General features: G+C 45.6%; 93 protein-coding genes and 1 other RNA gene (2 of these 94 running past the window's edge). 53 read left to right on the top strand and 41 right to left on the bottom strand.

Going from position 1 to position 115343, the window contains the following annotated elements; genetic code table 11:
• The 8 genes from AAHN97_RS17520 to AAHN97_RS17485 all read left to right on the top strand — a co-directional run.
• On the top strand, positions 1–212 hold the 3' portion of the coding sequence (locus tag AAHN97_RS17520) for a fumarylacetoacetate hydrolase family protein (protein WP_343303356.1). 643 nt of this gene lie to the left of the window's left edge; the window shows 212 of its 855 coding nt (coding positions 644–855); its start codon lies off the left edge, out of view; the stop codon is at positions 210–212.
• Positions 200–538 carry an L-rhamnose mutarotase gene (locus AAHN97_RS17515; RefSeq protein ID WP_343303355.1) on the top strand — a complete coding sequence of 113 codons (339 nt, stop codon included), beginning with the start codon at positions 200–202 and terminating at the stop codon, positions 536–538. Before AAHN97_RS17520 ends, AAHN97_RS17515 begins: the two co-directional genes overlap by 13 nt.
• Entirely contained in the window at positions 535–1362 is an 828-nt protein-coding gene (locus tag AAHN97_RS17510) for an amidohydrolase family protein (RefSeq protein ID WP_343303354.1), read from the top strand. The genes AAHN97_RS17515 and AAHN97_RS17510 overlap by 4 nt, the downstream gene beginning before the upstream one ends.
• A 9-nt stretch (positions 1363–1371) precedes the next feature.
• On the top strand, positions 1372–2154 hold the full coding sequence (locus AAHN97_RS17505) for an SDR family oxidoreductase (RefSeq protein WP_343303353.1): 783 nt from the start codon (positions 1372–1374) through the stop codon (positions 2152–2154).
• A gap of 54 nt (positions 2155–2208) precedes the next feature.
• The gene (fucP, locus tag AAHN97_RS17500; RefSeq protein ID WP_343303352.1) at positions 2209–3456 is read left to right on the top strand and encodes an L-fucose:H+ symporter permease; all 1248 of its coding nucleotides are present in this window, start codon (positions 2209–2211) and stop codon (positions 3454–3456) included.
• A gap of 86 nt (positions 3457–3542) precedes the next feature.
• Positions 3543–4286: an MbnP family protein gene (locus AAHN97_RS17495; RefSeq protein ID WP_343303351.1), complete on the top strand. Its 744-nt coding sequence runs from the start codon at positions 3543–3545 to the stop codon at positions 4284–4286.
• Positions 4283–5326 (top strand): cytochrome-c peroxidase, encoded by a 1044-nt coding sequence (locus tag AAHN97_RS17490; protein WP_343303350.1) that lies wholly within the window; start codon positions 4283–4285, stop codon positions 5324–5326. Before AAHN97_RS17495 ends, AAHN97_RS17490 begins: the two co-directional genes overlap by 4 nt.
• Before the next feature lie 65 nt (positions 5327–5391).
• A complete protein-coding gene (locus AAHN97_RS17485) occupies positions 5392–5805 on the top strand; it encodes a septal ring lytic transglycosylase RlpA family protein (protein WP_343303349.1) in 414 nt (137 codons plus the stop codon).
• A gap of 16 nt (positions 5806–5821) precedes the next feature.
• Here the strand turns inward: AAHN97_RS17485 and AAHN97_RS17480 are convergent, their stop codons facing one another.
• Complete coding sequence (locus AAHN97_RS17480) at positions 5822–6118, bottom strand: hypothetical protein (protein WP_343303348.1); 297 nt, start codon at positions 6116–6118, stop codon at positions 5822–5824.
• A 214-nt stretch (positions 6119–6332) separates the two neighbouring features.
• Here AAHN97_RS17480 and AAHN97_RS17475 point away from each other — a divergent pair, with 214 nt between their 5' ends.
• Together AAHN97_RS17475 and AAHN97_RS17470 are read left to right on the top strand one after the other, a co-directional pair.
• Positions 6333–7538, top strand: coding sequence for an MFS transporter (locus AAHN97_RS17475; protein WP_343303347.1), 1206 nt, complete (start codon positions 6333–6335; stop codon positions 7536–7538).
• 18 nt (positions 7539–7556) lie between these two features.
• Positions 7557–8168, top strand: coding sequence for a dihydrofolate reductase family protein (locus AAHN97_RS17470; RefSeq protein WP_343303346.1), 612 nt, complete (start codon positions 7557–7559; stop codon positions 8166–8168).
• 9 nt (positions 8169–8177) lie between these two features.
• Here the strand turns inward: AAHN97_RS17470 and AAHN97_RS17465 are convergent, their stop codons facing one another.
• The 8 genes from AAHN97_RS17465 to AAHN97_RS17430 all read right to left on the bottom strand — a co-directional run bounded on the left by AAHN97_RS17465 (position 8178) and on the right by AAHN97_RS17430 (position 21757).
• Positions 8178–8885, bottom strand: coding sequence for a hypothetical protein (locus tag AAHN97_RS17465; RefSeq protein WP_343303345.1), 708 nt, complete (start codon positions 8883–8885; stop codon positions 8178–8180).
• The gene (locus tag AAHN97_RS17460) at positions 8882–9403 is read right to left on the bottom strand and encodes an AAA family ATPase (RefSeq protein WP_343303344.1); all 522 of its coding nucleotides are present in this window, start codon (positions 9401–9403) and stop codon (positions 8882–8884) included. Before AAHN97_RS17460 ends, AAHN97_RS17465 begins: the two co-directional genes overlap by 4 nt.
• Before the next feature lie 9 nt (positions 9404–9412).
• A complete protein-coding gene (locus tag AAHN97_RS17455; RefSeq protein ID WP_343303343.1) occupies positions 9413–10822 on the bottom strand; it encodes an SMI1/KNR4 family protein in 1410 nt (469 codons plus the stop codon).
• Between the two features lie 205 nt (positions 10823–11027).
• The gene (locus AAHN97_RS17450; RefSeq protein ID WP_343303342.1) at positions 11028–11588 is read right to left on the bottom strand and encodes a DNA-3-methyladenine glycosylase I; all 561 of its coding nucleotides are present in this window, start codon (positions 11586–11588) and stop codon (positions 11028–11030) included.
• Positions 11588–13780: a DUF4954 family protein gene (locus AAHN97_RS17445; protein ID WP_343303341.1), complete on the bottom strand. Its 2193-nt coding sequence runs from the start codon at positions 13778–13780 to the stop codon at positions 11588–11590. The genes AAHN97_RS17450 and AAHN97_RS17445 overlap by 1 nt, the downstream gene beginning before the upstream one ends.
• 7 nt (positions 13781–13787) lie before the next feature.
• A complete protein-coding gene (gene glmS, locus AAHN97_RS17440; protein ID WP_343303340.1) occupies positions 13788–15626 on the bottom strand; it encodes a glutamine--fructose-6-phosphate transaminase (isomerizing) in 1839 nt (612 codons plus the stop codon).
• 107 nt (positions 15627–15733) lie between these two features.
• A complete protein-coding gene (locus tag AAHN97_RS17435) occupies positions 15734–19354 on the bottom strand; it encodes a TraB/GumN family protein (RefSeq protein WP_343303339.1) in 3621 nt (1206 codons plus the stop codon).
• Positions 19355–19414: 60 nt separating this feature from the next.
• Positions 19415–21757: a S9 family peptidase gene (locus AAHN97_RS17430; protein WP_343303338.1), complete on the bottom strand. Its 2343-nt coding sequence runs from the start codon at positions 21755–21757 to the stop codon at positions 19415–19417.
• 55 nt (positions 21758–21812) lie between these two features.
• On the opposite strand from AAHN97_RS17430, the gene AAHN97_RS17425 reads away from it, so the two are divergent.
• The gene (locus AAHN97_RS17425; RefSeq protein WP_343303337.1) at positions 21813–22361 is read left to right on the top strand and encodes a histidine phosphatase family protein; all 549 of its coding nucleotides are present in this window, start codon (positions 21813–21815) and stop codon (positions 22359–22361) included.
• On the opposite strand, the gene mgtE is transcribed toward AAHN97_RS17425, so the two are convergent.
• Positions 22358–23734, bottom strand: coding sequence for a magnesium transporter (gene mgtE, locus AAHN97_RS17420; protein WP_343303336.1), 1377 nt, complete (start codon positions 23732–23734; stop codon positions 22358–22360). The two genes, AAHN97_RS17425 and mgtE, sit on opposite strands and share 4 nt — an antisense overlap.
• Positions 23735–23764: 30 nt before the next feature.
• The gene (locus AAHN97_RS17415; protein ID WP_343303335.1) at positions 23765–24640 is read right to left on the bottom strand and encodes a bestrophin family protein; all 876 of its coding nucleotides are present in this window, start codon (positions 24638–24640) and stop codon (positions 23765–23767) included.
• Positions 24641–24732: 92 nt separating this feature from the next.
• Between AAHN97_RS17415 and AAHN97_RS17410 the strand changes: the two genes are divergently transcribed.
• The 8 genes from AAHN97_RS17410 to AAHN97_RS17375 all read left to right on the top strand — a co-directional run bounded on the left by AAHN97_RS17410 (position 24733) and on the right by AAHN97_RS17375 (position 32670).
• Positions 24733–25122, top strand: coding sequence for an SET domain-containing protein (locus AAHN97_RS17410; RefSeq protein ID WP_343303334.1), 390 nt, complete (start codon positions 24733–24735; stop codon positions 25120–25122).
• Positions 25123–25197: 75 nt separating this feature from the next.
• Positions 25198–25704 (top strand): MarR family winged helix-turn-helix transcriptional regulator, encoded by a 507-nt coding sequence (locus AAHN97_RS17405; RefSeq protein ID WP_343303333.1) that lies wholly within the window; start codon positions 25198–25200, stop codon positions 25702–25704.
• Entirely contained in the window at positions 25701–27269 is a 1569-nt protein-coding gene (gene hutH, locus AAHN97_RS17400; RefSeq protein ID WP_343303332.1) for a histidine ammonia-lyase, read from the top strand. The genes AAHN97_RS17405 and hutH overlap by 4 nt, the downstream gene beginning before the upstream one ends.
• The gene (hutU, locus tag AAHN97_RS17395) at positions 27244–28917 is read left to right on the top strand and encodes a urocanate hydratase (RefSeq protein WP_343303331.1); all 1674 of its coding nucleotides are present in this window, start codon (positions 27244–27246) and stop codon (positions 28915–28917) included. Before hutH ends, hutU begins: the two co-directional genes overlap by 26 nt.
• Before the next feature lie 17 nt (positions 28918–28934).
• Positions 28935–30152, top strand: coding sequence for an imidazolonepropionase (hutI, locus tag AAHN97_RS17390; RefSeq protein WP_343303330.1), 1218 nt, complete (start codon positions 28935–28937; stop codon positions 30150–30152).
• The gene (gene hutG / locus AAHN97_RS17385) at positions 30149–31138 is read left to right on the top strand and encodes a formimidoylglutamase (RefSeq protein WP_343303329.1); all 990 of its coding nucleotides are present in this window, start codon (positions 30149–30151) and stop codon (positions 31136–31138) included. Before hutI ends, hutG begins: the two co-directional genes overlap by 4 nt.
• Positions 31135–31623 (top strand): metallophosphoesterase family protein, encoded by a 489-nt coding sequence (locus AAHN97_RS17380; RefSeq protein ID WP_343303328.1) that lies wholly within the window; start codon positions 31135–31137, stop codon positions 31621–31623. Before hutG ends, AAHN97_RS17380 begins: the two co-directional genes overlap by 4 nt.
• Positions 31624–31650: 27 nt before the next feature.
• Entirely contained in the window at positions 31651–32670 is a 1020-nt protein-coding gene (locus AAHN97_RS17375) for a DUF4421 domain-containing protein (protein ID WP_343303327.1), read from the top strand.
• Here AAHN97_RS17375 and AAHN97_RS17370 read toward each other — a convergent pair.
• Positions 32667–33299: an HD domain-containing protein gene (locus AAHN97_RS17370; protein WP_343303326.1), complete on the bottom strand. Its 633-nt coding sequence runs from the start codon at positions 33297–33299 to the stop codon at positions 32667–32669. The genes AAHN97_RS17375 and AAHN97_RS17370 overlap by 4 nt on opposite strands.
• Positions 33300–33472: 173 nt before the next feature.
• On the opposite strand from AAHN97_RS17370, the gene AAHN97_RS17365 reads away from it, so the two are divergent.
• From AAHN97_RS17365 to AAHN97_RS17345, 5 genes are all read left to right on the top strand, one after another.
• Entirely contained in the window at positions 33473–33982 is a 510-nt protein-coding gene (locus AAHN97_RS17365) for an RNA polymerase sigma-70 factor (protein ID WP_343303325.1), read from the top strand.
• Between the two features lie 77 nt (positions 33983–34059).
• A complete protein-coding gene (locus AAHN97_RS17360; protein ID WP_343303324.1) occupies positions 34060–35136 on the top strand; it encodes a FecR family protein in 1077 nt (358 codons plus the stop codon).
• A gap of 114 nt (positions 35137–35250) precedes the next feature.
• On the top strand, positions 35251–38571 hold the full coding sequence (locus tag AAHN97_RS17355) for a TonB-dependent receptor (RefSeq protein WP_343303323.1): 3321 nt from the start codon (positions 35251–35253) through the stop codon (positions 38569–38571).
• A 31-nt stretch (positions 38572–38602) separates the two neighbouring features.
• Positions 38603–40156 (top strand): RagB/SusD family nutrient uptake outer membrane protein, encoded by a 1554-nt coding sequence (locus tag AAHN97_RS17350; protein WP_343303322.1) that lies wholly within the window; start codon positions 38603–38605, stop codon positions 40154–40156.
• A 10-nt stretch (positions 40157–40166) separates the two neighbouring features.
• Positions 40167–40472 carry a hypothetical protein gene (locus AAHN97_RS17345; protein WP_343303321.1) on the top strand — a complete coding sequence of 102 codons (306 nt, stop codon included), beginning with the start codon at positions 40167–40169 and terminating at the stop codon, positions 40470–40472.
• A 169-nt stretch (positions 40473–40641) separates the two neighbouring features.
• Here AAHN97_RS17345 and AAHN97_RS17340 read toward each other — a convergent pair whose 3' ends face one another.
• The gene (locus AAHN97_RS17340; protein ID WP_343303320.1) at positions 40642–42918 is read right to left on the bottom strand and encodes an aconitate hydratase; all 2277 of its coding nucleotides are present in this window, start codon (positions 42916–42918) and stop codon (positions 40642–40644) included.
• A gap of 151 nt (positions 42919–43069) precedes the next feature.
• On the opposite strand from AAHN97_RS17340, the gene AAHN97_RS17335 reads away from it, so the two are divergent.
• Both AAHN97_RS17335 and AAHN97_RS17330 read left to right on the top strand, forming a co-directional pair.
• Positions 43070–43291: a PspC domain-containing protein gene (locus AAHN97_RS17335; RefSeq protein ID WP_074243026.1), complete on the top strand. Its 222-nt coding sequence runs from the start codon at positions 43070–43072 to the stop codon at positions 43289–43291.
• Between the two features lie 127 nt (positions 43292–43418).
• Positions 43419–44888, top strand: a complete 1470-nt coding sequence (locus AAHN97_RS17330; protein ID WP_343303319.1) for an IPT/TIG domain-containing protein — start codon at positions 43419–43421, stop codon at positions 44886–44888.
• A gap of 39 nt (positions 44889–44927) precedes the next feature.
• On the opposite strand, the gene AAHN97_RS17325 is transcribed toward AAHN97_RS17330, so the two are convergent.
• Complete coding sequence (locus AAHN97_RS17325; RefSeq protein ID WP_343303318.1) at positions 44928–45320, bottom strand: hypothetical protein; 393 nt, start codon at positions 45318–45320, stop codon at positions 44928–44930.
• Positions 45321–45673: 353 nt separating this feature from the next.
• On the opposite strand from AAHN97_RS17325, the gene AAHN97_RS17320 reads away from it, so the two are divergent.
• The gene (locus AAHN97_RS17320) at positions 45674–48127 is read left to right on the top strand and encodes a hypothetical protein (RefSeq protein ID WP_343303317.1); all 2454 of its coding nucleotides are present in this window, start codon (positions 45674–45676) and stop codon (positions 48125–48127) included.
• 216 nt (positions 48128–48343) lie between these two features.
• Here the strand turns inward: AAHN97_RS17320 and kdsA are convergent, their stop codons facing one another.
• Entirely contained in the window at positions 48344–49168 is an 825-nt protein-coding gene (kdsA, locus tag AAHN97_RS17315; RefSeq protein ID WP_343303316.1) for a 3-deoxy-8-phosphooctulonate synthase, read from the bottom strand.
• 128 nt (positions 49169–49296) lie between these two features.
• Between kdsA and AAHN97_RS17310 the strand changes: the two genes are divergently transcribed.
• From AAHN97_RS17310 to AAHN97_RS17300, 3 genes are all read left to right on the top strand, one after another.
• Complete coding sequence (locus AAHN97_RS17310; protein WP_343303315.1) at positions 49297–50256, top strand: NAD-dependent epimerase/dehydratase family protein; 960 nt, start codon at positions 49297–49299, stop codon at positions 50254–50256.
• Positions 50257–50345: 89 nt separating this feature from the next.
• A complete protein-coding gene (locus tag AAHN97_RS17305; protein WP_343303314.1) occupies positions 50346–51917 on the top strand; it encodes a hypothetical protein in 1572 nt (523 codons plus the stop codon).
• Between the two features lie 268 nt (positions 51918–52185).
• Positions 52186–53748, top strand: a complete 1563-nt coding sequence (locus AAHN97_RS17300; RefSeq protein WP_343303313.1) for a hypothetical protein — start codon at positions 52186–52188, stop codon at positions 53746–53748.
• Between the two features lie 55 nt (positions 53749–53803).
• On the opposite strand, the gene AAHN97_RS17295 is transcribed toward AAHN97_RS17300, so the two are convergent.
• The 11 genes from AAHN97_RS17295 to AAHN97_RS17245 all read right to left on the bottom strand — a co-directional run bounded on the left by AAHN97_RS17295 (position 53804) and on the right by AAHN97_RS17245 (position 63749).
• Positions 53804–55048 (bottom strand): sulfate adenylyltransferase subunit 1, encoded by a 1245-nt coding sequence (locus AAHN97_RS17295; protein WP_343303312.1) that lies wholly within the window; start codon positions 55046–55048, stop codon positions 53804–53806.
• Positions 55049–55066: 18 nt separating this feature from the next.
• A complete protein-coding gene (cysD, locus tag AAHN97_RS17290; RefSeq protein ID WP_074243033.1) occupies positions 55067–55972 on the bottom strand; it encodes a sulfate adenylyltransferase subunit CysD in 906 nt (301 codons plus the stop codon).
• A gap of 19 nt (positions 55973–55991) precedes the next feature.
• Positions 55992–56681 carry a phosphoadenylyl-sulfate reductase gene (locus AAHN97_RS17285; RefSeq protein WP_343303311.1) on the bottom strand — a complete coding sequence of 230 codons (690 nt, stop codon included), beginning with the start codon at positions 56679–56681 and terminating at the stop codon, positions 55992–55994.
• A 541-nt stretch (positions 56682–57222) separates the two neighbouring features.
• Positions 57223–58335, bottom strand: coding sequence for a fatty acid desaturase family protein (locus AAHN97_RS17280; protein WP_343303310.1), 1113 nt, complete (start codon positions 58333–58335; stop codon positions 57223–57225).
• A gap of 217 nt (positions 58336–58552) precedes the next feature.
• Entirely contained in the window at positions 58553–59173 is a 621-nt protein-coding gene (locus AAHN97_RS17275; RefSeq protein ID WP_343303309.1) for a hypothetical protein, read from the bottom strand.
• A gap of 224 nt (positions 59174–59397) precedes the next feature.
• On the bottom strand, positions 59398–59814 hold the full coding sequence (locus AAHN97_RS17270) for an RrF2 family transcriptional regulator (protein ID WP_343303307.1): 417 nt from the start codon (positions 59812–59814) through the stop codon (positions 59398–59400).
• 84 nt (positions 59815–59898) lie between these two features.
• Positions 59899–60615, bottom strand: a complete 717-nt coding sequence (gene dapB, locus AAHN97_RS17265; protein ID WP_343303306.1) for a 4-hydroxy-tetrahydrodipicolinate reductase — start codon at positions 60613–60615, stop codon at positions 59899–59901.
• A gap of 19 nt (positions 60616–60634) precedes the next feature.
• Positions 60635–61288, bottom strand: coding sequence for a DUF5683 domain-containing protein (locus AAHN97_RS17260; RefSeq protein ID WP_343303305.1), 654 nt, complete (start codon positions 61286–61288; stop codon positions 60635–60637).
• Positions 61289–61298: 10 nt separating this feature from the next.
• Positions 61299–62219, bottom strand: coding sequence for a ParB/RepB/Spo0J family partition protein (locus tag AAHN97_RS17255; protein WP_343303304.1), 921 nt, complete (start codon positions 62217–62219; stop codon positions 61299–61301).
• Complete coding sequence (locus AAHN97_RS17250; protein ID WP_074243039.1) at positions 62203–63024, bottom strand: ParA family protein; 822 nt, start codon at positions 63022–63024, stop codon at positions 62203–62205. The genes AAHN97_RS17255 and AAHN97_RS17250 overlap by 17 nt, the downstream gene beginning before the upstream one ends.
• 44 nt (positions 63025–63068) lie before the next feature.
• Complete coding sequence (locus AAHN97_RS17245; protein WP_343303303.1) at positions 63069–63749, bottom strand: metal-dependent hydrolase; 681 nt, start codon at positions 63747–63749, stop codon at positions 63069–63071.
• Between the two features lie 243 nt (positions 63750–63992).
• On the opposite strand from AAHN97_RS17245, the gene AAHN97_RS17240 reads away from it, so the two are divergent.
• The 7 genes from AAHN97_RS17240 (at position 63993) to AAHN97_RS17210 (ending at position 73189) form a co-directional block, all read left to right on the top strand.
• Positions 63993–65276 (top strand): metallophosphoesterase, encoded by a 1284-nt coding sequence (locus AAHN97_RS17240; protein WP_343303302.1) that lies wholly within the window; start codon positions 63993–63995, stop codon positions 65274–65276.
• Between the two features lie 36 nt (positions 65277–65312).
• Positions 65313–66215, top strand: a complete 903-nt coding sequence (locus AAHN97_RS17235) for a hypothetical protein (protein WP_343303301.1) — start codon at positions 65313–65315, stop codon at positions 66213–66215.
• A 95-nt stretch (positions 66216–66310) separates the two neighbouring features.
• Positions 66311–66925 (top strand): porin family protein, encoded by a 615-nt coding sequence (locus AAHN97_RS17230; protein ID WP_343303300.1) that lies wholly within the window; start codon positions 66311–66313, stop codon positions 66923–66925.
• A gap of 162 nt (positions 66926–67087) precedes the next feature.
• Complete coding sequence (gene lon, locus AAHN97_RS17225; protein WP_343303299.1) at positions 67088–69490, top strand: endopeptidase La; 2403 nt, start codon at positions 67088–67090, stop codon at positions 69488–69490.
• Positions 69491–69631: 141 nt separating this feature from the next.
• A complete protein-coding gene (porQ, locus tag AAHN97_RS17220) occupies positions 69632–70705 on the top strand; it encodes a type IX secretion system protein PorQ (RefSeq protein ID WP_343303298.1) in 1074 nt (357 codons plus the stop codon).
• Between the two features lie 19 nt (positions 70706–70724).
• Positions 70725–71504: an ABC transporter ATP-binding protein gene (locus AAHN97_RS17215; protein WP_074243046.1), complete on the top strand. Its 780-nt coding sequence runs from the start codon at positions 70725–70727 to the stop codon at positions 71502–71504.
• Between the two features lie 2 nt (positions 71505–71506).
• On the top strand, positions 71507–73189 hold the full coding sequence (locus tag AAHN97_RS17210; RefSeq protein WP_343303297.1) for a hypothetical protein: 1683 nt from the start codon (positions 71507–71509) through the stop codon (positions 73187–73189).
• 31 nt (positions 73190–73220) lie between these two features.
• Here the strand turns inward: AAHN97_RS17210 and AAHN97_RS17205 are convergent, their stop codons facing one another.
• From AAHN97_RS17205 to ahcY, 4 genes are all read right to left on the bottom strand, one after another.
• Positions 73221–73952, bottom strand: a complete 732-nt coding sequence (locus AAHN97_RS17205; protein ID WP_074243048.1) for a pyridoxine 5'-phosphate synthase — start codon at positions 73950–73952, stop codon at positions 73221–73223.
• Positions 73953–73961: 9 nt separating this feature from the next.
• Positions 73962–74687: a DUF3307 domain-containing protein gene (locus AAHN97_RS17200; protein ID WP_343303296.1), complete on the bottom strand. Its 726-nt coding sequence runs from the start codon at positions 74685–74687 to the stop codon at positions 73962–73964.
• 46 nt (positions 74688–74733) lie between these two features.
• Positions 74734–75363: a SatD family protein gene (locus AAHN97_RS17195; RefSeq protein ID WP_343303294.1), complete on the bottom strand. Its 630-nt coding sequence runs from the start codon at positions 75361–75363 to the stop codon at positions 74734–74736.
• A gap of 146 nt (positions 75364–75509) precedes the next feature.
• Positions 75510–76838 (bottom strand): adenosylhomocysteinase, encoded by a 1329-nt coding sequence (ahcY, locus tag AAHN97_RS17190; RefSeq protein ID WP_343303293.1) that lies wholly within the window; start codon positions 76836–76838, stop codon positions 75510–75512.
• Between the two features lie 414 nt (positions 76839–77252).
• Between ahcY and AAHN97_RS17185 the strand changes: the two genes are divergently transcribed.
• The 3 genes from AAHN97_RS17185 to AAHN97_RS17175 all read left to right on the top strand — a co-directional run bounded on the left by AAHN97_RS17185 (position 77253) and on the right by AAHN97_RS17175 (position 89870).
• Complete coding sequence (locus AAHN97_RS17185; RefSeq protein ID WP_343303292.1) at positions 77253–87812, top strand: Calx-beta domain-containing protein; 10560 nt, start codon at positions 77253–77255, stop codon at positions 87810–87812.
• A 10-nt stretch (positions 87813–87822) separates the two neighbouring features.
• Entirely contained in the window at positions 87823–88740 is a 918-nt protein-coding gene (locus AAHN97_RS17180) for a PorP/SprF family type IX secretion system membrane protein (RefSeq protein ID WP_343303291.1), read from the top strand.
• 917 nt (positions 88741–89657) lie between these two features.
• Positions 89658–89870 carry a hypothetical protein gene (locus AAHN97_RS17175; RefSeq protein WP_343303290.1) on the top strand — a complete coding sequence of 71 codons (213 nt, stop codon included), beginning with the start codon at positions 89658–89660 and terminating at the stop codon, positions 89868–89870.
• On the opposite strand, the gene AAHN97_RS17170 is transcribed toward AAHN97_RS17175, so the two are convergent.
• The 5 genes from AAHN97_RS17170 to rplU all read right to left on the bottom strand — a co-directional run bounded on the left by AAHN97_RS17170 (position 89867) and on the right by rplU (position 93437).
• The gene (locus AAHN97_RS17170; protein ID WP_343303289.1) at positions 89867–90556 is read right to left on the bottom strand and encodes a PrsW family intramembrane metalloprotease; all 690 of its coding nucleotides are present in this window, start codon (positions 90554–90556) and stop codon (positions 89867–89869) included. The two genes, AAHN97_RS17175 and AAHN97_RS17170, sit on opposite strands and share 4 nt — an antisense overlap.
• Positions 90556–92238, bottom strand: coding sequence for a PHP domain-containing protein (locus AAHN97_RS17165; protein ID WP_343303288.1), 1683 nt, complete (start codon positions 92236–92238; stop codon positions 90556–90558). The genes AAHN97_RS17170 and AAHN97_RS17165 overlap by 1 nt, the downstream gene beginning before the upstream one ends.
• Before the next feature lie 116 nt (positions 92239–92354).
• On the bottom strand, positions 92355–92699 hold the full coding sequence (locus AAHN97_RS17160) for a hypothetical protein (protein WP_343303287.1): 345 nt from the start codon (positions 92697–92699) through the stop codon (positions 92355–92357).
• Between the two features lie 67 nt (positions 92700–92766).
• Entirely contained in the window at positions 92767–93045 is a 279-nt protein-coding gene (rpmA, locus tag AAHN97_RS17155) for a 50S ribosomal protein L27 (RefSeq protein ID WP_343303286.1), read from the bottom strand.
• A gap of 35 nt (positions 93046–93080) precedes the next feature.
• Positions 93081–93437 (bottom strand): 50S ribosomal protein L21, encoded by a 357-nt coding sequence (gene rplU, locus AAHN97_RS17150; protein WP_343303285.1) that lies wholly within the window; start codon positions 93435–93437, stop codon positions 93081–93083.
• Positions 93438–93706: 269 nt separating this feature from the next.
• Between rplU and AAHN97_RS17145 the strand changes: the two genes are divergently transcribed.
• The 4 genes from AAHN97_RS17145 to ssrA all read left to right on the top strand — a co-directional run bounded on the left by AAHN97_RS17145 (position 93707) and on the right by ssrA (position 98269).
• Positions 93707–95206, top strand: a complete 1500-nt coding sequence (locus tag AAHN97_RS17145) for a GH3 auxin-responsive promoter family protein (protein WP_343303284.1) — start codon at positions 93707–93709, stop codon at positions 95204–95206.
• Between the two features lie 113 nt (positions 95207–95319).
• Positions 95320–96483: a 1-deoxy-D-xylulose-5-phosphate reductoisomerase gene (locus AAHN97_RS17140; protein WP_343303283.1), complete on the top strand. Its 1164-nt coding sequence runs from the start codon at positions 95320–95322 to the stop codon at positions 96481–96483.
• 53 nt (positions 96484–96536) lie between these two features.
• Positions 96537–97871, top strand: a complete 1335-nt coding sequence (gene rseP, locus AAHN97_RS17135; protein WP_343303282.1) for an RIP metalloprotease RseP — start codon at positions 96537–96539, stop codon at positions 97869–97871.
• A gap of 25 nt (positions 97872–97896) precedes the next feature.
• Positions 97897–98269: a transfer-messenger RNA gene (gene ssrA, locus AAHN97_RS17130) on the top strand.
• Between the two features lie 368 nt (positions 98270–98637).
• On the opposite strand, the gene AAHN97_RS17125 is transcribed toward ssrA, so the two are convergent.
• Positions 98638–99249, bottom strand: coding sequence for a hypothetical protein (locus tag AAHN97_RS17125; protein WP_343303281.1), 612 nt, complete (start codon positions 99247–99249; stop codon positions 98638–98640).
• Between the two features lie 861 nt (positions 99250–100110).
• On the opposite strand from AAHN97_RS17125, the gene AAHN97_RS17120 reads away from it, so the two are divergent.
• Entirely contained in the window at positions 100111–101265 is a 1155-nt protein-coding gene (locus tag AAHN97_RS17120; RefSeq protein WP_343303280.1) for a hypothetical protein, read from the top strand.
• On the top strand, positions 101252–101680 hold the full coding sequence (locus AAHN97_RS17115; protein ID WP_343303279.1) for a hypothetical protein: 429 nt from the start codon (positions 101252–101254) through the stop codon (positions 101678–101680). Before AAHN97_RS17120 ends, AAHN97_RS17115 begins: the two co-directional genes overlap by 14 nt.
• Positions 101681–101707: 27 nt before the next feature.
• Here the strand turns inward: AAHN97_RS17115 and AAHN97_RS17110 are convergent, their stop codons facing one another.
• Positions 101708–103438: a hypothetical protein gene (locus AAHN97_RS17110; protein ID WP_343303278.1), complete on the bottom strand. Its 1731-nt coding sequence runs from the start codon at positions 103436–103438 to the stop codon at positions 101708–101710.
• A gap of 350 nt (positions 103439–103788) precedes the next feature.
• On the opposite strand from AAHN97_RS17110, the gene AAHN97_RS17105 reads away from it, so the two are divergent.
• Positions 103789–104379, top strand: a complete 591-nt coding sequence (locus tag AAHN97_RS17105; RefSeq protein ID WP_343303277.1) for a hypothetical protein — start codon at positions 103789–103791, stop codon at positions 104377–104379.
• A 105-nt stretch (positions 104380–104484) separates the two neighbouring features.
• On the opposite strand, the gene AAHN97_RS17100 is transcribed toward AAHN97_RS17105, so the two are convergent.
• Together AAHN97_RS17100 and AAHN97_RS17095 are read right to left on the bottom strand one after the other, a co-directional pair.
• Positions 104485–104877, bottom strand: a complete 393-nt coding sequence (locus tag AAHN97_RS17100; protein WP_343303276.1) for a DUF4345 domain-containing protein — start codon at positions 104875–104877, stop codon at positions 104485–104487.
• Between the two features lie 83 nt (positions 104878–104960).
• Positions 104961–105755 carry a hypothetical protein gene (locus AAHN97_RS17095; RefSeq protein ID WP_343303274.1) on the bottom strand — a complete coding sequence of 265 codons (795 nt, stop codon included), beginning with the start codon at positions 105753–105755 and terminating at the stop codon, positions 104961–104963.
• A gap of 144 nt (positions 105756–105899) precedes the next feature.
• Here AAHN97_RS17095 and AAHN97_RS17090 point away from each other — a divergent pair, with 144 nt between their 5' ends.
• The gene (locus AAHN97_RS17090; protein ID WP_343303273.1) at positions 105900–108320 is read left to right on the top strand and encodes a TonB-dependent receptor; all 2421 of its coding nucleotides are present in this window, start codon (positions 105900–105902) and stop codon (positions 108318–108320) included.
• Between the two features lie 50 nt (positions 108321–108370).
• Here the strand turns inward: AAHN97_RS17090 and AAHN97_RS17085 are convergent, their stop codons facing one another.
• Entirely contained in the window at positions 108371–110305 is a 1935-nt protein-coding gene (locus tag AAHN97_RS17085) for a sigma 54-interacting response regulator (protein ID WP_343303272.1), read from the bottom strand.
• A gap of 12 nt (positions 110306–110317) precedes the next feature.
• Positions 110318–112780 carry a sensor histidine kinase gene (locus AAHN97_RS17080; RefSeq protein WP_343303271.1) on the bottom strand — a complete coding sequence of 821 codons (2463 nt, stop codon included), beginning with the start codon at positions 112778–112780 and terminating at the stop codon, positions 110318–110320.
• A 234-nt stretch (positions 112781–113014) separates the two neighbouring features.
• On the opposite strand from AAHN97_RS17080, the gene AAHN97_RS17075 reads away from it, so the two are divergent.
• The 5 genes from AAHN97_RS17075 to AAHN97_RS17055 all read left to right on the top strand — a co-directional run.
• Entirely contained in the window at positions 113015–113239 is a 225-nt protein-coding gene (locus AAHN97_RS17075) for a 2TM domain-containing protein (RefSeq protein ID WP_343303270.1), read from the top strand.
• A gap of 1 nt (position 113240) precedes the next feature.
• On the top strand, positions 113241–113810 hold the full coding sequence (locus AAHN97_RS17070; protein WP_343303269.1) for a cupin domain-containing protein: 570 nt from the start codon (positions 113241–113243) through the stop codon (positions 113808–113810).
• A 2-nt stretch (positions 113811–113812) separates the two neighbouring features.
• Positions 113813–114379 carry a carboxymuconolactone decarboxylase family protein gene (locus AAHN97_RS17065; RefSeq protein ID WP_343303268.1) on the top strand — a complete coding sequence of 189 codons (567 nt, stop codon included), beginning with the start codon at positions 113813–113815 and terminating at the stop codon, positions 114377–114379.
• Positions 114380–114394: 15 nt separating this feature from the next.
• A complete protein-coding gene (locus AAHN97_RS17060) occupies positions 114395–115141 on the top strand; it encodes an alpha/beta fold hydrolase (protein ID WP_343303267.1) in 747 nt (248 codons plus the stop codon).
• Between the two features lie 104 nt (positions 115142–115245).
• Positions 115246–115343: the beginning of an antibiotic biosynthesis monooxygenase gene (locus tag AAHN97_RS17055; protein WP_343303266.1), read on the top strand. It continues 547 nt past the right edge of the window; 98 of the gene's 645 nt are visible here — the first part of the coding sequence; it begins with the start codon at positions 115246–115248; the stop codon falls past the right edge of the window.

Raw genomic sequence — 115343 nt, 5'->3', positions numbered from 1 at the left:
CAGCTAATTTCATCTTCAAAATACCTTTCGTTATTTCTTACCTGAGCCAGTTCATGACCCTGCTCCCGGGTGATGTGATCTCTACCGGAACACCTGCAGGTGTGGGTCTTGGATTCAATCCCCCGGTATATCTGAAAGCAGGAGATGTGGTAGAATTAGGTATTGATGGATTGGGTACTTCCTCACAAACAGCAGTTGCATGGAAACAATAAGAAGATATTGCCTGGCGCTTGACCTGAGAGATGATCCGCAACTGATCGCGGAATATGAAACATACCACCGTGCTGTATGGCCGGAGATCCTGGAAAGTATCACCAGCAGCGGCATCACTACCCTGGAGATCTACAGGGCCGGTAACCGTATGTTCATGATCATGGAAGTAGACAATACTTTTTCTTTTGAAAGGAAAGGCGCCATGGATGCTGCCAATCCTAAAGTACAGGAGTGGGAGGAACTGATGTGGAAATATCAGCAAGCCATCCCCGTAGCAAAGCCCGGAGAAAAATGGGTATTGATGGATAAGATCTTTACGTTATGATAGATGCGCATCAGCATTTCTGGAATTTTGACCCCATCCGTGACGCATGGATCACGGAGGACATGGGCGTAATCCGCAAGGATTTTTTACCCGCTGATCTCGCACCCGTATTACAGGCAAATGGTATAACAGGTTGTGTAGCCGTACAGGCTGATCAAAGCGAAGCAGAAACAGACTTCCTGTTACAGCTTGCCACAGAAAACCCTTTCGTTAAAGGAGTGGTAGGCTGGGTAGATCTGAAAGCAGCCAATGTACAGGAACGCCTGGCACATTATGCACAGTTCCCGCTGCTCAAAGGTATCCGGCACATTGTGCAGGGAGAGCCTGACCGTAATTTCCTGTTAAGGGAAGATTTCGGCCGTGGCATTGCAGCACTGGCTGAATTTGGCTTAACGTATGATATCCTCATTTATCCGCATCAGCTACCCGCTGCTGTGGAATTTGTGAAGAAGTTCCCGAACCAGCCAATGGTACTGGACCATCTCGCTAAACCGGATTTCGAAACAGGTGAACTGAAAGGATGGGAACAACATATCCGTACCCTCGGAAAGCAACAACACGTTTACTGCAAACTAAGCGGTATGGTAACGGAAGCGGATCTGCAGCACTGGAAGAAAGAAGATTTTACACCTTTCCTCGATGTGGCACTGGAAGCATTCGGCCCACAGCGTTTGATGTTTGGATCAGATTGGCCGGTATGTTTACTGGCAGCAGATTATGCACAGGTAAAGGATATTGTGACGGATTACATCAGCCGTTTATCTGCTGCTGAACAGGCACAGATCATGGGCGGTAATGCCATTGAATTTTATAAACTAGCTTAAATTTCACAAATGGATCTCGGATTACAGGATAAAGTAGTGATTGTTACAGGTGGTGCTAAGGGTATTGGAGAAGCAATAGCACGGCTCATTGTAGCAGAGGGCGGCATTGCCGTGATTGCAGGCCGCAAGGAAGCGGATAATGAAAAAACAGTAGCAGAACTACGCAAAGGTGGTGGTAAAGCTTTTGGCATTACTGCTGAATTAGGTAAAGTAGACGATTGCAAAAAAGTAATAGATCAAACCATCAAAGAATTTGGCCGTATAGACGGATTGATCAATAACGCAGGTGCAAACGACGGGGTAGGACTGGAAAGCGGTAACCCCGAGAAGTTCATGCAATCCTTACAGAACAATCTATCGCACTACTACAATCTCGCGCATTACGCATTGCCTTACCTGAAAGCAACAAAAGGTAATATTGTGAACATTGGTTCTAAAGTGGCTACAACAGGGCAAGGGAATACTTCAGGTTACGCTGCATCTAAAGGAGCTATCAATGCACTTACAAGAGAATGGGCGGTAGAACTGCTGCCATTTTCCGTACGCGTGAACACCGTGATCCCTGCAGAAGTATGGACACCGCTGTATGAAACCTGGATCAAATCATTACCAAATCCGGAAGAGAAATTGCAATCCATCGTTTCTAAAATTCCATTGGAAAAAAGGATGACCACTTCAGAAGAGATTGCCGGTATGACGGTATTCCTTTTGTCAGGATTATCATCCCACACTACCGGACAGATCATTTATGTGGATGGAGGGTATACGCACCTGGACCGTTCTGTCAGTTAAAACGCTTGCACACAAATTCCACTTATAATCATTTCACCTTAAACGCAATTGCATATGGCAGGCGGCGCAGCTAGCACAACCAATTATACATCCACGGGCACTACAACTGGTCAGAAGTTTCTCTTTCCTTTTATCCTGGTGACGAGCCTTTTCTTTATGTGGGGCCTGGCTTACGGCTTACTGGATGTACTCAATAAACATTTCCAGGAAGCATTATCCATCAATAAAGCACGTTCCACGCTCCTGCAGGCAGCCTATTTCGGGGCTTACTTCCTGATGGCCTTACCCGCAGGCCTGCTCATGAAACGCTTTAGTTATAAATCAGGGATCATCCTGGGTTTATTGTTGTATGCAGCAGGCGCGGCATTGTTCTATCCTGCGGCACACTATGCGAATTTCAATTTCTTCCTGGGTGCATTATTTGTGCTGGCTTCCGGTTTAACATTCCTGGAAACTGCTGCTAACCCTTATGTAACGGTGTTAGGAGATAGAGCCACTTCTGAACAACGCCTGAATTTATCACAGTGCTTTAATGGACTGGGATCATTCCTGGGCCCTATCATTGGCGGTGCATTATTCTTTGGCGGTGAAAAAGAAGCTGGCGCTGGATCAGATCTTTCTTCCGTACAGCTCGTATACATTGTAATGGCTGTAGTGGTACTGCTGATCGCTTTCCTCTTCTATCGTACAAGACTGCCTGAGATCGCTTCTGCTGAAGGTGAAACGGGAAAAGCTGCAGGAACAGGTAAGAAATTGTTCGCACACCGTCACTTTACATTGGGTATAACTGCACAGTTCTTTTACGTAGCAGCACAGGTAGGCGTAGGCGCGCTCTTCATTAATTATGTAACAGAATACTGGGAAGGCGCAACAAGTGAAAAAGCATCTTACTTACTGGCAGTATCACTGGCATTATTCACTATAGGCCGTTTTGTGGGTACAGCACTGATGCGTAAGATTGCACCGAATGTATTGCTTACCTGGTACGCACTGATCAATATTGCACTTTGTGCTGTAGTGATCATGGGTAAAGGTGCTATATCTGTATATGCATTGATCGGTATCTTCTTCTTTATGTCTATCATGTTCCCTACCATCTTTGCATTAGGTGTGAAAGACCTTGGTGAACATACAAAAGAAGGTTCTTCTTTCATCATTATGTCTATCGTAGGTGGTGCTTTGGTGCCTTATGTGATGGGTGCTATTGCAGAATCCCAGTCAACGGCAATTTCCTTTATCGTGCCGCTGCTCTGTTTTGTGGTAGTGTTACTCTATGGATGGAAAGGATACAAGACTAAATAGTAATTAGTTACATATTAAAAACGCTGTAAGGCCACTTAGGTTTTACAGCGTTTTTTTATGTAACTTCAGCATAAGAAACCACTTATATGAAGCTGCACCGCCTCCTGACCGCATTGTTAGTTTTATGCATGGCCTGTAAAAAGGATGTTCAGGATCAAAAAGGCACCCTGCAGATCACCTTCAAAAATGTAGTGAACGGCGCACCACTCAAACTGAACACTTCTAATTATACCAATGCCGCCGGTGAAACCTTCACCATTTCCACCTTCAAATATTACATCAGCAATATCACGCTCATTAAACTTGATAACAGCGAATTGAAATTACCCGCTGCTTATTATCTCGTCAACGAAACAGACTCTGCCTCCAAAGTGATCAGTATCCCTGCTCCCGGAGGAGAATACAGGGCTATTTCCTTTATGCTGGGGGTAGACAGCACACGGAATGTAAGCGGCGCACAAACAGATGCACTGGATCCTGTAAACGGGATGTTCTGGAGTTGGAACAGCGGTTATATTATGGCTAAACTGGAAGGAACTTCTCCTGCATCTACAGCAGCCAGCAATGCACTGACCTTTCATATTGGCGGATTCAGCGGGCGTTACAATGCACTGCAAACGATCCAGCTGGTCAGCCCGATCAGTTTATCCGTTTCTGAAATACGCAAACCGCAGATTACGATTAATGCAGACGCTTATACCTGGTTCAATCAACCAAACCTGATCCGTTTTCAGACAACTTCCACCATCCACGTACCGGGAGAAGATGCCTTGAAAGTAGCCACAAATTATCGTAACATGTTCCGCATTACAGATGTAACTGACCTGTGACAAGATACCTGATATATACAGCCTGTCTGTTCCTGCTCATATGGAGCTGCAGACGTGGAACGGATGTAAAACCGGGCCCGCAGCCGTATACCCTCAACTTACCTTCCAACTTCCCGCAGCCGGTATATGATATGTCACAAAACCCGCTCACTGTACAGGGGGTGGCATTGGGAAGAAGGTTATTCTACGATCCCCGTTTATCCCGTGACAGTACCATCTCCTGTGGTTTTTGCCATCAGCAGTTTGCTGCCTTTGCGCACTTTGATCATCCTTTAAGTCATGGTATTGATAATAACACCGGCTTCCGATCTGTGCCTGGTCTCTTTAACCTGATCTGGCAGAGAGAATTTATGTGGGATGGTGGCGTCAATCACCTGGAAATACAACCACTCACGCCCATCACCGATCCCAATGAAATGGGAGAGGACCTTGCCAGGCTGATAGCAAAACTGAATGGAGATGCGAAATACAGAAGCCTGTTCAATGGAGCCTTTGGTGCAGGAGAAATTAACAGCCAGAAAGTCTTTAAAGCTTTAGCGCAATTCATGGCCACCATGAATTCCTTCGATTCAAAATACGACAGCGTAATGCGGAATGCCCCCGGTGCGAAGTTCACAACGGAAGAGGAAAACGGGTACAAGATCTTCCAGAACAAATGTGCTTCCTGCCATAAAGAACCATTATTCACAGATGGTTCTTACAGGAATAACGGCCTGCCCATCAATGCTTCCTTACATGATGCCGGCCGCATGCGCATCACCAATAACACCAACGACTATCTGAAATTCAAAGTGCCCTCTTTGCGAAATATCATCAAGAGCCCTCCTTACATGCACGATGGCCGTTTTTATGATATTTTCAATGTGTTCGACCACTATTCGGAAGGTGTAATTCAAACCCCTACCATTGATCCGCTCCTGCGGAATGGCCTGCCGCTTACAGAGAGTGAAAAGCGTGAATTGTACTTTTTCCTTAATACATTAACAGATCCCGGCTTTATCAGCAGTAAGGCCCTGAGTGAGATAGTGATTACTGACTAATTGATAATCAATTCGTTCGTTCATTTTAACATTATCTGGCAGGAAATTTGCCAAAAGGGGGTGTCATGAAAAATATTATATTATTACTATGGGTCATATTAATGGGAGCAGGGCCTGCTGTAGCACAATTGAAGGCTAAATCTTCACCCAATACCGGAATAGCGAGTTATTACGCACAGAAATTCCATGGCAGAAAGACTGCGAGCGGTGAGATCTTTGATAACACTGCGATGACCGCCGCACATAATACATTACCACTGGGAACATTTATAAAGGTTACAAATATCAGGAATAACCGTTGGGTGGTTGTGAAAGTAACGGACCGTTTGCATGCAGCTAACCGCAGGGTGGTTGATCTTACGCAGGCAGCAGCGAAGAAGTTGGGTTTTATTCACTGGGGACTGACTCGGGTGAGAGTGGAAGTAGTGTCCAGGGAGTTTGTGAATAGTATACCGTTGTGGGATGTGGCGGTGAACTAAATCTTTTTATATTTTGTCAAAAGTCAACTTCTTCTACTTTGAACCCTAATTCTCTTGTTGCAATCTCTTTAATCTCTTTAACCCAGGTTGCCCATTCTTCTGCATCCATAAGTCCCGAAAAATGAAGTCCTGAAGGTTCTACAGAGGCCAGAATGTGTTTTTCATCCTCGTTAAAACCAAACCAATATGGGATGCCTTCTTCGCCAAGCTCACCACCGGTGCCAAATCCTAACCAACCATTCAATTGCTCATAGATCAGAGGTATCTTATCCCAAATTTCATCCGGGACATCATACCTGATATTTAAGTTCATTTCCTGAAGAGTTATCATAGTTTTTATGTTCTAATATTCGTCAGATTTTCAACTGTGCTATTTGTTTGTCATTTGATTGCATCTTGTCAATTTAGCATAAATTCCTTGAACTTGAATAGGGCTTTAATACCTTCATTTTTGGCCGGATCGCCCACTTTAATGTCTAATTACCCCCCTGTTTAAATAGCTTTCAGGTAATAACTTTATAGGGCATATGAAACCACACATGAAAATGAAAGCCGCTGAGTTCATTGCCCTGTCTGCCTGCACCATGATGCTCACAGCTTTAGGGATTGACATCATGCTTCCTGTATTAGGCGAACTTCGAAAGCACTTTGGCCTCGAACCTGCATCTACCGCAGCTGCGCAGGTGATCGGCTTCTTCTTTATGGGGCAGGTGGCACAGATCATATTTGGTGTGCTTTCGGACCGCTTTGGACGATTACCGATCTTACGTGTAGGCTTCCCCTTATACATCATTGGTGGGATAGCTGCGGCTTTTGCACCAAGCCTGCAGCTTATGTGTGCGGCACGCTTTTTAGCAGGTATGGGAGCATCGGCCGTATTTATGATCACTATTGCCGGTGTTCGTGATCGCTTCGTTGGAGATGAGATGGCCCGCATTATGTCGCTGATCTTTACTATATTCCTTTTTACGCCTGTAGTGGCGCCTTTTCTGGGGATCGCCATTCTGAATGTTTCATCCTGGAAAATGGTATTCCTCACACCTCCCATTTTTGCAGTTATTATCTTTCTCTGGTCACTCAGGCTGGAGGAATCCCTTCTTCCCGGGCAACGCGTTGCACTTAACTGGAAGAGCATCCGCAGATCCATCCGGACAGTTATCAGTAATCCCGTTTTTCTGAGGTATGCTGGCGTTAGTACATTACTTTTCATGGCATTGAGCGCATATGTTTCCAGCTCTGAACACATTGTGGGAGAGATCTACGGCAAGCCGGAATTATTTGCCTGGATTTTTGGAAGCATGGGATTGGTAATGGCACTTTTCACACTGCTGAATTCCCGCCTTTCTTCCCGGTATGGGGCAAGGCGTACGATAAAATGGCTGGTTGTACTATACACTATCATAGCAGGTATACTGCTGCTTTTGACCGCTGTTTTGGGTGATCCGCCAACAATGCCGGTTTTCTTTATTGCTATCACGCTTTTGATGGCCCTCAATTTAGCCATAGAACCTAATAGCAGTGCTTTGGGCTTAGAGCCAATGGGAGAAATGGCTGGTATGGCATCATCTGTTTATGGAACTGCTTTCTTTTTCATCGGGGCTTCGCTGGGGTCTGTGATAAGTTACTTAATGGTGAAAGGCATTTTCCCGCTTGCGATAAGTTATTTTATTATCGGGGTTATTTCAGTGATCCTGGTATTTAGCGATCGCCGGCCGTTCAGCAAAGAAATTTAATTTAAATTACTATCAGTTATGAGTAAGATCAAAGTAGCAGCATTCTCCATTTCCCTGGATGGGTTTGGAGCAGGATCACATCAAAGCTTAAAAGATCCACTTGGCATAAGAGGTGAAGAACTTCATGCATGGATGTTTGACAAAACAACCAGTGATGGAGTGGATAACGACATTGTTAAGAGATCAATGGAGAATATAGGCGCCTGGATCATGGGGCGTAATATGTTCGGACCGGTTCGCGGGCCCTGGCCGGATAATGAATGGAAAGGCTGGTGGGGCGAACAACCTCCCTATCATGTTCCCGTATTTGTTTTAACCCATCATGCAAGGGAATCTGTTACGATGAAAGGAGGAACAACCTTTCACTTTGTCACAGGAGGTATTGAAGCTGCGCTTGCCGAAGCTAAAAAGGTTGCAAACGGAAAAGATATCCGTATCGGAGGTGGTGTGTCCACAATTCATCAATTCTTAAAGGCAGGTTATATTGACGAAATACAATTGACATTCTCACCCATTTTTCTTGGCGCAGGAGAGAACTTGTTTTCCGGCATTGATCTACCCGCCCTGGGTTTTAATCAAGTCGAAAAAATAAACGGAGAAAATGCAACGCATATTATTCTGAGGAAATAACATGGGCAATTACATCGGCAGATCAGTCCAGGCAACTGTTACCCCAAGCTCCTGCAAGTCATCAGTATATTTTTGCAGGTGGAGTATAAAGCCAGTTGCTACCAGAACATCCTGTTGAGTCAGCCTGGCTAATGCTTCCTGCGGACTAATATTCCAGACCTTCATGAGGTATTTGGCCACTTTTACTTTGTTGGTGCCAGGGTCTGTAATCTCCAGTTTTCCGTACCTCAGCAATGCAGGGTCTATGGTTGTACCTTCCGCTTCCTCATCCTCCCATTCCTGTATAGTCTCGCGAAGTTCCTGCCAGAAGGGATAACTCTGCTCCACCAGTTGAAGGCAGGCTGCTTTATCTCTACCAGCCTTTTTCATTTGTTCCAAAAAGTTGCCGAAGGCAACAATGTTGAAACCAAGAGCAATAACATCCCATCGCCCTGCTCCATGCGGCGCATAATAAACCGGAAAGCCTAAAGCCTCTTCATTTAAGTCAATAAAAAAGGGATCATCCATTTCGTTCAGGGCTAAAACCTGCCAGCCCGGCTGCCATTTCCCTTCCTTGGTTGAAGTCAGGTCTTCCCCTGAAATACTGTGATACCTGAAACCGCTTTGAAATGTTGCCCATTCATTCTTTTTTGGATAATGAAAGGGCAATAACATGACGCTGGTCACTGTTTTGGTTTCGATAAACTGCAGAACAAGTTGTGGGATATTCAATGTCATAATAAATATCTTAAAACTGTTTTTACCCGCTCTTGACGGGTACCTGTAACTTCCATGACATTCAAATCAAGACTAAAGCAATCATCAATCAGCATTTCTCTTAACCTTTCATCCACATCGAACCTCAATTGGTTATTCTCTGATTTAGGTACTGAGATAGAATTGTCAATGGGAACGAATAGGATTAATTCCAGTTTTGCCAGCGCATTCATGGCCTGGTTTAGCCAGGAATTCAGATCGAAAGAAAAAGCTTTCTCTATGCTTAAAGCATAAGCGATGAAGTCCAGTGGGCTTCGATCAAGAAATACATTTTCACCACTGCCTTTAATTGATTGGAGAGAAAATAGGAACTGGCGCTCAAAATCCTCCAGTGAAGGAGGATATGCAAACTGGTATCCTCTTTCTTCCAGCTGGTAATATGGTTCTTCTATTATTTCATAATTGGGCAATTCCCTGATCAGATCTTCAATCAGTGTTGTTTTGCCAGTATAATGTGTTCCGGAAACAGCAATACGCATATGTGGGAATTATTTCCTTCTGGCATAGTCCAGTAACATAGCCTGTTCTTCTTCTGTCACTTCCCCGCAGATGGTAATCCCTATACCGGGGCGTAACCTGTCCACGATCTGTTTGAAGTCCTGTATGCTCAACGTGAGGTAAGCCAGTTTATTCATTTGCAATAGGAAAGAGAAGTCTGTTACCGGCGTTCCGCATAATTCCAGGTCAGACAATTTTGCCAGGCTACTGAGAAAAGTAGTATCCGTTACATTGGTATCACTGAGGTTCAGCTTCACCAGGTGTTTCAGCTGGCTCAGTCCCGCGAATGAAGGGAATTGTTTCCCTTTGAGATCCAGTTCGGTCAGCTGGCGGAGCGCAATAACCTGCGCCAGATCTGAGACTTCTGTTTTTTCTATATTCAGTGATTTGAGTTTTGGTAGTTGCTGCAGTACTTCCAGCGAAGCAACAGGAGTATCGGAGATCGACAGCTTTTTAAGTTCTTTGAGCGGAGCAAGCGGTGAAATATCTCGCACATTAGTTTTGCTGATATAAAGTGTATTCAAAGACAACAATCCGGCAAGTGGTGAAATATCCTCCAGCGGGTTGGCACTAAGCAATAATTCCCGCAAGCCTGTGAAACGCACCAGCGGCTGCAGATCCACGATGTTCTTCCTGATCAGGTTAAGGTTTTTTATACCGGCCAATGCAGCGAAGCTTTTACCAGTACCAATAACGCCCTGCCAGGTAGCATCAAGTGAAGAGAACCATGTATCATAATCTTCTTCATTCGCACTTGCAGCAGGCGATTTACTGCCGAAAGGAAGTTGAAGGCTCTTTAAGGTATCAAGGAAATGGCTATTGGCAGGTTCCTTCATCAGGAAGCTACGAGGTTCTTCATCTCCGTTTGTTTCAAATGTAAAATTGTTGTTTTTAACATGGTGCAGGATGAATTCCATGAACCCGCCAAGGCTGGGTGCAATCACATACCGCGTATCTTCATCCCTTCCAAAATTGATCACCTGCCCGCTTATACCATCCGGGCCGGGATCAAGGTCTATCCCGATGTTATTTCCTCCGTAATCTTTACTAATGGGAAGGTAACGGGTGTTGACATATTGCTCCTTAATATGATTGGAAGGAACGGAGATGATGCTGCTATCAAGCGTTGCTGTGGAGTCGGCGAGACTTTCCCAGACCTTCCATTCCGCCAGCGCCTCCTCAATGCTGATGAAAGGCAATCCGAAAAACAGGCCTGCATCGCCGGACTCTCCATTGTGCAGGCGGTACAACTGTTTTAACTCATCGGGTAAGGTAAGACCGGTTGTGGTTTCAAGCCGGCTGATATCTGCCTCCGTAGCGGGAGGGTTCAGAGATGCATTCAGTTCCGGGTATTCATTTGCAAGCAGGGTCTTTATTGCAGTAAGGGTGTTTCCGATCATGGGTCCGTGGGTTTTGAATTCTAAATATAAGAAAATCATCCCTTCATCCTTGCTTCATCCAAGCTTTAACCTTGCTTTATCCATGCTTCAAACTCCCTCAAACCCTTGCCAGCACACAATACTGCACAAGGATGAAGCTAGGATGAAGCTAGGATTACACAATGATTAAGCAAAGATCAGATACAAATTGCACGTATTTGAGCAGTTATTTATGATACTTCCAACACCCCTGCACATGATCATTCACCATCCCCGTAGCCTGCATATAAGCATAACAGATCGTAGACCCAACAAACTTAAAACCCCGCTTCAACAGGTCCTTACTCATAGCATCAGACTCCGCAGTTTTAGCAGGTACCTGCGATAAAGATTTAAACTTATGAAGGATAGGCTTGCCCCCCACAAACTGCCAGATGTATTTATCAAAACTCCCGAATTCCTTCTGCACGGCAAGGAAAGCTTTTGCATTACCAACCGTGGCACGGATCTTTAGCTGGTTTCGGATGATCCCTGGGTTCTCCAGTAAAGAAGAGATCTTCTTCTCCGTATAACGAGCTATTTTAGCTGCATCCCACTGATCAAAAGCAGCACGGTAGTTCTCTCTTTTAGTAAGTACCGTATACCAGCTTAGCCCCGCCTGTGCACCTTCAAGATTGAGCATCTCAAATAAATGCGTATCATCATGATTGGGCACACCCCATTCATTGTCGTGATAGTCTTTGTATAACTGGTCTTTGAGGCTCCAGCTGCAACGGTTCTTTTCCATCAGAGTTCCCATTTTTTGATCAGGTCTTTAACCTGTTTCTTATAGGCTTTCAGATCCGTGATCGTTTGCTGAATAAAACTGTTCTCATCCAGTTTGCCTACTACTGCTTCCATTTCTTCCTGGTTCTCGTAGGTCATCTGGCGGAAAGGATTGACATAGTCTTTTTCCCGGCTGCGATAGATCCCTTCCGTTAAAGCCCCGAACGTATGCACGGATTGCTCCAGGCATTTCCTTAGCTGAGCGGCCGTGAATTCTTTGGGTGTGAGCTGTAACAACTCAAACAGGCTGGCCAGGGCATGTTGCAGTTTATCCTGTTCATAACGGGCCCCCAGCTGCCGGTATACATCATGCAACTGATGCCAGCTGCTGATCTTACCTTTCCGGATCCGCATTTTGATATCCTCCAGGTCCTCTGCTTTAATCAGCTGCCCGCCGGCATTATGCCATGCTGTGCGTTTGCTGTTCCTGCAAAGGGCCTGCAAAGCATTGAAAGAAGTAAGCGTCGCTGTATTCTTCAGCAGGTTGCGCATAGCGTATAATACGATTAGCTCCCGGAAAAGCGGGTAGGACCTGTGTACCTTCAGCAGTTGTACTTTACGGGAAGAATTTTCGATACCCTCTGCATAGATCGTCATCCGCTTAACGGATTCGTTTTCTTTCAGCAGTAACTGCCGGCCATCCTGCCGCAGCACTTTCTCACTTACTTTTTTATTGCCATGGTGAGCCTTTCCTACAGCCAGTTCCAACAGTTCCAGTGTAGTGAATAATTCTTCCACGGAATCCGGTGCCAGGTAATCAAATTCCAGCACCTGTGTTTTATCTGTGCGTTTGTCCCGGTCTATATATTTCCAGGAGTTGCGGGCCAGTGCATACATATTATGCATGAGCCAATATCCCGGCATTACTTTCAGGCTGTTCTCATGTTCATCGTTCACAACAAGACTGAAAGGATAAGGTACCTGTAATTCATGCAGGTAGTTACCTTTAGAGATGAGGGTGAAGCTGGCAAATTTGGAATTATGTTTCAGGGTCACTGAGAGACCCGGCCAGAATCCTCTGCCTGCAATGATCTCACCATCTGCTCCCCGGGAATTATGATTGGAACCAATGGTAGCACCAGCTGCCATATTACTCTGGCCCATGATCAATGCGGCACAGAGGAAGGAGTTGTTATGATGTTGTTCATGTGCCGGGAAGATCAGTGAATTCAATACTTCACAGCAGGAGATCGTAGCATTGTTGCCCAGGTATGAGTTGATCAGCCGTGCACCATATTTTAACTGCGAATGTGAGGCCATGATAAAACGAACAGCTTTCACGCCATAGAAAGCGCGGCAGCCAAGACCAATGATCCCGTTCACCATTTCACATCCTTCTCCTATCTGTGTAGGAGCGCCGGCTTCACTGTTGACAGTGAGGTTCTTTAATTTATTGGCACCTTTCAGATAAGCATCCGTACCGATGGTTACATCTTTGATGATCTTGCAGTTCTTGATCACGGTGCGGTCTCCCACCATGCCGTAGTATCCTCTTTTTTTGTCGAACTCTTTTTCGGTGAAGGCTTTGAACTGCTCCTGCAGTACGGCATCATGCCGGTTGCGTGTCCATAGCCAGGCATCTCCCGGCAGCATGCCATCGAAGGGCATTACACTCCTGCCACCGTTTTCGTTGCAAAGTTCCAGCCAGATGCGTACGCTTTCCGGTTCACCTTCCTTCACAATACCATTCCCGAATTTAGCGTGGTCTGTAGTAGCCATTTCATTTACATTGGCAATGATCACTTCGTTGCCGATGATGTAATGGGAGAGGAAGTTCACATTCTGTACCACCACATTGTCCCCGAAATCACAGGAGGCAATGGTGCTGTTATACAGCCCTACCGGCAGGCGGAGGTTATGGAATTCCAGGAAGTAAGGCTCCAGTTTGCCGATGCGCACCATGCCGTAAAAGTGGCAGTGCTGCACCAGGTTGGGGTCAAAGTCGTTGTCTACAAATATATTGTTCCAGTCGTCCGAGGTATTGTCATTCCGAACCAGTGTTTCAATTTCCCTTGCATTCAGTTTGCGGTGTACGGTTTCCTTACCGCGTTGTTTATCGCGGAGGTAGTATTCATTTTTTCCTTCCGGCAGATAAGGACCGTCAATGAACTGATACCCCAGCTGGTGGAGTGGTTTCTTTTCTATATGGTTCATAAGGATACTATTCTACGGTTACAGACTTGGCCAGATTCCTTGGTTTGTCTACATCCAGGCCTTTCAATACACCAATGTGATAAGCCAGTAATTGGAGGGGGATCACGGAGATAATAGGTGCTACCAGTTCATCTGCTTCCGGAACAACAATCACATCATCTGCCATACCGGAAATGATCTGATCACCTTCCGTGATAACGGCAATCACTTTTCCTTTACGTGCTTTGATCTCCTGTATATTGGATACTACTTTATCGTAGTAACGGTCTTTGGTAGCTACAAATACTACAGGCAGGTTCTCATCCACCAGTGCAATGGGCCCGTGTTTCATTTCAGCGGCAGGATAACCTTCTGCATGGATATAAGAGATCTCCTTCAGTTTGAGCGCACCTTCCAGTGCAATGGGGAAGTTGTATCCACGGCCCAGGTAAAGGAAGTCGCGTGCATCTTTATATTTATTGGCAATAGCTTTGGTCTGATCGTTCAGTTTAAGTGCAATGGCCACTTTATCCGGTACACCTTCCAGTTCATCCAGCAGGTGCTGGAAACGTTGAGCGGTGATGGTACCTTTTGCTTCTGCTATCTTAAGACCGATGAGGCATAATACCGCGAGTTGGGCTGTGAATGCTTTTGTACTGGCCACACCTATTTCAGGCCCTGCGTGCGTATATACGCCGCCGTTGGACAAGCGGGCAATAGAAGAACCTACTACATTACATACGCCCAGGATGATAGCACCTTTTTCTTTAGCGCTTTCCATGGCCACGAGGGTATCTGCTGTTTCTCCGGATTGTGAAACGGCAATGATCACATCACCTTTTCCTACAACGGGGTTACGGTAACGGAATTCAGAAGCGTATTCCACCTCTACCGGTATGCGGCATAATTCTTCTATCATGTATTCTGCCACCAGCCCTGCATGCCAGGAGGTGCCGCAGGCTACAATAATAATGCGGTTGGCATCCTTCAGCAGGTCCATATGCTCGCGCAGCCCGCCCAGTGTAAGCTGGCCCGCTTTTGCATCCAGGCGTCCGCGTAAACTGTCGAAAATGGTTTGTGGTTGTTCAAACACTTCTTTCAGCATGAAGTGGTCATAACCGCCTTTTTCAATGGCGGCCAGTTCCATGTCCAGCTTCTGTATATAGGGTGTTTGGATCTCGTTGGAAATATTTTTGAGGATGAGTTCGTCTGCTTTAAGGATCGCTATTTCATAGTCGTTCACATACACCACTTCCTTGGTGTATTCAATAATGGGGGAAGCATCTGATGCCAGGAAGTGTTCTCCTTTACCAACACCTATCACCAGCGGGCTGCCTTTCCGGGCCGCGATGAGGGTATCCGGATTGTCTTCATCCACAATGAGGATCACATAAGCGCCTACTACTCTTTTCAGGGCTATCCTGAGGGCTTCTTCTGTGCTGCATTGATTGCTTTTTTTAATCTCCTGGATAAAGTGGATCAGTACTTCCGTATCTGTATCACTGGAAAACTGATGCCCTTTGTTCAGCAGTTCCTGTTTCAGTTGCGCATAGTTTTCTATGATCCCGTTATGCACCATGGCTAATTTGCCATCGCCGGACATTTGGGGGTGTGCATTCCTGTCACTTGGTTCTCCATGCGTGGCCCAGCGGGTGTGGCCGATCGCAATATGGCTTTTGAGGTCTTTACCGGTAACATAATCTTCCAGTTCGGCTACTTTTCCTTTCTTCTTATATACTTTCAAACTTCCACCGTTCAATAAAGCAACGCCTGTACTATCGTATCCACGGTATTCAAGACGTTTCAGGCCTTTGATCACTACCGGATACGCTTCCCGGTGACCTATGTATGCAACAATTCCACACATAAAATTCAGTATGTTTTAATAAGGTTATCTATGCAATATGCACAAAAAAAGCGGCCGCGCAAAGGTGTTTAAACATCTTTACCCGGCCGCCGTCATAAAATGAAGGATTAATTCGCATTGAGCATTGCTCCCAGGTTCATGTCATTGTCCCACCGGTAACGGTTCTTGTATTTCACCTGGCGGATCACTTTGATGAATTGTTCCGGTACAGACCTGTACGCATCATAGCGGATATCCGTGAGCTGTGTGAGGGATTCGTTGCTGGAAGACTGCTTTTCATCTTCCGGCTGAAGACCACTGATACCGAGGTACCAGGCATCTTCTTCCTTCTGTTTGTATTTATACAGGTAAACAGTACCCTTTTTGAAACGATGCGTGGTATGTTGTTTGCCGAGCAATACTACAGAATCAATTTTGGTGTTGTAGTCCACCATGCCGTATAACACGCTCCTGGCAATAGATTCCTGTTTTTTATACGCTTTGGGGAATTTATCAAGCTGTTGTATTTCCTCCAAAGCTTCCCATAAGGCAACCCGGTATTTCTCCTGCGCGGCGATCTGTTGCAGCAGGCTGTCTGCTACCGGCAGCTTGTGCCGGAGGTATAACTGTGCCAGCAGGATCTGTTGTAAAGGATTTTTTGTGGTTTCGTACCGGGTAAAGAACCGTTCCGCATTCTTGTTTGTGTTGCGGTAGGGCAACAACAGCACTGCGAATTCGTGCAGTACATTATTGGGGTGGAAGCGGCTTTCTATATCATTATCGTCATCTTCACCTATTTGCTCCTGTTCATCTGCTATTTCTTTTTGCAGGGCTATGCGGGCATCAAAAGCAATCTGGCTGATATGATGTTCATACAGGGATGGCTGGATCACGTTACTGTCCAACATAGTGGCCAGCAGGCTGTACACCGGTTCTTTATAGTCCGTGAGCGCAGTGAGCTGCAGCAGATCAGGGAAAAGGGATTTGCTGAGCTGCAGGGAATCCCGGAGGGGAGACAGCATGGAATAGATGTTATCCTCATTACTGAAGATGGGGATCTCTTTCAATACCAGGTTGCTGAACACTTTATCCGCTTCTGTAGTTTGCTGTTTCAATAAACTTTCCAGGATGTTGCGCTGCAGGCTGGCCGTATCGTTGGCGGCGAGGTATGCGCTTTCAAGGAAAGGAAGTATCTCCGGATGGCTGATATATCCCAGTTCTGCAATAAGGTCGTTCTTCACTTCCAGGTAATTCTTTTCACTGGCTCCCCAGCTCTTTATAAGCCTGATCAGTTCGGGTGCATGTTCATCTTTATAATGAACAGTACTGATGGAACTCTTTGCCTGCTGGCGGGTAGTACTGTCTTTACTGTTAAAATCAGCAAAGAACTCAGGAGCTTTGCTCAGGTAAATGGATTTACCGAATACCGTATCCCCGGGCGTAAAAGTATCAAAGAAGGAAGTGATGAAAGAGGAAGGCCCCTTGATGTTATCGGTAATGGCAGAGAGCGTGTATTGCGCGCCATTGCGCACAAATACTTTGCAGTAGAAGTTCCTGGTGCTGTTGGTATCCCGCATTTGCAGCAGGGTACTTTCCCAGCCGGGCAAACGTTCATACTTTCTACTATGGATCACCAGGTCTCCCTTGTCGGTCATATTATCGATCTCTCTTCCCCAGAATTGCGCACTGTCCCTGGTGCTGTAATAACGGTTGAATTTCTGGAACACTACTTTTACTTCTTCCCCCGTACTGTCTGACCGGAAGGTTTTGTTCTTCACCTTATAAGCGTGATCCGTATTTTCTTCCGTACTGCCGCCTCCGGAAAAAGCTTCCATCAGGGCATCATCGTCTTTAGGGATCACCGGTGTTTTTACGGAGAAGTAAAGGCTTGTATCTGTATAGGCCTGTGCCGCGTTGTAAACGGGATTTGTGGGCGTGAACGACTGAAAGAATTCCCCCAGCGCTTTTTTGTCATTCCTGTAATGGGCAGACAGGATGAAGTAATGCGGCCCCTGCAGCAGGATGCGTGTTTGAGAGAAGCTGTTATCTGTATGCTGGTTCACTACTTCAAGACAGGTATAACCCTGCCAGGTGATGAATTTCCTGCTCTTTTGCTGTTTAATGAATTGTGATTGCTGAAAACTTTCTTCTGCAAAACCAAGCTCTACGGTATCTTCTTCCAGCACGGAATAATCAGGGATTGTTTTGCGCATCACCAGGTAACTGTTGCCGGTTTGTTTATCCAGGGCTTCGTACTCCTGCCGTTTGCTGAGGGAACGAAGGGTGATGTTATTGGCGAATACAGGTGTATGGGGCATTTTTACGGAAAAGGTATTACCGGGTGATTGGTAATTGACCCATGCGCCGCCCTGTAATGATTTTAATTTAACAGAGGCAAAGAAACGATCTCCTTCTTCTCCTTCCACATATTCCCCGTTACCACTGATCTTGAAGATGAACACTTCAAAAGGTGTAACAAAGATATTGTACCGCTGCATATCACCACGCCTGGTGCGGTTGCGGATATCAAAACCTTTATAACCGTTATTGCTGATCGCTTTTTTACTGATGATCTTGCCGGGGATGTTCTCGTATAAAAGACTGTCTATTTTCAGCGATACATCTGCTTCACTTTGCCCAAGGCTCAATGCGTTGGTTTTGATGCGGCTCACCAGGTAATAGGCACCATTGGCAAGGTCTGCATACTGCAATTGGTTCAGCATGGTTAAGCCGCTGAAGTTGAAAAGTTTGCCGGGCACATCTACCTGTATCCATCCGTCTTCTGAAGTATAAGTTTGAAATACTACCGGGGCTTTCACTTTCTCCAGCTGATCTTTTTGTTCACTGTCGCGATTATTGAACACAACCGGGCGTACGGTATAACCGGCCTTGCGTAACATATAGATCAGCCCGCGGTCTCCGGGAAGGTGTGCTGCGCCTACACCGGCAAACAGGCTATTGATACGGATGATAGAATCGATCACCCGGAACATATTTTCGTTCCGTTTGTACAGGAATTTTTCCATGAAAGCGGGAGAGGTATATTGATTGCTGGAAATGGAATCCAGCATATCAAGGTCTCCGCGGCGGTAAGCATCATTCAGTTTATTCCTTGAATCCAGGGGATTTTCTGCATCCCTGTTCACCTTCTTTTGTTTCTTATCTTTTGCCGCATCCCTGTATGCTTCCAGCATCAGGCGTTCGGACTCTTCAAAACTTTCCACACCGGTTGCCCGTTTCCCCATTTTTTTGCCTACCTGGTAGATGTACATATCCAGGAAAGTATCTTCCTCAAAATCTTCCTGTGCTGCAAAAGAACGGTAGAGCAGGTGATTGATCATCTCAGGCCGGTAAGTAAGGCCGGTCCTGATCAGATCCCCATAGGCACCAATAGTGAAGGCATCTTTACTCATGCTGCCGTTCCCGGCAAGTTCATTCATATAGCGGGAACTGAGGCGTAACATATTGCTTTTGGAAAAGTCTTCCTGCAATTGCTGCGGATCTGTTTCCAAAGAAACAATATCGGCATTCTTGATACAGTGATAGAAGGAATCGCTGAGATGGAATGCCAGCTTATTGCTTACGTGCATGGTACCAAAGAGGTAGGAAGGCTTCGGCATGTTTTTGCCGGTGATCTCCCATAATAAACCCTGGTATTTCTTATTGTTCGCCTGTTTATGCTGAGCAGCTGCAACAGAGCCTGACACTAACAGCACACATACCAGTACACTTCTTTTCAAATGGTTCATATGAGGACGGTAGGGAATTAGATGTATTCAAATATACTGAAAATACCGCGGTGGAAGGCATTAGCGCTTCTGTAATACCTTCTCGAACAGGCCCAGTATGCGTTTGTACTCATCCGTCCAGCTGGCAGGCTCTGTAAAACCGTGATCTTCAATCGGGTATACGGCCAGTTCCCAGTTGTTTTTGCCGAGTTCTATGAGGCGCTGGCTGAGGCGTACAATATCCTGGAAATGCACATTGGTATCCACCATGCCATGGCACATCAGCAAATGGCCCTTCAACCCTTCTGCATAATAGATGGGAGAGGATTTGCGGTAAGCAATGCTATCTGTAAAAGGCTCGTTGAGTATATTGGAAGTATAACCGTGATTATAATGCGCCCAGTCTGTAACAGAACGGAGTGCGGCTCCGGCGGCAAAATCATCCGGTGTGGTGAACATGGCCATGAGGGTAATAAATCCGCCATAACTGCCACCATAGATCCCTACGCGTTTAGGGTCCACGCCATAGTTCTGTGCCAGGAATTTAGCGCCATCCACCTGGTCCGTAAGGTCCTTTCCACCCATATAGCGGTAAATACCTGTACGCCAGTTACGGCCATAACCAGCACTGCCGCGGTAATCGATATCCAGTACAGTATAACCAAGGTCTGTTAAAAGATTATGGAACATATACTCCCTGAAATACTGGCTCCACCATTTATGTGCATTCTGCAGGTAACCTGCGCCATGTACAAATATCACGGCCGCGCCATTGCGTTTGGCAGTTTCTGGTGTATACAGCCGGGCATGCACCATTTCATTGTCACGTGCTTTGAAAGTGATCACATTCGCTTCCCGCCAGGGATAAGCTTTAAATTCTTCTGATTGCGCCAGTGTTGTGATCTGCAAAGGTTTGGCACCTGCTTTATTTTCCTGGATGTACATTTCCCAGGGTTTGTTGGAAGTGGAATAACGGAAAGCGATCCATTTTTCATCCGGGGAAAGTGTAACGGTATGTGCGCCGGCCATGCTGGTAATGCGTTCTGCTTTACCGCCGGTTACCGGCAAACGGTAGTATTGTTTTTCACCGGGATGCACTTCATTGGTGAGCAGGTAGAAGTGTTGTTTGTTACGAGATAATGTTACATCCTGTACTTCATAGTTCCCGCTGGTTAAAGCCTGCTTTTTATTGCTGGCCACATTCATGGTGTAAAGATGGGAATAGCCGGTAGCCTCACTCTGGAACCAGATAGTTTGTTCATCTACCCAGCCGATATTTCCCCAACCTACGCCAGGGCCGCCTATCCATGCTTCATCCCGCTGGCGGTCCAGCAAACGGAGTGTACCGTTAGCGGCATCCAGTAACATGATCCAGCGGTCTTTGTTATCCTGGGAATTGATGTCTACTACAGCATGGGTTCCTTTCTCTGACCAGTAAGGGCCGCTGATGATCACACCGCGGTTTTTGGTTTTGGCTGTATCCTGTTTAGCATAATCAGGTTTATCCTTAATGCCTGGGATATCAGACGTTTTAATAGCGATCACGGTATCCTTTTCCCTGTCGTACACAAAGGATTCAAAACTGCCCCATGGAGCACCCACTTTACTGCGGCTTCTGATATCAGTGGTATAACCTGTTTCTGTTACGTAGTTGGGAACAATGGTGGTTTTCTCTCCCGGCGGTTCATCATTTAAACGGTATACTACAAAACGGCCATCAGGACTTAATACTACTTCACCCAGCGATTTGTCTTCCATGTAGAGGGTGCGCATCTGTGGTACTTTAGGAAGACTTTTGGTATAAGCGGATGCAGCATCTGCTTTTGCTTTTTTGTCTTTCAACACCTGCATTAATTCCAGTTGCTGGTTCTTCAGGAACTGGTCCTGCGCACTCAGCTTCTCTTTTCTCTCCACCGGTTTGGCTCCCTGCACAAAATCAGTGAACTGTTCAATCAAACCCGTTTTAATATCCCAGGTGAAAAGGTTACGGTTACGGCGGAAGAGGATGCGGGTATCCTGCATGGCAAAGTCCACCTGTGTTTCTGTTTCAGCAGTATGGGTGATGCGTGTTTCTTTTCCGGTAGCTACCTCCTGAAGGTAGATGTCTCCGTAATAGGTATACACCAGTTGCGTATGAGCTTTGTTATACTGCCCGGAACTCCTGGCATTGATCAGTATCCTGTCTGCCGCGTTGGTCTTTACCGGTGTATGTTTGCTAAGGGTGATGGCATAAAGCGAATCCCCCATTGCTTTCTCCGGGTTCCAGTTAAAGTAAACGGTTTTACCATCCACACTCCATTTTAAATTATCCGGAGAAGTACCGATCCATTTGGGATCGCGCATGATCTTCTCTACAGTAAGGGTTTGTGCGTAAGTAAGGGTTGATAAAAACAGGCCAGCGAAAGGGAGCAGTATTTTTTTCATATTGTATAATAGTGAAGAATTCTATAATTTGTTGCAATATAATAAACTACCCAGCATGATCTCACGCAAAATGATGTACGGCATGGCATTGGCAATCACCTTGTTAGCAGCCTGCGGACCGGCGCCGGTGAAGCAGGAACGGGTACAGGTACCTGTTATGGAAGATAGCACTTTTCTCACGGGTACTTTCTTTGTGGTACGTCATGCGGAAAAGAATCCGGGAGCAGACTCCACATTAACCGAGGCTGGTTTGAAACGGGCGGGGAAGTTATACCGGATGCTGAAAGATTCCGGCATAACCCGCATCTATTCCACACCATTCAAACGCGCACTGCAAACAGGGGATTCTTTGCGCATCTTAGGTAAGATAGATACTGCCTTATATAAACCGGACAGTACAGGAGAATCCCTGTTGTATGAAATCAGCCGTAATAACGACTGGGGCAAAAAGATCCTCGTGATCGGTCATAGCAACACCATTATTCCCATCCTGAAAAGCCTGAACACTTTTCCGAGGGATACCATCCGGGATGAAGATTATGACCGCCTGTTCATGGTGTATAAAGGAAGGAAGCTGACAAAGATGTTTAGGGCGCGATACTAAAGCAGGATACCTTTCAGGAAAATATACGCTACAGAGAAATAGATCAGCAAACCGGTAACATCCACCAGCGTGGCCACAAAGGGCGCAGAAGAACTGGCAGGGTCAGCCCCTGCTTTCTTCAAGATCAATGGCAGCATGGAACCGGATAAAGTACCCCATAACACTACACCTATCAATGATACGCCCAGTGTAAGGCCAATAAGCACTGTATGATCGCCGTAAGTATGGAAGAAGGAATTCCAGATCAGGATCCTGATGAAACCAATAATGCCAAGGGCAGAACCCAGTAATACACCGGAAATGATTTCCCTTCGCATTACCCGCCACCAGTCTTTAATGGTTAATTCACCCAGGGCCATGGCCTGAATGATCAGTGTGGAAGCCTGAGAACCGCTGTTACCACCACTGGAAATAATGAGCGGAATGAACATGGCCAGCACTACCGCCTTGGCGATCTCATCTTCAAAATAAGCCATCACCGAAGCAGTGAGCATTTCACCGATGAACAGGATGATCAGCCAGCCTACCCGTTTTTTTACCAACCGTAGTAAAGGCATATCCAGATAGGGTTCATCCAAAGCCTCGGTACCCCCGATCTTCTGGATGTCTTCCGTATGTTCTTCATTTAAGATCCATAACATATCATCAATGGTAACGATCCCCAGCATCACGCCGGCATCGTCCAGTACCGGAAGGGCTACACGATTTTCTAACCTGAATATCTGTACGGCTTCTTCCTGTTCATCGTTTACATGGAGGGAAACAAAGCGGTGGTCCATCAGGTTTTCCACCAGTGTATCAGGAGATACCAGCAGGAATTCGCGGATCCGGAAATCGTCCAGCAGTTTGCCCTGGTTGTCTATGATATAAATAACATCAATGGTTTCAGAGTCCCGGCCATACATCCGGATGTGGTTGAGCACCTTGGCTACCGTCCAGTGTGATTTGGCGGCTATATAGTCCGGCGTCATGATCCGGCCTACACTGTTCTCCGGGTAACCCAGGAGGGCGAGGGTGATCTTCCGTTCTTCCGGATTCAGCAGTTTAATGAGTTCTGTTACTGCCTGGCTGGGGAGTTCTTCCAGGAAGGCAGTTCTGTCATCCGGTGGCAGTTCATTCAGCAGTTCTGCTATCTTATGGGCCGGCAGGTCACGGATAATATCTTCCTGTGTGGGGAATTCAAGGATCCTGAATGCAGCGGCAGCACGCCCAAGTGTAAGTTGATTAACGATCAGGGTTGCCTGCTCCGGTACCTCGTAAATAAGTTCAGCAATATCTGTAATGAGCTGATCGTCCAGGAAGTCTTTTAACTCCCGGAAGTTCTGTTCATGAGCTAATTGCTCAAACCTTTCCAGTAATACTTCATTTTCCATAAGATCAGACGCTTGGGCGAAAATAGGCAATTACAATATCTCCTGCACATGCTTGCGGATATTGCCCGCAATAGTTTCTGTGGGCAGGTCGTTGGCATCTTTGCCAAAAGGGTCTTCAATTTCTTCTGCGATCAGCTCTAAACTCGCCAGTACATAGAAAATGAATACAACCATGGGGATCACCAGGTAACCTAATCCGAATACATATCCCATGGGAAGGGTCATCACATAAAAGAAAATGAACTTTTTCAGGAACACACTATAGGAAAAGGGGATAGGGGTGTTCTTGATCCTTTCACAGGCACCACAGATATCCGTAAAGGATTCCAGCTGGTTGTTCAGTATGATCAGCTGATCCCCGGTGATCACCTGCTGGCGGTACAGTTCATTCACCTTAGCCAGGATCATGGTAGCAATCTGGTTAGGGATATGTTCTCCCGAATGCAGGTGGCTTAACTCTTCGGGCGTTAAACCTTCCAGTTTGTGTGGATGGAATTCCCCGCGCAGATGATCTTTCATAGCCATGGCATAGTTAGGGATCATATGGCTGAAATACTTTTTGGCTATATGGCCGGAGGGTAGCATGGTATGCAGTTTAATAGCCAGGTTGCGGCTGGAGTTCACCAGTGCACCCCATTGCCTGCGGCCTTCCCACCAACGGTCATATGCTGTATTGGTACGGAACACCAATAACAGTGAGATAACAAAGCCCAGCAAGCCATGCATGGCTGTTATGTTCTTGATGTGATCCTTTTCCGATAATTTGAAGACCTCCAGTTCCAGCCATGCTATGCCGGCTGAGTATATGGAAAGGGCTATGAACATAGGCACCAGCTTCTTAACCGTGTCTGCCTGATGGATGCGGAAGATGAAAGTGAACCACTCCCGGGGATTATAATTGATCATAATTGCAAAAATAATGTCTATATGGATCACTTGTTATTTTGATAACTGATGGGTTTGTCTTTACTTTACGGCTTCTATATTATAAGTGAGTTATGATCAAGCCGTATTTATACGTTAATAAGACCAAAGAGAAAGGCCGTGGTGTTTTCACCAAAGAAGCCATTCCCGCCGGAACACAAATAGAGGTTTCTCCTGTACTTGTACTCTCTGGTAACGATACATCGATAGTGGACAAAACTAAACTGCACAATTACATCTTCCTCTGGGGAGTAAGAGAAACACGCTCATGTATTGCTTTGGGTTTCTGTTCTATCTACAACCACGCCTACGATCCTAATTGCGAATACGAGATGGATTTTGATGCCGAAACCATGGCCATCAAAACCCGCCGTGATATCAAAAAGGGCGAGGAACTCTCCATTAACTACAATGGAGATATCGAAGACAAATCACCTGTTTGGTTCGATGTAAAACGTAAATAATTTCCCTAAAAGAAATTCGGATGAAATGATCCGGATTTCTTAATATTGTAAAATATATAAGCACTTATATATTTTATGAGCTTCTATCCAAAACTCGGTTACCTGATCTTCGGCAGCCGCCTGCGGCGGTTGAGTGAATACTTCCTCGCGGAGGTCAATAAGGTGTATGATCAGGCAGGCATTGCCTTTGATGCCAGCTGGTTTCCTCTCTTCTATCTGTTGTCAGACAAAGAGCGTTTAACGCTCATGGATATTTCTCAGGAACTGGAAGTATCCCATTCCGCTGTGAGTCAGCTGATCACCAATCTTAAAAAGAAGGGCCTGGTAGATACCAGCCGTTGCGAAGAAGACGGGCGGCGGCAGTGGGTGGAGTTCACGAAAGAAGGCGCTGCATTGCTGGCACAGGTATTACCTATCTGGAAAGGTATTGAAACGGCCATGACGGAACTGGCCATGGAACATAAACAAAGCAGCAAAATACTGGAAGCTATCAGTGCATTGGAGCAGTCTGTGGAAAACAAACCACTGGCACAACGCATACAGGTGGCTATGGATAATAACACCAAAACAATCCATCAATGAATGAGGTTTTTAAATACGGTCAGGACTCCCTGACCGTTGCTATTGCGATGAACATAGCATCCGGCAAAACCCGCGGTATCCTTACACCGGAGGTGATGCAAAGGGTGAATACCAGCCATGGGCATGTACAGGCGATTGTAAAGGAGCATACCACGGTATATGGCATCAATACAGGCTTTGGGCCTTTATGTGATACCAAGATCTCTGAAGAAGATACCAGGGCTTTGCAATACAACATCCTGCAAAGCCATAGTGTGGGAGTAGGTGCACCTATTCCGGAAGAGATTGCCAGGTTAATGCTGATCACAAAAGTACAGGCACTGGCACAGGGATATTCGGGTGTAAACCCTGTTACGCTGGAAAGGATCGTGTGGTTCATTGATAACAACATCACACCTTTAGTGCCGGAGAAAGGTTCTGTAGGTGCTTCCGGGGATCTGGCCCCTTTATCTCATCTCTTTCTGCCACTGATAGGTTTGGGGGAAGTATGGTATAAAGGAAACAAAGTATCCGCTGGCCATGTTTTACAACAGGAGGGACTGAATCCTATTGTATTGGGACCCAAAGAAGGACTGGCATTGATCAATGGTACACAGTTCATTCTTTCATTTGCCGTGAAAGCAGTAGCACGTTTGCATAATGCATTGGAAGCGGCGGATCTTATCGGTGCTATGTCTCTCGAAGGATTGATGGGCACTGCCAAACCTTTCGATCCCCGTTTACATGCCATCCGTCCTTATCCTGGCAACCAGTTAGTGGCAAACCGCCTGAGCGCTTTGCTGGCGGGTTCTGAGATCATGGCTTCTCATAAGGATTGCGACCGTGTGCAGGATCCTTACTCCTTAAGATGTATGCCACAGGTACATGGTGCTTCCCGCACGGCCTGGAAACATCTGCAGGAACTTACTTCCATTGAACTGAATGCAGTAACAGATAATCCCATCATCTTCTCTGCTGAAGATACCATCAGTGGCGGCAACTTTCACGGGCAGCCTTTGGCCATTCCGCTGGATTACGCTACTGTAGCAGCTGCAGAGCTGGGCAATATTTCAGATCGCAGGTGTTATATGATGATAGAAGGGCGGTATGGATTACCCAAACTATTGATCCAGGATGCAGGCCTGAACTCCGGGTTTATGATCCCGCAATACACCACCGCTGCGTTGGTAACAGAAAATAAAACATTGTGTTTCCCGGCCAGTGCGGATAGTGTACCTACTTCCCTTGGGCAGGAAGATCATGTATCCATGGGATCTATCAGTGGCCGTAAGCTTTTGCAGGTGATCGGTAACCTGGAATACATCCTGGCCATAGAACTGCTCTATGCCGCGCAGGCCATAGATTTCAGGCGGCCCTTCAAATCTGCCCCGGTACTGGAAGCCTGCCATGATTACGCAAGGTCTAAGGTTAGCTTTGCTGCTAAGGACCGCATCTTCGCAACGGATATAGCTGCCCTGCATGAGATCATTGCTGACGAGTCTTTTGTTCGTGTTGCAAATAATGCAGCCATTCTTAACAACATCCATCTAAACGGTTCGTATGAAAAACAATTCCAACTTTCTTAATACTTATGCGGCACACCCGCGTTATAAAGCTCCCCGTGGTACTGAACTGAATGCATTATCATGGCAAACGGAAGCACCCTTGCGCATGCTGCTGAATAACCTCGATGCGGAAGTAGCAGAAAACCCGGATGAATTAGTGGTGTATGGCGGAATAGGCCAGGCAGCCCGCAACCGCGAAGCTTTACAAAAGATCATACAAATATTACTGACGCTGGACGAAGAGCATTCCTTACTCGTGCAATCCGGTAAACCAGTAGGTATTGTAAGAACGCATCCGCAGGCGCCGCGTGTATTATTAGCAAATAGCAACCTCGTGCCTAAATGGGCTACCTGGGAACACTTTAATGAACTGCGTGCCAAAGGCCTGATGATGTATGGGCAGATGACAGCAGGCAGCTGGATCTATATTGGTACACAGGGCATCCTGCAGGGCACTTACGAAACCTTTGTGGAATGCGGCCGCCAGCACTTTAACGGGGATCTGAAAGGGAAGCTGCTGGTAACTGCAGGGCTTGGAGGAATGGGTGGCGCTCAGCCGCTGGCTGCAACCATGGCTGGCGCTGTATTCCTTGGTGCAGATGTGGATGCTACCCGTATTCAAAAACGCCTGGATACAAAGTATATCGACAGGATGACGGATTCTTATGATGAAGCCATCCAATGGGTGCGCGAAGCGCAAAGCAAAGGTGAAGCAGTATCTATTGGCCTGGTAAGTGATGCAGGTGATCTGCTGGAACGTTTGCTCAAAGACAATATCACACCGGATATTCTCACCGACCAGACTTCCGCACACGATCCCGTGAATGGTTATGTACCCAACGACCTGACTTTAACAGAAGCTGCTGCTATGCGCGTCAGCCATCCTGCCATCTATAAACAAAGGGCATTGCGCAGTATGGCCCGTCATGTGGGATATATGCTGCAGCTGCAAAGTCGTGGTGCCATTACATTCGATTATGGCAATAACATCCGTGAATTTGCGAAAGAAGGCGGTGAAGCCAATGCATTTAACTTCCCCGGTTTTACACCTGCCTATATCCGGCCCTTATTTTGTGAAGGTAAAGGACCATTCCGCTGGGTAGCGCTCTCCGGTGATCCGGAAGATATCTATACTACAGATCGTGCATTGATGGAAGCATTTCCTGAAAACACGGCGCTGATCAACTGGCTGAAAAAAGCACAGGAGCGTGTGGCCTTCCAGGGATTACCGGCACGCATCTGCTGGCTGGGCATGGGCGAAAGGGAAAAGGCAGGATTGATCTTTAATGAACTGGTGAGAACAGGCAAAGTGAAAGCGCCTATTGTAATTGGCCGTGATCACCTGGATTGTGGCTCCGTGGCTTCGCCCAACCGTGAAACGGAATCCATGAAAGATGGCTCCGATGCGGTATCTGACTGGACCCTGTTAAACCTGATGTCTAACACCGCAGGTGGTGCCACCTGGGTTTCTTTCCATCATGGCGGTGGTGTAGGCATGGGTTATTCACAACATGCAGGCATGGTAGTACTGGCAGATGGAACAGACCGTGCAGCTACTTGTCTCAAACGGGTATTATACAATGATCCCGCATTAGGTATTTACCGCCATGCAGATGCAGGATATGAACGGGCACAGGAGTGGCAGGATAAACATGGATTAGGATTCTAAATTAAAAATCATCTTGTATGAAACTGACCGGACCATTTTCACAGATACTGCCGCTGAAAGGCTTGCCATTAAAAGGCCCGCTGAAAGATGAGCAACTGGAGATCATTGAACAGGGCGGCGTGATCATGCAGGAAGGGAAAGCCCCTGAATTAGGTGTGTTCAAGGAACTGCAAAAGCAGTATCCAGGTATATCCACTCATTTCATTGAGGAACCGGCAGTATTACTTCCCGGCTTTATTGATGCACACACGCACATCTGTTTTGCCGGCAGCAGGAACCGTGACTATGCTATGCGCATCGCCGGAAAGTCTTACCTGGACATAGCACGCGCTGGTGGCGGCATCTGGGATTCCGTCATGAAAACAAGGGAAGCAGGCGAAGCAGCATTGATAGCAAATACGGTTGCCCGTGCAGACCGTCATTTAAAAGATGGCGTAACTACCATAGAAGTAAAAAGCGGATACGGCCTGAACCTCGAAGCAGAACTTACCATGCTCCGGGCTATCCGTTCCGCAGGATTATACACCAAAGCAACCCTTATTCCTACCTGCCTGGCAGCACATATGCGGCCACGCGATTTTGACGGAGATGAAAAAGCTTACCTCCGCTGGATACTCAGTGAGCTGCTGCCTGTATTAAAAGAAGAACAACTCACTAACAGGGTAGACATCTTCATTGAAGAAACAGCCTTCTCCACAAAAGATGCACTATCATTTTTAGAGCAGGCCGCAAAAGCAGGATTCAAATTAACCGTACATGCTGATCAGTTCAGCAGCGGGGGATCACAAGTGGCCGTGAAAGCAAAAGCACTATCTGCGGACCACCTGGAAGCTTCCACGGAAACGGATATACGGCAACTGGCATCCTCTGAAACAGTAGCGGTAGTATTACCCGGTGCTTCATTGGGACTAGGCATGCATTATGCACCTGCCCGGAAACTCCTGGATGCAGGAGCGTCCGTAGCCATTGCCAGTGACTGGAATCCAGGCTCCGCACCCATGGGAGATCTGTTAACACAGGCCGCTGTAATGAGTGCAGCAGAAAGATTATCCACCGCCGAAGTGCTGGCCGGCTTAACTTCCCGCGCAGCGAAAGCATTGGATATAACTGTGCCTGGCGCAGATTTTCAGGCTTATCCCTGCAAAGACTACCGGGACATCCTTTATTACCAGGGGCGTATGAAACCTTTTATGGTGTGGAAGAACGGAGAACTCATTCAAACCACTATCGCATGACCTTAGTTTGTTATCAACCTACAGCTACACCATGGGAAGGCCGCAGGGATGGAGATGATGTTGCTTCCTTACGCTGGCACCAGTACATCAAACCAGTAGATATCAGCCGGGAAGGTCTACCCATCTTAAAAGCTGGCCAGAAAGGCATTGCCCTATTAGGTTTCACTTCTGATGAAGGTGTACGGCGCAATAAAGGAAGAACCGGTGCCGCTGCAGGACCAGCCGCGATCCGGAAAATGTGCGCCAACTTCCCCTTACATTTTGATGAGCATATATTAGTAGATGCCGGTAATATTATTTGCGAGGGTAACCAACTGGAAATGGCGCAGGAAGCGCTTTCCGCCACGGTGAACTATATCCTGAAAGAAGGGTACCTGCCTGTACTGGCTGGTGGCGGTCACGAAATAGCTTATGCGCATGAACGCGGTATCAGGCGTTTTACGGACACAACGCAGCAATTAGGCATCATCAATTTTGATGCGCATTTTGATCTGCGGGAGCCGGATGAAAACGGCCCAAGCTCCGGCACCGGCTTCTTCCAGATAGCACAGGACAGGGCCGCGGAAAATATACCCTTCCATTACCTGGCCCTGGGCATTCAGCAAAACAGTAATACCCGTAAACTTTTTCAAACGGCAGACGCCCTTGGTGTTGAATACCTCCAGGCCTCCCTCTTCCAGGAAAAGTACCGTGATCAGTTGCTGGGAGCCATCCAGGCATTCATCAAACGTACAGATAAGATCTACCTCACTGCCTGCATGGATGTATTTGCATCCCCTTATGCACCCGGCGTAAGTGCCACCGCTTATAATGGCCTGGTGCCGGATGCTTTGTTCCTGGATTGTTACCGTACGGTATTAAGGAGCGGAAAGCTCGCCGGAACGGACATTGCAGAAGTAAACCCCACGCTTGACCAGGATAATCGTACCGCTAAACTGGCAGCATCACTTGTCTATGAGATAGTGATGAATTACTTTGCAGTATGAAGATTGGATTGATGTCTGATACGCATGGTTACCTGCATCCCAAAGTATTCCATCATTTTGAGAAAGTGGACCAGATCTGGCATGCCGGTGATATCGGGAATGTAGCCCTGGCAGATCAACTGGAAGCTTTCAAGCCGCTCAGGGCAGTTTATGGGAATGTGGACGGGCAGGATCTGCGTGTTCGTTATCCTGAACATAACCTGTTCATGTGCGAAGGCATGAAGGTATGGATGACACACATTGGGGGATATCCTCCCAAATATACAACAGCCATAAAACCATATATTGTAAAGAAGCGCCCGCAACTCTTTATCAGCGGGCATTCACATATACTCAAGATCATGCCGGATCCGGCACTACAATTGTTACATATAAACCCGGGAGCCTGTGGCAAGCAGGGCTGGCATAAAGTAAAAACGCTGGTGCGCTTTGATGTGGAGAACGGGGGAATTAAAAATGTGGAAGTGATAGAATTGCCGGATTGATCTTATCTTATAAGCCTACTGACTGTTATGAATATACGCTGTGTTGTACCTGTATTAGTGCTCTTTTTGTCTGCTTCGGCAGCATCTGGGCAACAGCGCCTGAAAAGATTGCTGCAAACGGAAAATGATTCTGCCTACATAGAAGATCATACGGAAGATCTGACGGTACGCATCTTTGGTTCCCGGAAATACACCTATTATGATATAGTGGACAAACGCCTCAAAGAAGAAGTGTTATACCGCCCCAATACCAGCAATAACCTGGGTATTGGTGTCAACTACAAGTTCATTGGTATCAATATCGGTTTCAAAATTCCTTTCATCAATAATGATGACGACAAGTATGGTAAAACCAAATACCTCGATCTGCAATCGCATTTATACCTGCGCAAACTGGTCATAGATTTCTACGGGCAGTATTACAAAGGATATTACCTGGCCAACCGCCGGTTCAATTCGCAGGCTTTAACACTCAGGCCGGATATGTATAATACGGACCTTGGTTTGAATGTGCAATATATCTTCAACGATAAAAGATTTTCTTACCGGGCTGCTTATCTGCAGAATGAATACCAGAAAAAGAGCGCTGGTTCTTTCATTGTGGGAGGAGAGGTTTTTGCCTGGAAGATGAAAGGCGATTCCGCCCTGATCCCTGCTAATCTGGGAGTAGAGGGCTTTTTCGATAATGAACCTTTCCATAAAACAAGTAGTGTGAGCATCGCTGCCAATGTGGGCTATGCACATACCTTTGTTATCAAAAAATACTTCTTTATTACAGCTTCACTAACGGGCAGTGCAGGTGTGAATCAAACCGTACTGAATTACCTGGACGGGCGTAATAAGCGCCGCGAATTTGGGTGGCAGCTGAATAACACGGTGCGTTTCTCTGCAGGGTATAATTCCAGTAAATACTTTGCAGGTATTCATTACGTGGATATGGTAACCCGGAGTGAATCTCCTGTGAACCGTACCTATCAGACCTTTGGTACGGGTAACTTCAGGGTGAGTGTAGCGAAGCGTTTTGCTTTGAAGAAACCTTTGTTCTAAAGCTGTTCTAATTCCCGCTCCATATTCTCTCTTGCTTTCTTCTCATATTTCTCCCTGAAAACAGCTGTTTTATAAATACTGGGCTGACTTAAAAAGTGCTGTAATACTTTCTTCCGGCCTCTTTTATACATAAAGGAAGGGTAAAGGCCGTATTCTTTCCTGACCTGCTTTGTATATGCCTCATATTGGGCAGGTGTGGAACCAAGGATGTGCAGGTCAAAGTCCAGCAGGTAATCCAGGTCAGGATCTCCCAGGGGGTTGACATGTTTTTGTGTGGCAGCAATGAATGTGAACACTTTCTGCTGTTTATCATCCGGGTAACCTATCCTGTTCAAAAAGGCCACGGCTTCCTGCGCACTTTTCTCTTCATTATCACTGCGGGTCACTTTGTACACAATATCATGGAAATAGATGGCATACAGCAGGCTGTCGTTATCCACAATAAGCGGCGCATACTGCTGTTGCAGGCAGATCAGGTCGCTGAGATGCACCGTGTTATGATAATGCCTTCCCGGAGCGCTGTACCTTTTAATGATCTTGTCAATGGTCTGCGAGGCTAGGTTTGGGTTACGGGCAGACGTTTTATTGGTTAACAGCAGCCAGTAGTTTTTGATACTTTCTCTGTGCATATAAGCGAATTTGCAAATAATGGGCCATTTCCGGCTGGTTGTTCCCGATAATATACCACCATAATTAGTGAAATATCTGGAAATAATTGCTGAAAATGTGTTTTAGCTTTAGTATACAGCCATATATGAGCATAGAACCATCATTTTACAGCACGTTTTGGAAAACAGGGGACATGAGGTCATTCAAATGCATGATGAATGAATTTGGGTCCTCGCTTCACTATTTTGCCGATAGCATAGTGGGCAACCTGCAGGAAGCTGAGGAGATCGTGTCTGATGTGTTCATTAAAATATGGCAGCAAAGGGAAAACCTGCCCCCTCCGGATAATATCAGATTCTACCTCTTCAAAGCAGTTAAAAACACAGCCCTTAATTACCTGAAAAGCAAAGGCCGCCGCGCCGCTAATCTTGCAGCCTGGGAATTGCAGGTGAACCTGCGTGAACAAAATCCGGAAGAGATCATGATCAGTAAAGAAGATGTTACCTCTATAAGGTCCGTGATCGGTCAGCTGCCGCCAAGATGCCGGCAGATCTTCATCCTTGTAAAAGAAGACGGGCTTACATACGAGCAGGTGGCACATCTGCTGGATATTTCAAAAGCTACGGTGAATGTTCAAATGACCCTCGCCCTGAAAAAGATATGGGGTGCCCTGAATACAGCGCTCAAAGTTTCCCATTCCTGATTTTTTTTCTTCCTCCCTTAATTGTTTTACTTTTTACGGTTGTCTTATTATTACTTAAATCGCATATGCTCATATAAATGACCAATCGACTATGGGAATTATTGGCCCTTTACTGGCGCAATGATATTACAAACGAGGAAAAAGCCGAGTTGGAGCAATTGCTGCTGGAGCATCCGGATGTATGGCTGAAATCTGGTTTAATAGACCAGCTTTCCTTTTCCAGGAAACCCCTGATGGATGAAGGGGCTGTGGAAGCATGGGCAGATAAGGTTGCCCGGGAAATTGAAAAGATGGAAAGTGCTCCGGTAATGTTTGAACAGGAACAGGTTGTCAAAAAACGGCCGCCGCTCCGCATCGCATTATTCACGCTGCTTTCCCTTGTGATCGCCACCTGCCTGTTTGTTATATACAGGCAATGGGGAGGCATGCCGGATGGCTATAAGCTTGTAACAACAGATGCTGGCATGAAAACGAAGATCCGCTTTTCCGATGGTTCCACCGTATGGCTTAACGCGGGCAGCACTTTAAAATATCCGCCGAAATTTGATAAGCAGGTAAGGGAAGTGTTCCTGAGTGGTGAAGGATATTTTGATGTACAGCAACATGCCGGTAAACCTTTTATTATTCATACGGAAAAGATGGATATCAGGGTGTTGGGTACGGCATTTAATGTTCGTTCTTATAAGGATGAAGGGTTTACGGAAACTGCATTGATCTCCGGGGCAGTGGAAGTATTGGTGAAAGAGGCCAACAGGGCCGGGAGGATCATATTGAAACCCAATCAGAAAATAGTAGTCAGTGACAGTAAACATATAAAAACAAAAAACGAAGAGGCCACCATCATTGAACAGTCCGGTGATATGATCATTGAGCGGAAAGCGCTCTCCGCCATAGGTACACCGGATAGTGGCCAGGTAGCTGAAACCGCCTGGGTAAGGAACAGGTTCCTCTTTGAAAATGAAACACTGGAGTTTATCTCCCGGAGGCTGGAACGCTGGTACGGCATTAAGATCATTATAGAAGACCCGCAACTTTCCACGTTGAGATTTACCGGGCGCGCAGATAATTTATCACTTGAAAAACTATTAACGATCCTACAGGAAATTCAACCGTTTAATTATTCCATAGAAGATGATACCGTAATCATAAAATAACCTTTACTATGTGTTCTATAACCAAAATAAGGGGCGCTCCCCTATAGGGAATGGCATGTCTATACAGTTCCGACACTTCTACAGAAATCACCCAAATCTTAATTCCGCTGGAGTATGAAAAAATCAATTACGCAATTGTATCAGTTGCCTGCATGTGCAGGAAAGATCCTGCAACTGATCAAATTCACCGCAGTGCTTTTGTTGCTTTTCTTTAAAGTATCTGCTGCGGGATATTCTCAAAACACAATATCCGTTTCATTTGAAAAAACCGAAGTAGAAAAGGCCTTCCGTTTCCTGGAAAAGAAAACCGGCTATATTTTTTATTACAGCAATACCGAGGTGGAGAAACTGCCCAGGCTGAGCCTTCAGCTGACGGATGTTCCTTTCCGTCAGGTATTGGATTCCATTTCCGGGATCACCGGCCTGCATTATGCCATCATTGATAATAAAATGGTAGTGTTTAAAAAAAACGCTACGCAGGTCCAGGTACAAAAAGTAAATGGTAAAGTATCCGATGAAAAAGGGAATCCATTACCCAATATTACCGTGCAGGTAAAAGGAACCGGTACAGGAACACTCACAAATACAGATGGCACCTTTTCGCTGGAAGTTCCTGCAGGTGCTACCTTGGTGATCTCCGGCATCGGTTACATAAAACAGGAGATCAGTGTGGAGGGCCGCACGGCATTTGATATTGTGCTGAAAGAAGATGTTGCCGGGTTGAATGAAGTAGTGGTAGTAGGTTACGGCACACAGGAAAAACATAAACTCACCAGTGCCGTAGCCACTGTAAGTGGTGCAGAACTGAACAAACGTACTGCTACCAATCCTGTGAGCCTGCTGCAGGGGCAACTGCCCGGCCTGCAGGTAACGCAGGGATCAGGAGAACCCGGTAATGAAAACATTGTATTACGGATCAGGGGTATCAGTACTTTCAGTGGTGCAGGTAATGATCCATTAGTGATTGTAGACGGGTTACCCGGTAGCCTGAGCGTTTTGAACCCCAATGATATTGAATCTGTTTCTGTGCTGAAAGATGCCGCTTCTGCTGCTATCTATGGATCCAGGGGGGCAAATGGTGTGATTGTGGTTAAAACCAAAAAAGGAAAAGGAACCGGCTTTACCGTGCAATACGGATATAACCTGGGCATTTCAAAAGCTACCAAGCTCCCGGATGTGATCACCAATTCCGCGGAATATATGCAACTGTCCAACGAAGCACGTACCAATTCCGGCCTGGCTCCTTTGTACACACAGCAACAGATAGATCTGTATCAGAATGCTACAGACCGGGTAAAATATCCTAACCATAACTGGCTGAATGACCTGTTCCGCACCGCATACACACAGAACCATTACCTGAATATGAGCGGGGGAAGAGAGAATGTCAATTACAGCCTGGGCCTTGGTATTAACCTGCAACCAGGCGTGATGATAGGATTCGACTATAAAAAATATACGCTGGACCTGGGGCTTAGCTCAAGAGTGAATAAAAGGGTTACACTGGGAACAAATATCCAGATGCGGTATGGCGACAGGAAATTCCCCCCGCAGGGTGCCGGGGATATGTTCCTTTCCACACTGGCCCAGTCTCCGCTTTATCCCCCACGCGCGCCTGACGGCAGATGGATTAAGAGAGCATACTCTAATGAATTGGGCAATAAGAACACGGTGGCCATAGTAGGTGAAAATGTGATCACACGCTCAGCAGATTATTATGCACAGGGTAACCTTTCCCTCGATGTGGATATCATAGACGGCTTAAAATGGGAGAACAGGGCAGGTATGAATTACAATGCCGTAAAGAACAACGATTTCAGGCCCGTAGTGCCTACGTTTTTTTATAACGATATGAGCCCCGCAGGGCTGCTGGATGTTGGAACGCCGGGCCTTTCGTTAGCTAATACAGGCAATGTTTATACTGTTTTCTACAGCCAGTTCACTTACAGGAAAAAGCTGGGTGTACACAACCTATCCGCATTAGCCGGTTATCAGCAGGAGCATAATAAAGGCGATCAGCTGAATGCAAGCCGCACACAGTTCCCTACCAACCTGCTGCGGGAATTAAATGCAGGTCCTGCTGAAGGACAGGCCAATAGCGGTACTTCCAGCGAATGGGGCATCCGTTCTTTTTATGGCAATGTGAACTACGATTACAAGGATAAATACCTGCTCGGTGCAAGCCTTCGTTATGATGGTACATCCCGCCTCCCGGCAGACAATCGTTGGGGTTTGTTCTATTCATTTTCCGGAGCATGGCGTATTTCGGAAGAAGCATTCCTGAAAGATGTTTCCTGGTTAAATGATCTGAAGATCAGGGGATCGTTCGGTGAATTAGGTAATCAGAATATTGGCACCTATCCTTATCAGCCTACATTGGATAACCGCCCTTATGTATTTGGCGGAACTGTTACCAACGGCTTTGCTGCCAGCTCACTGGTAGACCCTAACCTTACATGGGAAAGTACCCGGGTACTTGACTTCGGCATTAACCTCACCGCTCTCAATAACCGCATCAATATCACGGCAGACTGGTTCAACAAATATACTTTCGACATTCTCAGAAGTTCACAGGTGCCGGTATGGCTGGGATTAAATGCACCCGTGATCAATAACGGTGCCGTGAGGAATAAAGGATTTGAATTCACTGTTCAGTATAATGATAACATTGGAAAAGATTTTAGTTATAACCTGAATGCAAATTTCCAGACGTATAAAAATAAACTGGAGAAGTTCGGAAAGAAAGAGATCGGCGGCACAACAATAAGGGAAGAAGGGCATGAGCTGGATGGATATTATATCTATGTATGGGATGGGATCTTCCAGACTGCTGATGAGATCCTGAAATCGCCCAAACAACCTGTTACGCCAACACCTGGTGATCTGAAAATAAAGGATGTAAAAGCAGATGGTAAAGTAGATGATCAGGACCGTACGTACGTGAAAGGGAAATACCCCACCTTTCAATATTCTTTCAACCTTGGCCTTAACTGGAAAGCGTTTGACCTGAGTGCACAATTCTATGGCTCCCGCGGACAGAAAATATATGTGAACGGATGGGGGATTGAACCATTCAGGCAGGGATCTGTTCCCACCACAGACTGGCGGAACCGCTGGACGCCCACCAATCCCACCAACACAATGCCTAAGATCTACGTTGCAGATGGTTATGCGCCGGTGCAGAACTATGCATCTACTTATTTCCTGAAAGAGGCATCTTTCCTGCGGCTGCGTAACCTCCAGCTGGGTTATACAATGCCTGTTCAGCTCATTAGCCGGATCAGCATGAAATCGCTCCGGATCTATGCCAGCGCGGATAATGTGTTTACCGTCAGCAAATTCCCCGGGCTGGACCCTGAGCGCGCCGGTGATGGTAACTATGTGACCTACCCGCAAACAAGAACGTTTACGCTGGGTGCGATGGTTCAGTTTTGATTATAACTCTATTCAGATAAATGATATGCATATGAAACAGTATCAGAAATATATCTTAATGCTCCTGTGTGTTACTGCCACCATGCTGGGTGCCTGTAAAAAAGGATTCCTGGATGTAACACCGCCAGACAAATTATCTTCTGACCTTTTCTGGAAAACAGAAGCAGATGCAGACCTTGCCTTAAGTGGTTTGTACAATTACCTCTATCAGAGTGGTGGTGGCTATGCCACATCCATGTATGAAATATTTGCATGGGATAACTTCAGTGATGATTCTTACGGGCAGTATAACTATGGCGGCGGGCAAACCGCACTTTCTTCGGGGATCACGCCACAATCCGGCGATTTCGTTTATAATTACTACGCCAATTCTTATAAAGCAATTGCAGCCGCTAATTCATTTATTGTAAATGTTGATAAGGTGCTGACCGGCGACAAACTAACCAGGTATAAAGCAGAAGCCCATTTCATCAGGGCTTTCAATTATTTCTGGCTGGCACAGCTTTACGGCAATACCATCATCACCAAAGAAGATCCTTTCACAATAGATTTCTCCGCCACCAGGGCCAAGTCTGATAAGGCAGATGTGTTGAAACTGGTGGAAGAAGACCTGGATGTGGCTATTGCAGGTTTACCGGATGTAACTTATGGAGATGGCCATGCTACAAAAAGCACTGCACAGGCATATAAAGTAAGGGCCTTGCTCTTTCAGAAAAAATACGGGCCTGCTGCCACGCTGGCTAAAGAGATCATGTCAGGTAATAAGTACAGCCTGTATGCTAATTATGCAGGTAACTTTTATAAACCTGATCAAAACAGCAGCAAGGAGATCATGTTCTCCGTAAAATACCAACGCCCGAATGTTTTACACCAGGATGTGGCAGTGGCAGTACAACTGCAACGCTGGAAAGGAGAACTGGGTACACAGAACCTGATTGATGAATATGAAGCTGCAGATGGAAAGGACACGGCTTCTTCTGCAGTATACGTAAAAGGGAAACCATTTGAAAACAGGGATCCCAGGATGCGGATGACCTTTTTCTTTCCGGGAGATACAAAGGCACAGGGTTGGCCTTTTACAGGGGTTTTGTCTGTTGCCACACCGGGTAAAGACAGTTGGATAGTTGGTTATTATGCCGTGAAAAAATGGCTGGACCCTTCCCTGGTAGATCCGGATTATGGCACCATCGATGATAATGATTTTGTATTACTGCGTTATGCGGATGTATTGCTCATGTTTGCGGAAGCACAAAATGAATTGGCTGGTCCGGATGCAGATGTATATGCTGCTATAAAGCTGGTGAGGAACAGGGTTAATATGCCGGATCTTCCTGCAGGCTTAACAAAGGACGAGATGCGCAACCGTATCAGGCATGAAAGAAGGGTAGAGTTTGCATTGGAAGGATTGCGTTATTTTGATCTGAGAAGATGGGGTATAGCCCGTGAGAAATTGAATGGTTTTGTACAGAATCCCCTGACACCAACGATCAAAACAAAATACGAAGCCCATTATGATCTGTGGCCGCTTCCACAAACGGAAATAGACCGCAATGCGCCGGTACTGATCCAGAATCCGAGTTACTGATTATTTGTTTATGGTTGATAGAAAAAGCCCTGCTCCTTTTGGAGTGGGGTTTTGTTTGCTGAAAAAAAAGCCGCCGCTTTTATTGCTGATTAAAAAGCCTCGCGCCGTAAGGAACAAGGTTTGTTTTTCTTTTAAAAATTCCTCGCTTTTATTGCTGATTAAAAAGACCTGCTCTATAAGGAACGAGGTTTGTTTTTCTTTTAAAAATTCCTCGCTTTTATTGCTGATTAAAAAAGCCCTGCTCTGTAAGGAAGAAGGTTTGTTTTCTATTAAAAATTCCTCGCTTTTATTGCTGATTAAAAGACCTGCTCTATAAGGAACGAGGTTTGTTTTTCTTTTAAAAATTCCTCGCTTTTATTGCTGATTAAAAAAGCCCTGCTCTATAAGGAACGAGGTTTGTTTTCTATTAAAAATTCTCGCTTTTATTGCCAAAAAAAGCCCCGCTCCAAATGGAACGGGGCTTCGTATCAGTGTATGATGTTCTCTTATTTCTTAGCGGCTGCTGCAAACTGCGCCCTGATCACATTCAATGCACCACCTGCTTTGAACCACTCAATTTGTTGTTCATTGTAGGTATGGTTCACTACGATCTCATCCTTAGAACCATCTTTGTGGTTTAAAACAACCGTCAGTGGTTTGCCAGGCGTGAACTCAGTAAGACCAACAATATCAATGCTGTCATCTTCCTGGATCTTTTCGTAATCATCCTTGTCATTGAAAGTCAACCCGAGCATACCTTGTTTTTTCAGGTTGGTTTCGTGGATCCTTGCGAAAGATTTCACGAGGATGGCGCGAACACCCAGGTGACGTGGTTCCATTGCAGCGTGCTCGCGGCTGGATCCTTCACCATAGTTTTCATCACCCACCACAATGGAGCCAATGCCCGCAGCTTTGTAAGCACGTGCAGTAGCAGGTACAGCGCCGTATTCACCAGTCAGCTGGTTCTTAACAGTATCCGTTTTATCGTTGAAGCCATTCACGGCACCAATGAGCATGTTATTGGAAATGTTATCCAGGTGGCCACGGAACTTCAACCATGGACCTGCCATGGAGATGTGGTCTGTAGTACATTTACCTTTTGCCTTGATGAGCAGTTTCAGTCCTTTCAGATCAGTACCTTCCCATGCAGTGAAGGGTGCCAGCAACTGTAAACGGTCTGAAGTGGGGGAAACGATCACCTGTACGCCGCTGCCGTCTTCAGCAGGAGCCTGGTAACCGGCGTCTTCCACATCAAAACCTCTTGGAGGCAGTTCAAAACCTGCAGGTTCATCCAGTTTCACATCTTCACCTTTCCTGTTCTTCAGGGTATCTGTGAGCGGGTTGAAAGTAAGGTCTCCGGCAATAGCCAGTGCAGTAACAATCTCAGGAGAAGCTACGAATGCATGGGTAGAAGCCAGACCATCGTTCCTCTTCGCGAAGTTACGGTTGAAGGAAGTGATGATGGAGTTCTTACGGGTAGGATCGTCTATATGACGGGCCCATTGACCAATACAGGGACCGCAGGCGTTAGCCAGTACTACACCGCCAAAGTCAGCAAAGGTTTTCAGCAGGCCATCTCTTTCAATGGTGAAGCGAACCAGTTCAGAACCCGGGGTGATGGTGAATTCGGAATGTACGGGAAGGTCTTTATCGATAGCCTGTTTTGCCAGGGAGGCAGAACGGCTGATATCTTCGTAGGAAGAGTTGGTGCAGGAGCCTATCAGGGCTACTTCCAGTTTCTCAGGCCAGTTGTTTTCCTTTACTGCCTGTGCAAATTTGGAGATAGGCCATGCCAGGTCCGGCGTGAATGGTCCGTTTACATAAGGTTCCAGTTCATCCAGGTTGATTTCGATCACCTGGTCGTAGAACTTAGCAGGATCGTTGTATACAGCTTCATCCGGGCGGAGGTGTTCCCTGACGCCATCTGCCAGTTCAGCTACTTCTTTGCGGGAAGTGCCTTTCAGGTAGTCGGACATTTTAGTGTCGTATGCAAAAACGGAGCAGGTAGCGCCGATTTCAGCACCCATGTTACAGATGGTACCTTTACCGGTAGCGCTCATGCTGTCCGCACCTTCGCCAAAGTACTCCACGATGCAGCCTGTACCACCTTTTACGGTAAGGATACCAGCCACACGCAGGATCACGTCTTTAGGAGAAGCCCAGCCGCTCAGCTTACCTGTCAGTTTCACACCGATCAGTTTAGGCATTTTCAGTTCCCAGGCGAGGCCTGCCATTACGTCTACAGCATCTGCACCACCAACACCGATGGCCAGCATGCCCAGACCGCCAGCATTGGGGGTATGAGAGTCCGTACCGATCATCAGACCACCAGGGAAGGCATAATTCTCCAGTACAACCTGGTGAATGATACCAGCACCCGGTTTCCAGAAACCGATACCGTATTTATCAGAAATAGAGGCAAGGAAATCGTAAACTTCTTTATTGGTGTCTATAGCAGTAGCCAGATCCGCTACTGCACCGGTTTTAGCCTGGATCAGGTGATCACAGTGTACCGTGGAAGGTACGGCAACCGATGCACGGCCACAGGTCATGAACTGCAGCAAAGCCATCTGGGCAGTAGCATCCTGCATGGCAACACGGTCCGGCGCAAATTCCACATAAGATTTACCTCTTTCAAAAGGGGTAGTGGTTGGCGCGTACAGGTGGGCATAAAGGATCTTCTCAGCCAATGTAAGCGGGCGACCTAACATCTTACGGGTAGCTTCCACTTTACCCGGTAGTGCCGCATACAATTTTTTAATCATGTCAATATCAAACACCATGGAAATAAATAATTTATGAGCGAATACATTAAAAATTGCACCGCGAAGTTAAACAATTTCATAGAGTTTTTAAAGTAAACAGGCCTCGTTCTAATGTATAAATCCCCTAATTACATTTGTTATTTATGCTAGATTGTAATAAATTTGATATATGAATAAGATCAAAGACTTTGTTGAATGGAAGGCCTTTGGTGTTTGTACTGCGCTGGGTGAGAAATTGGGCATTGCCACATCACGCATCCGGATATTCTTTATTTATGCCACTTTTTTAGCCATGGGGTCTCCCCTGATCGTTTATATGATCCTGGCTTTCTGGATGAATATCAAGAATTATATCGCCAAGGCACGCCGGAATCCCTTACGCTACCTTTGAACAGGTAGACAAAATTTACTGGAAGCATATTAACTGATTTATCAAACGATATCAGCTGTTCTTATAAGAGCAGCTTTTTTTATGCCCCCAAGCTGCTCTCGTAAGAACAATTATAAAAACGAGAACCATGCCCAACACACTCCAAAAGCCGGCGATGCTGTTATGCACGCTGATGCTCTTTTTTGCAGCCTGTAAAAAGCCTGCCAGAATTACCCCCGGCCCCAATGAACCGGTTAAGCCTGAATTAACTTCTTTCCTGCCCGTTAAAGGGATGTCCCAGACAGAGGTAAAGATCAAAGGCAAAAACTTCAACCCCGCCAAAGCCATGAACGAAGTGCGTTTTGGAGGAACACTCACACAGGTACTGGAGGCTACTTCCACAGAACTGACGGTAACAGTGCCTGCCGGTGCCGCTACAGGAAAGATCACCGTGAAAGTGGGCGATCAAACGGTGACTTCTGCCACAGATTTCACGGTGGAGCCGGAAACACTCAGTATCATTGACTTCACGCCCAAACAAGGGCCTTTTGGTACCACCGTTACTATCACCGGCAGGCAGTTTGGGAATGATATCACGGTGAAGATCAATGGCGTAATAGCACAACTAAAACAAAGAAGTGCTACTTCCATTGTTTTCCTGATCCCTGCCAACACTTCCCTCACCTCGCATAAGATCCAGGTGACCTCTGATGGCGGCACAGTAGAAACGGCTACGAACTTTACCGTTACAGCCCCCGGCGCTTATGCAGAATGGGTAGACCTTCAGAAGGAATTCATTCCGGCGGCAGTATTTCCTTTCGGGGTATCTTTTGTGCATAAAAATAAGATCTACTGGGGGTTCACTAACCTGACCTTTGCAGAACCGCAGGCGGACTATGTTGTATACGACCCTGCTGATCATGCTAAAGGATGGGTATTACAGAACCATCCACCTGCAGATATGGTGCCGTCAAAACTTATCCATGCCACCGCAGTGGTGCATCAGGACAGAGTATTTTTCGGAACAGGTTTTCTGCAGGATGTTACCAGTGATTGGTGGGAGTTTAAACCCGAAACCAATACAGCCACCAGGTTAACAGACTATCCGGAAAAAACAGCCAACGGTATTTCCTTTGTTTTGAATGGAAATATCTATGCAGGTTTTGGTGGTGTCAATAAGCAGTTGTATAAATTCAACCCGGCAGGAACCGGAACATGGCAACCTGCCGTAACTGGTACTTTCAGAGAAATGAATGGTGCTGCTGTAGCAGTGTTGGGAAATAATGCTTACATCGGAGGAGCTATTATGGTAGCAGGAGAAGCCAGGAATGCCCTGTTCAAATTTACGGCCCCGAACCAATTGGTAAGGGTGAATGATCTGCCGGATGAACTGGCGCCATCCGTTATTTCTTTTGTTAAGGATAACAAGGTCTATTACATCGCACAACGGAATGTGTGGGAATATACCCCGGATGCTGCAGGCGGTGCTTACAGAGCCGTGATCGGAACAACAACGGGCCCTGTGATCATACACGTAGCGGAAGTGATGGTGAATGGGGTGAAGGAGATCTATGGATGGACGGGTTCCGGAAGACTACACAAGTTCAGGTTTAGATAAAAATACAAAAGGGCGGAAATCATTTCCGCCCTTTTATATTTATTCTAAATGAAATAAGGTCATACCCGCATAATGATTCTGCAACTGATGCACCATAATACTGCCTGGAATGTTACGCGTTTCATCCCGGTAATGCAAAGTGGTATGTGGCGCAGATCCATCGGAAAGTACCACGGTAAAAGGCCCGCGTACATAAGCCCGCCCATCGCTGTTCTCTTCTGATTTCGAGAACTTTAATTTAACCAGTTGCTCTTCCGTGAGTGGGATGGGGAAGAGGTCTTCCGCGCTGTACCAGCTTTCCTGTTCTTCATGCGTTAAAACACAAACCTGCTTTAATTCATGGTCTACCTGCAGGATCTTTCCTTCCATTATCTGCTCTTCATATTTCGCCAGCACAATATCACCTGCTTTTAATTCTGAAAAATTAATCATGGTGCTATTTTTAGTTTGTTATGAATTTAACGTAAAAAAGGAAAAGTAAAAAGTAAAAACTGCTTCATTTTCAATAACAAATAGCTGTTTTTTTGTTTTGATCGAAAATATATACCTTGTTATACTATGAGTTCGACCCATCTCTTTAAATAAATACACGTTATGGATACAAAAGGGGCGGTGCCATTGTTGGTGCTGCCCTATTTTTTTGCTTGCTGAGAAAAATAATTTACTAACTTGTTCCCGAATAACACCAAAATCCTCCCGCTCCACCGAGGAGGTACCGGAACCAGCAGGCATTGCTGAGATTCCTTGTGCCTTACATTCAACATACAGTTTAAATTATTTTTAACATGAGAACAGGGCTATTCTTTGCGCTCCTCTTATTGATGGCTTTCCGTTTGCCGGAAGGGGTGGAACTTACAACAGATTATATCCGTCTTCGTTTGGACGGATCAGGGAACATGATCAGCTTAACGGATAAAGCTACCGCCAGGGAATTGATCCCACAGGGCCAGCCGGCTCCTTTGCTTTCCCTCTACAAGGATTCCGTATATACTTATCCGGCTTCCCTCTCTTACAACACTGCAAAAAAACAGATCACGCTAAAGTATAAGAATGGGGCTGTTGCTCTTGTTGCCGTTGCCAGTAAAGGAAAATACATCCGCTTCGAACTATTGTCATTAGCCCCGCGTAAAGGTGTGCAGGCGGTAGTGTGGGGGCCTTATCCCACTACCATCAGTAAACTGATCGGAGAAACAGTAGGGGTAGTAAGAGATGACACATTTGCCGTAGGTGTGCAGGCACTGAAGATCAATACCACAGAAGGTATTCCCGATGATGGGGATAACGCAGGCGGCGGTTCCTTTTATGATCCGTTACCAGGGCAAACATTACCCGCTGCCTTACAGGATAAGATAGGCCAGCCCGTGCAAACGGATGTGAACACAGATGGGGATATGCCTGCGTATGTAAGGATGTACAGGGGAAGCCTTGCCGTTAAAAAACCTTATGGCAGTGACCTGCGGCTCTTTTCCAGGGACCGGCGCATACCGCGTGTCATTGGCAGCGGCGCCACATTGCAACAGGTTCAACCGGTGAATGCAGACCTGGCAGGCAGTGCTATTGCATTATTCGGATGCCCTGCTAACGCGGCACTGGATGTAATAGAACAGATTGAAACGGGAGAAGGATTGCCGCATCCCATGCTGGATGGTGTATGGATCAAACGTTCTCCCCGGATGTCTGAAGCCTATCTCATGTACGAAGGAAAAAGTATAGAGAATGCTTTGCAATATGCCAAAGAAGGTAATTTCAGATTGGTGCACATCGGTGATATCTTCAAAAGCTGGGGGCATTTCAGATTGGAAACAGGCCGGTTCCCCAATGGCGCAGCAGATGTGAAACAGTACACAGCCAAAGCAAAGGCAGCAGGCATTTCCGTAGGTGTGCATACCCTCACTACTTTCACCGGCACCAATGATCCTTATGTAACACCTGTACCTTCAGACAGCCTGATGAAATCCGGCAGTTCCATATTGGCCAAAGACCTGGGTGAAAATGATGAAGTGGTATATGTGAAAGATCCATCCTGGTTCCGCAACATGGGGCTTACACGCACTATTAAGATCGGTAATGAACTGATCGGTTATAAAGGCATCGCTGATAATGCTTTAACAGGCTGTATAAGAGGGCAATTCAAAACAACCAAAAGCACACATAAAACTGGCGCTGTTGTAGAGAAATTAGTGAACAGCGGTTACAGTGGTTTTCTGCCGGATATTCATTTACAGGATACCTATGCCCGCAGGCTGGCGGAAGTATGTAATGAAACTGGTGTAGACCTTATGGACTTTGATGGTTTTGAAGCATTGGGTTACACCGGCCATGGTACTTATGCGGAGAACAGGTTTGTAGATCTCTGGTATCGCAACCTTGACCGTTACCGCATGACCTGTGGTGCCAGTACATCTCATTATTACTGGCATATCTATTCCTTCATGAACTGGGGAGAGCCCTGGTACAGTGCATTACGGAAAAGCCAGGTGAATTACCGCATAGAAAACCAGCGTTACTTTGAACGCAATCTTATGCCGGGTATGCTGGGCTGGTTTAAAATGGAGCCCACTTACCGTCCTGAAGAAATAGAATGGATCCAGGCAAGGAGTGCTGCATTCAATGCCGGATATTTATTAAGAGTTGATGAGAATATAGAAAAGAACGGTTACAAAGCAGCCTTGTTCGAAGCCGTGCGCGAATGGCAGAAAGCACGTAATACAAAAGCGTTCACACCGGAACAGATCGAAAAGTTCAAAGACCCAACGAATGAATTTCATCTTGAAAAAAAAGGCGAAGGTAACTGGAACCTGTATCCTGTAAAACTGATCACTGACCTGGCGCACAAATACAAAATGATGCAGACGGGTGAACCGGTGACCTCAAAGTTCAAAGTGAATAATCCCTACGATGCACAACCCGTAAAGTTCTACATCATAGCAGAAGCAGTGGAAGGAAATAAAACAGAAACGGTAACGGGTATACGGATCATCATCAACGGTCTTCCCCCCATTGAAATAGACGGGCCGGTAAAAGCAGGCGATAAATTCATTTGCGATGGGCAAGCCATTTATCAATGCGATGGTTTTTGGAATAACAGGAAGGAAATAAAAGTAGGCAGTTTACCACAATGGCAGGCCGGGGAAAATGAAATAACAGTGAAGAGTGATTTCTCCGGGGAGCAGGGACCATCACTGAAATTTGATATTAAGTTCTCTGGAGCTGCGGAAAAAGTGGGGAAGTTGTTTTAGGAGGAGGTATCAGGAAAGTAATGAATCTTAGAGCAACTAAAAAGGGCCGTATCAGTTTTGATAACGGCCCTTTGTTTTGAATATGGTTGCAGAACTTCAGCGTTTGATACTGCGATATGTTTTGCATATAGTGGCAGATCTTCAGCATTTGATACTGCCTGGGCTGCATTATGTTTTACATTCGGTATTACTTACAGCAGCGCAGGTGTTCAGTTCCTACGCTTTCACATACACCGCTTCCCTGATCCGGACCAGCTCTTCCAGCAATGGTTCCAGCAGATCAAGCCGGAGTACATTGGCACCGTCTGATTTAGCTTTTGCCGGCTCAGGATGTGTTTCAATGAACAAACCATTTGCACCGGTAGCAATTGCCGCTTTGGCAATAGTGCCGATCATTTTGGGATTACCGCCGGTAACACCGGATGTTTGGTTAGGTTGCTGCAATGAGTGTGTGCAATCCATGATCACCGGAACGCCCAGTTCTTTCATGATGGGAATATTACGATAATCCACCACAAGATCCTGGTACCCGAAAGTAGTGCCCCTTTCTGTAAGCATCACATGTTTATTACCTGCCTGCTCAATCTTCTCTACCGCAAACTTCATGGCTTCCCCACTGGCGAACTGCCCTTTCTTCACATTCACAAACTTGCCGGTATCCGCAGCAGCCAGTAAAATATCCGTCTGGCGGCAAAGGAAGGCAGGGATCTGTAATACATCCACATAAGCAGCAGCCATAGCAGCTTCTGCAGCGGAGTGAATATCTGAAGTAACAGGGAGGTTAAAGGTTTGTCCTACTTTCTGCAAAAGGTCCAGCCCCTCCACATCACCAATACCGGTAAAGGAATTGATACTTGTTCTGTTGGCTTTACGGTAAGATGCTTTAAACACGTAAGGAATATTCAGCCTTTTGCAGATAGCAGATACTTTTTCAGCGATGCCCATCACCAGGTCTTCGTCTTCGATCACACAGGGACCAGCAATAAGAAAGAAGTTTTCAGGATTGTATTGTTCTTTAAATAGTGCTTTTAACGTTTTCATGGCGCAAAATTAAGGTTAATTACAGAGAATAGGTTGGATTGTTATCGTATTGTCATTGTTTGCATCCCCCATTCATTTAATATTGTGTCAGGAACATAAATTTGGGCACAAAATCTACAACCACCAATATGAAGAAAGATAAGATACTGGTAATTGGCGCATGCGGCCAGATCGGCGTGGAATTAACGCTGGCCCTGCGCAAAATGTATGGCGATAATAACGTAGTGGCATCCGACCTCCGCGAAGAGCACGACCTGCTGAAAGGTACCGGCCCTTATGTGTCGCTGGACGTGATGAACAAAGAAATGCTGCATGTACTGGTTATCCGTCACAACATTACCCAGGTCTATCTGCTGGCTGCCATCCTTTCCGCTACCGGGGAAAAGAACCCCCTGCTGGCCTGGCACATCAATATGCAAAGCCTGCTCAACGTGCTGGACATTGCCAAGGAAGAGGGGCTGGACAAGATCTACTGGCCCAGTTCCATCGCCGTATTCGGCCCCAATTCACCTAAAGAAGATACACCACAGCATACCATCATTGAGCCGACCACCATTTACGGTATCAGTAAGTTTGCCGGCGAGCGCTGGTGCGAATATTACAACCACCGCTATGGTATAGACGTACGCAGCCTGCGTTATCCCGGCCTGATCAGCTATAAATCTGCCCCGGGTGGCGGTACTACGGATTATGCTGTAGAGATCTACCACGAAGCCCTGGAAGAAGGCAGCTACAAATGTTTCCTTTCAGAAGATACCTATCTGCCGATGATGTATATGCCGGATGCCATCCGTGCCACAATTGAACTGATGGAGGCCGATAGTGCAAAGATCAAGGTACGTTCTGCATATAACCTGTCTGGCATGAGCTTCTCCCCTAAAGAGATCGCCGCTGCCATCAAACAACATATTCCGGCTTTCAGTATCAGCTACGAACCCGACTACCGCCAGCAGATTGCCAACGGCTGGCCCCAAAGTATCGATGACGGCCTGGCCGGACAGGATTGGGGCTGGAAACCGGAGTTCAACCTCGAAAAGATGACCGAGGATATGCTCAGGAACCTCAGACAGCAGAAAGGAATAAAATAAATTAAAAAGCAGGACCAGAAATCCTGCTTTTTTTAATGCCTTATATATTATATAATATTGTATATTGGCGCCCGAACCTATACACTTATATGAAAAAGCTTTTATCCCTGTATGTGTTGTTAACCATACACCTGGCAGTAACTGCCCAGTTTAAAACAATCGCAGAAAGCCCGGAATTCAATGAAGATGAAGAAGGATATGCCAAAGTATTGCAGTTAACAAACGGTAATACCATCTACTTACACTTCAGCATCAGGCACGGCATTAATGTACAAATGTATGATGCGGCCTACAAGCAGATCTCAAAAAAGGATATTGAACCATCATATGGCAAACTGAGAGGTGGGGATTTTGACGGCATCTTTGAAACAAAAGGAGATGTAACCGTATTGCTTAGTGAACGTACAGACAGGCATCCTATTTTACGCCGGCTCACCTTTGACGGTAAGAACGGCGGGCTTAAAAAGGAAGAAGTACTGGTAGACCTGGATGAGCGGAAATTCAGAGGCAAACGTTACAGCAATGGCTCCAGTTCAGATTTCTTTTTAGTAAAGGATCCCAGCAGTGCATGTTTTGCCGTGATCACCGAGAAGAATGACCCCGGATTGGAGATCATACATTACGGGGAGGACAACAATATTGTCAGCCGGGCAGATCTGCCGGACTTTCAGGGCGATGAGATCTATTTCTCCCCTAAAGATTTTGTTGTAATGGGTGATCAGCGGATCTATTTATTGGGTTATCAAGCTGCAACCAGTACCAAAGACAAAGACCGGAAAACGGAGATGCTGCTGGCCACACTGGAAAAAGGCAGTAACAGCTTCCAGATCACGCGATTGAAATTCCCGAAAGATGAAATTATCGAAGGCGGCCTGATCAAATACAATAGCGTCAAAAACGAATTGATCATGCTGCAGGCTGTGGAAAGAAAAGTAGAAAAAAGATACCACACCGTCACTTTCCAGTCTACCTATGATCTGGCTAAAAAGGAGGTTTCAGCAGCAAAGGAGATTTCCCTTGCAAAAGCAGACGAGAAAAGCAGGGAATTGTTCGGCAAGAAGAATAATTATGAGGGTATACCACAAAATGTATACTTCAAACCAGACGGATCTTATTACATCCTGTTTGAAGAAAATGAAGTGGAGTGGTTAACAGATTCAAAAGGCCGTACAAGAGGAACCCTTACTACCCTGGGGGATCTCGCTGCCATCCATTATGACCCGCAGGGGAAAGAAACAGGCTGCTGGATGATGCCTAAAAGAGTTATCATTCCGGAAGTGAAATTTGGTCTTTTCTATCATAAACTCCGGGAGCATACTGCCGAGTGGATGGAAAATGCCAATCAGTTTAAGTTCTTTAATTTCCTGAGCAGTCCTGCACAGGATTATATCCTGATCAATGACAGAGGAGAGAATGGGGATCCAGAAAACAGGAAGGTAAGTGCGATGAGGTCTGTGAGCGGCTGTTCAGCCTATTTTTACAAACTGGGTGGCAAAGCCACCATCCCGGAACGTGATCTCTTTTTCAATGCGGCCGGTGATGATAAAGAGAAAAATCTGGGCATTTTCATTATTGCAGATTACCAGGCTGCAAAGAACAGTTATGTTACCATTAAAACTACAAAAGGTAAGTCCAGATTAGTGTGGATGAAGCCGGAATAATATTATACGACATAAAAGCAAGGGCCGGAAACCGTCGTTTCCGGCCCTTGCTGTTTAAAACCCTCAGGATCAACCTAGCAGGATAAGCCTTTTTTTAAACATAGATAACCCGTATATAAGCCGTATCTATAAGGGACGGCTTATATACGGCTTATATACGGGTTATATACGACTTATATACGGCTTATCTTGTCTTAGCATACAGGATAATAATACCTATATGTATTATTTATTATTAGTATATTACATCGTATTATCCTATGAAAAAATGAGAAGAGCCTTATCCCTCTGCCTTTTGGCAGTATTTCCCTTTGCGCTGCATGCCCAGATCAGGACAATTGCAGAGAGCCCTTCCTTTGAGGAGCCTTCCGGAGGCCTTGCCCGCATCCTGCAGTTGAAGAATGGCAACACCCTGTATGTACATTTTCCCTCCAGAGGGGTCAATATCCAGCTATATGATTCCAGCCACCGGCGGGTGGACACCATCGCCGGGGAATCCACTTTTGCCCATATCAGGAATGGTAACCTGGACGCTATTTTTGAATCGCAGGGGAATGCCACGGTGCTGTATAGTGTGAAGGAAAGCAAACGTCCCCTTCTGGTGAGGCTGACTATTGATGCCGGAACAGGACAATTACTTCGGGAGGATACGGTGGCTAATTTGGATAAAGTGAACCGCCGCAAAAAGAAAATGAGCAGTTCGGACTTCCTGGTGATCAAAGACCCCTACAGCGAAAACTATGCGGTATGGATGTATGCCAACATGGAAGAGGCGGACGCAGGATATGAGATCGTGCATTACGCAGCAGACCATCATGAGATCAGCCGTGCACGTTTTACCGGCCCTGATAACGAAACAAGGTTCCAGTACTGGGATATGGTGGTAATAGGCGATAAAAAGCTCTGTATCCTCGGTATGGCACAGAATGCTGCCTATGAGGTGGCCAGCAGCGAAATGAAGCTGGCAACGCTGGAAAAAGGGCATATCTTCTTCCGTTTCTCTTCCCTTTCTTTCCCTAAAGGCGTAGCGGTACAGGGAGGATTTGTAAAATACAATCCATACACGGACCAGCTGATCCTTTTAGAGGCGCATCAGAAAGAAGATAAAAAAATGACCACCTGGCTCACCACGGTACAATTGAGTACAATGGAAGCAGCAGCAGCCAAAGAGATCTTCCCGGATAAAGCTAACCTGAAAAGCCTGGAAGTATTTGGCCCTAAAGCACCTTATGAAGGGGTGCCGCAGAATGTATTCATTAAAAAGGACGGTGGCTACTCCGTGGTGTTTGAAGAGCTGGACAATTTTGTGCGGTTGGTGAATAGTGTACCGGTGGTGATCAGCACCATCCTTTCCAACGTAGCAGTGATAGATATGGATGCGGAAGGGAAGGAGGTCAATACCTGGATGGTGCCTAAAAGGCAATTGAATCCCGGCCTGATCATGAAAGCCTTTTATCAGAAGAACCGCGAGAATGCCACAGATAAAATTGATCTTTCAGATCAGTATAAATTCTTCTCTTACGTTCCCGGCGCTAAACATGATTACATCCTGATGAATGACCTGGAAGAGAATAAAGAGAAACTGGAGAAAGGAAAATTGACGGTGATGCGCGATGCCCGTGAAGGCAATGGTTTCTATTATGCGTTGGAAGGAAAGGAGATCATTCCTGCAAGGAATGTGGTGTTCCCCGTTGATGTGGAAAAGAAACAAAGACATATTGCATTGTTCTCTATGGCGGACTACGACATAGACAGAAATACGCTCGTAACGCTTAAACGCTCACAGGAAAGCAGGAGAGATGTGAAGTTGGTTTGGTTGAATGTGCATTAATTGCAAAAGCCGGAAGTAATACCTCCGGCTTTTTTTATTTTAGTTGACATATGGCTTAATCCACAAAACCCACCGCAACGGTTGCATTGCTGAATTCATCCACCAGGATGAAGGTGCCGTTTGCGGGGTTGGCCTGGTAGGCATCTGCAAATACAGGCTGGGCTGTTTTTAAAGTGATCTTACCGATATCATTCAATCCCATTTCCGTTTTCTCCTCTACACGGTTAGTGGTCACTTCTACCACGTTATGCAGTTGCTGCACTTTTGCTTTGATGCGGTTGGCACCATGCTGCAACAGGTAGGTTTTACCTGCACTGAGTTTTTGCTGGTCCATCCAGCAGATGTGTGCAACAATCTCCTTGCGGCCTTCCGGAATGTTATCCGGTGTTACCAGCAGGTTACCACGACTGATATCTATTTCATCTTCCAGCGTGATCACCACACTTTCTGTAGCATGTGCCGCATCCAGTTGCTGTTCAAACTTTTCAATTGATTTGATCTTACTGCGCTGACCATTGGGCAGGGAAACAATTTCCGCACCTACATGAAAACTGCCGCTGGCCACCTTTCCGGCGAAACCGCGGAAGTCGTGATGCAGCTCTGTTTTAGGGCGGATCACATACTGTACGGGGAAACGCGCAGGATGCTGACGATCTGTTGCATCCAGTTCAATTTCTTCCAGGTATTCCAGCAGGGGCAGGCTTTTGTACCAGCTGATCTTTTCTGTTCTTGTTACCACATTTTCTCCGTAGAGAGAAGAGATGGGGATGAACTTCACTTCTTTATCTTCATAGAAAGAGCCTTTCAGCAATTGCTGAAAATCTTCCGTGATCTGGTTAAAGCGGGCCTCATCATATTCCACGAGGTCCATTTTATTGATACATACTACCAGGTGCGGAATGCGCAGCATGCAGGCAATGAAGAAGTGGCGGTAAGTTTGTTCAACAATACCTTTCCTTGCATCGATCAGGATGAGTGATACCTGTGCAGTGGACGCGCCGGTAACCATGTTACGGGTGTATTCAAAGTGGCCGGGCGTATCTGCAATAATGTATTTGCGGTTAGGCGTAGAGAAGTAAATGTGTGCCACATCAATGGTGATGCCCTGTTCACGTTCAGCGATAAGGCCATCTGTGAGGAGGGAGAGGTCTGTAAAATCCAGGCCCTTGCGTTTGCTTGCAGCTGTGAGGGCTTCCATTTTATCCTGGGTGATGGATTTAGTGTCAAACAGCAAACGGCCGATGAGCGTACTCTTTCCATCATCCACACTACCTGAAGTGGTTATACGTAAAACATCCATTGTTAGTCAATTCGTAGTTTAAAAATACCCCGCGTTCTTGCGTTTTTCCATGGCGGCTTCTGAGCGCTTATCATCAATACGGGCACCTCTTTCGGAGATCTTGGCGGCCAGTATTTCCGTGATGATGTCTTCCAGTTTATCTGCTTCGGACATCACTGCTGCGGTACAGGTCATATCCCCTACTGTACGGAAACGTACTTTAGCCGGGAAGGGCTTTTCATCTTCCGTGGTGTTGAGGAAATCAGAGTAGGGCCAGTACATACCATCTCTTTCAATGATCTCTCTTTCATGAGAGAAGTAGATGGAAGGGATAGCGAGGCCTTCTTCACGGATATAATTCCAAACGTCCAGTTCCGTCCAGTTGGAGATGGGGAACACCCGAACGTTTTCACCTATGTTGATCTTACCGTTGAGATGGTCAAACAATTCAGGGCGCTGGATCTTGGAGTTCCATTGGCCGAATTCATCGCGTACGGAGAAGATCCTTTCTTTGGCGCGTGCTTTTTCCTCATCTCTGCGGGCGCCGCCAATGCAGGCATCAAACTTCAGTTCTTCAATGGCATCCAGGAGGGTAACCGTTTGTAAGGCATTCCTGCTGGCATATTTGCCGGTTTCTTCCTTTACTTTACCCTGGTTGATACTATCCTGTACATTCCGTACAATCAGTTCAAGGCCCAGTGATTCCACCAGCCAGTCGCGGAACTCGATGGTTTCGGGAAAGTTGTGGCCGGTGTCCACATGTAATAAAGGGAAGGGGATCTTACCCGGGTAAAAAGCTTTTTGTGCTAAACGTACAAGTGTGATAGAATCCTTTCCACCTGAAAAGAGGATGGCAGGCCGTTCAAACTGCGCAGCGGTTTCCCGCAGGATGTAAATTGCTTCATCCTCCAGAGCCCGCGGAAATTGCCATTGAATACTACTCATATAACGATGTTAAACTTGATCAACTAGTGTGTAAACCGCATTCTTTCTTGGATTCCTCCCACCACCACCTTCCGGCGCGGGGATGTTCTCCTGGTTCAATAGCGCGGGTACAAGGAGCGCAGCCAATGCTGATGAAACCTTTGTCGTGCAGTTTGTTATAAGGCACGTTGTGTTTATCCAGGTAGGCTGTCATTTCTTCAAACGTCCAATGGATGAGCGGATTGTATTTATAGAGCTGGCGGCCTTCGTCCCATTCCAATACCGGCATATCATGCCGGTTTTCACTTTGCTCTGCGCGGAGGCCGGTGATCCATACTTTTGTTCCCTGTAAAGCGCGGTTCAAAGGAACCACTTTACGGATGTAACAGCATTCTTTGCGGTTCTCAACAGAATCATAAAAGCTGTTCATGCCTTTTTCTTTCACCAAGGCCTCTACAGCTGCCGTTTCCGGGAAATAGATCTCGAAAGGCTGTTTATAGCGGGCCCGGGTAAGGTCCATCAGGTCATATGTTTCCTGGAAAAGCCTGCCGGTATCTAATGTAAATACCCGTACAGGCAAGTTGTTCTTCCAGATGATGTCTGCCAACACCTGGTCTTCCTGGCCAAACGACGTGGAAAAGGCAACAGCGCCGGGAAATTCCTCTGTTAAAATGCGTATTCCTGCTGCGATATCTTTCTGCTGGGCTAAAAGCCCGGGTAAATCTTTCATGTGTAGCTTCCTTCTACAATACAGCAAAAATACATAAAACCTATAAAAAAGATAGACTAAATTTAAGGAGTCCCCAAAATATAGACATCTTCTAAAAGCAGGGGAAGTACTAAAAAGCTTAAAGAAAGGGGCGGTGCCGGTTCAGGGGCTTGTAAAGCCTGGTCGGGTAACTCAAGGGCCCTGTAATGCTCAGTTCCTTTAAAAGCCTAGGGCCAGCCCCAAAGCGTTCTTCACTTTGTAGCCGGCCCTTTAACTTTCCTGGGGAACGTCAATGCTTATGATCAAAAGGTCAATTAATTCCATCCGGGATTAGCCATTGCTGAATATCTCTGCTTTAAATCGCAAACCCGTTCTCAGGGGTGGTTGTGGGGCTACCACTTCCATTTCCACTGGAACAGGCATACGTTTTTACTTTTTTTTGACGATTCTCTGCTGTATAGGGATTAGGATAATATTTAACAAGTTGTTGTTTTTCAGCCTATTAAGAGGGCAAAGATAATTTGGAGGAAAATGACCGGCAATACCTATAAATAGGTATTTTTCAGTCTTCCCGCCCCAGGATCTTAAGCATATCGGCATGTTTAGCCAGCGCCCGGCGGAAAGTAGGCTGAATATGATAGGGTAGTCCAAATGCCGCAGCCGCTGATTGTACAATGGGAGCAAGTTTTTTGTAATGCACATGGCAAATGCCGGTGAACAGATGATGTTCTATCTGAAAGTTCAATCCTCCAATGAACCATGAAAGGATCCGGTTATGCGGGGCAAAATTAGTGGTATTGGCCAGTTCATGCACAGCCCAGGAGTCCTCCATTCTTTTTGTGCCATCAACAGTTACCGGTAATGCGAATGCAGAATCTTCCATAATATGAGAAGGTTGAAAAACGCAGGAGAGATAAAGGCCTGCTGTAAAATGCATTAACAGGAACCCTGCCACAACAAAATACCAGGGCTGGCCGGAAAACAGGAGGGGCAGCACCATTATATAGGCGTAATAGAACAGTTTGTACATGGTAATGCGAAAAAGGGCCTGGGGTAAAGAGACTTTTTCTTTGATCAGCAGATCGTGGCGTTTATACCGCATTACCTGCAAATAATCTTTTGCCGTCATCCAGAATAAGGTCATTACCATATAAAAGAACCAGGCATAGATATACTGATAGCGGTGGAACCAGTACCGCGGTTGCCTGGGAGATAAACGCAGCAGCACAATACTGTCAATATCATCATCCAGGCCTGTTATATTGGTGTAGGTATGATGCAGCACATTATGCTGGATCCTCCAGTTAACCGTATATCCACCTATTATTTCGAGTATGTACCCGATGAAATTATTGATCTTTTTGTGAGGAGAATAAGTTCCGTGATTGGCATCATGCATAACGGATGTGCCTATACCCACCATTCCCCATCCCATGAGGAACCAAAGGCCAAAGAAGATCCACAGATTGCCGGCCCCGTATCCGGTAACCATTAACACATAGGGTATAAAATATAGCATCAGCATAATAGCTGTTTTTACCCACATAGCTGTGTTGGCATATGGAGAAATATTATTCACCTCAAAGTATGTTTGTACCCTGGCTGCTACTGCTTCCATGAAACTATCTTCTCCACGGGGCGCAAATCTGACGAGTTCTTTTCTTTGCGTTTTCATATAATATGGTTTTACCGGTCCTCGTAACTATCCTCAAAAACCTTGCAGAAAGAACAACCGTTGAAGGGAGCCTATTCTATGTCAAAAACAAATATTTGAACAGAGAAAAATGTGAAGTAGTGTAAAACGAAAAATGTAAGGATAAAAAAAGCCTGAAGACCGCGAAGACCTTCAGACTCAATGAAGTAAATTATGTATTAGTGATTAAAAGGCCGCCTCAGCAACCACCTTTGCGAGGGGCACGTTTATAAATTATTTTACTATCTCGTTCTACATAGTCGCCCGATACTATTGGATATGAATACTTGGGGGCGTACGATACACCACGGCTTTTTATAATTATTTTGTCGTTAACTTTCAGGTTATGCAATTGCTGAAATTCATTAGACTCTTCCAGCCCAAAACTAAGAATATAATCGTCGCCATTAATCCTGGCCATCACTCCGAAACCTAATCGTGAGCCCGGCGGAAGAGAAAGAGATGTTACAACAGCCTCCATATTGGTAAAAGCACTTATAGGCTTCCTTATTTTAGCAGCACCGGCAAGCACTTTTTTACCTTCGGGAGACGCTTCCCATTTTTTGAACTTTATACCCTCAGGGGTAGCCTCCCATTTTCTCAATCCGGCTTCCCTTTCAGCAGCAGAGAGTGGCTTTGGGATTGATTTTTCAGAATTTTCATTTTTGATTTCGTGATTAGCAAATACTAGTCCGCTTACAACAACCAGCGGCAAGATCAGTGCATAAATAACTTTTTTCATGTGTTTTGTAGTTTTAATTAACATAGATCTATCTCCTGATAGATCAGATCCGCTTAAGGCATTCATTTTATTTTTCATGTCTTAAAGTTTGATACATAGCGAAACTACCTTAATCCTTTCAGCCTGAAGGGTTAGGATTGTAAATTAAAAATGTAAACTTTGTAAATTATTGTAAATAGTGCCCTGGATTAAGGTCGCGATGGCTGCTGAATAAAGGAGGGAGGCTGGCTACATCATCTCTTTAAAAAGAAAAAGGGAAAGACCCGTGGCCTTTCCCTGCTTATATAACCCATGTAAATATGTTAGTCCCTTGTGAGGATATCTTTTAAAGACTTGTTTTCCAATAGTTTAAGTGTGGCGTCCCTTACTTTGCCCATCACTTCGTTCAGGCCACATACCGCTTCATCTTTACAGTTGTCGCAGCGTTCGTAATAGTTCAGGCTCACGCAGGGCAGGAGGGCAATAGGGCCGTCCAGCAAGCGGATGATGCGGGCCAGCGGAATTTCTTTTGGCGTACGCATGAGGTAATATCCCCCGCCTTTACCTTTTTTACTCCCTAAAATTCCGGCATTTTTCAATTCCAACAGTATATTTTCCAAAAATTTAATGGAAATATTCTTTTCGGACGCTATCTCTGATATCAGGATAGGCCCTTTGTCAACATTTTCAGCCAGATATATCAATGCGTGGAACGCATATTGTGTTTTTTTAGACAGCATGTTTAGTAATGGATCTGTAGTTTTTGCACTCCCAAAGCACAAATATAACAAAAACCGGCGTCATTTGGGGGCTATGCCCGATAGCTAGAGGCTTAGCACATCCTTCATGGTAAAGATGCCTTTCTTGCCCTTCAGCCATTCCGCTGCGGTCACAGCGCCGGCGGCAAAACCTTCGCGGGAATGTGCGGTATGGGTGATGGTGATATCGTCTATGGGAGAGCTGTAAGTGATCGTATGGGTACCGGGAGCGGGATTGATCCTTTTGGAAATGATCGCCAGCTGGGCCGGGTCTGTTGTTTCCTCATTCACCCAGCCTTTTTTACCGGGTACTTTTTCCAGGATCTGTTCTGCCAGGGTGATAGCTGTACCGCTGGGCGCATCTTTTTTCTGGGTATGGTGGATCTCTTCCATGCTCACGCCGTATGCGCTCTGCGGAGCCATCAGCTCAGCCAGGCGGCGGTTGAGTTCAAAGAAGATGTTCACGCCTATGCTGAAATTGCTGGCGTACAGGAAAGCCTGGTGTTTTTCAAGGCACTGGGATTTTACCTGCGGAAGTTTGTCCAGCCAGCCTGTTGTACCGCAAACAACGGGTACATTGGCATCAAAGCAACGAATAATATTTTCATACGCAGTTTCAGGCGTGGTAAATTCAATGGCTACATCTGCCTGTTGCAGGTGTTCTTTTTCCAGCAGGTGGCTGCTGTTAATGTCTATCCTGTGAATGATCTCGTGTCCACGGCCGAGTGCAATGGCTTCTATGGCCTGGCCCATCTTGCCGTATCCTATTAATGCTATCTTCATATCTAAAAAATGCAATGTGTTATCTGAAAGCCAGTCCCGTTTTTGCTTTACGGGGACTAAGAGAAATATTGAGCTGAATACCCAGCGCACGGTTGTTGATGATGGTGGGTGCTACGCGCAGGCTCAGATCATCACTGATATCAAACTGCCGTAAGTGCGCAAACACCGTGGCATCTACAATCTGCAGCGCATACGCTGCCACAAAGACCAATACGGAGTAATCCACATATTGCCGGTAGGCATCCCGCAGGTATTTAAGATCTTCTCCACTATACCGGGGATAGGGATCTACATATTCCGGATTGTTTAAATTGGCCACCCTTGAACGGTAAGCATTCCGGAATTCTGTGTACTTATCCATGTTAAAGATAAATACACCGGTGCTGATACCAATAGCGGCATATACGAGGGGTAATTTCCAGTATTGACGGTTGTATATCTGGCCCAGGCCCGGAAGTACGGCTGAATAGAATGCAGCTCTGCGGGGGCTGTGCAATGCTTTGTAATTGGCGAGGAGGGTATCTGTAACGGTAGGGGGCACAGTGATGGTATCCCGCATTGCAGCTTTCTCACGTTTGAGTGAGTCCATTACCAGCCGGTGTACCATTGTTGTGTCCTGCGCATGGCTTGAGAATGCAGAGAATAAAAACAGGCACAACAAGGCACGCAACATGTACCCTGCCTTATTTTTCACCGTATAATGATAATTTTTCCAGGATGCTATCCAGTTCTTCATCTGAGTAAAACTCGATATTGATACTTCCTTTTCCGTTCTTACTTCTGTCCAGGTTCACTTTGGTGGAAAAATGGGAGGCCAGGTTGTCCTGTATTTTCTGATAAGCAGGAGGGAGGGAGCTTTTAGCCGGTTTCTTCGCACTATTCTTGTCGCTGTTCTGATTCAGTTTCCGCACCAGTTCTTCCGTCTGGCGTACGGAAAGGCCATTTTTCATGATCTCACCGAAGATGAACAATTGCTTTTCCACGTTCTCCACACCAATAAGCGTACGGGCATGGCCCATGCTTAATTTGCCGTTCCTTACTGCTACCTGGATGTCCGGCGGCAGTTTCAGCAGGCGTATATAGTTGGTAACGGTGCTTCTTTCTTTACCCATCCGGTCTGCCACCTGCTCCTGGGTGAGGGATACCTCTTCCATGAGCCTTTTATAGCTGAGGGCTATTTCTATGGCATTCAGATTTTCGCGTTGGAGGTTTTCCAGCAGGGCCAGTTCCAGAAGTTCCTGGTCGTTAGCCTGGCGAACATAAGCGGGGATATCCTTGAGTCCGGCCATTTTACTGGCACGGAAACGGCGTTCACCGGCTATCAGCTGGTATTTCTTTCCAACTTTGGAAACCGTAACAGGCTGAATGATGTCGTGTAACTTGATAGACTGACTCAGCTCCTGTAAAGCCTGCTCATCGAAATCCCTTCTCGGTTGTTTGGGATTCACTTCAATCTGGTCCAAAGGAATGCGCTCTATGCCGGTAGCCTGAGCCACAACAGTATCGCCCAAAGCACTGGTAGTTTGCTTCAGGTCTGTATCTATATTCTGCAGCAGCGAGCGGATACCTTTCCCCAACGCTTCTTTCTTACTCGGATTGGTCATCGTTAATTGCTAAGATTTTATCTTCTGTTCTGATCTTTGTGAAGTTATGTTTTTGCAGGATCTCTTTGGCCAGGTTCAGGTAATTGATAGCACCTGTACTCATAGCATCATACATGATCACTGATTTACCAAAGCTGGGCGCTTCTCCCAGTTTGGTGTTCCGGTGAATGATAGTATTGAACACGCTTTCTTCAAAGTGTTGTTTTACTTCGTCCACTACCTGGTTGCTGAGGCGCAAACGGCCATCGTACATGGTCATGAGAATGCCTTCAATCTCCAGGTCTGTATTGAGCCTGCTTTGAACAATCTTGATAGTATTGAGCAATTTACCCAAACCTTCCAGTGCAAAGAACTCGCACTGAACGGGAATGATCACGGAATTGGATGCTACGAGGGCATTCACGGTGATCAGGCCCAGGGAAGGAGAACAATCTACGATCACGAAATCATAATCGCCCTGAACGGAATCAATCACTGATTTCATCACTCTTTCCCGGTTAGGGTGATTGATGAGTTCCAGTTCAGCACCTACGAGGTCAATATGAGAGGGCAGCACTTTCAGGTTGGGGGTATCTGATTCCAGTACCACATCCTTTGCCTGTACATCATTCACCATGCAGTCGTACAGGCTCTGCTGTACATTGCGCAGGTCAAAGCCCAGCCCTGTGGTGCTGTTAGCTTGCGGATCTGCATCAACGAGCAGTGTTTTGTACTCCAATACTGCCAGGCTGCTGGCCAGGTTAATAGCGCTGGTGGTTTTCCCCACGCCCCCTTTCTGATTGGCGATTGCGATAATTCTTGCCATTGTTCTGTCTTAAATTCTAAGGTTGAAATAGGATAATCAGGAACCTAAATATTGATCGTTTCCCCTATCGCCGGCAGCAGTAAAGTTAATCCTGCTGCTTCAAACTGCTGGGTTGCTTCCTTATGATCTATTTTAATATATCCGAATGTGTCGTAATGTACGCCAACGATCCGGCTGCATTCAATAAACTCTGCTGCAATGATGGCATCCTCTACCCCCATGGTGAAGTTATCTCCTATTGGCAGGATGGCAAAATCCAGTTTGGCGAAACGGGGGATCAGTTCCATGTCGAACGTCAGCGCCGTATCTCCGCTATAATAAAAATTGCCTTCTGAAGTGGTGAAAACAAAGCCCAGGGGATTTCCGCCATAACTGCCATCCGGCAACCCGCTGGAATGATGTGCAACTACGCATTTAACAGTGCCAAAGTCAAAAGCCCATTTACCACCCGTATTCATGGGGTGTACATTGGAGATGCCTTGTTTGGAGATCCATTCCGTCAACTCAAATGCTCCTACCACCTTTGCACCCGTTCTCTCTGCCACGCCTTTCAGGTCTGCCACATGATCCGCATGCCCGTGGGACACAAATATGTAATCTGCCTCAATACGATTTACATCTATTGAACTGGCCAGATCGTTAGGGGTAATAAAGGGATCGAAAAGGATCTTTTTACCCTTTACCTCCACTGCAAAGCTAGAATGGCCGTAATAGGTGAACTTCATATTGTATTTTATAAATTATTAATGCCTAATCCGACAAAAATACAACGAATCGCTAAAATATGGGGCAGGCCCCTCATTTATTTATTCACACCCGCCGCTGGGGAAAAGTAAGGATTTTTCCCGGGGGATTGCAATTTTTCGGTCACATGATCGTCTACTTAACCAAACAACCATTCCTAACCGGGTGGTTTATGGTAAATTTGTCGTTTCGGCTTTAAGAAAATAATTGATTTATACATATTTATGAGAACGGGACCTTCTGCCTTGTCTACCTTATTTATTGTACTCCTCTTTCTGGCGATGGACGCATATGTGTTTGTAGCGATCCGCTCCATTGTGGCAAACTTTTCTCCTAAATGGAAAATGGTGATTTTCACCCTCTACTGGTTAGTTTCCGCCATTATCCTGGCCTCGGTCCTTTTTTATTCGAAGATCCCCTGGGAAAAGTTCATGCTGGCGCGTTCCTATTACATTACGGTAGCGGTGGGTGTGTTCTTTGCCAAATTACTGGTGATCGTTTTCCTGCTGATCGATGATGGCCGAAGGGGCGTGCTCTGGGTGATAGAAAAAGTACGTTCAGCTCCTGCTGTGGCTTTGGTGGAAGAGGGCAAGGAGGAAGCTTCCGGCATTTCCCGCTCCCAGTTCCTGATGAAAACAGGCCTTTTGCTGGGTGGTACCATGCTGGGCACACTTTTGTACGGGCTCAGTAATAAATATAATTATCATGTACGCAAGATCCGCCTCACATTTAAGAACCTGCCAGCCGCCTTCAAAGGCATGACCATTGTGCAGATCTCCGATGTGCATTCCGGTAGTTTCACTGATAAAGAGGCAGTTATGAAAGGTGTGGAACTGATCAAAGCCCAGAAACCTGACCTCGTGGTGTTCACCGGGGACCTGGTGAATGATAAATCTGACGAAATGGACAATTACATCTCCGTTTTTAACCAGATCAAAGCGCCCATGGGCGTATATTCCACACTTGGAAACCACGATTACGGAGATTACTTCCCCTGGCCGGATTATGACGAGAAACGCCAGAGTATACTGAAAACGAAGAACTTAGAACGCCTTAAATCCATCCATGGAGAAATGGGCTGGCGCCTGCTGATGAATGAACACGTGATACTGGAAAAGGATGGGGAAAAAATGGCCCTGCTGGGTATTGAGAACTGGAGCGCCAACCCGCGTTTTCCCCGCAAAGGTGATATGAAGGCAGCTTACGAAGGCACGGCAGACATTCCCTTTAAGATCCTGCTTTCCCATGACCCCACCCACTGGGATGCCCAGGTGAGGAGTGATTATAAAGACATAGACCTTATGCTGGCAGGGCATACCCATGGTATGCAGTTTGGCGTGGAGATACCCTTTTTCAAATGGAGCCCGGCCCAGTATATCTATAAACAATGGGCTGGTCTTTACCAGGACGGCAAACAAAGCCTGTATGTGAACCGCGGCTTTGGATTCCTCGGCTATCCCGGCAGGGTAGGCATTATGCCGGAGATTACGGTGATTGAATTAGTATAGGATTTTTCCTATATCTTGCATATCCAAGGCCTGGCTATGCAATTCCGTATCATCTTTTCACTATTGCTCCTTTCTGCTTTGCAGGCAGCAGGCCAGTCTTTGGCTGACCTCGAAAGACAATTGGATTCACTGCTTAATAAACAAAAGAAAAGTGAAGTGGTGATAGGCCTGGGATTTGGCAACAACCCGGCATATGGCGGAAAGGCTACAGACCCTTTCAGGCCGGTTACCATGAAACCTTTCCTCTCTCCCAATATTTCGTATAACCATAAGAGTGGCCTGTATGCATCTGTATACAGTTACTATCTCCTGAATGCCACGCGCAACCCATGGTTTGAGCTGGACCTTAATGCAGGTTACGATTATACGAAGAACAAAGATTTCATCTCCGGCATTTCCTACACGCGTTACTTTTATAAAGATTCTTCAGACATACCGGCCACGCCCATTACCAATGAAGTATTTGCTTATTTCTTTTACCGCAAATGGTGGCTGGAACCCGGTATCAGTGTGGATTTTGGCTGGGGCAAATTCAAAGAGCAGCTTAACCGCAGGCAGGAACGTACTATCACCGGCAGTGATTTCAATATCATTGCAGACGTACGGCACTCTTTTATTTTCCTGGATGTACTCAAGAAAGATGCAGCCATCCTCCTGATGCCTGTAGCCTCTTTTACCGCAGGTACCGCACATTACTACAGCAACCTCAAAAGTTTTCAATACGTATCCCGCTCTAAACTGATCAAGCGCCGCAACAGGGAAGCTACGATCAGCGACAAAACAGGTTTTCAACCAAGAGCAGTGGACCTTGGTGTGAGATTGTCCTACATCATCGGAAGGGTCACTGTTTCCCCATCTTACACCGCCTTCAAACTCCTGCAGGGAGAGGATAACGCCATTACCGGATACTTTACAGCCAGCGTCAGCGTTACTTTATAGAATTCTAGCATGCCTTTTGTATGTGTAATAGGGGTCAGGAATATTTCCTGCGTCTATTATAGGAGTCATTTTATTAGGACATTAAACAAACCAATATGAAAAAACTGTTTTTCGCCCTGGCAGTCATTACATGTGTAACCGTATCCACCGCCAACGCCCAAAAATTATTACGCTTCGGTATTAAAGGAGGAGCTAACCTCGGAAAGATTGACGGAACCGGTTATGACGAAGCCTTCAAACTTGGTTATCACCTGGGTGCTTTTGCGCAAATTAATCTTGTAAAAGGATTTGGTATCCAACCGGAATTGGTTTTCTCTTCCACCAAAGCAGAAGTAAAGAACACTTCTGAATTTGAACTGGATAATGAATACGATAACCTGAAAGAAACCAAACCCAAATTGAACTATCTCAGCATTCCCATCCTGGCAAACATTGATCTGGGGTCTCCCCGTTTCAAATTGCAGGTAGGTCCGCAATTCAGCATCCTCACCAGCAAAAAGAAAAATGTGTTCCAGGAAGGTAAAGAGGCATTTAAAAGCGGTGACTTTTCCGCAGTTGGTGGTCTCTGGCTGCAATTACCCATCGTAAATATCAGTGCCCGTTACGTGATCGGTCTTTCAAATGTGAACGATGTTACGGTAGCTGGTGCCACTGATCCCAGTAAATGGAAAAACCAGGCCATTCAGCTGGGTGTTGGTATCACCTTATAGTTTTCAACCTACATCTGACATATAGAGGATATCCTGCAAGGGTATCCTCTTTTTTTATATCCCGGATCATGGCATTAAAGTTGACTATATAGCTATACTATCTAATTGGGGGTGATTTGAGCCAACGTACTGACATATTGTCCCCGGACTTAAAACTGACAGATGAACACATTTTTCTTAGGCAATTCGGAAGAAGAGATGGAATTTATGCCTATCATCCCCCTCAACGAAGATGGCGAGGGGATGGAGGATGACAAGATCCCTGAAGAACTTTCCCTGTTACCACTACGCAATACCGTACTTTTTCCCGGAGTAGTTTTACCAATTACCGTTGGGAGAGATAAATCCATAAAGGCTGTAAATGACGCTTACAAGACTGACAAAATGATTGGTGTTGTAGCGCAAAAAGACAGTAACATAGAAGAGCCCGGTGTAACCGATCTCAGTGATGTGGGTACCGTGGCCAAGATCGTGAAACTGATCAAAATGCCGGACGGAGGCACTACTATCATTATCCAGGGGCGTAAACGCTTTAAGATCAAGGATATAGTGACGGAAGATCCTTACTTCAAAGCGCGTTACGAACTGCTAAGCGATGAAGTGGATGAAAATGATTCTGAATTTGATGCCTACGTTTCTTCCATTAAAGACCTGGCAGCGCAGATCATCCAGTTATCACCCAATATTCCTTCAGAGGCCAGCATGATCCTGAAGAATATCGAGAACGCCCCTTTCCTGATCCACTTTGTTTCTTCCAACCTCAACAGCGATGTAAAGGAAAAGCAACAACTCCTGGAGATCAATAACCTGCGCGTTCGTGCAGAGCTGCTGATGAAATTGCTGCAGGTAGAACTGCAACTGGCAGAACTGAAGAACAAGATCAATAATAAAACCAAGGCAGACCTGGATAAACAGCAAAGGGAATACTTCCTGCAACAGCAGCTGAAATCCATTAAAGATGAACTGGGCGGAGACTCTAACGACCGCGAAGTGAAAGAGATGCAACGCAAGGCCGAACTCAAAAAATGGCCGGAAGCTGCAAAAGAACTTTTCACCAAAGGCATTGAGAAACTGGAAAGGATGCATCCAAGCACACCGGATTATTCCGTGGTGTACAATCACCTGGACCTGATGCTGGACCTGCCCTGGGCAGAATACACCAAAGACAGTTACGATCTGAAGAAAGCCAAAAAAGTACTGGATAACGATCACTATGGCATGGATCGCATCAAGGAACGTATCCTTGAATACCTGGCCGTACTGAAACTGAAAGGGGACATGAAATCACCCATCCTTTGTTTTGTAGGCCCTCCCGGTATCGGTAAAACATCCCTGGGGCGTTCTATTGCCAATGCCATTGGCCGTAAATATGCCCGTTTAAGTCTTGGTGGCCTGCATGACGAAAGTGAGATCAGGGGGCACCGGAAAACTTACATTGGCGCTATGGCGGGCAGGATCCTGCAAACCATCCGCAAGGTAAAATCTTCTAACCCGGTGATGATCCTGGACGAAATAGATAAAGTAGGGAACGATTTCAGAGGAGACCCGGCTTCCGCACTGCTGGAAGTACTGGACCCTGAACAGAACGGTACCTTCTACGATAACTACCTGGAGCTGGAATATGACCTCAGCAAGGTATTATTCATCGCCACCGCCAACAATATCAATGCAATACCATTGGCCCTGCGCGACAGGCTGGAGATCATTGACCTGAGCGGTTATTCCATTGAAGAGAAAGTGGAGATCGCCAAACGTCACCTGATCCCTAAACAGAAAGAAGCACATGGCCTCAAGGATTATAAATTCACTTTTGCCAATAAGGTGATCGAAAAGATCATTGCTGATTACACCCGGGAAAGCGGTGTGCGGGAACTGGACCGCCAGTTTGCTGCTATCATGCGCTCCCTGGCTAAAGATGTGGCCCTGGGCACAAAGCTGAAAGATACCATTTCGGAGGAAAGGGCGGATAAAGCACTGGGGAAACCCAAATACAGCAATGAGATCTATAAAACCGGTAATCCTGCAGGGGTAGCGGTAGGTTTAGCCTGGACGTATGTGGGAGGAGATATCCTCTTCATTGAAACCAGTCTTAGTGATGGCAAGGGAGAACTGAAACTTACCGGTAACCTGGGAAATGTGATGAAAGAATCAGCTGTTACCGCGCTCAGTTATGTACAATCCAACGCTACTGCCTTAAAGATCGATCCGAAAGTACTGCAGCATAAAAATGTGCATGTACACGTGCCGGAAGGTGCCGTTCCGAAAGATGGCCCCAGCGCAGGTATTACCATGCTTACGGCACTTGTTTCCAGCTTTACCGGCCGCAGGGTGAAACCTTACCTGGCAATGACCGGTGAGATCACTTTACGTGGACAGGTATTGCCGGTTGGCGGGATCAAGGAAAAGATCCTTGCTGCCAAACGTGCCGGTATCAAAGAGATCGTGCTCTGCTGGCAGAACGAGAAGGATATTACGGACATTAATCCTGAGTATATCAAAGGATTGAAGTTCCATTATGTAAAAGAAATGAACCAAGTGCTGGAAACAGCGTTATTAAAGAGATAGAAACAAGGTTATTCATTCCTGGCATACCTTGTTACCACAAGTTCACTTTTAGCGAAGTGAGCGCATGTTGATTGTTTAAGGGTTTAAAATAAAGCCATCCGCAAGGGTGGCTTTATTGTTGTTATTTGTATCTTCATTTTCGTGCTCCGCAACCTGTTTATATTACTGTTATTATCCTCCTCCGCTCATGCACAGGTGCTGGGTGGAAAAAACGTCTATTCCTTCCTGGACCTGCCGGCTGCTCCGCAGATCACCGCATTGGGAGGTGTGAACGTCAGCCAGCAGAATAATGATCTTTCCCTGGCATTACTGAATCCCGCACTGTTGAGGCCTTCTATGCATACACAGCTGCAGGTGAATTATGCCGGTTATTTCGCCGGCGTGAAATACCTGCATGTAGCGGCTGCTTTTCATGTGCCTTCTGTGGCTACAACCTTTGCCACCAGTTTGCAGTATGTAGGTTACGGAGATATCACGCATACAGATGCAGCAGGGAATGTAATGGGTACCTTTCGCCCGAATGATCTTGCCTGGCAGATCAGCGCTTCGCGCAAATACCTGGAAAAATGGTATTACGGGCTGAGTATAAAATATATTCATTCCCGTTACCTGCAGTATCAATCTTCCGGTATCAGTACAGATGTGGGGATTGCCTACCAGGATACCGCCAGGGGATGGCAGGCCGGGCTGATGGCAAAGAATATGGGTACACAGCTGAGTGCCTATGGTGGCGGTGAAAAAGAACCTTTACCTTTTGATCTGCAGGTGGGTATTTCAAAAAAACTGGAACATGTGCCTTTGCAGTTATCCGCTACCCTGCATCATATTTATCAGTTCGATATCCGGTATGCAGATCCGGGTTTTGAAGAAGGAACAATCATAGAGAACGGGGATACCACTAACAGAAGCAGCGGTACGGTAGATAAGATCTCCCGCCACTTTGTGCTGGCGGCACAGTTTGAAGTAGGGAAGTATGTGGAATTAACAGCAGCTTATAATCACCTGCGGCGAAAGGAACTGGCCATGGTATCCCAACAGGGATTAAGCGGTTTCTCTTTAGGCGTTGGCGTGATCGTGAATAAATTACAATTACGCTTTGCACGATCCTGGTATCAGCGGACCGTTGCATTTAATCATCTTGGTATCAGCCTGCCATTGAATCAGTGGATGGGACTGGGGAAATTCGGCGACCGCATTGGCTGGAAGCCGGATTGACCATTTAAAAATCATACATATGCAGCCTATTATCTCTATCAGGGATCTCAGAAAAAGTTATGGTGAAAAGCAGGTGCTGAAAGGCATCAACCTGGAAGTTTATCCCGGCCAGATCATTGGTTACATTGGTCCGAATGGTGCAGGTAAATCCACTACGGTAAAAGTACTGATTGGTTTGCTCAGCGACTTTGAAGGAGAAGTGACCGTACTGGGGCAGGACCTTCGCAAAGATACACTCGCAATTAAAGGCCTCATTGGTTACGTACCGGAGAATGCAGAAATATATGATGTGCTCACACCCATGGAATACCTGTCCTTCGTAGGGAAATTGTATAAACTGGATGAAACGGTTATAACCGAACGGGCTACCCGCATGCTGGATGCTTTTGGCTTGCTGGGAAACAGAGATCAGCGGATGGACACTTTTTCAAAAGGGATGAAACAGAAGGTACTGATCACTTCAGGCCTGTTGCATAACCCGCAGATCGTAGTGCTGGATGAACCGCTTTCCGGGCTGGATGCCAATGCGGTGATCATTGTTAAAGAGATACTCTCCCTGCTGAAAAAAGAAGGTAAAACTATTTTCTATTGCTCTCATATGATGGATGTGGTAGAAAAAGTATCTGACAGGATTGTACTGATCAACGAAGGAAGTATTGTGGCAGACGGTACGTTTGAACAATTGAAACAATCTGAAGGGGATACACTGGAAAAAGTATTTGCAAACCTTACCGGCAAGGAAGGTTTTTCCGGTGCGGCAGATGCATTTATTCATGCATTAGGGAATCAAAACAGTTAATCATGAACAAATTCTTCTTATACCTGGTTTCCCTGCTGAATCCCGTATGGAGGCGTTTAGGCGTTGATGTGGAACAATTGAGGGCCATCCTGGAAGTAAAGCTCAAAATGGATGACCGCCGGCCTTCTGCTTATACGCAGGCCCGTCAGCAAAAGAAAAAAGAGATCAAGAACGGTTCCTGGAGTGTGATCATTATGTCCTTTGTGATGGGCATATTTTACCTCTATGCTTTCTTTATTGCAAAGGACCATTTCCTGCAGATGCTGATATGGTTCTCGTTGTTTATGATGATGATGTCTACCACATTGATCGCAGACTTTACCAGTGTACTCATAGATGTGAAAGATAATTTCGTGATCCTGCCCAAGCCGGTGAATGATAAAACCGTAGTGGTATCCCGCATGATGCACATTGTGATCCATATCTCCAAGATAGTGGTACCCATGATGCTGCCGGTGCTTATATACCTCTTCTTCGAAACAGGCGCCATCTCTGCACTTTGGTTTGTGATACTGGCATTGTTATTATGCATCTTCAGTATTTTTCTCATCAACGCTGTATACCTGATCGCTTTACAATTAACCACCCCGGAGAGGTTTAAAGAGATCCTGAACTGGATCCAGATGATCCTGTCTGTATTACTCTTTGGTATTGTTTACCTGGCTCCGCGTGTGATGAAGAATGTGAACCTGGCAGAGGTGAAACTTTCCGATCATACCTGGCTGAACCTGGTACCGCTTACCTGGTTTGCCGGTGCCTGGCAGGCTGTAACAGATGGCATCTATACCCCACAGTTTTTAATTTTCATCGCCTTATCCTTCATCGTTCCTTTTGCGAGCCTGTGGCTGGTGATCAAAATATTTGCACCCAGCTTTAACAGGAAACTGGCTATGTTGGGAGGGAGTGGAACAGATAATGGCAGGCCGGAGAAAGCACAGGCTGTTTCTTCGGGGATACCATGGTACAAACGCCTGGCCCGCCTGCTCACCAGTAGCAGCCAGGAGCGCTTGTCTTTTGAACTGGTATGGCTGATCACAGGCCGCAGCCGGGAGTTTAAGCTAAAGGTGTACCCTTCCCTGGCTTATGTGGTGATCTATTTCATCTACTTCTTTTTTACCGGTGAACATACTTCAGCAGGGGAGAAGTGGAAACACTTACCGGAAACAAAGATGTTCATCTTCCTGATCTACAGCAGCAGCTTTGCGTTCATCACTGCTATCAGCAACCTGGTGTATTCTGATAAATACAAAAGCGCCTGGGTATATTTTGCGGCGCCGGTTGAATCTCCGGGGCTCTTACTGATGGGGGCTTTCAAAGCCTCGCTGGCGAAGTTTTTCGTGCCTTTTTATTTATTGCTCTCTGCTTTTTCATTGTGGGTATGGGGCTTAAAGATCATGCCTGATCTGATACTGGGCTTTTTTAATGTGATTGTGATCAATCTGGCCTTTGCATTCATCTACCTGCGGAGATTACCTTTTTCTGCGGAATTAAATATTAAACAAAGCGCAGGTACCTTCATTAAAGGAATGCTTATTCTGATTGTACCGGGCGTGATAGGTGTGGGGCATTATTTTATTGCAGGATATATCTGGCTTGTGCTTATTTTCGGACTGATGTCCTTTGCGGCATTGTACCTCCTGTATGCGAAGTACAGGGAAACAGGCTGGGCTAAGCTGGAAGCATAAAAAAGGCGGGAATATTTCCCGCCTTTTTTATTTAGTCAACTAAAAGCCGCTTATATAGCTGAATGGTATTTTCCAATCCAAAATAAATGGCGTCTGCCACCAGGGCATGGCCAATAGATACTTCTTTCAGCTGTGGGATATGCAGCTTGAAGAACCGGAGGTTATCCAGGTTCAGATCATGGCCGGCATTTAATTCCAGCCCGATAGCAGAAGCTTCTTTAGCAGTGTTCTTATAATCGTTGAATAAACGAAAGTTCTGCGGTTGTGTGCGGGCCTTCGTGTATTCCTCTGCGTAAGGGCCCGTATACAACTCAATCCGGTCCGCTCCTGCGGATTTGGCACCTTCTACTTTACTGATATCCGGGTTGAGGAAAACAGACACCCTGATGCCTGCTTTTTTCAGTGTGCTGATCACGTCTTTCAGAAAAGACTGGTATTGCACGGTATCCCAGCCGGTGTTGGAAGTGATAGCGCCCGGAGGGTCAGGAACGAGGGTGCATTGGTGCGGTTTTACGGCCAATACCAGGTCCATAAATTCCTTCGAAGGATATCCTTCAATATTGAATTCAGTTGTAACCAGCGGCTTCAGATCCCTTACATCCTGGAAACGGATATGGCGTTCATCCGGCCGGGGATGTACCGTAATACCGTCAGCACCGAACCGTTCACAGTCTTTAGCTACCTGTAAAATATCCGGCAGGTTGCCACCGCGTGCATTACGCAGTGTGGCGAACTTATTGATGTTAACACTCAGCTTCGTCATGCAGCAAAATTACGCCAATAAAAACTTTACTACAAGTCCTGCGAAAATAGAGGCAGAGAAACTCATCAGCGTACCAATGAGGATGTATTCCGTTTCTCTGCGGTTCTCATTATCCTTCAGATCATTGAAGCGAAGGATAGATTTCGCTGCGATCAGGAAGCCAATGCCTTCATAATGATCTGTGACAATAAAAGTAAGCACCAGTATCCTTTCAAAGATACCGATCCATCTTCCGGCTTCACTCAGGGAAGCCCTGCTGTTGGTGAACCTTGCATCTGCCACCTGGTCCCGCCAGCGTTTGGTGGTAAAACCCAGGAGGAATGAAATAGGCCATATCACGGCCACATAACCCAACAGGATGGCCCATACGGTTTTGTCTTCCAGGATGCCAGACAGGAAAGGTAGTACCCTGGCCCATCCTGAGGATACCTGGATCCACAATACCAGTATCACCAGTACATGCAAAGCCTGGTCGATGAGAAAGTTGCGGGCATTGTCTTTCCGGTATACTTTCCACCAGTCTATCAGAAAATGGGAGACGGCAACGATTGCCGGAATGATCCATTCCTGCCACCAGCCGGTGAAAACATAGATCAGCACACCATGCATGATGGAGTGAATGTAAAGAAAGGGCGATGCAGCTTTATGGCGCCGTTTGTGTTGAACAAAACCGGTGGTTTGCAGCGCGAAGTCACCTATAAGGTGGGCGCAGAGCCATTTAATCAATAAAAGCATAAGATATGGTTTTAAAACATGGATGAATTTTGCAAATCGAAATTCACTAAAACATAGATGAAATCTGTAGCTCAAACCTGCTGATGATCATGGTGATCACCTGCCACCCTGCTGCCTGTAATCTTTGATTGACAGCCGGCTGGCGGATCTTCAGCTTCTCAGCGGTTTGCGCCTGGGTAAGTCCGTTCAGTTGTTCCAGTATGGCTTCTGCCTGTGGAGCGCTCCAGCGTTCGATCAGGAAAGAAAGCACCTGGCTGTGAATAGCCCATTCCTGGTTAACAGCGGAATGGGGGCTAACAATAGAGATGAGCCCGTTCTTTTTCTTCAGCTCATCCAGGTAGGGGCCCGAATGTTGAAAGGCCGTACCATCTGATGTAACAACGTTTTTTGAGGTAAAAGTAATATCGCCTGTACCAATGGATATGCGTACCTGGAAATTTTCTTTTCGGAGCCATGCCTGTAATAGCAGGCCGCTGTATAGCGCCAGTTCTGGATTTTGAATGAATACCGCCTGGAAACTGTCTCCCCGGTACTGTTCTGCCCTGAAAGTAGCATCCTTTTCCTTTATGGCCGCGAAAACCCTTTCCAGTATTTTCTGGAAATGCTTACGCTGCGTGGCTTTCAGCAGGGAGGATTGAATAATATCGCCGGTTATTACGGCTGCTTGTTTTTTCATGGCTTATACAAATATAAGCCTATAACCTTATAATACCCCATTATAAGTCTATAGCCTTATATTATACCATTATAAGCCTATAGCCTTATAATCAGAAAAGCAGCCCGCTGGGGCTGCTTTTCCTATGATCAGATCTTTAAGATCTACTAGTAACGGTAGTATTCAGGTTTGAACGGACCTTCAACCGGAATGCCCAGGTAAGTGGATTGTGTGTTAGTCAGCACATCCAGCTCAACGCCGATCTTTTTCAGATGGAGGCGGGCTACTTTTTCATCCAGGTGTTTAGGCAGTACATATACCTTGTTCTCGTACTTGTCTGTGTTCAACCACAGTTCAAGCTGAGCGAGTGTTTGGTTAGTGAAGGAGTTACTCATCACAAAAGAAGGGTGACCGGTAGCACAACCCAGGTTCACCAGGCGGCCTTCAGCCAGCAGGATGATATCTTTACCATCAATGGTATATTTATCTACCTGAGGTTTGATCTCCACTTTAGTGTGACCGTAGTTGGTGTTCAACCAGGAAACATCAATTTCGATATCGAAGTGACCGATGTTACAAACGATGGCTTTATCTTTCATCGCTTTGAAGTGTTCGCCGGTGATGATATCACGGCAACCGGTGGTTGTTACGATGATGTCTGCTTCTTTTACAGCATCCGCCATCTTTTTCACTTCGTAACCTTCCATAGCAGCCTGCAGCGCACAGATCGGGTCAATTTCAGTTACAATAACACGGGCACCGGCACCTGCGAGAGACTCGGCAGAACCTTTACCCACATCACCAAAACCAGCAACTACAGCAACCTTACCTGCAATCATTACATCCGTAGCACGACGGATAGCATCTACGCAGGATTCGCGGCAACCATATTTATTATCAAATTTGGATTTGGTAACGGAGTCATTGATATTGATAGCTGGCATAGGTAAAGTGCCGGCTTTCATTCTTTCATACAGACGGTGAACGCCGGTAGTAGTTTCTTCGCTAAGACCTTTAATATGCTGGATCAGTTCAGGATAAACGTCAAAAACCATATTGGTGAGGTCACCACCATCATCCAGGATCATGTTCAGAGGACGATCAGTGCTGCCAAAGAACAGAGTTTGTTCAATACACCAGTTGAAATCTTCTTCACTAAGACCTTTCCATGCATAAACAGGGATACCTGCAGCAGCAATAGCAGCAGCAGCGTGGTCTTGGGTAGAGAAAATATTGCAGGAGCTCCATTGTACTTCTGCACCCAGGGCTACCAGGGTTTCGATCAGCACAGCTGTTTGAATGGTCATGTGTAAGCAACCGGCAATACGCGCACCTTTCAGGGGCTGAGATTTACCATACTCTTCACGCAGGGCCATCAAACCCGGCATTTCGGCTTCCGCCAGTTCTATTTCTTTGCGACCCCACTCTGCCAAAGACATGTCTTTAACTTTGTATTTGAGGCTCAAATCAATCTTGGATTTAGCAATTGTGGACATTCCAGTAAATTTTTGGCAAATCTACCTTTATTTCTACTTTCTACATAATGCTTTCTATTAAACCTCTCTTAAAAAAAGATCCCTGCCCTGAGAGTAACTGCTTAATATACATATAAAATATCCTAAATTAATATTTGCATTAATATTATAAATAATATACATTTGCTATCTGGTGCAGTTAATACCAGTTTGTTACATATTACTATTTGGAGTCATTGACGTAGAATAAACGTTTGGAATAGAAGGAGTTAAGAATCTAAAGAAGGGAAAAGGGCCATCTTGCCTGTGCAGATTACCCACTACAGTGAAGTTCCACTACCGGAAAATGTATTAGCCGGGATATAACGTCAGCCTCGAGATATCTAGTATGGATGTAAAGAAATTTAAAGTTTTATGTTAGTCCTATCCTTACCTATGAAAAAACCGCGGTATGCGGGTGCAAACCATCTGCGTTTCGCTATTGTAGCCATTATGGCTTTCTTTTTCCTTTGCGGAGAAGTACATGCCCAGGCGCAGACGGCCGTTATCAACCCTACGGGAGGTACCGCCCTTGATAATAACCTGCGTATTGAAGTAAGGGATAGCTGTATACTGGTCAGGCGGAAAGGAGTGGACCAGTATAACCTGGATAATAGCCTGCCGAAGGAAGATATCGGTTTAAGGACCTATTTCACCCTGGAACAACGGTTTGGGCCATTTCAGGAGAAGACGCCCAAGTATGTGAAAGCCTGCGAGATATCAGATGTATATGGGGATGGTTCGCTGGGAAATCCCTACAAGATTGTGACCTTATCTTCTTTCCAGAACCTCAACAGCGCCACTTATAATGTTACCACCGTATATACTTATGTAAACGGAACCTCTTATTATAATATTGATTTTTTTATCAGTTCAGATGAAGAAGCGCTGAATGGTCCTGTTGGTGCAGAAAGGGGAGGGCAATATTACATTCATATTTATTTATCCCAACGAAACTGGATGGGTACTGAGGATTGTAGCACAGGTTTCTTCTCCGGTGAAACATCCGTTGTTTTTGATCCATATCTTAATCAGGGTATGCCTGACCCTGCTCAGACGATCAAGAGCATAGTAGGGTATAAAAGAGACAACGCATCCTGCCCCTCCGGACCGGAAGGTGTAAATGTATTCAAAACAAATGCCGGCTTCACCTCCTGGTTTGCAGGCCCTACAAATAGCAGGGACACAAAAGTGAATCCCGGGTTCCTGTTAAGCAATAATATCAATATAGTACCACAGGCCCAGGGAGTGGCAGTGCACAAAGCCGTTTTTATGGACGCCACAGCCATGGAGATCAATCACGCGATCAAACGTTTTGCCGTTGGTTTTGATTCTACTGAATTGAAGAATGTTTTTGTGCAGGACCCGAACCCGCCTCCCGGATTTACCCATTTCCCCTTCGGTAAAGCTACTATTGAATTATCTGATGCTAACCCTTCCGGACCGGAAGGAGATAATACACATGTGATCAGCAACCTTACCTTAAAGGTAAGCGGCGCCAGGTTTAACCTTCCCCAGCTGGCTACTGTGAAAGTATACCCTACCACCAGCGGAACAAATGATGCGGTGGCAGGTACGGATTATGAAGTGTTATATGCCAAAATACTGATCCCCGCGGGTGATTACACTTTTGTACCGGGTAACTTTCCTTTGAACAATATCCTGATCAAAGGAGATGATGACCTGGACCCGAACAAAACTTTGCGGGTGGAATTAACGAATGATTGTTCTCCGCATCTGCAGTTAGGCACTGTTACCGATGTTATTTATACGATTGAAGATGATGATGCGAATGACCTGTTCATAGAGCCGGCGCAGACTACACTGGAAGAAGGAAAGAGCATGAAAGTGAAAGTAAGGATGTCCGGCACTCCCTTATTAACGGATGTGGTGGTTACCCTGGCTAAAGGAACGGCGGATGCGGAAGCAACAGACCACAGTGTTATTCCTGCTACGGTTACTATTCCTGCCGGCAGTCTTTTTTATGAATTTGATTTTGATGCAACAGCAGACCGGATATTGGAGCCGGCAACGGAAAGTCTTGATATCACAGCTACCGCAACCATATCAGGCATTAACAGAACACATACTACCACTATCAGTATCATTGATACAACAGGATTAAACCCTGCTAACAAGATCATCACTTTCACTTCTCCGGCTACTACAGAAGGGAATAACGCTACCATCACTGCCAGCCTGCCAATAGGCGTGACAACAGAGTTGCCTGTTGTGATTGCCATGACGGAGGATTTTTCAAGTACTACAGACCCTACCGATTTTGGTGTTGCATTTCCATCCGGCATGACCATTCCGGCTGCTGGAAATAATATCTCTTTTACCTTGCCTGTTGCTTCCGATGCTAAACTGGAGTTACAGGAATCGTTGGTGTATAATGGCTCCAGTACAGGTTTTGCGGTGAACAGTGGCCAGCTGGATGTTATCCAGGAAGCGGTGAACCTTACACTTGAATTCGGAGATCCTGCAATTACTCAGATGACGGAAGGAGATGCTAATCCAGGTATAATTGTCCGGTTGCCTTATGCAACGGATTTCGCATTTGATGTGGAATTGGAAATTGATCCAACTTCTACAGTGAACATAGATGATTATTACTATCCTGACCCGGCGGATTTTAAGATCCATTTTTACCCGGGAATGGATTATGCAGCGTTCAATCTTTTTGAAATTTTACCGGACAACTGGTTGGAACTTCAGGAGAAGCTTGTCATAAAGGCAAGCTCACCGGGTTTTACGGCTACTACGGCTACCCTGCTGATCAATGACGGGAATGTTGTGACCCCTGGCAGATTTGAATATTTCCTTGAAACCGTGGATGGTTTGACTGATTATACGGAAGGGGAGACAGTTCAGTTGAAAATCACAGCAGTAGGTGACTTGTCTTCCGAACCTATCACCTTTACGATCGGCACTGCCAGTACAGATATTAATATTACAGCGGCAGATTATGAATTACCGCTTACCGTTACGCTTCCGCCGTTTCAGGATGTAGTCACCTTTGATCTGAAACTCAAAACGGATGCATTAGCAGAAACGGACGAACAGTTGATTATTACAGCAGATGGTGATATAGTGGGTACTCCTTATAGCCTATCTCCTTTAATCGTTAATATCAAGGATGGAATAAACCCTGTTATCGAATTCACTGCATCAGATGTTACAGAAGGAGGGACTGCAACAGTAACGGCAACCCTGCAATCCGGCGTAGCGTTAACAGATATTGTGATCACCCCACAAAGGATTTCCGGTAGTGCCATTGATGATGATATTGTTTTGCCGGCTACTGTAACCATCCTGGCCGGTTCCTCCAGTTCCCTGCCCTTTACTATCAGTGCAGTTCCTGATGATATCCTGGAAAGACAGGAGACACTGGAACTTGGCGGTACAGCTACCGGATACATTATTGCTCCGGTAACCTTAAATGTTAATGACGCTACAAGCGCTGTTTCAGCTAATAAGAATATTACTTTAACGCCTGTTACCACTGATATTACAGAAGGTAATACCGTGAAAGTATGGATTCGCTTACCGGGTAGTATCACTACTTCGGAAGAACTGAGTATTGACCTTACTGCCAGTTCTGTAACCTTGCTGGGTACAGAATACACGATATTACCTGTTAATGTTAAGATACCGGCAGGCGGACATGAAATTTCATTCGACCTGACGGCCAATACGGATAATGTACTGGAGCCAGATGAGTTATTAGATATCACTGCGAGTTCGAGGATCTTCGATGAAGATAAAACGGCTACTACGCAGATAACTATTAAAGATGCTACAGGTACAGCGGCAAATAAAACGATTACCGTTGGTAATGCTGTATCTATAGCAGAAGGACTTACGGCTAACTATGCATTCAGTTTGCCTTTGGGCATCACAACCCAGGACCCTCTGGTGATCCAATTAACACCGGGGCTGGGAACCGATGCTGCTGCCGGGGACTTTGTGGGGAATGTATATCCTTTATCGGTGACCATTCCTGCAAATGGTAATACCTCAACACTATCTGTTCAACCAAAAGCAGATGGCATTATTGAGAACCAGGAGAAACTGATACTGGTGCCATCTTCACTGGGTTATACATTTACCAGAAATGTTGATCTGGATATTATAGATGCTGATCTGGCAGGTGCTACCATTGTACTCAGCGCTGCTGCTGCAAATGTGGCGGAAGGTAGTTCAGTTCGCATCACCGCTACATTGCAGGGATCACTTACAGCTTCAACTCCCATCAATGTGGTGTTATCTAAAGATGGCGCATCTGTTGCGGGTGCTACTGACCATGGTGCTTTAGGTACAATCACCATTGCGGCTGGTGATGCCGATGGATTTGTAGACATCACAGCCAATACAGACCTGATCCTGGAGAACACAGAATCCCTGATCCTGAACGGCACAGCCACCGGCATTACTGTAACTGGTACCACGGTGAACATCACAGATGCTACAGGTACCTCAGCCAACAAACAGCTGACCCTAACCCCTGATGCCTCCACAGTGGCAGAAGGCGGCAGTATCCAGGTGAAAGTAAGTCTGCCCGCTAGTATTATTACTTCAGCAGCACAAACTATCAGCTTAACGAGCGGTACAGGAACCGTAGCTACTTTGCTGGGCACAGAATACACCCTGCCCGCAACAGTTACCATCCCTGCAGGAGGTAGTGAAGCCACCTTCACCCTTACTGCGAATACCGATCAAATTATAGAACCAAACGAGACGTTAGAGATCAGGGCTACTGCTACCATATTCGGTGAAGCAGTAACCATATCTTCCAACGTAGCTATTACAGATGTAACAGCCAGTAAGCTGATCACGATCACGGGTGCTACTACTGTAACAGAAGGCAGCAATGTCACCATCACTTTCAGCCTTCCGGGAGGTACCACTACTGCTGAGGCACTGGATATTGATCTGGCAGTAGCCGGAACTTCCACAGCTTTGCCTGCAGACTTTAATGGTGTATTCCCGGCTAAGGTAACCATCCCTGCCAACGGTGATCACATTGATCTAACCTTATCTGCTAAGACAGATGGTGTTATTGAAGCCTTAGAGAAACTGGAATTAATCCCGAGTGCAACAGGTGGCTTCACATTTAGTAAAAATGTAGAACTGGATGTTGTAGATAATGATCTTTCCGGTGCATCTATATTGCTGACCACTTCTTCTGCTAATTTGCTGGAAGGCGGTACAGCAACAATAACAGCCACTTTGCAAGGTGGGCTGATTGCAGGAAGTGATATTGTTATCACATTATCAAAAGCAGGTACTTCTGCAGTGGCTAATGATGAACACAATGCATTAACTACGATCACTATTCCTGCAACCCAAAGTGCGGGAACATTCACCTTAACAGCTAATACAGATGATCTGCTGGAGCCTTCTGAAAACCTGGATATAGCAGGTATGGCTTCGGGCTTTACGGTTATCCCTGTTACTGTGAATATTGCAGACCTGAATGGCCAGAATAGTAATAATAAGATATTCACCATTACACCTGTTGCCGCATCTGTTCCAGAAGGTAGTTCAACGGTTGTGAAGATCAGTCTTCCTTCTCCGCATAGAACACAGGATGCGCTGACTATTACTTTAAGCAGAGGTGCTTTATCGAGTGCTTCCCTCCAGACTTCAGAATATAATGACTTTACCGGATCGGTAGTAATACCGGCTGGCGGAAATGAGGTTACATTTAACCTGGATGCACTTACTGATAATAGCATTGAACCAACAGAGCAATTGCAGCTGGAAGCGACTGCAATGGTATACGGTACATCCATTACGGCTAAGACCACTGTATCGATCACAGATGTAACAGCCAGCAAGCTGATCACAATCTCTGGTGCTGCTACGGTAACAGAAGGCGGTAATGCCACTATTACATTCAGCCTGCCCGGAGGTATCACCACTGCTGAGGCACTGGATATTGATCTGGCAGTAGCCGGAACTTCCTCTGCTTTGCCTGCAGACTTTAATGGTGTATTCCCAACTAAGGTAACCATCCCTGCCAACGGTGATCACATTGATCTAACCTTATCGGCTAAGACAGATGGTATTATTGAAGCTTTAGAGAAACTGGAATTAATCCCGGGTGCAACAGGCGGCTTCACGTTTAATAAGAATGTAGAACTGGATGTTGTGGATAATGATGCCACAGGAGCCACCATTGTACTCAGCGCCGCTGCTACAAACGTGGCGGAAGGTAGTTCAGTTCGTATCACTGCTACTATACAAGGATCACTCACCTCTGCCACTTCCATCACTGTAGTGTTGTCTAAAGATGGTGCATCTGTTGCGGATGCTGCTGACCATGGTGCTTTAGGAACAATCACTATCACAGCTGGTGTAGCCGATGGATTTGTAGATATCACCGCCAATACAGACCTGATCCTGGAGAACACAGAATCCCTGATCCTGAACGGCACGGCTACCGGCTTTACTGTAACTGGTACTACGGTGAATATCACAGATGCTACAGGTACCTCAGCCAACAAACAACTGACCCTGACCCCTGATGCCTCCACAGTGGCAGAAGGTGGCAGTATCCAGGTGAAAGTAAGTCTACCCGCTAACATTATTACTTCAGCAGCACAAACTATCAGCTTAACGAGCGGTACAGGAACCGTAGCTACTTTGCTGGGCACAGAATACACCCTGCCCGCAACAGTTACCATCCCTGCAGGAGGTAGTGAAGCCACCTTCACCCTTACTGCGAATACTGATCAAATTATAGAACCCAACGAAACGTTAGAGATCAGGGCCACTGCTACGATATTCGGTGAAGCAGTAACCATATCTTCCAATGTAGCGATTACAGATGTTACAGCCAGCAAGCTGATCACGATCACTAGTGTTACTACGGTAACAGAAGGCAGCAATGTCACCATCACTTTCAGTCTGCCAGGAGGTACTACCACTGCCGGGGCACTGGATATTGATCTGGCAGTAGCCGGAACTTCCACAGCCTTGCCTGCAGACTTCAATGGTATATTCCCGACTAAGGTAACCATCCCTGCCAACGGTGATCACATTGATCTGACCTTATCTGCTAAGACAGATGGTGTTATTGAAGCCTTAGAGAAACTGGAATTAATTCCGAGTGCAACAGGCGGTTTCACGTTTAATAAAAATGTAGAACTGGATGTTGTAGATAACGATGCAGCTGGTGCTACCATTGTACTCACTACCGCTGCTGCAAACGTAGCTGAAGGAAACACAGTAAGGATCACAGCCACCATTCAAGGAAGCCTGATCTCTTCAACAAACATTACCATTGCGCTCACAAAAGACGGCGCTTCTGTTGCGGATGCTACTGATCATGGTGCTTTAGGAACAATCACTATTGCAGCTGGTGCAGCCGATGGATTTGTAGATATCACCGCCAATACAGACCTGATCCTGGAGAACACAGAATCCCTGATCCTGAATGGCACAGCTACCGGCTTTACTGTAACTGGTACTACGGTGAATATCACAGATGCTACAGGTACCTCAGCCAACAAACAACTGACCCTGACCCCTGATGCCTCCACAGTGGCAGAAGGTGGCAGTATCCAGGTGAAAGTAAGTCTGCCCGCTAACATTATTACTTCAGCAGCACAAACTATCAGCTTAACGAGCGGTACAGGAACCGTAGCTACTTTGCTGGGCACAGAATACACCCTGCCCGCAACAGTTACCATCCCTGCAGGAGGTAGTGAAGCCACCTTCACCCTTACTGCGAATACCGATCAAATTATAGAACCAAACGAAACGTTAGAGATCAAGGCCACTGCTACGATATTCGGTGAAGCAGTAACCACATCTTCCAACGTAGCTATTACAGATGTAACAGCCAGCAAGCTGATCACGATCTCTGGTGCCACTACCGTAACAGAAGGTAACAGCACAACGATCATCTTCAGCCTGCCAGGAGGTATCACCACTGCAGAAGCCATAGAAATTAACCTGGCACCGGGAATAAATACCCCGGCTGTAGTCGCAGCCGACCTCAATGGCGGCATCCCTGACAAAGTGATCATCCCTGCCGGCGGCAACGATGCCACTTTAACCATCCAGGCAAATACAGATGGTGTAATAGAAACTGTAGAGAAACTGCACCTGATCCCATCCGCTGCCGGAGGATTTACCTTCAGCCAGGATGTATCATTAGATGTACTGGATGAAAACCATAGTGGTACCATTACTTTCACCAGCAACACGGCCGCTGTCCTTGAAGCAAAAGGTGTTGCCACTATAACAGTCAGTCTCCCCGGTGTACTGACTGCAGGCAGTGATATCCAGGTGAACATCACCAAAGGATCTTCCACAGCAAGCCTCTCAGATCACAGTGCTTTACCGGCATCTGTAACTATTGTTACAGGCCAGCATGAAACAACTTTCACTGTTTCTGCTCCGATGGACCTCATCCTGGAAGGCACAGAAAACCTTGTACTTGAAGGTTCTGCCTTAGGGTATGGGGTGAGCGGCACAACCATACAGATCGAGGATTCTACACACAGGGATCCGCTGAATACAGTCATATCACTGCATCCAAATGGAAGTAGTATTGCAGAAGGCACAACAGGCCATTTCTATGTCAGCCTTCCGCCAAATGTTGAATCCAGTACACCTGTAACTGTGCAACTGGCTAAAGCAGGTGCATCCTCTACAGCTGCAGATACAGATCATACAAATATTCCGGCAAGCATTACTATTCCCGCGAATAATAATACCAGCGCTAATTTTGATATCTCTGCAGTGATAGATGGTATTATTGAACCAATAGAAACAGTACAGGTGGATGGAGTTGTTCCTGCAGGATTCACCTTTGCAAGTGCCGGCATTGATATCACAGATGCTACCGGTCTTACCCTGGCAAACAGGCAGATCAGGATCACAATAGATTCAACTATCCTACACGAAGGCAATACCAGCAAAGTAATATTTGCATTACCAACCGGTATCACCTCTGCTACAGATATAGCTATCACTGTGAGTGCCTATAGCAGCTTCTCTGCTAATGCTGCCGATTTCACACTCACACCTAATACCGTGATCCTGCCAAAAGATGTGAATGAGGTAACCGTGGTGTTGGAAGCAATTGAGGACAATACAGATGAACCGGATGAACAGTTAAGACTGACAGGTACTGCTGCCAGCTTTACAGTATTGCATAGCAATACAGTCAGCATCCCTGGCTCAGGTGCTCCGGCTGTTACAGTCACCGCCGTTAAAACAACAGATGCATCAGAACCTTCCACACCAGGCGTGTTCACTATCAAACTGCCTGGCAGTACTGCTGCGCCTGCTGATATCACCGTGAATTATACGGTAACAGGATCGGCGGTATCTAATGAAGATTACGAACCACTTTCCGGTGTGGCTATTATCAAAGCAGGAGACAACGGGGCCACTGTTCCGGTTGTCGTAAAAGATGATCAGATCATTGAGGGAGATGAAACCCTGCAATTGACAATTCAATCTGCCAGCTTTGTTCATTTCGGTAATACCATTGCTGCAAACGTTGATAATACCGGCGGAGCAGGCATGCTGATCCTGGATGACGAAAACATTGCAGAGGGACGTAAGATCTTAATCGAAAAAATAAGCGATGCTTCCGAACCATCCGGCAATGGAAGTGTAAGGGTGCGTTTTGCACATGCTCAATTTACCGCTACTGTTCCTGTAACAGTCACTTACACGGTATCGGGCACAGCAGCCGCTGATGTTGATTATAATGCTTTATCCGGTACGGTAACAATTCCTGCCGGTGACAATGATGCGATTATTCATATTGTACCAAAAGATGATACAGACCTGGAAGGAACAGAAACCATCATCATTCAGTTAACAGGTGCCAGTGCAGGACTTCCGCTTGCAACGCAACAGCAGGCCACAGTGAACCTGGCTGATAATGATATGATGACGGTAGAAGTATCTGCACCGGCCAGTGTTACAGAAGGTACTGCCATCCCGGTAAAAGTACGCGCTTCACAAATCACTCCGGTAGATATGCCGGTAATCATCAGCCTGCAGCATGATGCCTTCAGGACGGTAACTACCAGCGCAACGTTTACCATTACAATACCGGCTAACCAGCAGGAAGCCACCTTAAATGTAGTACCGGATGATAATGATATCAATGATGACAATGGTTTTGTGAACCTGACCATTCAGCCATTTGCCGGTGCAGGGCAGCCATATGGAATAGGTACAAAGGCAACAGCTGCCACAATAGTAACAGACAACGATCCATTGGAGATCTCATTCAAAGTGGATACAGCCAGGGTGAAAGAAGGAAATGCCGCGATCACGCCATTAGGCTTCACCGTTAAACTGAACCGTATGAGCAGCCGTGTGATCAATCTGAACTACCAGTTTGCAGATGCGTTTGAAGGAGCAGGAGCAGATAAAGATCCTATGAGGGCCAGGGCAGGAGAGGACTTCCAGTCGCACATTACCAGTCTGGCAATTGCACCTATGCAACTGGAGGCTGAGATTGTAGTGCCGGTGATCGGGGATGTGGATTCAGAAATAGATCAGCTCTTCGCCATACGCTTGCTTACAGCTACAGTAGCATCTTCAGAAAATGCACCATCGGTGGTAAATCCGCTCGTAGCCGTAGGTATTATACAGAATGATGATCAGCCGATTGAAATGGAGATCAAAGTGAATAAAGGTTTGTCGCCGAATGGTGATGGTAAGAATGATGTGCTCTTCATTGAGAACCTGGAGAAATATGTACAGAATGAGATCGTGATCGTGAACCGTTGGGGAGGAACAATCTTTAAAACAAGTAATTACAATAACCAGTCAAACAATTTCAGCGGTCGCGCTAATACTGGTGGTGGTTCCGGAAGTAATCTGCCGGATGGCTCTTATTTCTATGTTCTGCATGTGTGGGACAGCAGTGGAAATATGACACGCCACACAGGATATATAGTATTGAAACGATAAACCTATCACTATGAAAAAGAGCCTCAGAAAGCTGTTCGTAGTCGGGATGTTCTGCACCTGCGCTTGTGCCCAACAGGCAGTTGCACAGCAGCAACCCGTATTTGCCCAATACCTTTTCAATGGTATGGTCGTAAACCCCGCCTATCCGTCTATGGACGAATTCAGCAGCGCAACCGTTGTTGCCCGTAATCAATGGGTAGGAATGGAAGGTGCCCCCAAAACAGCTGCATTTTCCTTTTACACGCCTGTTAATGCTACCGGTACAAGTATTGGTTTTATGGCCATGAAAGATCAGATCACCATCTATTCCCAAACGGGTTTTCGTTTCAACATTTCCCAGAAAGTGAAAATGAATGAGAAGTTATTCCTGTCACTGGGATTAAATGGAGGAATGGAGCAGTTTTCTGACGACAACACACACCTGGGAACAGACGATCCTGTGTTTGCCACTAACCAGAAATACTGGAAGTCTGATGTAGGGTTTGGTATGATATTATTCTCAGAGAAGTTCTTTGTTGGAATAGGCGCCCCGGTCTTTAAAAGTTTTAACCTGGGAAGTCCTGCTAATAAAGTAGAGTTCAAAAGACATCTGTATTTGCAGGCAGGTATTATAAAAGATGTAAGCAAGGATATCAAATTCAGGCCCGGACTTTTATTAAGGCAGGTTACGGGAGCAGGGTTGCAACTGGATGTGAGTGCAGCATTCCTCATTAAGGATATTGTTTGGGCAGGCGCAACCTGGCGTACAGAAAAAACGGCCAGTGCAATGGTGCAGATACAGGTACTGAAAAATTTCATGCTGGGGTATTCCTATGATTTTGCATCTGCCACGCACCTCAAAGGAATGCAGTCCGGCTCACACGATCTGATGCTGAATTACCGCTTTTCTTTTAAGAAAGGGAAGACCCTGACTCCACGCTTCTTTTAGATTATCAATAAAAAACATATTGTATAAATAAATATCCGGATTTATAGATCCGGATGTTTATTTTGTACGTATATATCCCCTTCAAGTACATACTTCAAAAAAGATTGAACATTTGTACCGTATATGTGTTAAGTTTAGAGATGCGGTGAACATGAATTTGATGCGTGATCTTTGAAAGAAATGGGATAGCGATTAACCGGGCTGCTTGTAAGCACTAATGGCAAAAGATTTCAGACTAACAGCCATGTGTTTTAGTTAATAGTTAGTTATCCTAACATAGAAATGTTTGTTTCTTCATTTTTTTCATATAGATTTGATTAAACGAATTTGAGAAGCAACCTTGCCAATCAATAAGTTCTTTCTAAACAAATTGAGAATACACCACTGTAAGATATTCAGTAAACTGAGGGGTTTACACAAACTTTTTGTCTTAAGCTAAATTGGAGAAAAAACCGAGCCTGATGTTCGTGTCGGGCTCTTCTTTTTTTTAGTAGGTCTCAAACTCCATTTAGCGCACAAGAAATTTAGGGAATAAGGGATTTTTGTCTAAAGCTAAATTGGATAAAAACGAGCCTGATGGTCGAATCGGGCTCTTTCTATAAAAGGAATGAATATAATGACGTTACATATATTAAAAGCCCGGGTAGATCCCGGGCTTTTTCGTTTACAGCTGTAAAAAATAGTAGTATTCCTAACAGAGTAAATATTTTTTTGTAGATTTAAAGCGTGAATGCTGGCCTTTGTGCGAATAATTAATCATTATCTCCCTGATATATAACTCTTTTATCCACTTTGCATTACTAGTTAATTTGGAGGATGGGCCTGATTGTCAAGTCGGGCTCTTTTTTTGCTTATAAAAAAGAGGACAATTACCTACTTATACGGAAAATTCGTAAATTTCAGTAAAGCATTATTGGATGGATTTACTAATGAAAGAGGCTTTTATTACCTTATTTGCCATGCTGCATCTCTGGCTGGTAGTGAGGTTTTGTGTGCAGCATACCTTTAAGCAGTCCGACAATCCACGTCCTTACCACCTGAAATGGCTGATCCTCGTATTTTTCCTCCCTTTTGCGGGATACGGCCTCTACCTCTGGTTAACGAGAAGTTATGTAACAGAAGAGAACTAAGGTTCCTTATTCCAGCGCCGTGATATTTCCCTTTGGTGTTTTATAGCCCGGATAGACAGGCGTACTGCAATATAGAAGCAGAGGAGGGAAGCCAGCATCAGGTAAACACTGTCCCCTATAAAAAGAAAGAAATCATAGGCGCCATGAAACAATACAGCCCAGAAAAGCCCTGTTATTAACAAGGTGCCGCGGTGTTGCGGAATGAATTTAGCCAGGCCCGTATAGTATCCCATTAACACCGCAAAAGCTGCATGTGCAGGTACAGAAGTGAACATGCGCACCAGGCCGGTTCCTATGCCATATTGCGCTACATAGGTGATATTCTCTGCCGTGGCAAATCCCATCCCTATCATCACGGAATAAACAATTCCGTCAAAAGGTTCATCAAATTCAGCCTTGGGATAAGCGTAGAAACGTAATACAAGGAATTTACCCAGTTCTTCACTCAGCCCTACAACACCAAATGCATAGATGGCTGTATTGAGCAATCCTGGCATAGAAGCAGTCCAGCCACGGGAAGCAGCAAAGATCTGGACCGCCAGGGGAAAAGCTACACTCAGTACGCCTAAAAGGAAAGCACGGATCAATAACCGCGCCGGCTCACGGTCACGATTATCCAGGAAATAGATAAGCAGGGAAATAGCAACACCAGGTGCTACCGCGATGGCCAGAATGTGTAAGATCATCAGATCCCTTTTTGTTGTTTACGTTGTATTAAGAAAGATTCCAGCTCATCCCGTGTTAAACTGCTAAGGTTCTTTTCTTTGGTCAAACCCCCTTTTTGAGCAGCCAGTGTGCCATATCTAATATCATGATATCCGCTAATGGTATGGGCATCAGGATCTATAGAAAGCAGCGCGCCTTTTTTAATAGCAGAAGGGATCCATTCCCAATCTATATCCAGCCGGCGGGGGTGTGCATTTAATTCTATCACCACATGATTAGCCACGCAGGCATCGATAATCTCTTCATGATTAAGTGGATAACCATTTCTGCTCAGCAAGAGCCTGCCCGTCATATGCCCCAGGATGGTAGTGTAAGGATTCGAGATCGCTTTCAACACACGTGCCATCGCTTTTTCTTCCGTCATTTTAAGATTCGAATGCACAGAAGCGATCACCAGGTCAAAACTGGCGAGGATCTCATCCGGATAATCCAGGCTGCCATCATTGAGGATATCTGCTTCTATGCTTTTAAATATCTTAAAGGGAGCCAGCTGGCGGTTTAATTCTTCTATCTGTTGATGCTGGGCAACGATCCTTTCGGGATGCAGGCCGTTTGCATAAAAAGCAGAGCGGGAGTGATCACTGATCACCAGGTATTCAAATCCCTGCTCTTTGGCTGCTTTGGCCATTTCCTCCAGGCTTTGCAGACCATCACTCCATTGGCTATGGGAGTGAATAATACCTTTAATATCAGTGGTTTCAATGAGTTTCGGTAAGGCGTTAGCGGCTGCCAGTGCTACTTCTCCTTTTCCTTCACGCAGGCAGGGTGGTATATAGGGAAGCCCGGCTTTTTCAAAGATGGCTTCCTCTGTAGCTTCGTTTCCACCTGAAGCCTGGCCGGCATGCGCAAAAAACTGATCCAGGAAGGCTTCCGAACCTGTGGTAACAAAAAGTTTGGTGGCAAAATGTTCCGGTTGTACCCCGTATATTTTTAGCTTGATGTGTTCTTTATATTGCATGATAACCGCGTCATCCGTATTGTCCAGCCGCGTGAATCCTTCCACTGTTTTAAGCTTTTCTGCCACCTGGTCTATGGGCACCGCTATTACGAACTCCAATTCATCGATAATGGGTTGCTGGCGGCGGAAATTACCTGAAACAGACGCTTTTGCAGGAGAGAAGAGCTGCTGCAGCATGCCTTCCATTTCTCCGGCGAATGCCTCTGCTTCTGCAAAGAGATAACGTTCACGGTTAGACAAAAAGAATTCAATACTTTGTTTGATGCTGTCCTGCGTTTTTTGTCCGAACCCCTTGAACAGGAGCAGGCGGTTTTCATTGCAGGCATAGAGTAATTCCCCCAGGCTTTCTATTTCCAGTTCTTTCCAGATGGTAGCGATCTTTTTTGGGCCGAGACCTTTGATCTTCATCATTTCCAGGATGCCCGCAGGCGTTTTCTGAATATAATCTTCCAATACCCCAAATCTGCCGGTCTGGAGCATTTCTATCACACTTTTGCCCGTGGACTCACCAATCCCTTTGATCTTGAAAATAGCATCGTGTGGTGTTTCCGCGAGGGGAACAGTTAATTTTTCTATCTGGAAAGCTGCATTTGCGAAAGATTTGGCTTTAAAGGAGTTATCGCCATGAATATCCATCAGTTTTGCGAGCAGGGAGAAGTTATCTGCAATGATATAGTTGTCCATAGATGGCGTAAGTTAGGGGATTCGGCCGGAATGAGCAAAGGGGAGGAGGGGTATTACACAAAAAAAGAACCCCGATTTGCATCGGGGTTCTTATGCTACAGTTAGTAAATTCGAAATTACATGGCCGGAGCTGATGGTGCAGAAGGAGCAGCTTTTTTAGCGGCTTTCTTCTTTGGAGCTGCTTTCTTTTTAGGAGCGGCTTTTTTAGCAGCAGCTTTCTTTTTAGGAGCAGCTTTCTTAGCAGCAGCTTTCTTTTTAGGAGCAGCTTTCTTAGCAGCAGCTTTCTTTTTAGGAGCGGCTTTCTTAGCAGCAGCTTTCTTTTTAGGAGCGGCTTTCTTAGCAGCAGCTTTCTTTTTAGGAGCGGCTTTCTTAGCAGCAGCTTTCTTTTTAGGAGCAGCTTTCTTAGCAGCAGCTTTCTTCTTAGGAGCCGCTTTTTTAGCAGCTTTCTTAATTGTTGCCATTGTTTTTTGAATTTTGGGTTAGTAAAAAAAATTGGGTATCAAAAAAAACTTTATGGCTAACACTGCATTAAGCTTCCGCCTGTGCAGTGGTATCAAATGACTTTACGGAAACGAAGGTTCTGTCTTTCTGACCTTTTCTAAATTCCACCAGACCATCTGTAAGAGCGTAGATGGTAAAATCCTTACCAATACCTACGTTAGAACCTGCATGATAAACTGTGCCTCTTTGACGGATAATAACATTACCTGCTACCGCCACCTGGCCACCGAAGATTTTAACTCCCAGCCTTTTGCTATGGGAATCACGACCGTTCTTAACACTACCTTCACCTTTTTTATGTGCCATTGTATTAGTACTTTATAACTTTTATCAATATAAAATTAAGCAATTTCGTTGATCTTGAGACGGGTAAAATGAGTACGGTGACCCACTTTCTTTCTGAAGCCTTTTCTTCTCTTCATCTTGAAAGCGATCACTTTATCACCTTGAACGTGAGCCAGGATCTCTGCTTTTACTACTGATTTTACATCAGTGCCAACGGTTATCTTGCCGTCGTTGTCGGTCAGCAGAACTTCTGCGAATTCTACTTTATCTCCGATATTACCAGTCAATTGCTGTACAAAGATCTCTTGACCTTTAGCTACCTTGAATTGCTGACCTGCGATTGTTACAACTGCGAACATAATATTCCAAAAATAATTTCCTGCAAAGGTATTACTTTGTTTTTTAATCAACAAAGAAATTAATACTTATTGCAGTACATCGCCCCAGCGAACCGGGGCAGTACATTGAAAAATAGCTTTTTACATATCAAAGATACGGAGTTTTTAGTATTTTAGTTTTTTTTAACAATTGTTTAGCATCCCTGCTCCCCCGCGCTCTACCCTGTTATACCCCAATTTCCGCTACAATGCCCGGCTGTAGCCACTCCGAAAAACTGCTATCTTGCGTACAATTTTTATACTTTTGTTCTTTATGTTGATCATTAAATTAAAAATATCGGGGCATGAAGTTTAAATCACTGCTGGCCAAACCATTTGCTTCCATTATCGCAAATAAGGTAAAGAAGGAAATGCAAAGGGCGGTGGAAGATCAGGAATCAATCTGGCAAGAACTGATAAAAACCGGCAGGAAAACGGAATTTGGCAAAGATCACCAGTTTGAGAATATACAGTCCTATGAAGCCTATAAGCAGGCTGTTCCTGTCAGGGACTATGAACAATTCAAACCTTATATTGAGAAGATAAAGGAAGGAAAGCATAATATATTATGGAAAGGGCAGCCGATCTACTTTGCCAAAACCTCCGGAACTACCAGCGGGGTGAAATATATCCCCATCACAAAGGAATCAGTAGACCACCATTTTAATACTTCCCGCAATGCAGTTTTTTGTAATGTGGTGGAAACCGGCGATACCAGCGTGTTTGACGGAAAACTTATTTTCCTTTCCGGCTCTCCTGAACTGGAACGTGTGGGTGGCATCCCCACCGGCCGGCTGAGTGGTATTGCCAATCACCAGATCCCCCGTTATCTCCGCACCAACCAGTTACCTACCTACGAAACCAATTGTATTGAAGACTGGGAAACAAAGCTGGGCAAGATCGTAGAGGAAACCATTAATGCAGATATGCGCCTGATCAGTGGTATTCCACCATGGATGCAGATGTATTTCGACAGGTTGATGGCACAGAGCGGCAAAACAGTTGGTGAACTGTTCCCGAATTTCAAATTACTGGTACACGGCGGTGTGAACTTTGAACCATACAGGGCCAAACTGATGGATTCTGTAGGCCGGAAAGTGACCACCATTGAAACTTTCCCTGCCTCTGAAGGTTTCTTTGCCTTCCAGGATTCGCAGGAACAGGAAGGATTGCTGCTGAACACAAACAGCGGTATCTTTTTCGAATTTATACCCGCCACTGAAATATTTAATGAGAATCCTACCCGCATTCCGCTGAAAGAAGTGAAAACCGGTGTGAATTATGCCATGATAGTGAGTACCAACGCGGGTTTATGGGCTTATAACATAGGAGATACCGTTAAGTTCGTATCCACCAGCCCTTACCGGATAGTGGTGACCGGCCGTACGAAACATTTTATTTCCGCATTCGGGGAACATGTGATCGGAGAGGAGGTAGAACAAAGTCTGATGGGCGTTGCCGATACCAGGGGTATAAGGATCACCGAGTTTACGGTAGCTCCGCGTATCCAGGTAAATGGAGAATTGCCCTACCATGAATGGTTTGTGGAGTTTGAGCAGATCCCGGATAACCTGGAAGCATTTGCGCTTCAGGTAGACCGGCAGTTGCGGAACAAGAACATTTATTACGAAGATTTGTTAACCGGTAATATATTACAACCTTTAAAGATCAGGCCCATACGTAAAAATGGGTTTATTGACTACATGAAATCCATCGGTAAGCTGGGAGGGCAGAACAAAGTGCCTCGGCTCAGTAATGACAGGCGAATTGCTGACGAACTGGGCAACTACCTGGCAGGACGCTAATCACATTATAACGCATGGACCGGCTTCTTCAATAACAAATGCAGAAGCCGGTTTCCGCACGCATATTGAAAAAACTGTTTAAATTTAACCATAGGAGTCATTCTTGTCTGATCATGAGTAAAAAACGTATTGCAATATTTGGTTCAACCGGGTCTATAGGTCGCCAGGCTTTAGAAGTGATTGCGGCGCATCCGGATAAGTTTGAGGTGGAAGTATTAACTGCTCAGCAGAACGCTGAACTCCTGATAGAACAGGCTTTGCTGTTTTCTCCCAATGCCGTTGTGATCGGTGATGAGAGTAAATATGCTGCTGTTAAAGAAGTGCTCTTTGATAAAGGGATTAAAGTATTTGCAGGCCCTGCCGCCATGGTGGAGGTAGCTGCCTGGGATTCCATAGATTTTATGCTGGCAGCCATTATGGGCTTTGCCGGTCTGGCGCCTACCTTGTCTGCATTGGAGCAGGGAACACCTGTTGGGTTAGCCAATAAGGAAACACTGGTGGTAGCCGGAGATATTGTGATAGCCACTGCCCGTAAGAAGAATGTACCCATTATCCCTGTTGATTCTGAGCATTCTGCCATCTTTCAGTGTTTACAGGGAGAACCTCTGGCTAAGGTGGAGAAAGTGATCCTCACCGCTTCCGGCGGGCCTTTCCTGGGGAAAAAGACCAATTTCCTGTTTAATGTTAAGAAAGATCATGCCCTGCAGCATCCCAACTGGAGTATGGGGGCAAAGATCAGCATAGATTCTGCAACCCTCATGAATAAGGGCCTGGAAATGATCGAAGCCAAATGGTTATTTGGTCTAACCGCTGATCAGATCGAAGTGATCGTACACCCGCAATCCATCATTCATTCCATGGTGCAATTCGCAGATGGCTCCATGAAAGCGCAGATGGGCCTGCCGGACATGAAATTACCCATTCAGTATGCCTTGGGATATCCTGACCGTTTGTCCAATGATTTTCCCCGGTTTTCTTTTAAGAATTACCCCTCACTTACTTTTGAGCAACCAGATACCAAAACTTTCCGTAACCTTGCTATTGCCACAGAGGTATTGAAAAAAGGTGGAAATGCCGCCTGTATCATGAACGCAGCCAACGAAGAGGTAGTGAACGCTTTTTTAAAGAACCGCATAGGCTTCCTGCAAATGACGGAGGTGATCGAAGAAACGCTGGTAAAGATTCCTTTTGTTGAAAAGCCGTCCTTACAGCATTATTATCAGGCTGATGCAGCTGCCCGCGAGCATGCCGCCGAGTTAATCCACAGCCTGACCTGATACTTGTCGCCTTTATTATCTACATTAGCTTAAAAGTATATATTCAATAATACATGACAACACAGGAAATATTTGTAAAAGCAGGACAGTTGATCTTGTCGCTGTCGATTTTGGTGGTCCTGCATGAATTAGGGCATTTTATCCCGGCCAAGTTATTTAAGACCAAAGTAGAGAAGTTCTACCTTTTCTTCGATCCCTGGTTCTCTCTTTTTAAATTCAGGAAAGGTGATACCGAGTATGGCGTGGGCTGGTTACCATTGGGTGGTTACGTGAAGATCTCCGGGATGATAGACGAGAGTATGGACAAGGAGCAGATGAGCAAACCGCCCCAGCCATGGGAATTCCGTTCCAAACCAGCCTGGCAAAGGCTGATCATTATGATCGGCGGAGTAACCGTGAACCTGATCCTCGGATTCCTCATCTTTACCATGCTGCTTTGGTATTATGGAGAGCAATACCTGCCTAATACCGCTGTGAAATATGGTATCGTAACAGATTCCCTCACAAGAAGCATCGGCCTGAGAGATGGGGACAAGATCCTTACAGTAGCCAATAAACCCGTGGAGAATTTTGAAGGCCTTGCAGGTGAAATGATCCTGAGAGAAGCGCAAAGTATAGAAGTGGAAAGAGATGGACAAAAGATGGAGATCAAACTGCCGGAAGGGTTTGTAAGACAATTGATCAAACGGAAAGGACAGTTTGCGGAACCCCGCATCCTGGCCGTTTTTGATACGGTTTACAAAGAAAGGGAAGGATATAAAGCCGGTTTCCGCCAGGGAGACAAAGTGTTGAAGTTTAATGACACCGCTATCACTTATTTCCATGAGTATTACAAAGCCCTGCGCAGAGATACAGGTAAAGTGGCAACCATTACCGTATTAAGAGGAGCTGATACTATTCCCATCACAGCTAAGATCCCTGCCGAAGGGTTTGGAATGAATGTAAGGCTCAGCAAGCAATTTGACATCGTAACAAAGCATTATACCTTTGGCCAGGCAATCCCTGCAGGTTTCAACAGAGCCGTAAGCACACTGGTGAAATATGTACAGCAGCTGCGCCTGATCTTTGTTTCCAAAGAAGTGAAAGTAACGGAATCCCTGGGTGGATTTATGAGCATTGGCAACCTCTTCCCATCAGAATGGGATTGGCAGAGCTTCTGGACGTTCACTGCATTATTGAGCATTATCCTCGCCTTCATGAATATTCTGCCCATTCCGGCATTGGATGGCGGACACGTAGTATTCCTGACGTATGAGATGATCACCGGCCGCAAGCCAAGTGAGAAATTCATGGAATATGCACAGATCGTAGGGATGGTTATCCTGTTCAGTTTGTTGCTGTTTGCGAATGGATTAGATGTGTGGCGTTGGATCACTTCGAAATTTTAGTGTATCTTTGCATTCTGTAAAACATGGGGCCGACCGGTTTTGACAGCATAGGTCTTTGAAAGTGTAAGCATGTCGTGCGTTGGATAATTAGCACGTAAATCTGAATACCCAAACATCAAAAGGCGAATCTAACTACGCCATGGCTGCCTAATTAAATTAGCGCACCCATTATGGCCGCTGTGAGTTGCTGTCTGCTGTGACTTCAGCCGCTGAATCAAACCAATAGCGGAATAGGTACTCATGGTTTCTGTGAGTGGGTACCGAAACTCAAACGGATAAGGACGAGGTTGGTTTGTTTTGCCCCTGCCGAGTTCCGACAAACCAATGCAAAAATAAACATGTAGAAAGCTTTCGGTGAATATGTTTGGACCCGGGTTCGACTCCCGGCGGTTCCACCAGGAAATATTATTTCTTTAAAATATCTATCTCATTTCGGGGTAGATATTTTTTTTGCTTAAAACTATATAATATTGGTCTTTATAGATCTAAATAACTTTAATAACCTGCCCAAGGGTTCGATTAGGCTCCCTCGCCTCCACCAGGAAATATTATTTCCTTTAAATATCTACCTCATTTCGAGGTAGATATTTTTTTGTAATAGAATGAAAAGAGGAAGCCTGATGCGCTGATTTTATTTATACTTATAAAACTGCTATTACTCCAAACTAAAATCAGTAGTGTTTCTGTCCATTTTCTGATTGAAAGCTATAATTCACCGGGGCTTTTTTTAACACCAATGTTTTAATGTCTACGCATGAACATTAACTCATTTTTTAAAAACAATATGTCCACAAGGAATCAATGAATCAAGCATGTTCATTCTATAAAAAAGATTTTGTTCTTTTGAAACAAGTTCCGCTCGTGAGGTGCCATTATAACCGTCAGAGATCACTATAGTATAAAAAAGACACTCCTCTTTAGGATTAATTGTTCTGTGCAACATCGTCGGTTTATTAAAGCTAGTGTCTAAAAAAGATTTTAAACCTGTTAAGCCATAGTCATCCAATGACTCTTTTTCAAGTGTCATTGTGTCCGGAGGCAGAAATAATTTTATGTAAGAGTGAGGAGAACGGGGAATTGCGAATGAATCAGCAGGAAAATTAATTGTTAGTTCTAACGGAGTAGCAGCTTCGTTGATTACACGAGTCCAGAATATTACATATGCAAAGTTTTTTCCACCAGGATCATTGTATCCATTCGCTCCGGTAGAATCCAGGCGTCCATTACCTTTTTTTTCGCCATTTTGTATTATTACGCCTTTAGTTGTGTCTATATGCGTAGTTGAGGGAATGGAAGAGTCCTTGTTTATCAGAATATGGCGCGATCCCAAGGTAAGAAAACTTGTCAGGATGAAGAAGGCTAGGAAGAATAACCGCATGTTGCCGGCATTTAAAGTGTTTGCTAACTAAATATACGCACTATTACATATATTTCATATCGCCATAATTCATCTTTCCTCTATTCATGCCATAAGATTTCATAAACCTATTCTTCGCAATGGCAGGAGCAGATAAACGGCATGAAAAGGACACACTATCGACATTTTATTAATCTAAATAATTTTAATAACCTACATAGGGGTTCGATTAGGCCCCCACCGCCTCCACAAATTGATTATAAGCCGCCTTCGGGCGGCTTTTTCGTTTTTGCTAACTTTTGTACCCTCTTTTACCCAATTCTAAATCTAACTTCAGGATCGCTGTCTTGGCAACAATACTGATTGGTTTTATTGTACTACTAATCTTCGTTTATTTCTTTTCGGTAGTCTTTAACAACTCATTGAAATCAACTTGAGTCATTCTTAAAGAACTTTACGTATTTATTTCTGAGCCGTTCCCTTATGCCTGAGCTGTCCCCAATTTTAAAAACCTGGAAAACCCGCTTAAACTGCTTAACGAATATAGATATGATTCGGGCTCAGGCTGATTACATTCTATTTTGAATAGTGCCCAGTCCCTGGTTTTCGATAACAGCGTAAAATTCGATTCCTTGAATTCTTTCTTCGTTGTAGTTACAAATCTTTCAATTCTTTTTTCAATGCTTTCCTCTGATAAGATTTTATATGACATGTTAAAAACCGCACATGACCATTTTTCCACTGTTTCGCCAGGCGGGACTATCTGAGTGACATGCATAAGGCTCCGCTTGCAGGTATACAGCAACTCCTGGCTGAAACGCTCAGTTGATAATGTAATAATGAAAATGCGTTGTATATTTAGGGCCAGAATACAAACGATCAATGGGAACTGTTAACCTGGAGAAAATAAAAGCCAATAAACAGCAGATCATAGCACAGATGTATACAGACCTGGAGAACACTGCCGAGGCGGACAGGTTCTATACAGCCCGCAATATCGAAGACTGCTCCGCTGACCTGAACGCCTACATAAAAAAGCTGTCGCAAAACCCGGACAGCAAAAGCATCGCAAAAAATATCCAATGGATATTCCAGTCGCTATCTACCTTTAAGCAGGAAAACGAGAGCCCTGAATTCCTGTGGGGCTTTATCTACAACGGATATACGAAGGAACTGACCAGTCTTATCCTGGATACCGCTTTTGCATTCGGCCTGAAGAAAGGAAAGCCGGCAACGATCAAATCGAACGTTATCTACCTTAAACATAATCCGCATTCGGCAGACAGGTTCAGGATCTACATCGGCTCCACGTCTAAAAGCGGCGTTGTCCTGGATTATAATAAGGGCACCTCGCTGTTCGAATACCTCGAAAACCCATACGGGGAAAGCTATCTCCTCCCGGTTTTCGACCTCGTTATCAATGAGGATCATACAGCACTTTCATTCAGCGTACTGGCTTCCGGCGCTTACAAGACCATTACGCTGAAGGCCCGGCAGCCGGTCGATAGCATCCTGTTCAATGCCATCCACGCGCTGCATCAAGGTGATCAGCTGAAAAGCGATCCCCGGCCGGATTATTGCAGCCTCGAGCTGGAGCTGACCAAAGGGGTGCTGACGAGGCTCACCACCACGAACTATGACGCTGATAACCGCATCATCAATATGTTTACGGAAGGCACGGGAATAAAGGTATTTGTGCAGGAGCTTGACGCGAATGGCTGCTTCCAGAACAGCGATAATATGGCTTCCCATCCGGAGATCGTGGATGAGAGGTTCGTGATCGTAGATGCCGTACCGCGCTGGAAATATTATGAGATCGAGGGCCTGGATATACAGCAGGATGTGATCTCCGTGCGCACAAAGCCTCAGCAATTCGAATATGAAAATGATGAACGAAAGAAAGTCATCGCCCGTGAAACAGCCGCCAGAACGATCAATTACCCCATCAAATCGTACGATCTGATAAGAAAGCTACTCCAGGAACTGCTGGATTCAAGAAAAACTTTTAAATCCCGTTTTAGTCATGAACAAATTTGAAAATTTAGCGATCGAAGATGACATATTAAAAGGTACCTACGATTCCCCGGTAACCGGCAAGATTATAGTGGAGTTCGACCTGGAAGAAGAAGATCCTGTAATGAAAAATTTCTCCGGCTTGATCTCCGCATCGGAAAGCTGGATCGGGAAATTAACGCAAGAAAAACTGAATGAGCTAAAACGGAAAATGAGCCTGGAACTGACCGATTCCGCCTATGCGGGCTCCGGTTACAAACCGGGTCAACAGGATTATGACGGGCTGGCAGCGGAACTTACGCTGGTAAGCATATGTTTTTTCCAGGATGCTGCTTTTTCCCTGGTCTTCCAGGCAAAAAAAGAATACCCTGACATGCTGATCTGGTGCCAAATCGATGAAGACCTGGAAATTGAGGATCTTGTGGCAGACAATCCCTGACTATCCACTCGTATTTCTATTTTTTTATTACGGATATTTTATGGAAACACATTTTCCGTTCTTATAGGTCCTGATCATCTCTACCGGGCCTTCAGCGGCATAGTTCCACTCGCCATCCCTTACGCCGTTTATGTAATGCCCGTCCTCTGTCATACACTTACCGTGTGCGATGGAATATCTTTTTTCTATCCAATAACCATTTTTCAGGTGGTTATTTGTCTTTCCCTTTAGTTGATAATCGAACCTTGCCGGGGTACTCCATTTACGGTCAACAGCAGCAGGGCCCAGGTAATCCAGGAACATTCCATCTTTAACCAGGTATTCTGAATTTTTAACATTGCCTGTTTCTTTGAACATGACCCTTATCCTGTCATGTTCTACCCGGGTGTAACGCCGGTACTTTTCTTCCCCCCTCAGGTCTTCGTATACCACCATGCTATTGTATTCCGTGCCGGAAGCCGGGTTTACCAGCATGAGGGCTTCATACCTGGCATCCTCGTAATTAACCTGCAGGTAATAAGATTTAAAACGTATACCTGCAACCAGGAAATCCCTGTAATCAAAGATCTTCAGCAAAGTGTCGTTAGATGATACAAACAGGTCCCACATGTACGGCCTTTCTACTTCCCTTTCTAAAGCGGCTAGGAGTGTGCTTTTCAGGAGGCTGATGGTTTCCGCTGATGCGATCTTCTCCCCGATAGCTGTATGGTCAATAGAGTCGATAGGATAATGACCGTTTCCGGGAACAGACGCTGCCGGTACGGTGGCAGGCAGGGGTATTTCATCCGGGTGTGGGTTAGTGTTTGGGGACAAACCCTGGTAACGGTAGGACTTTTCGGATCCTTTGCCACAAGTGGTAAAGAAGATCGTGCTGCCGCTGATCGCTTTTGCGGGATTGCTGGTTTTGTTTTTAGCTTCCGGCTGCAGTTTAATATAACGCTGCAGAAACCGGTCATCGCTGTAAGGGTTAGCCTGGTAATATTCCTGGTTGTCCCCCGCCTTTTTGCTGACGTACAGGTTTTTTGCCGGGTCGTAATTGTAATCTTCTGTTTCCCTTAAAAAAATGTTATAATGTTTGTTGGCCAATACGCCTTTTTCGGACATACTTTTGGATTGCTCATAGCGTTTCTTCATTTCCAGTATCTCCTGCCACTGCTGCTCATCCGGCCGTTTTTTATAGAAACCTTTGTCAGATCCGTAATTGGACAATTTCAGGACCGTCCGCTCCTCACCTTCAGGCTGCAGCAACGCGCTAAAGTCGTTGTATACAGGATGGGGTTTGTTGTAAAGGAAAATAAAATCGTTATAGGCTTTGTCGTTGCTGTATTGATACGTACTGTACCCTTCCTGTCCAGGCCCGGCTGCTTCCAGGTTTGCGGCAAGACTGAAATCCGGTAATGCTTCCGGCAGCGTGTACACAAAAGGTCCGTCAAAACAATTAGCATCGTCATTGAACACCTGGTGTGTACTTCCCTTTCCAAATTTCACAAAGGTTTTCCCGGCGCCATCGAACTGTGCAAAGTTGATACGCGTACTGCCTGACAGGCCTTTGTTTTGCGTGCCATACACTTCAAAGAGTTCGGGCTTGTCCGGGTAAAAAAGCAGGTGATCGCCCTGGAAATTAAAATGACCAAACACTGCTGTGGCATAACCATATAGCATAAACTTTCCGTCGTCGAAAAGACAGATACCTTCGTTGCTGCCATACTTACCACTGATCTGCTTATATCGTGCAGATACTGCTTCCTGGGCTTTCATATGACCGGAGATTAATATGAATAGAAATATGGCGATCTTAAATTTCATTCTCTTTATTTATTTTGCAGGCGCCCAAAGCGGCTTTATCTTCGCCTGATTAAACTTACAATTCTTTCGTAATTAGAATAGTGGTAGCGAATGTCTTTTCTGCCATAATAATCCGTAAATGAATATATTTATCCAAATGTGTATAATTTAAGTCAATCCAGCAATAAGTCAGATTTATATGACTATATCCAATACCGCCGCCAGCCTGGAACCCTGCCCGGAGGTTTAAAGGGCTAAAGCCTGCCATTTTTGGGCAAACAGTTTCCGTTTTTATGCCATATTTTCTAACGTTTTGAACAGATATGAATACCTATCGCTTTCGTTTTAATAACAGCAGGAAAACCTCAACCATTCTGTTTTGGTTTTTTACCACGTTGCTGACTATTACACTAACAACCACCGTTTTACTGGCACATTCGCATCCGCTTTTCCCGGCCTGGCTATTGCTGATCTCCTTACCATTAATGTTAATGGCCATTTACAGACTGTTTAAAGCGACCTCCGAAAGGCAGTCGGCAGAAATTGTTTCACTAAGTAAAGAAGGCCTTACCAGTTCCTGTTTCGGTTCTGTTTTGTTTTCGGAAATACACTCCATTCGGGTTCCTGTAAGGCAAATAGGGCTATTGGGGGGACTACAGCACGACTATTACAAAGAAACAGATGCTGATACTCCTTACCTGGAATTTTCGATCATCACCCGGGATGGAAAAATGTTAAATTGGATATTGAATGAGTGGGGCGGGCTTTATAACACAAAAGAAGAGTTTTCAATTTTCTTTAATTTTCTCACAGCGCTAACCGATCAGCTGTATCAACTTTATCACGCTAATGAACCATATAACAGCTATTTGAAAATTCTTGACGAAAAAGGTTCCTGGGAAAAGCGGGATTAAGCTACAGAATATGATAGGTTTTCTAGGGTTGAGTTGAAACGGATTCAGGAGCTCAATCCACTATAGACTTTTTATCTGCGGCCATGTTTCCCACCTATAACTTTACTAATCAGTTCCATACTTCTTTAAGTTTTTTAATCCCCATACAGCAAGCAGCAACTCTGCTATAAACCCAATTAAAAAATAAATACCAGGAACTCCATCTATAGCCATGCTTACTAACCTGCCGAGCGCCAACCCTCCCATAAAAGCAATATTGGTAATAGTGGCGGTGATCCAGAATCTGGATTTAATAACGCCCATGGTCCAAATCGCAGACATACCCAGATATAGACCCATCATAGCCCTGAAAATATTTACCAGGTTGATAGCGTCTACATTAAAATCAAACAGCAAAGGCAGGATCATTTGCGGAAATAAACCATAGGCCAGCGCAACGGGGATGATAATAAGCAGGGATACCGTCAAATGCAGGTTCCTGGAAGATGGACGTATCAATGATTGTTCTTTTTGATGGTTAAATATAACTTTATTGAGTTTATTTGATAGGGGCTTTTTATGCCCTTACGAAGCTAAAAAGACTATCGCGGATACAACAAACTTTCCCGCCCTGCAAACAGGTGTTTGATAAATACCAGCAATGCTTCGCCGGCAAAGGTCACTGTCGACTCATGCGATACATATACCAGCCATTGATAATTACAGTCGCAAAAAACCGTTTCATCACTGTCCAGGTGAAAATCACCGGAGCTTATCTCTGTAATAATCCCTTCTTCCGTTGCTTCCAGCAAATGCGCCGCCGCATGCTCCCTGATAAAACCGGAGATAGCCTGAAAGTCGGCGGACGTAATCTCAGCTTTAGCGAGATAGATAATTTCCACAGGAGACAGGTTATCGATCGGGTCCCAATACCCTCCATCATAATTCCACCGCTCCAGCAGCACCTGGTAAACGGCACTTTTTTCCGCATCCTCCAGCCTTCTGCGATAGGGAAGCGGCAACGTTTGCTCCAGCATGGCAGGTGTGACCGTGTCTATAAATTGAATGAATTTATCGCGCTCCTGTTGAATAGCAGCGCTTTCAATGGGATTATCTTTACGGTCAGTCAGTGAGGAATTCGCAGACCGGCCGGTTTGTATTAACGATGCGCGGCAGTCAGATAACGAAGGGAATGGTTTACCCACCAGTATTTCTATCTCTCCTAATATGGCGGCCAGAATATTATACCGCGGAAACAGGTCATAATCATTGTCAGAGTAAGAGTACACCGGGTAGTCCTGGCCGGTACGCTCCTTTGAATACCGGGTCACCCAGTAATGATAATGTTCCATGCAATACCGCCGTGCTGCGGTGATAAGTGCTTCTGTTGACGTCATCCTGCAATGATAATAAATTAATAGCCATTCCCAATTTCCCTGTACCCCACACATTTCTCCGCATTGCGCAACTTCTTTTCCCGATCCGATTAACGGGTGTATAGCTCCCGCCGTACCTTCGCCGCCAGAATTTAACATTTCCATATGCGTATTCAACTTAAAAGTCTGATAGCCATTTTCTTCGCTATCGTTTGCTCCCTGCCTGTTTTGGCTGGTGTAGAACCTCTTTCCGCTATCAAAGGAAAGGTGGTTACCAATGACGGATCCCCCGCAGCCTACGTAACTATACAGTTAAAAGAGAAGAACAGGGGCGGAATGACCAACGAGAAAGGCGAATTTGTATTCAGAAAACTGAATGCAGGCCGTTACACAGTACAGGTTTACCTGATCGGGTATAAAAAAGTTGAGAAAGAAGTAGAACTGAAAGAAGATGAGATCGTCAGCGTAAGCATTCAGCTGGAAGCTACCCATGCAGAACTACAGGAAGTAGTTGTCAATGGTGAAAGGAATAAGTATAAAGTAGACAAAGTATCGGGCTCCCTGCGTTTGCAAACACCTATCCTGGAAGTGCCGCAGAACATCCAGGTAGTATCCTCTACTGTGCTGGCCGACCAGCAGGTGTTTGATGTGGTAGATGGAATTACCCGCAACGTGAGTGGTGTTACCCGTACCGGGCATTGGGATAATCAATATGCCAATATTCGTATGCGTGGTTCCAAGATCCCTGCTTTCCGTAACGGCATGAACATTGAACAAAGCTGGGGACCTACTGCCGAAGACGCTTCCATGATCGATCGTATTGAGTTTGTAAAAGGGCCTGCAGGTTTTATGCTGGCTGCCGGCGAACCAGGTGGATTCTATAACGTAGTAACCAAAAAACCTACCGGTATGACCCGCAGTTCCGTAAACCTGAGCATGGGCAGCTTCAGCACCTATCGTGCAGCCCTGGACTTTGATGGTAAACTGAGCAAAGATGGTAAATTGCTTTACAGGCTCAACCTGGCCGGTCAGCAAAAAGACTTCTTCACCAAATACAACTACAACAACCGGTATGTAATTGCGCCGGTACTGAAATACCTGTTTGATGAGAAAACATCGGTTACACTGGAATATACCTACCAGGCATCTAAGTATCTTGGTAATGGTAACTATACTTTCTCGCGCAAAAAACTGCTGGATGAAGGGATCAAAAACGACTTCTTCTACCAGGATCCCTCCCTGGAACCCAGCACACTGAAAGATCATAGTGCATACCTATATTTTGACCATGAGTTTAATGACAAATGGAAAGCGCATGCACAGGTGGCATACTTCAATTTTGCAATGGAGGGTAGCAGCATGTGGTTGTCGAGCATTGAACTGAATGGTGATATGAGGCGTTATGTGAGTCAGGGTGATGAAGCCGGCGAAAACAGATTCGGTCAGTTTTCTGTTAGCGGAGAGGAATATACTGGTAGTGTGCGTCACCGCATCCTTGCTGGTGTAGATATGGGTAATAAAAAATTCTGGGGCGACTTCCGTACACTGAAGAATGATATCAGACTGGCTAATAATGAGATCTTTAATGTCTACAATCCCAAGTATGGTATTCCTTTTGATTCCATGCCCAGGCTGGATCGCAGCAGAAGTGTAAGGCAACGTGCAGCCAACTCCGCTTACATCAGTTCTGTAAACTATGCTTCTGCATATGTTCAGGATGAACTGGGCTTCTTCAACAATACACTGCGTCTGTCACTGGCAGGCCGCTTTACACATGCTACGATGACTGGCCGCGACCGCGCTACTGATAAAGTGGATGATGTATTCTCTCCCCGTGTAGGTTTAAGTTATTCTATCGATAAAAATACCAGCGCTTATGCCCTGTATGACCAGTCATTTGTACCTGTTACCGGTGTAGACTCTTCAGGCAATGCGTTTGATCCTGTTAGAGGTAACGACATAGAGTTTGGTATTAAAAGAGATTGGTTCAATGGCCGCCTGAGTACCTCAGCTACCGTTTACCAGATCAAAAGGGTGAACGACAAAGTGAACACTGGTCTGTTCGACAGCCGTGGTCAGGCCGTGATGATCCAGTTAGGTGAAACTACCACTAAAGGTATCGAGATTGATGTCACTGGTGAGATCACTCCCGGTTTGAACGTAACGCTGAACTATGCGCTCACCGATTCTAAGATCTCCAGAGAATCACCTACCATTGTTGACGAAACTAAAAAGACTGTTGGTAATATTACACCTAACACTGCTAAACACATCACCAACGCATGGCTGAATTACCGCCTGATTAATGGTAAGCTGAAAGGTTTTGGGGTATCAGGAGGTATTCAATGGCAGGCTGAACGTGCAGTAGGCACTACCAAAACAGCTAACATTCCTAACTACTTCAGGGTAGATGGTGGTCTGAATTATCAGTTGGGTAAATACAACGTTGGTTTTGTTGTAAATAACCTGCTGGACGACCGCAAACTGCTGACACAGGCAACACTGGCTGCAAACGCTTCCGGTTATTACACTTACATCGTAGAAGCACGCCGCAACTTCCGTATGAGTATCGGTTACCGTTTCTAAGAGATATACTGTTTAATGAAAAGGCGGCCTGCAACAGCGGGCCGCCTTTTTTATCCCTCCACATTGATGAAATCCTGCCTTCTTATATTCAACCTGGCCATCTTTGATTCGAGGGTAGTAGGTTTAATATGCAATAATTCCGCAGCGCCATTAGCTCCCCGTATCCGGCCTTTTGTTTTTTTGAGAATGGAAATGATATAGTCTCTTTCTGTTTCCCGCTGTATGTGCTTTATCCCTTCAAGGGTATGAATACCAGGGTTTGCAGACTGGTTAGAAGCTGCTAACGAAAGCCTTCGCACTAATTGCAATTTTGATTTGCCATCGTTGAGAACAACGGCCTGTTCCAGGATATTTTCGAGTTCACGAATATTCCCCGGCCAGTTGTAGGTGTACAATTCTTCTATCATTGATGGAGCAATGCCATTGAATGGCTTATTGAACGATCGGCAAAACCTGTTTGCGAAAAATACTGCCAGTGCCTCAAGATCCGTTTTTCGTTCCCGCAACGGGGGCAGGGTGATGGGGAAAACGTTTAGTCGGTAATACAGATCAAGCCGGAAATTTCCGTTTGCTACTTCCTTTTCGAGGTTCCGGTTTGTAGCAGCTACAACACGGATGTCAACTTTTACAGGTGATCTGCCTCCTACATATTCAATCTCTCTTTCCTGTAAAACGCGCAACAACTTCACCTGCATGCCAAGTGGCAGTTCTCCGATCTCATCCAGAAAAATAGTTCCACCATCAGCCTGTTCAAACCTTCCTTTCCTTTTTTCAATAGCGCCGGTAAATGCACCTTTTTCATGGCCGAAGAGTTCGGATTCCACCAATGTTGGAGGAATTGCTGCACAGTTTACCTTTATGAAAGGCCCGTTCCTTCTTGGTGAAGATAAGTGAATGGACTGGGCCACTTTTTCCTTTCCGGTACCACTCTCACCCAGTATTAAAACAGAAGTGCTATATGGTGCCACCTGTGCTGCAAGATCTAATGCAGACAACAAGAGATGATGAGTTCCAATAATGCTTTTGAATCCTATCGCTTCGTCCTGCATCTTATTGGCAGAAACAGGCCGTTTCTTAACCACAGCTGATGGAGCTTTATAATAAATTGTTTTTTCAGCCAACTCCTCCAGGTTCATTTTCAAACGACCCAATAAGGCCATGTGTTCTTTGGTATAAATACCAGGCTGCCGGCTATATAAAAAATAGTGAACAGACAGTCCGTAGCCTAAAGTCACCGGAAATACGAGATAGGTCTTCAATTGGAAATGATCCAGCATTAATCTTTGCAGCGAAGAGACTACTGCATCGTTATAGATACCCGTGTGACTGTCTCCAATGATTGCAGAAAGCTGGGTTTTATTCATGCCTGTAATCGTCATTAATTCATTTCCACCAATAAACTGGTATTCATCAAACCCGATACGTAAATATCCCGTATCGCCAAACTGCTCAGCATCCATTGGCCTGATCCCCGATGTAATGAGATCAAATGGTATAAAAGGCTGTATGGCCCGGGCCACCTTCAGTAATTTTTCCGGAGCATCTGAGCTTTCATTGCTTATTGCGATTAACTGTTTTTGTAAATGTTCTTCCTGCCGCAGTTTTGATTCAAGACTATTGGTATGACGATACCATGCAATATCCAGCGTAACCAGCAGGTCCTGTTCCCTGAATGGTTTAACAAGAAAACCATATGGCTCGGTTGTTCTTGCTTCTTCCAGTATTTGTTGGTTTGCATAAGCTGACAGGTAAATAAAAGCAATATTTTCAGCTCTTAGCTTCCGGGCAAAGTCAATACCTGATAGTTTTCCTTCTAACCGGATATCCAGGATTACAAGATCTGGTTTATACTTTTGCAGAAGTTCATTGGCCTCCTCAACTGAAGCGGCAATACCTGTTACACCGTAGCCTGCGCGTATTAGTATTAACCGCAGATCATTGGCTACTATAAATTCATCTTCTACAATAAGCACTTTTTTACGCATAAGATCTATTGCTTAAAGATTGTCTGAAGCTTCCTCCGAAATTTGTTTGTTGATAACTGCAAATCGGATCGTTACATGCAGGCCATTATCGCTTGTAATATTGAAGCGGCCTTTTAATTGTTTTGCAAGCCCTCTTACCAGGTCAAGTCCCAGTGAGTTATGCTCCATAATATCAAGGTCCGCTGGTAAACCAATGCCATTGTCCGATATATTCAGCAATAACTGATCAGTCCCTTCATGCCGCAGGCTGATACTCACCATGCCTTTCCTGTCATGCGGGAATGCATACTTAATGGCATTAACAACGCTCTCATTGATGATCAGTCCCAGGGGGATTGCCTGCGATACATCAAGGTCCAGGGATTCGATGTTTTGTGTAAAAACTATCCGGTTCCTGGTATCAAGACTGTCCTGAACATGGTTCACCAATTCGTTGATATATTCAGACATGGCAATGGTGGCAATATTTTCAGACTGGTAAAGCTTTTGATGGATGAGGGACATCGCATACACCCTGCGTTTACTATCCTGGATGGCAGTAAAAGCGGCATCATTATTTATATACACTGCCTGCGAATTGAGCAGACTCATTACTATCTGGAGGTTATTTTTTACACGATGGTGTATTTCTTTCAATAGCCATTCTCTATCGGTCAGCAACTGCTGCAATTGTTCATTTTTGTGCGTGATCACTATGGCGTTTTTTTGCTTCAAGCGGTTCTGCCAGTACAATAAGCCCGCGATGATTATTACAGCAGCAATGCCTGCAAGCGTTAGGTCTTTTACCAGTTTGGCCTGTTTGAAATTGGCTTTTTGGAGGGTTGCCTGTTCATTTAATAGTGTGATCTGGTTTTCCTTTTCCTGTGTTTCGTACATCACCTGTAGCTCCTCTGCCTGTCTTATTTTGGTTATCCTGAAATTGGAGTCGAGCAGTTGTGTGTATTTTTCGTAGTGGGATACTGCAGCAGCTTTGTCGCCCAGTGCAGAATCAATACTGATCAGCCAACGGTATGCAACCAGATCAGATGATAGGTCCCTGCCTGCAATGAAGATAGTTGCAAAACGTTTTTTCAGTAATTCTCTTGATTTCCGGTACTGCCCCCGCTTAAAATGAATGTACGCGAACTGATCGTTGATCAAAGTTCTCCGAAGCGGCCCCCTGATGCCTTCAGCTATAGTTTCCAGTGAGTCCATTTCCCGGGCGTACATCTCTGCCAGATCGAGGTTGCCCATGAATAGATGGCAGCTGGAAAGTGTATGGCAATAAAATATTTTTTCGGAAATATTCTGAGGTATGCCTACTTTTTTTACCGCATCCAGCGCGAGGTTGTAGGCTTCTTTTGCACGCCCTTGTTCACTGAGATAGATTACTATCGGATGTAACGCATTGTATACTGTGGGGTTACGGTCTGCGATAAATCTTTTAACTGCCAGTTGTGCCATATCAGCGCTCTCTTTCCATCTCCCCTCCATTTCGTAAAGATGCGACATGCGGCTATAAAAATAGCCCCAGCCGATACTATCACGGCAGCTTTCTGCAACTCTGATTGTTTGAAGTGCATATCGTAATGGTTCCCCAAATTTGCTTTGATACACATTAACCATGGCAAGCGCCTCCGTATTATAGTGGATATAAGGATAGTTTATCGCTTCAGCAAGTGTAAGCGCTTTTAAGAACACTTCATTTGCAGTTTTCAATTGCCCGGTTACAACGAGCATATAACCCAGATCGGTTAATATATTTATCTCGGCTTCTGTATTGCCAAGTTGATGATACAGATCCGCTGCTTTCTGCTGGTCAGCAGCTTTTGTTAGCAGGGTAGCCCGTGTGGGAGAGGTATATATACCCCGGTAAGCATATGCCCTTGCTTCTGTTTCTTTATCACCGGCTTTTCGGCATTGATTGATCAGGACATTATAAATAGAATCACCCTTGCTGTCGTTTTTCTCCACATATATTTTTCCGAGCAGGCAAAGTGCTATCCTGCCAAGTCTTTCCTCCTTCAAAGATCTGCTTTCTGCTATCGCCTTGTGCAGAAAATATCCAACGCTATCTTTATTATGACCAGGTTGAAATGCATAGTAGGAGCCCAGCAGTATTAGCAACTGCAGGTGTTTCCTACCTGTTGCCTTTGAAAGCAAACGAATACCAACACCTGGTTCATGCCGGTCAACCCATTGCGATTGTTCAAATAATTCCTGATCACCGATCCCTTCTGCCAGTACAGGGAGCGTGCTCAAACCCAGGGAGCGGCTGGCTGCATGCAAACAACTGTCCGGGCTGCCCTGGCCTTCCTTTGCAACAAGGAGATAAGTAGAGCTGAGCAACAAATTCAGCCGTTGCCATGATTCTTTGTCTTTAGACGGGTGATAATAGGAATAGCCTGAAGGTCCTTTTTTAGCGGAGCTTTGGGATTGTCCGTTAAAAGACATCAGTACACCGAAAAGTATGTACATAAGCGTCAGCCTGAGCATAGTTTTGTTTTTTAAGGCTATAACATCACAAAACCTTCGAAGAGCATTTTATACAATATAGAGAATTTTATTCGCAGTAGGTAAACTCCGATGTTTCCGGAGTTTTGCTATTAAACTCCAATGTTTCGGAGTAACCAACCTTTGATATGGGGATCTAAAAAATTGTTTTTCAGTGCATTAATGATCTGGACTTTTATGGCACATAAGTAGTCATACAACACCAAAACCAATTGTATGACACAATCAACTCAATGGGGCACCACCACGCCTATCGATCCTAAAAAGGGCTTCAGGATCCACTTAATTGTATTCCTGCTTGTCGCCCCGGCTATCTGGCTTGTATGGTATCTGACGGACCGGACCTACCCCTGGCCATTATGGTCTACACCAGCATGGGCAATAGGCGTATTCTTCCACTACCTCGGCGTATTTGTTTTCAAAAAACCCAAGAACAATTAAAATGGATCAGCAACAGAAAACATTCAGACGCATTGTAACAGGGCATGATGCAGATGGAAAGGCCATCATTATTTCAGATGCCCCTCCTGTGCATACACAACTTGTTGGCGGCGTTGGTGGTCCTACTTTCTTTGAAGTATGGCATACGTTAGAAACACCTGCATTAATTCGGGCTCAGCCGAACGAGCCGGATGAACCAGGTTTGGTTTTACCGCCTCCTAAAAGTGGTACCCGCATCCGGGTGATCGAATTTCCGCCGGAAGGAGAAGAAATAAGGAAACTTACTTCAGCAGACGCAGTAGCTAAATTCAGGTCTATGGGAGATGCAAAGGCCTCCACATCAGATGAAGCCGCTCCTCATCCTTTAATGCACCGGACAAAAACGGTGGATTATGGGATAGTACTTGAAGGTGAGATAACATTGGTCCTTGACCGGGCAGAGACAACTATTCAGGCGGGTGATATTGTTATTCAGAACGGTACAAATCATGCCTGGGCGAACCGCTCCGGCAAGATCTGCCGCATGATCTTTATGCTGATCGATGGTCAGTTTACCAATGAAATCATCTAGCCATGCGTATAAAACCATTACCACCGGATACCCTTAGCCCTGAGATCCGCCATGTACATGATGAGATAGCCAGTCTTGTTGGCAGGAGCCAAAGCCAGGTAACCATGCTTGATGCGCAGGGGGCATTGTTAGGTCCTTTCCCGCCGATGCTGCATTATCCGCAGTTCGGCATACCAGCGCTGAGCTTTTTGCGGGCTATTGATATGCACGCAACACTTAACAAGCGGGTGCGTGAAGTGGTTATACTTACTGTAGGTGCTGCTTTTGGCGCCCGCTTTGAACTGTATGCGCATGAGATCACAGCAGCAGCTTTGGGCCTTCCGGATGATATTATAGCATCGCTGGCAGCAGGTGGTCATCCTTATGGTTTAAATGAGCAGGAAACCATTGCTCATAATATTGCTGATGTATTGGTGAAAGGTCATGTTGTTCCCGCTTCAACTTATAAACAGGCAGTAAAGTTGCTGGGGCTGGCAGGAGTGGCAGAACTCTTCTTCCTGGTAAGTGGCTACAGCCTCATCGCCATGATCTTAAATGGATTTGATATGCCTGCACCAGATGTTCAATAACCAAAACTTTAAAAGATGGAAAAAACAACTTCACAAACGTATGTGCTGGTACACGGCGCATGGCAGGCTCCCTATGTTTGGGATACGGTTTGCACCAATCTGCAGAAAGAAGGCAACAAAGTGATTGTGGTAGAATTACCGGGCCATGGCGCAGACAAAACGCCTGCGCAAAACCTGGGGTTGGATGTCTACACTGATAAGGTTGTAGCAGCAATTTCGGAACAAGGAGGGAAGATCATCCTGGTAGGACATAGCTTGGGCGGGATGGTGATAACCCAGGTGGCCGAAGAAATTCCTCATAAGATCAGTAAGCTGGTTTACATCGGGGCTTTTCTTCCTGCATCCGGAGAAGCACTTACCGATCTTGCTTACTCAGATCCGCACTCCCAATTAGGCCCTGCATTAGTTCCTTCACACGATCAACTGACGCTTGATGTGAAACCGGACAGTCTCACTTATCTCTTTATCAACGACGGTTCAGAGCTTGCTAAAGACATGGTACTTGCCAACTATCGTGCAGAGCCGGCTATTCCTTTTTCCAACAAGGTGACGTTGACCCATGAAAACTTTGGTACGGTGGAAAAAGTGTATATCAAAACACTCCAGGATATAGTGATCTCACAGCACCTGCAGGATCGTATGATAGCAACAGCTGGCATCACATCAGTTTACTCGGTCAATACAAGCCACTCTCCATTCCTGTCTCAGCCGCAGGCAGTTTCGGACCTGTTGCGGGAAATAGGACAGCAAATAGCCTCCTGAAATTTTTTGACGCATTTGCGTCAGGCAGGCCTTTCTTTTTCCTTTCAACTTTGCATTAAAAATAAAAAGTAATGAAGGCTTTTGTATTTGTAATAATGTGCCTTTTGTTAAGCAGCACATATGTAGCGGCACAGGAAGTAGCCGTATTAACCCGGTACGAAGTAAAAAAGGGTTATGAGAAAAAGGTCTGCAAAGTGCTTGG

Source organism: Chitinophaga niabensis (assembly GCF_039545795.1).
GTDB lineage: Bacteria > Bacteroidota > Bacteroidia > Chitinophagales > Chitinophagaceae > Chitinophaga > Chitinophaga niabensis_B.
Note: the sequence above shows the minus strand (reverse complement) of the source record. Positions and strands in the feature narration are given on the sequence as shown.

Excerpts from the sequence above, each read along its gene's own strand:
- AAHN97_RS17085 (WP_343303272.1), bottom strand. The coding sequence starts at position 110,305 with ATGCGTAAAAAAGTGCTTATTGTAGAAGATGAATTTATAGTAGCCAAT.
- AAHN97_RS17145 (WP_343303284.1), top strand. The coding sequence starts at position 93,707 with ATGAAGTTTAAATCACTGCTGGCCAAACCATTTGCTTCCATTATCGCA.
- AAHN97_RS17175 (WP_343303290.1), top strand. The coding sequence starts at position 89,658 with ATGGATTTACTAATGAAAGAGGCTTTTATTACCTTATTTGCCATGCTG.
- AAHN97_RS17335 (WP_074243026.1), top strand. The coding sequence starts at position 43,070 with ATGAATAAGATCAAAGACTTTGTTGAATGGAAGGCCTTTGGTGTTTGT.
- AAHN97_RS17125 (WP_343303281.1), bottom strand. The coding sequence starts at position 99,249 with ATGCGGTTATTCTTCCTAGCCTTCTTCATCCTGACAAGTTTTCTTACC.
- AAHN97_RS17455 (WP_343303343.1), bottom strand. The coding sequence starts at position 10,822 with ATGATCGGAAACACCCTTACTGCAATAAAGACCCTGCTTGCAAATGAA.
- AAHN97_RS17115 (WP_343303279.1), top strand. The coding sequence starts at position 101,252 with ATGAACAAATTTGAAAATTTAGCGATCGAAGATGACATATTAAAAGGT.
- AAHN97_RS17280 (WP_343303310.1), bottom strand. The coding sequence starts at position 58,335 with ATGAAAACGCAAAGAAAAGAACTCGTCAGATTTGCGCCCCGTGGAGAA.
- AAHN97_RS17255 (WP_343303304.1), bottom strand. The coding sequence starts at position 62,219 with ATGACCAATCCGAGTAAGAAAGAAGCGTTGGGGAAAGGTATCCGCTCG.
- AAHN97_RS17465 (WP_343303345.1), bottom strand. The coding sequence starts at position 8,885 with ATGACATTGAATATCCCACAACTTGTTCTGCAGTTTATCGAAACCAAA.
- AAHN97_RS17435 (WP_343303339.1), bottom strand. The coding sequence starts at position 19,354 with ATGAACCATTTGAAAAGAAGTGTACTGGTATGTGTGCTGTTAGTGTCA.
- AAHN97_RS17415 (WP_343303335.1), bottom strand. The coding sequence starts at position 24,640 with ATGATCAATTATAATCCCCGGGAGTGGTTCACTTTCATCTTCCGCATC.
- AAHN97_RS17285 (WP_343303311.1), bottom strand. The coding sequence starts at position 56,681 with ATGAAAGATTTACCCGGGCTTTTAGCCCAGCAGAAAGATATCGCAGCA.
- AAHN97_RS17235 (WP_343303301.1), top strand. The coding sequence starts at position 65,313 with ATGCAATTCCGTATCATCTTTTCACTATTGCTCCTTTCTGCTTTGCAG.
- AAHN97_RS17365 (WP_343303325.1), top strand. The coding sequence starts at position 33,473 with ATGAGGTCATTCAAATGCATGATGAATGAATTTGGGTCCTCGCTTCAC.
- rseP (WP_343303282.1), top strand. The coding sequence starts at position 96,537 with ATGACAACACAGGAAATATTTGTAAAAGCAGGACAGTTGATCTTGTCG.
- AAHN97_RS17200 (WP_343303296.1), bottom strand. The coding sequence starts at position 74,687 with ATGCTTTTATTGATTAAATGGCTCTGCGCCCACCTTATAGGTGACTTC.
- AAHN97_RS17325 (WP_343303318.1), bottom strand. The coding sequence starts at position 45,320 with ATGATTAATTTTTCAGAATTAAAAGCAGGTGATATTGTGCTGGCGAAA.
- AAHN97_RS17405 (WP_343303333.1), top strand. The coding sequence starts at position 25,198 with ATGAGCTTCTATCCAAAACTCGGTTACCTGATCTTCGGCAGCCGCCTG.
- AAHN97_RS17410 (WP_343303334.1), top strand. The coding sequence starts at position 24,733 with ATGATCAAGCCGTATTTATACGTTAATAAGACCAAAGAGAAAGGCCGT.
- AAHN97_RS17425 (WP_343303337.1), top strand. The coding sequence starts at position 21,813 with ATGATCTCACGCAAAATGATGTACGGCATGGCATTGGCAATCACCTTG.
- lon (WP_343303299.1), top strand. The coding sequence starts at position 67,088 with ATGAACACATTTTTCTTAGGCAATTCGGAAGAAGAGATGGAATTTATG.
- AAHN97_RS17215 (WP_074243046.1), top strand. The coding sequence starts at position 70,725 with ATGCAGCCTATTATCTCTATCAGGGATCTCAGAAAAAGTTATGGTGAA.
- AAHN97_RS17340 (WP_343303320.1), bottom strand. The coding sequence starts at position 42,918 with ATGGTGTTTGATATTGACATGATTAAAAAATTGTATGCGGCACTACCG.
- AAHN97_RS17515 (WP_343303355.1), top strand. The coding sequence starts at position 200 with ATGGAAACAATAAGAAGATATTGCCTGGCGCTTGACCTGAGAGATGAT.
- AAHN97_RS17480 (WP_343303348.1), bottom strand. The coding sequence starts at position 6,118 with ATGAACTTAAATATCAGGTATGATGTCCCGGATGAAATTTGGGATAAG.
- AAHN97_RS17065 (WP_343303268.1), top strand. The coding sequence starts at position 113,813 with ATGCGTATAAAACCATTACCACCGGATACCCTTAGCCCTGAGATCCGC.
- AAHN97_RS17110 (WP_343303278.1), bottom strand. The coding sequence starts at position 103,438 with ATGAAAGCCCAGGAAGCAGTATCTGCACGATATAAGCAGATCAGTGGT.
- AAHN97_RS17275 (WP_343303309.1), bottom strand. The coding sequence starts at position 59,173 with ATGAAAAATAAAATGAATGCCTTAAGCGGATCTGATCTATCAGGAGAT.
- hutH (WP_343303332.1), top strand. The coding sequence starts at position 25,701 with ATGAATGAGGTTTTTAAATACGGTCAGGACTCCCTGACCGTTGCTATT.
- AAHN97_RS17445 (WP_343303341.1), bottom strand. The coding sequence starts at position 13,780 with ATGAACCATATAGAAAAGAAACCACTCCACCAGCTGGGGTATCAGTTC.
- AAHN97_RS17230 (WP_343303300.1), top strand. The coding sequence starts at position 66,311 with ATGAAAAAACTGTTTTTCGCCCTGGCAGTCATTACATGTGTAACCGTA.
- AAHN97_RS17205 (WP_074243048.1), bottom strand. The coding sequence starts at position 73,952 with ATGACGAAGCTGAGTGTTAACATCAATAAGTTCGCCACACTGCGTAAT.
- AAHN97_RS17140 (WP_343303283.1), top strand. The coding sequence starts at position 95,320 with ATGAGTAAAAAACGTATTGCAATATTTGGTTCAACCGGGTCTATAGGT.
- AAHN97_RS17195 (WP_343303294.1), bottom strand. The coding sequence starts at position 75,363 with ATGAAAAAACAAGCAGCCGTAATAACCGGCGATATTATTCAATCCTCC.
- AAHN97_RS17305 (WP_343303314.1), top strand. The coding sequence starts at position 50,346 with ATGAAAAAGCTTTTATCCCTGTATGTGTTGTTAACCATACACCTGGCA.
- AAHN97_RS17260 (WP_343303305.1), bottom strand. The coding sequence starts at position 61,288 with ATGTTGCGTGCCTTGTTGTGCCTGTTTTTATTCTCTGCATTCTCAAGC.
- glmS (WP_343303340.1), bottom strand. The coding sequence starts at position 15,626 with ATGTGTGGAATTGTTGCATACATAGGTCACCGGGAAGCGTATCCGGTA.
- cysD (WP_074243033.1), bottom strand. The coding sequence starts at position 55,972 with ATGAGTAGTATTCAATGGCAATTTCCGCGGGCTCTGGAGGATGAAGCA.
- AAHN97_RS17505 (WP_343303353.1), top strand. The coding sequence starts at position 1,372 with ATGGATCTCGGATTACAGGATAAAGTAGTGATTGTTACAGGTGGTGCT.
- AAHN97_RS17470 (WP_343303346.1), top strand. The coding sequence starts at position 7,557 with ATGAGTAAGATCAAAGTAGCAGCATTCTCCATTTCCCTGGATGGGTTT.
- AAHN97_RS17075 (WP_343303270.1), top strand. The coding sequence starts at position 113,015 with ATGACACAATCAACTCAATGGGGCACCACCACGCCTATCGATCCTAAA.
- AAHN97_RS17300 (WP_343303313.1), top strand. The coding sequence starts at position 52,186 with ATGAGAAGAGCCTTATCCCTCTGCCTTTTGGCAGTATTTCCCTTTGCG.
- ahcY (WP_343303293.1), bottom strand. The coding sequence starts at position 76,838 with ATGTCCACAATTGCTAAATCCAAGATTGATTTGAGCCTCAAATACAAA.
- AAHN97_RS17380 (WP_343303328.1), top strand. The coding sequence starts at position 31,135 with ATGAAGATTGGATTGATGTCTGATACGCATGGTTACCTGCATCCCAAA.
- AAHN97_RS17070 (WP_343303269.1), top strand. The coding sequence starts at position 113,241 with ATGGATCAGCAACAGAAAACATTCAGACGCATTGTAACAGGGCATGAT.
- AAHN97_RS17485 (WP_343303349.1), top strand. The coding sequence starts at position 5,392 with ATGAAAAATATTATATTATTACTATGGGTCATATTAATGGGAGCAGGG.
- AAHN97_RS17240 (WP_343303302.1), top strand. The coding sequence starts at position 63,993 with ATGAGAACGGGACCTTCTGCCTTGTCTACCTTATTTATTGTACTCCTC.
- AAHN97_RS17080 (WP_343303271.1), bottom strand. The coding sequence starts at position 112,780 with ATGCTCAGGCTGACGCTTATGTACATACTTTTCGGTGTACTGATGTCT.
- AAHN97_RS17370 (WP_343303326.1), bottom strand. The coding sequence starts at position 33,299 with ATGCACAGAGAAAGTATCAAAAACTACTGGCTGCTGTTAACCAATAAA.
- AAHN97_RS17105 (WP_343303277.1), top strand. The coding sequence starts at position 103,789 with ATGAATACCTATCGCTTTCGTTTTAATAACAGCAGGAAAACCTCAACC.
- AAHN97_RS17090 (WP_343303273.1), top strand. The coding sequence starts at position 105,900 with ATGCGTATTCAACTTAAAAGTCTGATAGCCATTTTCTTCGCTATCGTT.
- AAHN97_RS17350 (WP_343303322.1), top strand. The coding sequence starts at position 38,603 with ATGAAACAGTATCAGAAATATATCTTAATGCTCCTGTGTGTTACTGCC.
- AAHN97_RS17165 (WP_343303288.1), bottom strand. The coding sequence starts at position 92,238 with ATGGACAACTATATCATTGCAGATAACTTCTCCCTGCTCGCAAAACTG.
- kdsA (WP_343303316.1), bottom strand. The coding sequence starts at position 49,168 with ATGAAAACGTTAAAAGCACTATTTAAAGAACAATACAATCCTGAAAAC.
- AAHN97_RS17270 (WP_343303307.1), bottom strand. The coding sequence starts at position 59,814 with ATGCTGTCTAAAAAAACACAATATGCGTTCCACGCATTGATATATCTG.
- AAHN97_RS17320 (WP_343303317.1), top strand. The coding sequence starts at position 45,674 with ATGAGAACAGGGCTATTCTTTGCGCTCCTCTTATTGATGGCTTTCCGT.
- hutI (WP_343303330.1), top strand. The coding sequence starts at position 28,935 with ATGAAACTGACCGGACCATTTTCACAGATACTGCCGCTGAAAGGCTTG.
- hutU (WP_343303331.1), top strand. The coding sequence starts at position 27,244 with ATGAAAAACAATTCCAACTTTCTTAATACTTATGCGGCACACCCGCGT.
- hutG (WP_343303329.1), top strand. The coding sequence starts at position 30,149 with ATGACCTTAGTTTGTTATCAACCTACAGCTACACCATGGGAAGGCCGC.
- AAHN97_RS17310 (WP_343303315.1), top strand. The coding sequence starts at position 49,297 with ATGAAGAAAGATAAGATACTGGTAATTGGCGCATGCGGCCAGATCGGC.
- AAHN97_RS17120 (WP_343303280.1), top strand. The coding sequence starts at position 100,111 with ATGGGAACTGTTAACCTGGAGAAAATAAAAGCCAATAAACAGCAGATC.
- AAHN97_RS17210 (WP_343303297.1), top strand. The coding sequence starts at position 71,507 with ATGAACAAATTCTTCTTATACCTGGTTTCCCTGCTGAATCCCGTATGG.
- AAHN97_RS17475 (WP_343303347.1), top strand. The coding sequence starts at position 6,333 with ATGAAACCACACATGAAAATGAAAGCCGCTGAGTTCATTGCCCTGTCT.
- rpmA (WP_343303286.1), bottom strand. The coding sequence starts at position 93,045 with ATGGCACATAAAAAAGGTGAAGGTAGTGTTAAGAACGGTCGTGATTCC.
- AAHN97_RS17460 (WP_343303344.1), bottom strand. The coding sequence starts at position 9,403 with ATGCGTATTGCTGTTTCCGGAACACATTATACTGGCAAAACAACACTG.
- mgtE (WP_343303336.1), bottom strand. The coding sequence starts at position 23,734 with ATGGAAAATGAAGTATTACTGGAAAGGTTTGAGCAATTAGCTCATGAA.
- AAHN97_RS17250 (WP_074243039.1), bottom strand. The coding sequence starts at position 63,024 with ATGGCAAGAATTATCGCAATCGCCAATCAGAAAGGGGGCGTGGGGAAA.
- AAHN97_RS17510 (WP_343303354.1), top strand. The coding sequence starts at position 535 with ATGATAGATGCGCATCAGCATTTCTGGAATTTTGACCCCATCCGTGAC.
- AAHN97_RS17060 (WP_343303267.1), top strand. The coding sequence starts at position 114,395 with ATGGAAAAAACAACTTCACAAACGTATGTGCTGGTACACGGCGCATGG.
- AAHN97_RS17185 (WP_343303292.1), top strand. The coding sequence starts at position 77,253 with ATGAAAAAACCGCGGTATGCGGGTGCAAACCATCTGCGTTTCGCTATT.
- AAHN97_RS17170 (WP_343303289.1), bottom strand. The coding sequence starts at position 90,556 with ATGATCTTACACATTCTGGCCATCGCGGTAGCACCTGGTGTTGCTATT.
- AAHN97_RS17360 (WP_343303324.1), top strand. The coding sequence starts at position 34,060 with ATGACCAATCGACTATGGGAATTATTGGCCCTTTACTGGCGCAATGAT.
- AAHN97_RS17330 (WP_343303319.1), top strand. The coding sequence starts at position 43,419 with ATGCCCAACACACTCCAAAAGCCGGCGATGCTGTTATGCACGCTGATG.
- AAHN97_RS17345 (WP_343303321.1), top strand. The coding sequence starts at position 40,167 with ATGGTTGATAGAAAAAGCCCTGCTCCTTTTGGAGTGGGGTTTTGTTTG.
- AAHN97_RS17495 (WP_343303351.1), top strand. The coding sequence starts at position 3,543 with ATGAAGCTGCACCGCCTCCTGACCGCATTGTTAGTTTTATGCATGGCC.
- AAHN97_RS17450 (WP_343303342.1), bottom strand. The coding sequence starts at position 11,588 with ATGGAAAAGAACCGTTGCAGCTGGAGCCTCAAAGACCAGTTATACAAA.
- AAHN97_RS17095 (WP_343303274.1), bottom strand. The coding sequence starts at position 105,755 with ATGACGTCAACAGAAGCACTTATCACCGCAGCACGGCGGTATTGCATG.
- AAHN97_RS17180 (WP_343303291.1), top strand. The coding sequence starts at position 87,823 with ATGAAAAAGAGCCTCAGAAAGCTGTTCGTAGTCGGGATGTTCTGCACC.
- AAHN97_RS17295 (WP_343303312.1), bottom strand. The coding sequence starts at position 55,048 with ATGGATGTTTTACGTATAACCACTTCAGGTAGTGTGGATGATGGAAAG.
- fucP (WP_343303352.1), top strand. The coding sequence starts at position 2,209 with ATGGCAGGCGGCGCAGCTAGCACAACCAATTATACATCCACGGGCACT.
- AAHN97_RS17375 (WP_343303327.1), top strand. The coding sequence starts at position 31,651 with ATGAATATACGCTGTGTTGTACCTGTATTAGTGCTCTTTTTGTCTGCT.
- AAHN97_RS17355 (WP_343303323.1), top strand. The coding sequence starts at position 35,251 with ATGAAAAAATCAATTACGCAATTGTATCAGTTGCCTGCATGTGCAGGA.
- AAHN97_RS17160 (WP_343303287.1), bottom strand. The coding sequence starts at position 92,699 with ATGGCAACAATTAAGAAAGCTGCTAAAAAAGCGGCTCCTAAGAAGAAA.
- dapB (WP_343303306.1), bottom strand. The coding sequence starts at position 60,615 with ATGAAGATAGCATTAATAGGATACGGCAAGATGGGCCAGGCCATAGAA.
- AAHN97_RS17245 (WP_343303303.1), bottom strand. The coding sequence starts at position 63,749 with ATGAAGTTCACCTATTACGGCCATTCTAGCTTTGCAGTGGAGGTAAAG.
- AAHN97_RS17430 (WP_343303338.1), bottom strand. The coding sequence starts at position 21,757 with ATGAAAAAAATACTGCTCCCTTTCGCTGGCCTGTTTTTATCAACCCTT.